Source organism: Caldalkalibacillus mannanilyticus JCM 10596, assembly GCF_000615945.1.
In the GTDB taxonomy this organism is placed as follows: Bacteria; Bacillota; Bacilli; order Caldalkalibacillales; family JCM-10596; genus Bacillus_AT; species Bacillus_AT mannanilyticus.
Window position 1 is genome coordinate 1 of the sequence record NZ_BAMO01000013.1, and the last position, 94,821, is coordinate 94,821.

Annotated in this window: 93 protein-coding genes, 7 pseudogenes and 1 riboswitch; of the genes and pseudogenes, 78 read left to right on the forward strand and 22 right to left on the reverse strand. The window is 39.5% G+C overall.

Annotation, left to right across the window (positions count from 1 at the left end; translation table 11 throughout):
- Window positions 1-90: 90 nt before the first annotated feature.
- Window positions 91-2,868: a phosphoenolpyruvate carboxylase gene (gene ppc, locus JCM10596_RS08995; RefSeq protein ID WP_034680991.1), complete on the reverse strand. Its 2,778-nt coding sequence runs from the start codon at window positions 2,866-2,868 to the stop codon at window positions 91-93.
- A 287-nt stretch (window positions 2,869-3,155) separates the two neighbouring features.
- On the opposite strand from ppc, the gene JCM10596_RS30150 reads away from it, so the two are divergent.
- The 10 genes and pseudogenes from JCM10596_RS30150 to JCM10596_RS09040 all read left to right on the forward strand — a co-directional run bounded on the left by JCM10596_RS30150 (window position 3,156) and on the right by JCM10596_RS09040 (window position 16,502).
- A complete protein-coding gene (locus JCM10596_RS30150) occupies window positions 3,156-3,545 on the forward strand; it encodes a hypothetical protein (RefSeq protein ID WP_234410455.1) in 390 nt (129 codons plus the stop codon).
- 29 nt (window positions 3,546-3,574) lie between these two features.
- A complete protein-coding gene (locus tag JCM10596_RS24690; RefSeq protein ID WP_234410456.1) occupies window positions 3,575-4,771 on the forward strand; it encodes a sensor histidine kinase in 1,197 nt (398 codons plus the stop codon).
- The gene (locus tag JCM10596_RS09005) at window positions 4,737-5,402 is read left to right on the forward strand and encodes a response regulator (protein ID WP_025026843.1); all 666 of its coding nucleotides are present in this window, start codon (window positions 4,737-4,739) and stop codon (window positions 5,400-5,402) included. Before JCM10596_RS24690 ends, JCM10596_RS09005 begins: the two co-directional genes overlap by 35 nt.
- A 112-nt stretch (window positions 5,403-5,514) precedes the next feature.
- A pseudogene (locus tag JCM10596_RS24695) lies at window positions 5,515-6,569 on the forward strand (DctP family TRAP transporter solute-binding subunit).
- Window positions 6,570-6,585: 16 nt separating this feature from the next.
- Window positions 6,586-7,635, forward strand: coding sequence for a TAXI family TRAP transporter solute-binding subunit (locus JCM10596_RS09015; protein WP_025026844.1), 1,050 nt, complete (start codon window positions 6,586-6,588; stop codon window positions 7,633-7,635).
- Between the two features lie 137 nt (window positions 7,636-7,772).
- A complete protein-coding gene (locus tag JCM10596_RS09020; protein WP_025026845.1) occupies window positions 7,773-9,767 on the forward strand; it encodes a TRAP transporter permease in 1,995 nt (664 codons plus the stop codon).
- A gap of 141 nt (window positions 9,768-9,908) precedes the next feature.
- On the forward strand, window positions 9,909-11,156 hold the full coding sequence (gene ilvA, locus JCM10596_RS09025) for a threonine ammonia-lyase IlvA (RefSeq protein ID WP_025026846.1): 1,248 nt from the start codon (window positions 9,909-9,911) through the stop codon (window positions 11,154-11,156).
- Window positions 11,157-11,178: 22 nt separating this feature from the next.
- Window positions 11,179-12,360, forward strand: a complete 1,182-nt coding sequence (locus tag JCM10596_RS09030; protein ID WP_025026847.1) for a class I SAM-dependent methyltransferase — start codon at window positions 11,179-11,181, stop codon at window positions 12,358-12,360.
- Between the two features lie 363 nt (window positions 12,361-12,723).
- Complete coding sequence (locus tag JCM10596_RS09035) at window positions 12,724-14,481, forward strand: ABC transporter ATP-binding protein (protein ID WP_025026848.1); 1,758 nt, start codon at window positions 12,724-12,726, stop codon at window positions 14,479-14,481.
- Window positions 14,481-16,502 carry an ABC transporter ATP-binding protein gene (locus tag JCM10596_RS09040; protein ID WP_025026849.1) on the forward strand — a complete coding sequence of 674 codons (2,022 nt, stop codon included), beginning with the start codon at window positions 14,481-14,483 and terminating at the stop codon, window positions 16,500-16,502. Before JCM10596_RS09035 ends, JCM10596_RS09040 begins: the two co-directional genes overlap by 1 nt.
- A gap of 311 nt (window positions 16,503-16,813) precedes the next feature.
- Here JCM10596_RS09040 and JCM10596_RS29500 read toward each other — a convergent pair whose 3' ends face one another.
- From JCM10596_RS29500 to JCM10596_RS09065, 4 genes are all read right to left on the reverse strand, one after another.
- Complete coding sequence (locus JCM10596_RS29500) at window positions 16,814-16,969, reverse strand: hypothetical protein (protein ID WP_159102336.1); 156 nt, start codon at window positions 16,967-16,969, stop codon at window positions 16,814-16,816.
- 52 nt (window positions 16,970-17,021) lie between these two features.
- Complete coding sequence (locus JCM10596_RS09055; protein WP_025026850.1) at window positions 17,022-17,816, reverse strand: type II toxin-antitoxin system SpoIISA family toxin; 795 nt, start codon at window positions 17,814-17,816, stop codon at window positions 17,022-17,024.
- Between the two features lie 123 nt (window positions 17,817-17,939).
- Window positions 17,940-19,841 (reverse strand): vWA domain-containing protein, encoded by a 1,902-nt coding sequence (locus tag JCM10596_RS09060; RefSeq protein WP_025026851.1) that lies wholly within the window; start codon window positions 19,839-19,841, stop codon window positions 17,940-17,942.
- Window positions 19,842-19,859: 18 nt separating this feature from the next.
- The gene (locus JCM10596_RS09065; RefSeq protein ID WP_025026852.1) at window positions 19,860-20,744 is read right to left on the reverse strand and encodes an ATP-binding protein; all 885 of its coding nucleotides are present in this window, start codon (window positions 20,742-20,744) and stop codon (window positions 19,860-19,862) included.
- Window positions 20,745-20,890: 146 nt separating this feature from the next.
- Between JCM10596_RS09065 and ytxJ the strand changes: the two genes are divergently transcribed.
- Together ytxJ and JCM10596_RS09075 are read left to right on the forward strand one after the other, a co-directional pair.
- On the forward strand, window positions 20,891-21,226 hold the full coding sequence (gene ytxJ, locus JCM10596_RS09070; protein WP_025026853.1) for a bacillithiol system redox-active protein YtxJ: 336 nt from the start codon (window positions 20,891-20,893) through the stop codon (window positions 21,224-21,226).
- A 102-nt stretch (window positions 21,227-21,328) separates the two neighbouring features.
- The gene (locus JCM10596_RS09075) at window positions 21,329-21,883 is read left to right on the forward strand and encodes a DUF420 domain-containing protein (RefSeq protein WP_025026854.1); all 555 of its coding nucleotides are present in this window, start codon (window positions 21,329-21,331) and stop codon (window positions 21,881-21,883) included.
- A 54-nt stretch (window positions 21,884-21,937) separates the two neighbouring features.
- Here JCM10596_RS09075 and JCM10596_RS09080 read toward each other — a convergent pair whose 3' ends face one another.
- The gene (locus tag JCM10596_RS09080; RefSeq protein ID WP_025026855.1) at window positions 21,938-22,594 is read right to left on the reverse strand and encodes a hypothetical protein; all 657 of its coding nucleotides are present in this window, start codon (window positions 22,592-22,594) and stop codon (window positions 21,938-21,940) included.
- 94 nt (window positions 22,595-22,688) lie between these two features.
- Between JCM10596_RS09080 and JCM10596_RS09085 the strand changes: the two genes are divergently transcribed.
- The 10 genes from JCM10596_RS09085 to JCM10596_RS09130 all read left to right on the forward strand — a co-directional run bounded on the left by JCM10596_RS09085 (window position 22,689) and on the right by JCM10596_RS09130 (window position 32,177).
- On the forward strand, window positions 22,689-23,279 hold the full coding sequence (locus JCM10596_RS09085; protein WP_025026856.1) for a beta-class carbonic anhydrase: 591 nt from the start codon (window positions 22,689-22,691) through the stop codon (window positions 23,277-23,279).
- Between the two features lie 104 nt (window positions 23,280-23,383).
- A complete protein-coding gene (locus JCM10596_RS09090) occupies window positions 23,384-23,878 on the forward strand; it encodes a YhcN/YlaJ family sporulation lipoprotein (protein ID WP_025026857.1) in 495 nt (164 codons plus the stop codon).
- A 107-nt stretch (window positions 23,879-23,985) separates the two neighbouring features.
- Window positions 23,986-24,933: an EamA family transporter gene (locus JCM10596_RS09095; RefSeq protein ID WP_051541246.1), complete on the forward strand. Its 948-nt coding sequence runs from the start codon at window positions 23,986-23,988 to the stop codon at window positions 24,931-24,933.
- Window positions 24,934-25,000: 67 nt separating this feature from the next.
- Complete coding sequence (locus JCM10596_RS09100; RefSeq protein ID WP_025026859.1) at window positions 25,001-25,423, forward strand: hypothetical protein; 423 nt, start codon at window positions 25,001-25,003, stop codon at window positions 25,421-25,423.
- A gap of 80 nt (window positions 25,424-25,503) precedes the next feature.
- Window positions 25,504-25,956 carry a histidine utilization transcription antiterminator HutP gene (gene hutP, locus JCM10596_RS09105; RefSeq protein WP_025026860.1) on the forward strand — a complete coding sequence of 151 codons (453 nt, stop codon included), beginning with the start codon at window positions 25,504-25,506 and terminating at the stop codon, window positions 25,954-25,956.
- 170 nt (window positions 25,957-26,126) lie between these two features.
- Entirely contained in the window at window positions 26,127-27,647 is a 1,521-nt protein-coding gene (gene hutH, locus JCM10596_RS09110) for a histidine ammonia-lyase (RefSeq protein ID WP_025026861.1), read from the forward strand.
- A 13-nt stretch (window positions 27,648-27,660) separates the two neighbouring features.
- Entirely contained in the window at window positions 27,661-29,325 is a 1,665-nt protein-coding gene (gene hutU / locus JCM10596_RS09115) for a urocanate hydratase (RefSeq protein WP_025026862.1), read from the forward strand.
- Window positions 29,326-29,413: 88 nt separating this feature from the next.
- Window positions 29,414-30,649: an imidazolonepropionase gene (hutI, locus tag JCM10596_RS09120; protein WP_051541250.1), complete on the forward strand. Its 1,236-nt coding sequence runs from the start codon at window positions 29,414-29,416 to the stop codon at window positions 30,647-30,649.
- The gene (gene hutG / locus JCM10596_RS09125; protein WP_051541247.1) at window positions 30,639-31,622 is read left to right on the forward strand and encodes a formimidoylglutamase; all 984 of its coding nucleotides are present in this window, start codon (window positions 30,639-30,641) and stop codon (window positions 31,620-31,622) included. The genes hutI and hutG overlap by 11 nt, the downstream gene beginning before the upstream one ends.
- Window positions 31,623-31,871: 249 nt before the next feature.
- Window positions 31,872-32,177, forward strand: coding sequence for a putative quinol monooxygenase (locus JCM10596_RS09130; protein ID WP_025026865.1), 306 nt, complete (start codon window positions 31,872-31,874; stop codon window positions 32,175-32,177).
- Window positions 32,178-32,395: 218 nt separating this feature from the next.
- Here the strand turns inward: JCM10596_RS09130 and JCM10596_RS09135 are convergent, their stop codons facing one another.
- Entirely contained in the window at window positions 32,396-33,205 is an 810-nt protein-coding gene (locus tag JCM10596_RS09135; RefSeq protein ID WP_025026866.1) for a hypothetical protein, read from the reverse strand.
- Window positions 33,206-33,647: 442 nt separating this feature from the next.
- On the opposite strand from JCM10596_RS09135, the gene JCM10596_RS09145 reads away from it, so the two are divergent.
- The 13 genes from JCM10596_RS09145 to clpP all read left to right on the forward strand — a co-directional run bounded on the left by JCM10596_RS09145 (window position 33,648) and on the right by clpP (window position 41,874).
- Complete coding sequence (locus JCM10596_RS09145) at window positions 33,648-33,953, forward strand: putative quinol monooxygenase (protein ID WP_025026868.1); 306 nt, start codon at window positions 33,648-33,650, stop codon at window positions 33,951-33,953.
- 258 nt (window positions 33,954-34,211) lie between these two features.
- Complete coding sequence (locus JCM10596_RS09150; protein WP_025026869.1) at window positions 34,212-34,613, forward strand: hypothetical protein; 402 nt, start codon at window positions 34,212-34,214, stop codon at window positions 34,611-34,613.
- Window positions 34,583-35,938: an ABC transporter permease subunit gene (locus tag JCM10596_RS09155; RefSeq protein ID WP_234410460.1), complete on the forward strand. Its 1,356-nt coding sequence runs from the start codon at window positions 34,583-34,585 to the stop codon at window positions 35,936-35,938. Before JCM10596_RS09150 ends, JCM10596_RS09155 begins: the two co-directional genes overlap by 31 nt.
- Window positions 35,928-36,560: an ABC transporter ATP-binding protein gene (locus tag JCM10596_RS09160; protein ID WP_025026871.1), complete on the forward strand. Its 633-nt coding sequence runs from the start codon at window positions 35,928-35,930 to the stop codon at window positions 36,558-36,560. Before JCM10596_RS09155 ends, JCM10596_RS09160 begins: the two co-directional genes overlap by 11 nt.
- A gap of 71 nt (window positions 36,561-36,631) precedes the next feature.
- The gene (locus JCM10596_RS09165; RefSeq protein ID WP_148302548.1) at window positions 36,632-36,892 is read left to right on the forward strand and encodes a hypothetical protein; all 261 of its coding nucleotides are present in this window, start codon (window positions 36,632-36,634) and stop codon (window positions 36,890-36,892) included.
- A 19-nt stretch (window positions 36,893-36,911) separates the two neighbouring features.
- A complete protein-coding gene (locus JCM10596_RS09170) occupies window positions 36,912-37,232 on the forward strand; it encodes a YbjQ family protein (RefSeq protein WP_025026873.1) in 321 nt (106 codons plus the stop codon).
- 5 nt (window positions 37,233-37,237) lie between these two features.
- Window positions 37,238-37,462 carry a hypothetical protein gene (locus JCM10596_RS09175; protein ID WP_025026874.1) on the forward strand — a complete coding sequence of 75 codons (225 nt, stop codon included), beginning with the start codon at window positions 37,238-37,240 and terminating at the stop codon, window positions 37,460-37,462.
- Window positions 37,463-37,531: 69 nt separating this feature from the next.
- Window positions 37,532-38,293, forward strand: coding sequence for a DUF4184 family protein (locus JCM10596_RS09180; protein ID WP_025026875.1), 762 nt, complete (start codon window positions 37,532-37,534; stop codon window positions 38,291-38,293).
- A gap of 4 nt (window positions 38,294-38,297) precedes the next feature.
- Window positions 38,298-38,873, forward strand: coding sequence for a DUF1572 family protein (locus JCM10596_RS09185; RefSeq protein ID WP_025026876.1), 576 nt, complete (start codon window positions 38,298-38,300; stop codon window positions 38,871-38,873).
- A gap of 86 nt (window positions 38,874-38,959) precedes the next feature.
- Window positions 38,960-39,439, forward strand: coding sequence for a GNAT family N-acetyltransferase (locus tag JCM10596_RS09190; protein WP_267879685.1), 480 nt, complete (start codon window positions 38,960-38,962; stop codon window positions 39,437-39,439).
- 2 nt (window positions 39,440-39,441) lie between these two features.
- Window positions 39,442-40,221: a type III pantothenate kinase gene (locus JCM10596_RS09195; RefSeq protein ID WP_025026878.1), complete on the forward strand. Its 780-nt coding sequence runs from the start codon at window positions 39,442-39,444 to the stop codon at window positions 40,219-40,221.
- Window positions 40,222-40,443: 222 nt separating this feature from the next.
- The gene (locus JCM10596_RS09200; protein WP_025026879.1) at window positions 40,444-41,202 is read left to right on the forward strand and encodes a sigma-70 family RNA polymerase sigma factor; all 759 of its coding nucleotides are present in this window, start codon (window positions 40,444-40,446) and stop codon (window positions 41,200-41,202) included.
- Window positions 41,203-41,283: 81 nt separating this feature from the next.
- Window positions 41,284-41,874, forward strand: a complete 591-nt coding sequence (gene clpP, locus JCM10596_RS09205; RefSeq protein WP_267879684.1) for an ATP-dependent Clp endopeptidase proteolytic subunit ClpP — start codon at window positions 41,284-41,286, stop codon at window positions 41,872-41,874.
- Window positions 41,875-41,943: 69 nt separating this feature from the next.
- Here clpP and JCM10596_RS30155 read toward each other — a convergent pair whose 3' ends face one another.
- The 3 genes from JCM10596_RS30155 to JCM10596_RS09215 are packed head-to-tail and all read right to left on the reverse strand — an operon-like array spanning window position 41,944 to window position 43,259.
- Window positions 41,944-42,417 carry a hypothetical protein gene (locus JCM10596_RS30155; protein WP_234410457.1) on the reverse strand — a complete coding sequence of 158 codons (474 nt, stop codon included), beginning with the start codon at window positions 42,415-42,417 and terminating at the stop codon, window positions 41,944-41,946.
- An 11-nt stretch (window positions 42,418-42,428) separates the two neighbouring features.
- A complete protein-coding gene (locus JCM10596_RS30160; RefSeq protein WP_234410458.1) occupies window positions 42,429-42,689 on the reverse strand; it encodes a hypothetical protein in 261 nt (86 codons plus the stop codon).
- Between the two features lie 21 nt (window positions 42,690-42,710).
- On the reverse strand, window positions 42,711-43,259 hold the full coding sequence (locus JCM10596_RS09215; RefSeq protein ID WP_025026881.1) for a PadR family transcriptional regulator: 549 nt from the start codon (window positions 43,257-43,259) through the stop codon (window positions 42,711-42,713).
- Window positions 43,260-43,413: 154 nt separating this feature from the next.
- Between JCM10596_RS09215 and JCM10596_RS09220 the strand changes: the two genes are divergently transcribed.
- From JCM10596_RS09220 to JCM10596_RS27685, 7 genes are all read left to right on the forward strand, one after another.
- Complete coding sequence (locus JCM10596_RS09220) at window positions 43,414-43,683, forward strand: alpha/beta-type small acid-soluble spore protein (RefSeq protein ID WP_025026882.1); 270 nt, start codon at window positions 43,414-43,416, stop codon at window positions 43,681-43,683.
- Window positions 43,684-43,892: 209 nt separating this feature from the next.
- On the forward strand, window positions 43,893-44,966 hold the full coding sequence (locus tag JCM10596_RS09225) for a toxic anion resistance protein (RefSeq protein WP_025026883.1): 1,074 nt from the start codon (window positions 43,893-43,895) through the stop codon (window positions 44,964-44,966).
- Window positions 44,967-45,015: 49 nt separating this feature from the next.
- Window positions 45,016-45,933 carry a hypothetical protein gene (locus tag JCM10596_RS09230; protein ID WP_025026884.1) on the forward strand — a complete coding sequence of 306 codons (918 nt, stop codon included), beginning with the start codon at window positions 45,016-45,018 and terminating at the stop codon, window positions 45,931-45,933.
- 45 nt (window positions 45,934-45,978) lie between these two features.
- On the forward strand, window positions 45,979-46,305 hold the full coding sequence (locus tag JCM10596_RS09235; protein ID WP_025026885.1) for a toprim domain-containing protein: 327 nt from the start codon (window positions 45,979-45,981) through the stop codon (window positions 46,303-46,305).
- Window positions 46,306-46,440: 135 nt separating this feature from the next.
- The gene (locus JCM10596_RS09240) at window positions 46,441-47,079 is read left to right on the forward strand and encodes a glycoside hydrolase domain-containing protein (RefSeq protein WP_034681020.1); all 639 of its coding nucleotides are present in this window, start codon (window positions 46,441-46,443) and stop codon (window positions 47,077-47,079) included.
- Window positions 47,080-47,278: 199 nt separating this feature from the next.
- The gene (locus JCM10596_RS27680) at window positions 47,279-47,722 is read left to right on the forward strand and encodes a hypothetical protein (RefSeq protein WP_025026887.1); all 444 of its coding nucleotides are present in this window, start codon (window positions 47,279-47,281) and stop codon (window positions 47,720-47,722) included.
- A 78-nt stretch (window positions 47,723-47,800) separates the two neighbouring features.
- A complete protein-coding gene (locus JCM10596_RS27685) occupies window positions 47,801-48,976 on the forward strand; it encodes a C40 family peptidase (RefSeq protein ID WP_025026888.1) in 1,176 nt (391 codons plus the stop codon).
- Between the two features lie 86 nt (window positions 48,977-49,062).
- Here the strand turns inward: JCM10596_RS27685 and pdaA are convergent, their stop codons facing one another.
- A complete protein-coding gene (gene pdaA / locus JCM10596_RS09255) occupies window positions 49,063-49,893 on the reverse strand; it encodes a delta-lactam-biosynthetic de-N-acetylase (protein ID WP_025026889.1) in 831 nt (276 codons plus the stop codon).
- 185 nt (window positions 49,894-50,078) lie between these two features.
- Here pdaA and JCM10596_RS09260 point away from each other — a divergent pair, with 185 nt between their 5' ends.
- From JCM10596_RS09260 to JCM10596_RS09280, 6 genes and pseudogenes are all read left to right on the forward strand, one after another.
- On the forward strand, window positions 50,079-52,376 hold the full coding sequence (locus tag JCM10596_RS09260; RefSeq protein ID WP_025026890.1) for a DEAD/DEAH box helicase: 2,298 nt from the start codon (window positions 50,079-50,081) through the stop codon (window positions 52,374-52,376).
- Window positions 52,377-52,392: 16 nt separating this feature from the next.
- A complete protein-coding gene (locus JCM10596_RS27690) occupies window positions 52,393-53,130 on the forward strand; it encodes a ribonuclease H-like domain-containing protein (protein WP_159102337.1) in 738 nt (245 codons plus the stop codon).
- Between the two features lie 86 nt (window positions 53,131-53,216).
- The gene (locus JCM10596_RS27695; RefSeq protein WP_051541249.1) at window positions 53,217-53,675 is read left to right on the forward strand and encodes a tetratricopeptide repeat protein; all 459 of its coding nucleotides are present in this window, start codon (window positions 53,217-53,219) and stop codon (window positions 53,673-53,675) included.
- A 111-nt stretch (window positions 53,676-53,786) separates the two neighbouring features.
- Window positions 53,787-54,116 carry a hypothetical protein gene (locus JCM10596_RS09270; protein WP_025026891.1) on the forward strand — a complete coding sequence of 110 codons (330 nt, stop codon included), beginning with the start codon at window positions 53,787-53,789 and terminating at the stop codon, window positions 54,114-54,116.
- A 66-nt stretch (window positions 54,117-54,182) separates the two neighbouring features.
- Window positions 54,183-55,146, forward strand: a pseudogene (msrA, locus tag JCM10596_RS24720) (peptide-methionine (S)-S-oxide reductase MsrA).
- A 132-nt stretch (window positions 55,147-55,278) separates the two neighbouring features.
- Window positions 55,279-56,931, forward strand: a complete 1,653-nt coding sequence (locus JCM10596_RS09280; RefSeq protein ID WP_025026892.1) for a glutamine--tRNA ligase/YqeY domain fusion protein — start codon at window positions 55,279-55,281, stop codon at window positions 56,929-56,931.
- Between the two features lie 84 nt (window positions 56,932-57,015).
- On the opposite strand, the pseudogene rarD reads toward JCM10596_RS09280, so the two are convergent.
- A pseudogene (rarD, locus tag JCM10596_RS24725) lies at window positions 57,016-57,953 on the reverse strand (EamA family transporter RarD).
- Window positions 57,954-58,252: 299 nt separating this feature from the next.
- Here rarD and JCM10596_RS09290 point away from each other — a divergent pair.
- Together JCM10596_RS09290 and JCM10596_RS09295 are read left to right on the forward strand one after the other, a co-directional pair.
- The gene (locus JCM10596_RS09290) at window positions 58,253-58,981 is read left to right on the forward strand and encodes an MBL fold metallo-hydrolase (protein ID WP_025026893.1); all 729 of its coding nucleotides are present in this window, start codon (window positions 58,253-58,255) and stop codon (window positions 58,979-58,981) included.
- Window positions 58,982-58,985: 4 nt separating this feature from the next.
- Entirely contained in the window at window positions 58,986-59,576 is a 591-nt protein-coding gene (locus tag JCM10596_RS09295) for a TetR/AcrR family transcriptional regulator (RefSeq protein WP_025026894.1), read from the forward strand.
- Window positions 59,577-59,600: 24 nt separating this feature from the next.
- Here the strand turns inward: JCM10596_RS09295 and JCM10596_RS09300 are convergent, their stop codons facing one another.
- The 3 genes and pseudogenes from JCM10596_RS09300 to JCM10596_RS24730 form a co-directional block, all read right to left on the reverse strand.
- The gene (locus JCM10596_RS09300; protein WP_025026895.1) at window positions 59,601-59,807 is read right to left on the reverse strand and encodes a hypothetical protein; all 207 of its coding nucleotides are present in this window, start codon (window positions 59,805-59,807) and stop codon (window positions 59,601-59,603) included.
- 99 nt (window positions 59,808-59,906) lie between these two features.
- Window positions 59,907-61,127 (reverse strand): MFS transporter, encoded by a 1,221-nt coding sequence (locus tag JCM10596_RS09305; protein WP_025026896.1) that lies wholly within the window; start codon window positions 61,125-61,127, stop codon window positions 59,907-59,909.
- 125 nt (window positions 61,128-61,252) lie between these two features.
- Window positions 61,253-62,610: pseudogene (locus JCM10596_RS24730) on the reverse strand (MATE family efflux transporter).
- A gap of 272 nt (window positions 62,611-62,882) precedes the next feature.
- On the opposite strand from JCM10596_RS24730, the gene JCM10596_RS09315 reads away from it, so the two are divergent.
- From JCM10596_RS09315 to JCM10596_RS29735, 14 genes and pseudogenes are all read left to right on the forward strand, one after another.
- A complete protein-coding gene (locus JCM10596_RS09315; protein WP_025026897.1) occupies window positions 62,883-64,436 on the forward strand; it encodes a sodium:solute symporter family protein in 1,554 nt (517 codons plus the stop codon).
- A gap of 7 nt (window positions 64,437-64,443) precedes the next feature.
- Window positions 64,444-64,668 carry a hypothetical protein gene (locus tag JCM10596_RS09320; protein WP_234410459.1) on the forward strand — a complete coding sequence of 75 codons (225 nt, stop codon included), beginning with the start codon at window positions 64,444-64,446 and terminating at the stop codon, window positions 64,666-64,668.
- Between the two features lie 63 nt (window positions 64,669-64,731).
- Entirely contained in the window at window positions 64,732-65,034 is a 303-nt protein-coding gene (locus JCM10596_RS09325; protein WP_025026899.1) for an urease subunit gamma, read from the forward strand.
- 15 nt (window positions 65,035-65,049) lie between these two features.
- A complete protein-coding gene (locus JCM10596_RS09330; protein WP_025026900.1) occupies window positions 65,050-65,373 on the forward strand; it encodes an urease subunit beta in 324 nt (107 codons plus the stop codon).
- The gene (ureC, locus tag JCM10596_RS09335) at window positions 65,370-67,079 is read left to right on the forward strand and encodes an urease subunit alpha (protein WP_025026901.1); all 1,710 of its coding nucleotides are present in this window, start codon (window positions 65,370-65,372) and stop codon (window positions 67,077-67,079) included. Before JCM10596_RS09330 ends, ureC begins: the two co-directional genes overlap by 4 nt.
- Window positions 67,080-67,092: 13 nt before the next feature.
- Window positions 67,093-67,539, forward strand: a complete 447-nt coding sequence (gene ureE / locus JCM10596_RS09340; protein ID WP_025026902.1) for an urease accessory protein UreE — start codon at window positions 67,093-67,095, stop codon at window positions 67,537-67,539.
- Window positions 67,532-68,215 (forward strand): urease accessory protein UreF, encoded by a 684-nt coding sequence (locus JCM10596_RS09345; protein WP_025026903.1) that lies wholly within the window; start codon window positions 67,532-67,534, stop codon window positions 68,213-68,215. The genes ureE and JCM10596_RS09345 overlap by 8 nt, the downstream gene beginning before the upstream one ends.
- 25 nt (window positions 68,216-68,240) lie before the next feature.
- Complete coding sequence (gene ureG, locus JCM10596_RS09350; protein WP_025026904.1) at window positions 68,241-68,855, forward strand: urease accessory protein UreG; 615 nt, start codon at window positions 68,241-68,243, stop codon at window positions 68,853-68,855.
- Complete coding sequence (locus tag JCM10596_RS09355; RefSeq protein ID WP_025026905.1) at window positions 68,852-69,673, forward strand: urease accessory protein UreD; 822 nt, start codon at window positions 68,852-68,854, stop codon at window positions 69,671-69,673. The genes ureG and JCM10596_RS09355 overlap by 4 nt, the downstream gene beginning before the upstream one ends.
- Window positions 69,674-69,871: 198 nt before the next feature.
- On the forward strand, window positions 69,872-70,702 hold the full coding sequence (locus tag JCM10596_RS09360) for an electron transfer flavoprotein subunit beta/FixA family protein (RefSeq protein WP_025026906.1): 831 nt from the start codon (window positions 69,872-69,874) through the stop codon (window positions 70,700-70,702).
- The gene (locus tag JCM10596_RS09365) at window positions 70,699-71,712 is read left to right on the forward strand and encodes an electron transfer flavoprotein subunit alpha/FixB family protein (protein WP_025026907.1); all 1,014 of its coding nucleotides are present in this window, start codon (window positions 70,699-70,701) and stop codon (window positions 71,710-71,712) included. The genes JCM10596_RS09360 and JCM10596_RS09365 overlap by 4 nt, the downstream gene beginning before the upstream one ends.
- A pseudogene (locus JCM10596_RS24735) lies at window positions 71,705-72,999 on the forward strand (FAD-dependent oxidoreductase). The gene JCM10596_RS09365 and the pseudogene JCM10596_RS24735 overlap by 8 nt, the downstream one beginning before the upstream one ends.
- Window positions 72,981-73,292 carry a ferredoxin family protein gene (locus tag JCM10596_RS09375; protein WP_199900126.1) on the forward strand — a complete coding sequence of 104 codons (312 nt, stop codon included), beginning with the start codon at window positions 72,981-72,983 and terminating at the stop codon, window positions 73,290-73,292. Before JCM10596_RS24735 ends, JCM10596_RS09375 begins: the two are co-directional and overlap by 19 nt.
- 5 nt (window positions 73,293-73,297) lie before the next feature.
- Complete coding sequence (locus tag JCM10596_RS29735) at window positions 73,298-73,456, forward strand: hypothetical protein (RefSeq protein ID WP_199900127.1); 159 nt, start codon at window positions 73,298-73,300, stop codon at window positions 73,454-73,456.
- Between the two features lie 67 nt (window positions 73,457-73,523).
- Here the strand turns inward: JCM10596_RS29735 and JCM10596_RS09385 are convergent, their stop codons facing one another.
- On the reverse strand, window positions 73,524-74,186 hold the full coding sequence (locus JCM10596_RS09385; RefSeq protein ID WP_051541251.1) for an MOSC domain-containing protein: 663 nt from the start codon (window positions 74,184-74,186) through the stop codon (window positions 73,524-73,526).
- A gap of 126 nt (window positions 74,187-74,312) precedes the next feature.
- On the opposite strand from JCM10596_RS09385, the gene JCM10596_RS09390 reads away from it, so the two are divergent.
- The 3 genes from JCM10596_RS09390 (at window position 74,313) to JCM10596_RS09400 (ending at window position 76,656) form a co-directional block, all read left to right on the forward strand.
- Entirely contained in the window at window positions 74,313-74,756 is a 444-nt protein-coding gene (locus tag JCM10596_RS09390) for a DUF2663 family protein (protein WP_025026910.1), read from the forward strand.
- A 101-nt stretch (window positions 74,757-74,857) separates the two neighbouring features.
- Window positions 74,858-75,442, forward strand: a complete 585-nt coding sequence (gene udk, locus JCM10596_RS24740; protein WP_148302550.1) for a uridine kinase — start codon at window positions 74,858-74,860, stop codon at window positions 75,440-75,442.
- 161 nt (window positions 75,443-75,603) lie between these two features.
- Window positions 75,604-76,656 carry a YheC/YheD family endospore coat-associated protein gene (locus tag JCM10596_RS09400; RefSeq protein WP_025026911.1) on the forward strand — a complete coding sequence of 351 codons (1,053 nt, stop codon included), beginning with the start codon at window positions 75,604-75,606 and terminating at the stop codon, window positions 76,654-76,656.
- A 78-nt stretch (window positions 76,657-76,734) separates the two neighbouring features.
- Here JCM10596_RS09400 and JCM10596_RS31275 read toward each other — a convergent pair whose 3' ends face one another.
- Entirely contained in the window at window positions 76,735-76,941 is a 207-nt protein-coding gene (locus JCM10596_RS31275) for a CotD family spore coat protein (RefSeq protein ID WP_081791985.1), read from the reverse strand.
- Between the two features lie 281 nt (window positions 76,942-77,222).
- Window positions 77,223-77,321, forward strand: a riboswitch (purine riboswitch).
- A gap of 56 nt (window positions 77,322-77,377) precedes the next feature.
- Here JCM10596_RS31275 and JCM10596_RS09405 point away from each other — a divergent pair.
- From JCM10596_RS09405 to JCM10596_RS27700, 4 genes and pseudogenes are all read left to right on the forward strand, one after another.
- On the forward strand, window positions 77,378-78,808 hold the full coding sequence (locus tag JCM10596_RS09405) for an NAD(P)/FAD-dependent oxidoreductase (RefSeq protein WP_025026912.1): 1,431 nt from the start codon (window positions 77,378-77,380) through the stop codon (window positions 78,806-78,808).
- Window positions 78,801-78,887 (forward strand): annotated as a pseudogene (locus tag JCM10596_RS30165) (DUF6501 family protein); the annotation flags it as partial. The gene JCM10596_RS09405 and the pseudogene JCM10596_RS30165, both read left to right, overlap by 8 nt.
- A 161-nt stretch (window positions 78,888-79,048) precedes the next feature.
- Window positions 79,049-80,563, forward strand: a complete 1,515-nt coding sequence (locus tag JCM10596_RS09410) for a spore germination protein (RefSeq protein WP_081791986.1) — start codon at window positions 79,049-79,051, stop codon at window positions 80,561-80,563.
- 5 nt (window positions 80,564-80,568) lie between these two features.
- Window positions 80,569-82,779, forward strand: a complete 2,211-nt coding sequence (locus JCM10596_RS27700; protein ID WP_025026914.1) for a Ger(x)C family spore germination protein — start codon at window positions 80,569-80,571, stop codon at window positions 82,777-82,779.
- Between the two features lie 99 nt (window positions 82,780-82,878).
- Here JCM10596_RS27700 and JCM10596_RS09420 read toward each other — a convergent pair whose 3' ends face one another.
- The gene (locus JCM10596_RS09420; protein WP_025026915.1) at window positions 82,879-83,286 is read right to left on the reverse strand and encodes a VWA-like domain-containing protein; all 408 of its coding nucleotides are present in this window, start codon (window positions 83,284-83,286) and stop codon (window positions 82,879-82,881) included.
- A gap of 149 nt (window positions 83,287-83,435) precedes the next feature.
- On the opposite strand from JCM10596_RS09420, the gene rluF reads away from it, so the two are divergent.
- Window positions 83,436-84,125: a 23S rRNA pseudouridine(2604) synthase RluF gene (gene rluF / locus JCM10596_RS09425; protein ID WP_025026916.1), complete on the forward strand. Its 690-nt coding sequence runs from the start codon at window positions 83,436-83,438 to the stop codon at window positions 84,123-84,125.
- 107 nt (window positions 84,126-84,232) lie between these two features.
- On the opposite strand, the gene JCM10596_RS09430 is transcribed toward rluF, so the two are convergent.
- Window positions 84,233-84,532, reverse strand: coding sequence for a hypothetical protein (locus tag JCM10596_RS09430; protein WP_025026917.1), 300 nt, complete (start codon window positions 84,530-84,532; stop codon window positions 84,233-84,235).
- A 169-nt stretch (window positions 84,533-84,701) separates the two neighbouring features.
- Between JCM10596_RS09430 and JCM10596_RS09435 the strand changes: the two genes are divergently transcribed.
- Complete coding sequence (locus tag JCM10596_RS09435; protein WP_025026918.1) at window positions 84,702-86,612, forward strand: ABC transporter ATP-binding protein; 1,911 nt, start codon at window positions 84,702-84,704, stop codon at window positions 86,610-86,612.
- A gap of 18 nt (window positions 86,613-86,630) precedes the next feature.
- Window positions 86,631-88,361 (forward strand): ABC-ATPase domain-containing protein, encoded by a 1,731-nt coding sequence (locus JCM10596_RS09440; RefSeq protein WP_025026919.1) that lies wholly within the window; start codon window positions 86,631-86,633, stop codon window positions 88,359-88,361.
- 134 nt (window positions 88,362-88,495) lie between these two features.
- Here JCM10596_RS09440 and JCM10596_RS09445 read toward each other — a convergent pair whose 3' ends face one another.
- Together JCM10596_RS09445 and JCM10596_RS24750 are read right to left on the reverse strand one after the other, a co-directional pair.
- Complete coding sequence (locus tag JCM10596_RS09445; protein WP_025026920.1) at window positions 88,496-88,921, reverse strand: hypothetical protein; 426 nt, start codon at window positions 88,919-88,921, stop codon at window positions 88,496-88,498.
- A 425-nt stretch (window positions 88,922-89,346) separates the two neighbouring features.
- Window positions 89,347-90,625, reverse strand: a pseudogene (locus tag JCM10596_RS24750) (homocysteine synthase).
- A gap of 255 nt (window positions 90,626-90,880) precedes the next feature.
- Between JCM10596_RS24750 and JCM10596_RS09455 the strand changes: the two are divergent.
- The gene (locus tag JCM10596_RS09455; RefSeq protein WP_025026921.1) at window positions 90,881-91,852 is read left to right on the forward strand and encodes an NAD(P)H-dependent flavin oxidoreductase; all 972 of its coding nucleotides are present in this window, start codon (window positions 90,881-90,883) and stop codon (window positions 91,850-91,852) included.
- Between the two features lie 214 nt (window positions 91,853-92,066).
- On the opposite strand, the gene JCM10596_RS09460 is transcribed toward JCM10596_RS09455, so the two are convergent.
- On the reverse strand, window positions 92,067-92,438 hold the full coding sequence (locus JCM10596_RS09460; RefSeq protein WP_025026922.1) for a YidH family protein: 372 nt from the start codon (window positions 92,436-92,438) through the stop codon (window positions 92,067-92,069).
- 162 nt (window positions 92,439-92,600) lie between these two features.
- Between JCM10596_RS09460 and JCM10596_RS09465 the strand changes: the two genes are divergently transcribed.
- The 3 genes from JCM10596_RS09465 to JCM10596_RS09475 form a co-directional block, all read left to right on the forward strand.
- On the forward strand, window positions 92,601-93,449 hold the full coding sequence (locus JCM10596_RS09465; protein ID WP_025026923.1) for a S1 family peptidase: 849 nt from the start codon (window positions 92,601-92,603) through the stop codon (window positions 93,447-93,449).
- A gap of 23 nt (window positions 93,450-93,472) precedes the next feature.
- The gene (locus tag JCM10596_RS09470) at window positions 93,473-94,258 is read left to right on the forward strand and encodes an enoyl-CoA hydratase/isomerase family protein (protein WP_025026924.1); all 786 of its coding nucleotides are present in this window, start codon (window positions 93,473-93,475) and stop codon (window positions 94,256-94,258) included.
- Between the two features lie 120 nt (window positions 94,259-94,378).
- Window positions 94,379-94,821 (forward strand): squalene/phytoene synthase family protein (locus tag JCM10596_RS09475; RefSeq protein ID WP_159102338.1); only part of this gene is annotated, 443 nt, incomplete at its 3' end.

Consider the following 94,821-nt stretch of genomic DNA (forward strand, 5'->3'; position numbering starts at 1 on the left):
CTCAAACCAGCCTAATAGCTGCATAATTAAAACTTTAACTTTTTGGGGTCACTACCATTTAATATCGCGCTAGGTCTTTTTCTGCTGTTATCAACCAGTATTTCTCAGTCCGGCAGCAATTCCATTGATCGTCAGGAGAACTTCTCGTAACAGGGCTTCGTCTTCATGCCCCTGTTCTTTTTGTTTGCGTAGTTCCATGACAAGAGCAACCTGTAAATAACTTAAAGGATCTACATAGGGATTCCTCAATCGGATTGACTCCTTGATGTTAGGAATATGATCTAATAGATCTTGCTGACCGGTGATTGCTAAAATGATTTTTTTCGTTAAGTCAAATTCTTCTTTTAGAATAGAATAGATTCTAGAGGCAACCTCTTCTTCTTCAACCATAGCAATGTACTCTTTTGCTGTAGTAAAATCAGCCTTCATTAAAGCCATCTGTAAATTATCTATAGTGGAGCGGAAGAATGGCCATTCTCTATACATATTTTGCAATTGGCTAAGCTCAGTTTCAGACGCTGCATAGCGTGATAAACCAGTTCCCGCGGCATACCATGCAGGTAGTAATTGTCTGCTTTGCGTCCAAGCAAAAACCCAAGGAATGGCACGTAGATCTTCAAATCGTGAGCTTCCTTTTCGGCTCATGGGTCTTGAACCGATATTTAGAGCGCCGAGCTCTGGTAATGGTGTAGCTTGTCTGAAATAAGTAAGAAAGTCAGGATCACCAAAGACTAAATCTTGATACTTCTTGAGTGAATGAGCAGAGATCATTTCCATTGTCTGTTCCCATTCAGGTCTTCGTTCGTTCTGATGTTCAGCATCCTTCGAAACATGAGCAGAAGCTGTTAACAGTGCATGAGTTGCCTGTTCAAGGCTGCGGTAGGCAATATCATGCAGGGAGTATCTAGAGGATAGCACCTCTCCTTGCTCTGTAATTTTCACTCCATCACCTAAGGTTTCCGCAGGTTGAGAAAGAATGCTTCGATTCAATGGACCGCCACCACGACCTAGAGAGCCACCGCGTCCATGAAAGAACTTTAGACGTACATCGTATTGTTTTGCTACATCATGAATCTCTTGCTGGGCTTTGTATAGCTTCCAATTCGCAGTTAAAGTACCGCCGTCTTTGCTTCCATCCGAATATCCCAGCATGATTTCTTGTAGATCATTACGGCTCTTGAGATGTTTACGAAATACATCTAGCTCAAAACACTTTTTCATAATATCGGGTCCAGCACTTAGATCATCGATGGTTTCTAATAGAGGGGCTACTGTGATTTTACTCTGTACCTGTCCATCAGCATGAATCTTATAGAGTCCAGCTTCTTTGGCGAGTACTAAAATTTCTAAGAGATCACTTGTCGATTGTGTCATGCTTACTAGGTATACTTCGATTGATCTTTCACCGAACTCCTGATGGGCACGTCTGATCATATGAAAGGCGTCGAGTATTTCTGTTGTCTGCTTAGAATATTCTCCGAAGGTAGAGGTGATGGGTCTGGGGTCACCTAGAATATCGACAAGCAATGTCACTTTATTCTCCTCGGAGAGTGAAGGGTAATCTGAAGCCAGATTTACTTTTTGCAGGATTTCAGAGATGGCTGCTTCATGCTCTCCACTATGGTTTCGAATATCTAAAGTAGCTAGATGAAAACCAAACAGCTCCACTTGACGAATTAATTTTTGTAAATCTTTTATTGGATGATTGGTTGGAATATGCAATGCTAGGCTTCGTTGGATTAATTTTAAGTCTTTCAAAAATTCTTCAGCCGAAAGATATCCTTCACTTTCATTTTCTACATTTGTTAGCTTTTTGTTCATGATGCTTAATTTACAACGATATACCTCATGACGAATTCTCCATTTTTCTCCTTCTGGCAGAAGGTGCTCTTCTCTCTCAATAGACTCCAAAAGCTCTGGATCCACTTTTACATGATGTATGGAATGAGAGAGTCTACGCATGAGCTCTTTTAGCGCTGCTTTATATTTGCGCAGCACTAGTTTTCTTTGCTTCATAAGGGTTTTCCATGTGATCTCTGGTGTCACGTTAGGGTTGCCATCTCGATCTCCACCAATCCACGAACCAAATCGAAGAAAATTAGGAACCTCCCAGCCGTTTTCGGGATAAATTTCTTGTAAGGAATCTTCAAGCTCCTGATGGATTTTTGGAAGCACATCAAATAAAGTTTCATCAAAATAATAGAGTCCATTCGAAACCTCATCCATGACAGTTGGTTTTTCGATACGCAGCTCTTCTGTTTGCCATAGGATCATCACTTCATTAAAGAGTCGCTCCTGAAGATATTTCTTCTCTGCTCTATGTAGAAGTGGGTGATCTAGCTGCTGCAAAAGATGAGCAATTCGCTGATGTATTTCAAGAACAGAGCGTCTCATGGCTTCTGTTGGGTGTGCTGTAATGATCAGCTCTAAAGAAAGCTTATTTAGGACTTCCTCTACTAAGCTTGGATCGATCTCGTTTTGTTTTAAGGATTGTACAGCATTCTCAATGGAATGAGGCTGTGATCCTTGATGCTCTTCAAGCTGATATTGCCGTCTTCTGCGGATACGATGATTTTGTTCGGCGATATTAACTAAGTGAAAGTAAATGGAAAAAGCTCGAATCACTTGCTTTCTTAATGGCTCTTGAAGCTCCTTGATTTCCTTCTTTAATAAGAGGTAGGTAGCTTCATCAAACTCTTCCCGTAACAGTTTTGTTTTCTCTCTTATTCTTTCAACCGTTTCTAATAGCTCATGCCCTCCATGGTGGATAAGAACATCCCCGAGAATATGTCCCAGGAATTTAACATCCCTACGGAGTGGAGCGCTATTATCATTGTCTTTGAGTTGTTGTTGTACCAGTATAGACATTTTCTCCATCCTTCCTATCAACTTACATGAATAAGATTCATACATTTTAACCATCAGGTGGAATGAAAATTCCATCTGATGGAATTCTACTTTATCTCTGTACTGTACGAATGTAAGAATTTTTTGTAATATTCCTATAATAGCATAAATATACAACCATTTCACGATGTTTTTTTATAGGCATAATCTGTATAATGTAATTTATCTCGGTCTAATCTTCAGGTGGAGTAAAAATTCCATCTGATGGAAGTCGGCTTTATTATACGATTCAAAAGAGGGATGGCTCTATGCAAATTGCTTTACGTACAAAAATTCTTATCTATTCTTTTTTCATTGTATTTACCTCTGTATTGACCAGTGGTTTAATCATGGTCTACAGTGTTTCTTCAGCATTTGAAAAAGAATTGGGTCAAAGAGCCTTGTCTATCTCAAGGACAGTAGCGCAATTAGCTGAAATTAAAGAAAATGTAGGAAAAATGAACGGTCATAAAACGATTCAACCGATAGCTGAACGAATCCGATTAGCGACCAATGTTGATTATGTTGTTGTTTTTGATATGAATCGCATTCGATATTCGCATCCCTCAGAGGATAAGATTGGCAGTGCGTTTGAGGGGGAGATGAGAATGCCTCACTTTCGGAACACGAGTATTTATCAAAGGCTTATGGAGTACTAGGTTCTGCTATTCGGGCCTTTGTTCCTGTCATGGATGAAGAAGGGGTTCGGCAGGTAGGAGTGGTTGTAGTCGGTGTCTTAACTCCTACCATTCAGAACGTACTATATCAATTTCAATATGATATTCTCCTTTCTTTGGTTTGGGGATTAGTCATTGGTTTGCTAGGTTCATGGCTATTAGCCAATAACATCAAGAAGCAAATGCTAGGAATGGAGCCTTATGAAATCTCAAAATTACTAGAGGAAAGATCAGCTGTGATGCAGGCGCTGGATACAGGAATTGTAGCAGTAGACGATCAAGGGAAGATAAGTTTCATGAATCGCTTGGCACAGGAATATGCGGGAATCGAGCAAATCAATATATCTTACGAATATTCCTTGCACAAGCTATTTCCAGAGCTTTGGCAATTTATGATTCAAAATCGGGGGATTGAAACCGTCAATAAAACAATGCTGTTGAAAGGTAAAATGTATTTAACAACCATCCATCCGATCTATGTCAAAGAAACTTTTGTTGGCACCGTGCTGATCCTTACCAATCGGACGGAGGCGAATCGTTTAGCAGAAGAGCTGACAGGGGTTAAAAACCTTGTGGATGCGTTAAGAGCACAAAATCATGAATACATGAATAAGTTGCACAGTATAGCAGGCTTAATTCAGCTAGATCGAACGGAAGAAGCTCTGGACAAAATTATTGATGAAACATCGGATGAACAGGATGTGATTCAATATTTTAAAGATCATATTTCTGTCTATTCTATTTCTGGATTGTTGCTAGGAAAGCGATCTAGAGCTCACGAGCTAGGAGTACAACTTACCATTGATCGTACAAGCTACTTGACAGATATTATTGAGGGGCTCCATTCAGGAGATCTTATTACCTTGATTGGGAATGTGATTGAGAATGCACTGGAAGCGTGTATCGATTCAGGAGAAAACAAGCAAGTAACGTGTATCATTCAAGGAAATGAACATTTCTTTTTAATTGAAGTCAAGGATACGGGGGTAGGAATTACAGAAAGTGAAAGGGTAAAAATGTTCGACTATGGCTTCAGCACGAAAGCCAAAGAAGGAAGAGGAATTGGTTTAGCCTTGGTCAAACAGATCGTAGATGCCCAAGAAGGTGAAATGGAAGTTTCCTCTAAAATAGGAGAAGGAACCAAAATAAAAATTCTGTTGGGAGGGGAAACAAATGAAGCAAATCAAGGTTTTTATTATCGAAGATGATCCTATGGTACTAGATGTGAATCAAGGTTTTTTGAAAAAACTTTCGCAGTATCGTTGTGTTGGAACGGCTACGAATGGTGAGGATGCCTATCAACAAATCAAGCGAATGGCACCAGATTTAATTCTTCTAGATATGTACTTACCAGATATGTCAGGTGTAGATTTACTCTTAAAAATACGTGATGAGAAAATCCCAAGTGATATCATTATGATCACCGCTGCTAGAGATGCCAAAACCATTCACGAGGTGCTTAGACTTGGGGCTGTAGATTATCTAGTAAAGCCTTTTCGATTCGAGCGGTTTAAGGCGGCGTTAGACACCTACTATAAAATGTGGTCAAAGCTTCAAAATATCGATTCTCTCAAACAAGAAGATATAGATGGCTGGAAAGTTGCACAAATAGAAAGCCCAGCTATACCCAAAGGTTTAAGTGAAACGACATTGAATCAAATTGTGAAGGGTCTGGAGCAGCAGAAGGAGCCTGTTACAGCAGAGCAGCTTGCTCGGGCGCTCGGAATGGCTAGAGTGACAGTCAGGAGATATTTAGACTATTTAGAGAAGGAAGGGAAGATACAAGTCCATATTCGCTATGGAACTGTAGGAAGACCGAGTCATTTCTATTCGCTTTAAAAAACAAGACCAAAAAGACCAAAAAGAACAGTATGGTCTTTTTATTGTTCAAGTAATGTAAGCGTTTTATACTAAGTGTAGTCAAAGCCAGCTAGGCAGTTTGACAGTATTAATGGAGGGTATCGTGTACAAAAAAAATGGTTTCGTATTGTGTATAGCTAAAGGGTTGATCGTTTCGTTCTTGATCTGTATTCTGGTTTCCTGTCGCGCTTCTTATCCCACTGATCATGAACAACTAAGTGAAGAAGAAAGAATTGTGATTCGCTTTTCTCACGTCGTTGGAGAAGAAACACCAAAAGGACTAGCCGCTCGTAAATTTGCTAAACTCGTGAAAGAACGAACCAATGGGAGAGTGGAGGTACAAGTATTTCCTAATGGAACTTTCTATCGAGATGGGGAAGAAATAGATGCTCTCTTACGAGGGGACATTCAGATGATTGCCCCTGCCACGTCAAAGCTTACTGATCTTGTCCCAGAATTTAGTGTGATAGACTTGCCATTTGCCTTTGAAAACGAGAAGGAAGTGCATAGCTATTTGACAGGTCCTATTGGAAATGAACTTTTACAAAAACTATTGGCAAAAGGGGTCTATCCATTAGATATTTGGGATAATGGCTTTAAACAAATGACGAATAATAGGGGTCCACTTGTTCATCTGGAAGATTTCATGGGGTTAAAGATAAGAATCATGCCTAGTTGGGTGCTAGAGGAGCAATTTCAAACATTACAGGCTACGAGTGTGCATTTAACATTTAATGAGGTCTTTCAACAACTGGAGATGAATGGGATTGATGGTCAAGAAAATACTCTATCAAATATTACGAGTCGAAATCTATTTACCTTCAGTCCTATATGACTTTGAGTAATCATGGTTATCTTGGATACCTTGTGTTGACGAATAATACCTTCTGGAATAGCCTTCCTACTGATGTACAGCAAGTGATAAAGAAAACCCTAGAGGAAGTAACAGAATGGGAAAGAGAAGTTGCTCAATCATTAAATCATGAGAAGCTTACCATGATACGTGAATGCAACTGCATTTCTGTTCATGAGTTATCAGATGAGGAAAGAAAAGCTTGGGAAGAGGCTTTTAAACCGATTTATCAAACTTTTTCTGAACGGTTTGGAGCAAGATATATAAGCCATCTACCAAAAAACAAAAAATGAATGGGGGAAAAGTACTATGAAAATCAGATGGAAAAAGAAAGCGCTCACATTGTTTGCGTGTCTTTCCTTGACTCTATTGGCTGCTTGTGGTCAAAGTGCGACTGGAGGTACAAAAAATGATGCCAATTCAGCTACGAGTGAAGTAACAGAAGATGCTAGACCAACAACCGTGAAGATAGGAACCGCTTCACAAGGAGGAACGTACTTTATTTATGGAGCAGGGCTAGCAGAGTTATTACAGCAAAAATTGGGAGTTTCTGCTAATGTGGAAGTAACCGGGGGACCGGTACATAACATGCAATTGACTCAAGTAAGAGATCAAGATATTGGATTAGTGACGTTAGGACCTGCTTATGAAGGGTTTACAGGAACGGGAGATTGGACAGACGGCGAAAAAATGGAGGATATTAGAATCATCTTTCCAATGTATACGACACCGTTCCACTGGTGGGCTTTAGAAAATGCTGGTGTAACTAAATTAGAAGATATTAAGGGTCAACGAGTTGGAGTAGGACCTGCTGGGGGAACGTCAGGAACCTATTTACCACTGATCCATGCGGCACTAGATCTAAATACCACGAATGTTCAGGCAGGGGCTTCTGATATGGCGTCACAGCAGATGGATGGTCAATTGGATATTATTGGATTTTCCGCAGGGATTCCTATTTCGGCGGTATCTGAAATTGAAGCGCAGAGAAAAATTAAGATATTTGGTATTGATGGTGATGCGCGTGAAAAAGTAATGGAAAAGTATCCATTCTTCTTTCCTTTCACAATTCCAGGTGGAACCTATCAATCTGCTAAGGATGACATTGAAACGATTGCCATGTTTAATTTTGGAGTCGTGCATAAGAACATGAACTCAGAATTTGTTTATGAGTTAGTGAAAGCATATCATGAGAACCAAGATCACATGATCAAAACACATGTTTCAGCAGAGGAAGCGGTTCCTGAAGCGATCTTGAAAAATACGGTACTTCCTTTACATCCAGGTGCTATTCGATACTATGAAGAGATTGGTATTCAGCTACCGAAAGAAGTATACCCACCAGAGCACCAAAAATAGATTGAATATTCTGTATTTAAAAGGTTATTCTTTTAAAGAATATAAAAATGTAAGAACTGATATATCGAATGAGCATCTCCTCTTTTAGAAAGAGGGGGTTGCTTCATTCCCATTAAGGGGTGATTAAGGTGAATAGGATGTTGAGAAACAAAGCTGAAGCAAATGAAGCTGAAAAGAAATCACCAGCTACAATCGTTCAGCATCAGATGGAAGAAGAGCAAGTGGGGAGTTCAACCGAAGCGAGAAAGTTAACCGGCTTCATCAAAATCACCTTTACTGCCATTGCTGTCCTTGGTGCTATTTTTCATCTCTATATCTTGAATTTTCATGCCATTGATCCTTGGATTTTTAGAAGTACACATCTTGTTTTTGGAGCAATATTAGGTTTTATGCTATTTCCTGGTTGGAAAAAAGCAGCTCAGAGGATCCATTGGTTTGATTGGACTCTTATTGTAGCGAGTATCGCTATAGGCTTATACATCTATATGAACTTGGCGCAGCTATTATTTAGATTCGGTGTTCGCCCAACGCTATTGGATTCGATAGTTGCCATTGTAGGTATTTTGCTGGTGTTAGAATTGACACGGAGAACCAGTGGCTGGACGTTGCCTATTTTGTCTGGATTCTTTATTCTTTATGCTTTTGTGGGACCGTATCTGCCTAGCATCTTACATCATAACGGATATACTCTCCAGAGATTTGCCACCTACATCTATGGTTTAGATGGAATATTTGGAGTAACGCTTGATGTATCCTCTAAGTACATTGTACTCTTTATTATTTTTGGTGCATTTTTGCAGATGTCAGGGGTCGGAAGGTATTTTATAGATTTTTCCTTTTCACTTGCAGGAGGGATGCGTGGAGGTCCAGCAAAAGTATCGGTTATTTCTAGTGGTCTAATGGGGATGATGAATGGAACCTCAGCAGGAAACGCCGTGGCAACGGGTTCATTAACCATTCCTTTAATGAAAAGGGTGGGCTATCATCCTCGCTTTGCGGCTGCGACTGAAGCAACTGCTTCGGCAGGTGGTCAAATCATGATTCCGATTATGGGAGCGGGAGCCTTCCTAATGGCGGAAATCACGGGCATTAAATATTCTGATATCGTTATTGCAGCGACGATTCCGGCACTTCTCTATTTTTTATCCGTTTATTTAATGGTTGATTTTGAAGCGCTCAAAAACGGAATGAAAGGATTGTCACGTGCAGAACTGCCTAAAATGAGTACGATTTTAAAACAATCCTATCTATTTCTTCCTATTATCCTGTTGATAGGATTACTATTAAGCGGGTTCTCCGTCATCTTATCGGGAACATACAGTATAGTCGCTTGCTTTCTGATTAGCTTGGTTAGAAAAGAAACCAGGATGGGGATCGTCAAAGTCTTTGAAGCTCTTGAATTGGGAATGAAAAATACAATTCAACTGCTTGCTGTTTGTGCCTGTGCGGGAATTATCGTGGGAGTCATTGCTCTTACGGGCGTGGGATTGAGATTTAGCTCAATGCTTTTAAGCATTGCAGATAATAATCAGTTATTAGCTTTATTATTTGCGATGTTCATTTCGATCCTTTTAGGAATGGGAATGCCTACTACGGCTGCTTATGCTGTAGCAGCATCGGTCGTGGCACCAGGTCTTATTAGCGTAGGGATTGATCCTCTTTTCGCCCATATGTTTGTCTTTTATTATGCGGTTATGTCTGCTATTACACCTCCTGTTGCCTTAGCTGCTTATGCTGCTGCTGGTGTAGCTGGAACCGATCCATTTAAAACAGGTGTTCAAGCATTTCGTTTAGGGATTGCAGCCTTTATTGTCCCATTTATGTTTATCTACAGTCCTCAGCTGTTGATGGTGGGTGAGGGTGTCAGCATTGCGATTGCGGTGGTAACGGCATCGGCAGGAATCTATCTCCTTTCCGCTGCTGTGCAAGGCTGGTTTGCCGGAAAACAAGCGAATGTGCTTGTGCGAGTGTTGCTAGTGGTTGCCTCAATCTGTCTAATCAATGCTAATCTGTTATGGGATGCCATTGCTTTGGCAATCGTCACCGCAGGAGTTCTGATCCAAACGTTGCTGAATCGTCAAACTCATGGTGCAAGTCCTATTGACATAGAACCTGAAAAAGCTAATAATTAATGTACTTTTAAAAAATCGATCCTTTGGAGTAAGGATCGATTTTTACATATCATTCAAATTTTTTAAAATGTTCTAGACGACATCTTGGAAAGAGCTTCACTAGAAGCTTTTCTTAATTACAGACTAAAGAGGGATAGGATTATGAGTAAAATACAAGTAGAGGACATCATTATTGCCTACCAGACATTAAAGGATGTCATTATTAAAACGCCGCTTCAACGAAATGAAATTCTTTCGAACCGATACGGATGTAATGTTTATCTGAAGCGTGAGGATCAGCAGGTTGTACGTTCCTTTAAGATTAGAGGAGCTTATAACATCATCAAGCATTATCCTGCAAATGATTTAGTTCGAGGGATTGTTTGTGCTAGTGCGGGCAATCATGCACAAGGAGTAGCGTATTCCTGCAAAAACCTAGGAATCATAGGCAAGATTTTCATGCCTTCTACAACGCCTCGACAAAAAATCTCTCAAGTAAAACGTTTTGGTGGAGACTATGTTGAAGTGATTTTGACGGGGGATACCTTCGACGATTCATATAAAGAAGCAATTAGCTATGCAGAAAAAGAAAGCATTCCTTTTATCCATCCCTTCGATGATTTATTAACCATTGCTGGACAAGGTACTGTCGGGATGGAAATTATGAATAAAATGGAGGAACAGCTAGATTACATATTCGTTGGAATAGGGGGAGGCGGACTAGCTTCTGGGGTCGGTTCTTATGTCAAAACAATAAGCCCCGCCACTCGAATAATTGGTGTAGAGCCTGTTGGAGCTCCTGGAATGAAAGAGTCCCTAGAGAAGGGGAAGGTTGTATCCTTGGAGAACATTGATACCTTTGTCGATGGGGCTGCTGTTAAAAGAGTAGGGGATATTACCTATGACATATGTAAAGACGTTGTCGATGATATTCTCCTTGTTCCTGAGGGGAAAGTTTGCACAACAATTCTTGAACTATATAACGAAAATGCCATCGTTGCTGAGCCTTCAGGTGCACTATCTATTGCGGCATTAGACTTTTACAAAGATGAAATTAAAGGAAAAAATGTGGTATGTATTATTAGCGGGGGGAATAATGATATAGACCGCATGCAGGAGATTAAAGAACGCTCCCTGATCTATGAAGGGTTAAAGCATTACTTTATTGTACATTTCCCTCAAAGAGCGGGAGCTTTAAGAGAGTTTATGGAAGAGGTTCTTAGTGAATCAGATGATATAACGCGTTTCGAATATACCAAAAAGAATAACAAAGACAATGGTCCAGCCTTAGTCGGCATTGAATTGAAATGCAAGAGCGATTATGAGCCGCTGATTGAAAGAATGAACCGCAAAGGCTTTACCTATAGTGAAATTAACAAAAACCCTGAGTTATTTAATTTACTGATTTAACTGTAATAAAGGAGGATCAGTGGTGGAAAAAATAGAAGAACTGCTCACTCAAGTATTCCAAGGGCAAGCATTGATTCAAGCTTCTCTTAGTCATACACGCTCTAATGAGCCTGAGGGATATAAGAAAGTAACGATAAAACCGATTGAGCTTAAAGGAGAGAGGATTTATCAATTTAGCTACTTCTATGAAAAAAAAGTAGCGCATGAAAATCTGCTTCCTGGACAAGCAACAGAGAAGACTTTTGAGCTTTTCCAACAAAAATTTAAACAAGGAATCATAAATACCTTAGAAGCTGATTATCAAATTTTGATCAGTAAAAAATTCAAAGTGTCTATACTGAAGAAAAAGCCTACTAAGCAAAAAATTGACCTGTCACATAATCGAAAAAAGCACTATATCCTTGAAGAGGGTAAACCTGTTCCCTTCTTAATTGAACTGGGAGTAATGAATGCTGAAGGGAAAGTTCTAGCGAAAAAATACGATAAATTTAGACAGATTAATCGTTTTCTAGAAATCATTCAGGACGTTGTTCCTTATCTCAGTAAAAATGGACCGATACGCATTGTTGATTTTGGCTGTGGGAAATCCTATTTGACCTTCGCCTTGCACTATTATTTGAAGGAGCTGCAAGGTTTAGAGGTGAAGATCATTGGTCTTGATTTGAAAAAGGATGTGATCCAGCATTGTCAGTCGCTTGTCCAAAAGTTTGGGTTTAACGATCTCCACTTTATGGTCGGAGATATCGCTGATTATAATGAATTAGATCAGGTCAATATGGTCGTTACCCTGCATGCCTGTGATACAGCAACAGATGCAGCCCTTGAAAAGGCAGTGCGTTGGGGAGCAGAAGTCATATTGTCAGTACCTTGCTGTCAGCATGAATTACATCGTCAAATCGAGCAGGTCCAGCTTGAACCTATGCTTAGACATGGAATCATCCGTGAGAGGTTCTCTGCTCTAGCAACAGATTCAATCCGAGCACAATTGTTAGACATTATGGGCTATAAAACTCAAATTCTTGAATTTATTGATATGGAGCATACCGCTAAAAATTTATTGCTGAGAGCAATCAAAACTTCTGCTAATGACCAAGAACATCTCGTCAAGGAATATCTGATGTTTAAACAGTTTTTGAAAGTTGAGCCTTATTTAGAAAAAGCGCTTCATGACAGACTGATTCCATTATTTGAAAAAAAAGATTGACAGTTTAGTGGCGATAGTGGTAGTATTTGTAATGTAAATGTTTAGAAAAAATAATGATGATTAAAAATGTAAAGGAAACGGAGGTTTGATTACTATGATTTTAGTAACTGGATTGATTCAACTTGTAGAAGAACATCTGAACAAATTCATATTAGATCGACCTGCGTTTTGTCAGATACGTTAGGGATTGTCATGTTTTTTAATGATCTCTTACTATTATTGTTATTGATAATAGACCGCAGGCGTTCGCTTGTGGTTTTTTATATTCTGAAATAGCATGTACTTTAGTACGCACATCTATTGGGATATTATACCACATTAAAATGTGGTATTTTTTTGCTTAAAAAGGAGAGGTGAAACAGCATGTTTGCAGCTTTACAGAAATTAGCGTGGTTTTTCAAAGAATATTGGAAGAGATATACCGTTGCCATTCTTCTTCTGATCTTTGTAGGAATTCTTGAAGTCATTCCACCTAAGCTAATAGGAATTGCGATTGATGAAATGAATATGGGAGTATGGACCATGGAAAGAATGGTTCAGATCGTTTTATTCTATGGACTATTAATTGTTGTGATCTATGTTGTCACATACACATGGCTTTATCTATTGTTTGGTGGTTCATTTTTAGTAGAACGAATCATGCGTACTCGTTTTATGCATCATTTATTACGAATGACCCCAACCTTTTACGAAAAGAATCGAACAGGAGATTTAATGGCAAGGGCAACGAATGATTTAAAAGCTATTTCGATGACAGCAGGTTTTGGAATACTGACGTTAATCGATTCCTCCTTCTTCATGATTACCATTATATTAACAATGGGGTTTTTCATTAGCTGGAAGTTAACTTTTATGGCTTTGCTTCCCTTGCCCTTCATGGCGTTAGCGATTAGTGTATTCGGCAAGAGAATCCATAAACGCTTTACAGCGGCTCAGGATGCCTTTGGAGGCATGAATGATCAAGTGTTAGAAACTATTGCGGGTGTTCGAGTCATTCGAGCTTATGTTCAAGAAAAAGAAAGTCAAAGAAAATTTAAGGACGTAACAAATGATGTGTTACAGAAAAACATTGCTGTAGCCAAGATTGATTCCTTGTTCGAACCGACGATTAAAGTACTTGTAGGGATTAGTTACCTTATAGGGCTAGGTTATGGAGCTTATTTGGTTTTTCATAGTACGATTACTCTTGGAGAGCTGGTTTCTTTTAATGTCTATTTAGGAATGCTGATCTGGCCGATGTTTGCCGTTGGTGAGCTCATTAATATTATGCAACGAGGAAATGCTTCTCTAGATCGAGTCAATGAAACCTTGGCTTACCAGCCTGATGTTGAGGATCATGAGAGAACAAATAGCATGAAGTTGCCGGAAACCATTGAATTTAAACAGGTTCGCTTTCGTTATCCCACTTCTCAAGTAGATAACCTGCAAGATATCTCATTCACGTTACAGAGGGGCCAGACACTGGGGATAGTAGGTAAGACAGGATCAGGAAAAACCACACTCTTAAAGCAATTATTAAGAGAGTATCCTTTGGGGCAAGGTGAGATTCGTATTTCAGGAGTTGCACTGGAGCATATTTCCTTAGATGAATTAAAAAGCTGGATAGGGTATGTACCTCAAGATCAATTCTTATTTTCTAAAACGGTAAAGGCGAACATATACTTTGGTGATCCTGAACGTTCGGAGAATGAACTGATGAAGAGCATTTACCTTGCTGCTTTTGATCGAGATATCGAGTCTTTGCCTGATGGGTTAGAAACACTGGTTGGTGAGAAGGGGGTTGCTTTATCAGGAGGACAAAAGCAACGGGTGGCGATTGCTCGAGCCTTACTTATTGATCCTGAGATCCTTATTCTTGATGATGCGATGTCTGCGGTTGATGCCAAGACAGAAGCGATGATTATTACGAACATTAGAGAAGAACGGAAAGGAAAAACGACCTTTATCACTACGCATCGCTTATCCGCAGTACAGCATGCGGATTGGATTCTCGTCTTAGAGGATGGACAGATTGTCGAGCAGGGAACACATCATCAGCTTGTTCATAAGAACGGTTGGTACAAGGAGCAATTCGATCGACAGCAGCTAGAATCAAAACTAAATGAGAGTAAGGTGATTTAATGAGAGTTGGAAAACGATTATTCAATTATGCCCTTCTCTATAAAAAATCAATTTTATTGGCATTACTCATGCTGACGATTGCTGTAATGGCAGAGTTAACAGGGCCTTTTATTGCCAAGAAAATGATTGATAATCATATTTTGGGCATTGAATTCAAATGGTATGAAACGGAGCTAACAGATAAAAAAGCCGTTTCTTTTCAAGGAACGTGGTATAAGCGAGATGATCATTTTCTAGAAAATGAGAGTCGTGGAGAAGAAGTGAGAATTTTACAAGTGGGTAGAAAGTATTATTTTATTGATCAAGCCATTGCTTTTGATGGAGAAAGAATAGCAGAGAAAGGAAAGCTGATCATTCAAAAGGGAGATGAGCGTAAAGAATATACAGCAAGAGAATTGACGGCGGAGGAATTATATCAATTCTATAAGCCGGAGATTCCTGGATTAGTCACTCTTCTCGGTATTTATTTCTTTCTCTTAGTCTTTGCTTCTTTCTTTCAATATGGAAAATCCTATTTACTACAAACGTCAGCAAATCAAATCATTCAGAAGATGCGTATGGATGTCTTTGGTCAAACACAACGCCTTCCCATTCAGTACTTTGATAACTTACCAGCAGGAAAGGTCGTTTCTAGAGTGACCAATGATACAGAGGCGGTTAGAGAATTATATGTGACCGTTTTGGCCACTTTTTTCACAAGTAGTATTTACATGATCGGGATTTTTACCGCGCTATTCTTACTGGATGCAAAATTAGCGGCTATTTGTTTGTTAGTCATCCCTATAATTGTGGTTTGGATTATTTTATACCGTAAATTTGCCTCTAAATACAATCATGTGATTCGCTCAAGATTAAGTGATATAAATGGAATGATTAACGAATCGATTCAAGGCATGCCGATTATTCATGCCTTTAGACGTTCGAATCAGACGATGGAAGAGTTTGAAAAGTTTAATAAGGAACATTTTGCGTATCAGAACAAATTGCTCAATCTGAACTCCCTGACAGGGCATAATTTAGTGCATGTCTTAAGAAATCTTGCCTTCGTTGCTCTGATTTGGTATTTCGGAGGAGCTTCCTTAGGAGTAGGGAGTGTCGTTTCGATGGGAGTTTTATATGCTTTTGTAGACTATCTAAATCGCCTATTTCATCCTGTAGTAGATGTGGTCAATAAATTAGCACAATTAGAACAAGCATTAGTTGCCTCAGAGAGAGTCTTTCAACTGATGAATGAAAAAGGAGTCGATGTGCAAGAAGGAGAGATTCCTCGCTTTAAGGGGGATGTTGTCTTTGATCAGGTCACTTTTGGTTATAAGAAGGACGAAAATGTTCTAAAGAATATTAGCTTTGAAGCCAATCAAGGGGAAACCGTGGCTCTAGTTGGACATACGGGATCAGGAAAGAGCTCCATTATGAACCTGTTGCTGCGCTTTTATGAAATCAATCAAGGAAATATCTATATTGATGGTATGAATATAAAAGAGATGCCTGTACAGCACTTAAGAAAGCATATGGGAATCGTTTTGCAGGACCCCTTTTTATTTACTGGAACGATCGCTTCGAATGTAAGCTTAGATGATCCAACCATCACTAGAGAAATGGTGGAGAAGGCATTAAAGGATGTGGGAGCAGAGGAGTTTGTATCTTTGTTACCTCAAGGGTATGATGAGCCTGTGATTGAGAAGGGAAGTACCTTATCTTCTGGTCAGAGACAGTTAATCTCATTTGCCCGGGCATTAGCCTTTAATCCTGCTATCCTCATTTTAGATGAGGCAACAGCAAATATAGATACAGAAACGGAAAGTGTTATTCAAAATGCTCTTGAAATTTTAAAGAAGGGGAGAACGACCTTTGTCATTGCCCATCGTTTATCGACAATAAAAAATGCAGACCAAATTTTGGTTCTGCATAAAGGTGAAATCGTTGAAAGTGGAAATCATGATACGTTAATGCGGTTGAATGGGAGATATCATCAGATGTATCAGCTTCAACAAGGACACAAAGAAAGTACTGCTGTATAGCCCCCGTATATTAGGGGCTATTTTTTCTGTCTAATTATTAACTATAAAAAGACTTAAGCAGTTTGATTAGTTTATTGTTATCTTTAGATAACTTATTGTCTTTATCAATATTTGATGTTGTAATTTTTTTTTGTTTCTTTTGTTGTTCTGTGCTCTTGTGTCTGCCTATCATACTCATCTCCTACGCAGTAATTGGTATTATCAGTTTACTCTATGCCAAAAAAAATAAACGTATACTAAAAAAGCAAAGAAGGGTGTTCCTTCTTTGCTTACTACAAATCTCATATAGCTTGTTCTTACTTATCAAACCGTTATTTATCAGAAATCAGCTTCATGATTTTTTTATTTTGTTCAAATAATTGTTTTGTCGAATTAAACTGTGGCACCTTCGTAATCTTTTTTCTATTCGTTTGTTCTTTAGAAGAATTTTCTCTCCAGAGTCTGTCATCTTTTTTTTGAGTAATCATTCGACGATCCTCCGCTTCTAAAATAGTTCTTCGTACTTTATTATATCATGTATTAGTGTGCTTGTACCAATTGGTTGTAGAAAAAGATCAAATTTATGATATTTGTTGTGTCGATTTCTATAACATTTTCTGCATTGGCGCTGAGGATAATCAATAAATGATGATCATAGCCGTATAGAGGAATAAATACATGCTTGCCATCTTTTACTGATTGTACATTGGCTTCAAGCAACTCGTCAATAATTTCATCTTTGTTTTCGATTGTAATATTGTATGTGTTTGAGGTCCTGTCTATCAGCGTAGCCAAGTCGGAAGATAGAATATGGAACTGATCGTCATCAACAAGTGGTAAAGAGTACAGCTTGAGAGAAAAATCAAATTCCTGAGTATATCTCGTTAAAAACAATTCTAGTTTTTCTAGATAGTCATGACCATTTTTTGCGGAAGGTAGTGTAATAGGATGACTATCTGTTTGCTGAATGATGGTTGTAAAGATGTTCGCTTTCCTATTCATATGCTGAATTCTCTCTTCGTTTCTTTGGATGTTATCAGCAATAGCGTTTGCGTGTTGGAATTCTGCGGACCATATCTTTAATATGTTGGGTGTTTGAAAAATACTGAGGTCAATAAAAATAATAAACGCCGTAAGCTGAAGCATGAGCTGCCAATCTTGATAGCTTATTTGATCTAGTAGAAAACCGCCAAGCAAGGCTGACACAAAGATGAAATAGAGCCCCTTTCTCAATAATCCCAAATGTATAGAGTAATAGAATTTATTGGAGATATAGCAAATGAGCGAAATACCAAGATAAACGACTAGTATGACAAAGAACACCTTCAAAAACAAAGAAACCCCTCCTTCCTTTGAAATATACATGGCAAATATAGTCTGACGATCTATTCTTTTACATTTTATAACGTTTGGAGTAAAAAAATCTAATCTTCTTTTCGTTTTTTAGTAAAAAAAGGATTATATGGATCGGAAAATCACTTTTTTGAGTAAAGAGGTGAGATGTTCAGGGAGTTGTCCTACATTTTCTACAAGTATATGCTGTTTCCCGTAAATGTTGCTCATTGTTTCACGATCCGTTTCATTTATTTCTCCATTAGCAAGAAAAAGACCTATCACTGTAACCCCTTTTTTACGAGCCTCTAAGACAGCTTGGTACGTATCGAGAATCCCATTATTGTCATATTGAGCGGCTGAAGGTGAACCATCAGAGAAGACGAAAAGAAAGCGATGCTTCTCACTTCGATGTAATAATTCTTTAACAGTGTGACGAATGGCAAAGCCATCGCGATTATCCTCCATCGCTTTCAATTGAACAATTCCAGCCCCAGCGTCTTTTGACAGAGCGTTTTCAAAAGAAATTACTTTTTGAAAATAAGTAGGGTAATATTCTTCTTTTACTTGATTGACATCCTCCCAAAAGCCTGTTATGGAATGGGGAATAGCAAGTCCTCGTAATACCTCATGAAACAAGGTCACTCCTTTTTTGGTTTCATCCATCTTATTGTACATAGAGGCTGAGCAATCAATAAGTAGAGAGAAGACAGCATCGATTTTAGAGCTTGGATGCTGTTTTTTATAAAATAACCTTGGATGTTCTTCGGTAAGGAGGCGTATTATTTTTTTATCAAGTCTTCCCCAATATAGATCCTGCCGTGGAGCATTTCTTTTGAATTCCAGCGTTTTCAGGATCGATTGCCGAATGTTCTCTTTGACCCCAAAGATGTTGGCAACCAAACCTCGGTACAGCTCTTGTTCCTCGACAGTAGGTTTTTCAGCTTGGACGGATACAAGAGCTGCGAAGGCATTTGCTTTGCCATAGGGATGCTCCTTGACTTCGGAAGCATGAGTAAGCATCTCATCTAGTACTTGTTTGGAAAAATCATTTTGTTCAGCTTTTCCTGTTTTCCCTTGTACAGAGCCCATTGCTTGATCGTCTGTTTCCGACTGACGAGCAGCATCACCGAGCATTTGCATTTGGGTTCCTTGCTCCAATTCAAACTGTAAGAAGCTTTGGGTAGGCTGAGAGGTTTCTCGATGCCATGTTGGAAGCTTATCTTCAGCGTTAAGCGAATCTTCTGGAGACTCGGGATTTTTATCTATGTTCTTTAATGGATCTACCCTGTTTCCCTCTGTATGTTTTTCTCCAGAAGAAACATAATTGTCATTACTGAACAATATGAATAGATCAGAATATGAATCTGTAGGGAGGAGAAATTCCAGGCGATTCATTAATGAAAGACAAAAATCGACCAGCTCCTGTGTTGAACTAGCTTCATAGACGGTCATCCATTCATGCATGAGTAAGGATAGAATATCTTCAATCTCTGGTGAAAAATGAAGAGATAGAGGATCTTCGTCTACTGAATAGCAATATAAAGCACAGAGCAATGCATCTGCTAGATGTTTTTGAACGAGAAAACTAGACATTTGCTCGGCATAATGCTTGCGATAGATCTCTTTACGTTTCAGAAATGCGGAATGCATCCCTTTTCGTAACGTTTGACAATGTTCCAAAAGACGTAATTCCTCACACAACGCTAAGAGCTGAATGGCGAAGCGAGGTTTTGTGCTTTTTTTACAAGCCTCTTTGTATGTAGCTATAGGCTCAAACTGGGTAAAAGAGTATTGTCCCAAGGAAGCTAGATAGACGTCACTGAGTAACCCCATCTTCTTATCATGCTGGGGAAGTTTGTCCCAGAAGCGACTTGCAAATACTTTGTTTTGCCATGGATCGTAGTAAGATAAAAGGGAATAATCTACTTTTATCTCCCTGTTGCGTGATAGGGTTTGTGCTAGGTCTTCTAGCTGCATATGGAGAAAAGCATCAAAATCATTTTCTACAAAAGAAAGGAACTTCATGTTTAATCACACTACCTTTTAGAACAAAGTATCCATAATATTTTGAACGAGAGCTTGTTCACGTTCATCTTCTAGCTTCTCAATAATAGCACGTTGGATCGCTCGTTTCGCTGGAAGGTAGACGGCTAGATCAGCAGCATCTAGCAGGGCACGAATCGAGGCAGCCTCTTCAGAGAGTTGTCCCTTTTCTGTTTGAAAAATCAAATCTGCTGAAAGCCGGACAAAGAGCTGGATCATATCTTCATTCGTCAGCTTGGAGTGAAGGCGAATCAGATCTTTAAGCAGCTCCCCTTGTAGATAGGGAACATGAATAATCACGAATCGATTCTTTAGGGCTTCATTAAGTGGAACGGTTCCGACATACCCCTGATTAATGGCTGCAATGACTTTAAACTCTTGCTCAGCTTGCACAACCTGACCTGTAAAAGGGTTCGTAATACTGCGTCTATAATCCAATATCCCGTTAAGAATGGGAAGTGTCTCTGGCTTCGCCATGTTAATTTCATCAATATACAGGAGATGTCCTTTCTGCATTGCTTGAATGACGGGACCAGGAGTAAATTCAATCGAAGGTTTCCCATCATGATGCTCTAGAGTTTTAAAGCCTAAAAGGGCTTCTGCATCTAAATCTACGGAGCAATTGACCATATGGAGTGGTTGGTGAAAAAAATAAGATAACCATTCTGCTAATCTTGTTTTTCCTGAACCCGTTGGTCCTTGTAGTAGAATATTTTTACCAAGGGCGAGAGCGATGACTGTATCGTATATAAGCTCATGACTCGGGGGTGTGTAGTAATTAGAGCCAATGTAGTCCGTGTTATCCACTAGATTCTGTTTGTTTCGTTCTCTTATAGCATCAATCGTACGTTGAATGTCAGTAGGTAATTCTAGTTTGTTTATCATAGGAATAAGGCACCTCAATCTTTTTTACATTAATAATGTAGCTATCATACCATAGGAAAGTCAGATGAACACGCTCAGGCATGTTCTTTGCCAAATGTTTCTAGATGTGATATTTATGTAGTATAACAAAGAAGGAGGATGATGCAATGTCTGCAATGAAGGAAATTACACAAGTAGAAGAATGGAATCAATTATGGGGAAGCGAAGATTCATATGCCATTATCAAGCATAGTACCATCTGTCCAGTAAGTGCTGATGGGTTAGAGCAGTTTGAAAAGACGCTTGAGGAATTGAAGCAAAAAGGCTTTACCCCCTATCTAGTTAAGGTAAGGGAATCAAGACCTGTTTCCAACCAAATTGAACAAGACACGCAAATTAAACATGAGTCTCCGCAAGTTCTCATTGTTCAAAATAAAAAAGTAACTTGGAATGAATCGCATTGGAGAATTACGCAAGATGCGATACTAGAAGCCGTAAAATAATGGAAAGGTATAGCGTTCATCCTATCCTTAACCTAGACAAATCTTGATGTTTTCTTTACAATGAGTGATGATAAAAAAAGGAGACAGAGGGAGTTAAGACAAATGAAGAAAAATAAGGACGAGTCAATCAATGCCGGAAAACAAAGGAACTATACACCCCTGATCATTGGCTTATCGATCGCCGTTAATGTTCTTGTGGTGATCCTCTTCTTTTTACCCGGGAAGACCGATTTCGAGCATTTTGATTTGACCATTTTGCCGATGATGAACGCTATATTTAACAGCTTTACTTTTATTTTTTTATTGTTTGCATTATTTGCTATTAAACAAAAGAATATCAAGCTGCATCAACGATTTATTTTTGCAGCCTTCACCACCACATTCTTGTTTTTGATTACATATGTGACCTATCACTATCTTACGGAGTCGACCCCATTTGGTGGAGAAGGATGGATTCGAGGGGTTTACTTTTTTATTCTCATTAGCCATATTTTATTAGCTATTATTATCGTTCCCTTGGCTCTTGTTTCTGTAGCAAGAGGATTAAACAGACAGGACGAGAAGCATCGAAAGATCGCCCGTTGGACCATGCCAATCTGGTTATATGTAAGTTTAACTGGGGTTCTTGTCTATCTGATGATTTCACCCTATTACTAAAGTAAAGGAAAGTGCCCCTTTGTAAAAGGGACACTTTCATCTGAACTTCACTAATTATTGTGAATACCCATAAGGGGATTGCACACCAGAAATTTGCTGTCTAACTTGCTGAGGGTTGGTTCCAGCAAATCCTGGTTGCATAATGGATTGAGTACCACCAACGTACTGTTGACCTACTTGTCCATAGCTATACTGCTGATTGGTTGTTTGGGCAATGTTTTGTCTAACTTGCTGAGAATTTGTTCCTGCGAAACCTGGTTGAAAAATAGCCTGAGTTGGTGATGAGGAATACCTAACTTGCTGTGTTTGAGGAACGTTTACTCCAGTATAGGGTTGATGTTGGGCAGATTGGGTATTATACTGCCTAACCTGCTGAGCATTTGTTCCAGCAAATCCTGGTTGCATAATTGCCTGAGAGCCTGCATACTGCGTTTGGCTTCTATAGGCAGGGTTTACATTGCTACCAATGTATTGATTTGGATTAGAAGCTTGAGTAATGCTTTGTCTGACTTGTTGAGGGTCAGTCCCAGCAAAACCAGGCTGATACACTGCTTGAGTTCCAGCGTATTGTGTTACAGGTCGATATTGTTGCTGTTGTACGTTGCTGGCATATTGAGGCTGCTGGCTATAGTAACCAGTCGTTGTTCCTGTGTATCCAGCTTGATTCATAGGTTGTTGTTGATACATGTTACTTTGATAGTAGTTATTCATAGTAGTAACACCTCCTGTATGTATTATCTACATATGTTTTTTCATTAACTCATGAAATAAATGGAATGAAGTAATAAAGTGGAGGTGGTGAAGTATGACCTTAATTAAGGATATTCTTAGCTATAATAAGCAGTTTGTTGAAGAGAAGAGATTTGAACCGTATCAAACCTCAAAATATCCAGATAAACGATTCTGTATTCTAGCCTGTATGGATACCAGACTAATCGAGCTTTTACCACAGGCATTAAACCTAAAAAACGGCGATGCGAAAATTATTAAGACAGCGGGGGCAGTTGTATCTCATCCTTTCGGGAGTATCATGAGAAGCATCTTGCTTGCCATTTATGAGTTGAATGCTGAGGAAGTGTTTGTGATCGGTCATTATGACTGTGGGATGGGCTGTGTAAACCCGAACAAGATGAAATATAAGTTTATTGAGAGAGGAATCCCTGAATCGACCCTGCAAACCATTGAATATTCTGGCATTAATCTGGAAGCATGGTTGAAGGGCTTTGATAGTGTGAAGGAAAGTGTGAAAAATAGTGTAAATATTATAAAAAATCATCCCTTGATACCAGAAAATATTCTGGTTCATGGACTTATCATTGATCCGGCGACTGGAAAATTAGATGTGGTTGCTGAAGATCAGCATACGAGTAAAGGTCAAGGAGTTAAAGCTATTTAGCTTAACTTCTTTTTTTTGCTATCTATTTCTTATGCTTGGGTAGGGAAGGCTACATATAAGACAAATTGTGTGTCTTATACTTGCACCATTGATGGAGGTATTCAATGAAGAAGTTACTGCTGATGGTCCTATCTTTGCTTATGATGATGCTGCTCACGACAGGGTGTATAGAATACGCAACTCAAGATGACGAAGGGATGAGGAAGCAATCTCTGGGAGTAGATCGACAGATTCAAGATTTTCCAGGTAGGGATCGCACTAGAGGACTAGGAAGAAACAGGCAAGCAACGGAAAATACAACTGATCTTGCTGGTAGTAGTGGCACAACAGGCTATGGTGGGACGGTTGGACAACATACAAGGGGATATAATGACGATGCTCCAGAATTGTATCACAGGCATAGACATGGGGAGATTGAAAACAGGATCTCCAACATACAGGGGATCCAGGACTATAGTGTCTATTATTATAGAGATGAAATTGTTGTTTATGTAAGAACGAAACAAGACGCTGAAACAATAAAAAGACAAATACGCCAAGAAGTTGAGAAGCTGCAAAATGGTCAGCAATTAACCATTAATCTGCTCCCCACTTATTGATAACAGACATTCACCATAAAAAAAAATCAACCATTTTTAGGGCTATCCAAGTGGGTAGCCTTTTTAATATAATGTTTTTATTGAAGACACAGAGAGGATTCGTTGTAATGAGTAATAGAGCAAAAGGATATCTGATGGTCATATTTGCCGCTATCTTCTGGGGATTATCTGGAACCGTAGCGCAATTTTTATTCCAACATAAGGGCTTTGATGCAGCGTGGCTGGTCACAATGAGGTTAATCATTGCTGGAATTATTCTCCTTGTTTTCGCTTCGCACGATTCCACACAGAGTATATTTACAATCTGGAGGAGCCCTCGAAATGGCTATTCTCTCCTTGTTTTTGGAATCATGGGAATGGTTGGAGTACAGTATACATACTTTGCCTCGATTCAAGAAGGAAATGCGGCGGTTGCTACTTTGCTACAATATTTGGCGCCAATGATTATTATGCTATATGTTATCAGTGTAGCGAGAAAGCTGCCTAGTATCATTGAAGCCATTGCCTTGCTCTTAGCGTTGACAGGGATATTTTTATTGGTCACTAATGGGACAATTCAGGGTTTGTCTGTATCAAAGGCAGCCTTGATTTGGGGGATACTATCGGCAGTAGCTCTTGCTTTTTATACCTTATATCCTGCACGATTGCTTGCCCAATTTGGTTCAGCAACGGTGATTGGCTGGGCAATGCTTATAGGAGGAATCGTTTTAAGTGTGTTTCGAGCTCCGTGGGAGATGGAAGGACAGGTATGGTCCTTTTCTGTCTTGCTTTGCGTTGCTTTTATTATATTTTTTGGAACGTTACTCGCTTTTTACTTATATTTGGATAGTCTACGTTATCTAAGAGCGACTGAAACGAGTATGTTAGCAACAGCAGAGCCTTTGGCAGCGGTAATAGCATCGGTGATCTGGCTACAGACTTCCTTTGGCTTCTATGAGATGCTTGGTGGTCTATGTATCATGACCACTGTCATTATTTTAGCCATACCACAAGAGAAGAAGAACATAGAACTGTCTCCAAGCTTGAAGCAAAAGAGTGATCCTCATTCACTATAGAAAATTTCGTTATTTTTCTGTTTTTTGGCACATATGATGGAAAAAACAGAAAGTAGGGAAAAGAGCAATGAAACAAAAACCGAAAGAAGAATATGATAGAATAACGAAAACCTTTCTATCTCCAGAAAAAGTAGAGCGCTATCATCAATTGCTGGCGCAGTTGAAAAAAACGGAAAAAGAATTGGAGGAGCTGAAGCAAGGGTTTCATCTCTATTTTGACCACCATGTGGGACAGGGTACTAGAGGGGAAGAGAATGTAGGGGACTTTACAGTGCAGAGACAAATAAGGGAGTCTACGAGGTATGATGATCAGAAAACAGTAAGAGTACTGGAAGAGTTGCAGCTTTCAGACTGTATCATCGTGACCAAGAAACCTGATTCAGAAAAGGTGGATGCAGCTTTAGCCCTAGGGCTCATTGCTGAACATCAGTTAGTTGATTGTCTAATTCAAAAAAGAATACCGGCTATTTTAGTGAAAAAAGTAAATTGACTTCCGTTGGTAGAACATCTACAATAATAGTAGTTATTAGATATCAGTGAAGAAAATGCTTGTTAGAATTGAGTGAAAGTATGATAGATAAAGTAGATCACCGTATTGGAAGAAACGCGATTCTCTTGGCTATTCAAGGACAAAGTGAAGGTGATTCACCATTTCTAGAGGCGTTAGTATCACAAGGGTGCCGATATTGTCAGGGGAAAGTAGGTTCAATGGATGCGCACAAAGTCGTTGCTGCCATCGAAACAGCAGCAAAGAAGCAAGGTGTCATCCGCACAGATGTATATCGTGAAACCCATGCGTTATACCACGCGATCATGGAAGGTCTTCATGGAATCACACGAGGTCAAATTCAGCTTGGTACTGTACTTCGCACCGTCGGATTAAATTTTTCCGTTGTCCGCGGTCGTCCTTATACGAACGAAGATGAAGGGGAATGGATTGCTGTTGCCGTCTATGGCACGATTGGTGCTCCTGTTAAGGGATTAGAGCATGAAGCCATAGGTTTGGGAATCAATCATATTTAATTGAATAGTGTATGCCCATAGTTAATAGTTAATAGGGGGCTATATCTAAGGAAGAAAATGGTTAACACCTACTCTTCTTGATGGTATAGTTCCCTTTTTGCATCTTCCTTTAGTTAGGTAAAGCGTGATAGGAGATCTATTAAGATCTATTAGAGAAAGGGGAATGAAAGATGGTGATTCTTACTGGGAATACACTGACATTAAATGAAGTGTATCAGGTCCTGCACCTTGGTGAAATGGTAACGGTTCCAGACGATGTCTGGAAAAAGGTAGAGGCAAGCCGAGCAATGGTTGAGGATATTGTTGATCAAGGAAAGGTTGTATACGGAATTACAACAGGCTTCGGAAAATTTAGTGATGTGCTGATTGAGAAAAAAGATGTAGAGGATCTGCAATTAAATTTAATTAGAAGCCATGCTTGTGGGGTAGGGGAACCTTTTCCTGAGATCGTGAGTCGTGCGATCCTGCTTCTACGTGCCAATGCCTTACTAAAAGGTGTATCAGGTATACGAAGAGAAACGATTGAACAGCTGCTGCTGCTCTTGAATCAGCATATACATCCCGTTGTCCCGCAGCAGGGATCACTCGGAGCTAGTGGAGATTTAGCGCCACTTTCGCATGTTGCCTTGGCATTGATTGGAGAAGGTGAAGTGTTTTATCAGGGGGAACGAACCTCAACCGGTCATGCCTTTCAGTTGGCAGGAATTCAACCGATTAGCTTAAAAGCGAAGGAAGGCTTAGCCTTAATTAATGGTACTCAAGCTATGACTGCTATGGGAGTGGTTAGTTTTATTGAAGCAGAGCAACTGGCCATTCAGTCTGATATCATTGCCTCCCTTACAATTGAAGGATTGCAAGGAATCATGGATGCTTTTGATGAGCTGATTCATACTTCTAGAGGATATCCTGAGCAAATTGAAGTTGCTGCACGGATTAGAGAACTATTGCAAGATAGTAAGCTGACAAGCCAACAAGGTGAGCTGAGAGTTCAGGATGCGTATTCCTTACGTTGTATCCCTCAGGTACATGGAGCAAGCTGGCAGGTCTTGGGGTATGTAAAAGAAAAGCTGGAAATCGAAATCAATGCAGCAACCGATAACCCCTTGGTCTTTGATACTGAGAAGAAAGTTATCTCAGGAGGGAACTTCCATGGTCAACCAATCGCTTTTGCCATGGATTTTCTTGGAATCGGAATGGCTGAGCTAGCGAATATTTCTGAGCGTCGCGTTGAAAGGCTAGTCAATCCTCAATTAAATGATCTGCCTCCATTCTTAAGTCCTGAGCCTGGTCTGCAATCAGGTGCTATGATCATGCAATATTGTGCTGCTGCACTTGTTTCAGAAAACAAGACCTTAGCTCATCCGGCGAGTGTGGATTCAATTCCCTCTTCCGCCAATCAAGAGGATCACGTGAGTATGGGAACCATTGGCTCAAGACATGCTTATCAAATTATCCAGAATTGCAGGAGGGTATTAGCGATTGAATTGATTTGTGCCTTGGAAGCTGTTCAATATCGTGGAATTGAGAAAATGTCGACAAAAACCAGAAGAGTCTTTGATAAAGCACGTGAAATTGTCCCTGCTATTACAAAGGATCGTGTGTTCTCAAAAGATATTGAAGCGCTTACATTATGGTTGAAATTTGAAGGTCAGAAGATCGTTGAAAAATATAATCAAAAACAAGGGGTATAAGGAGGAATTAATGATGGAACAAGTTCAAAGAAAAATTCAAGCGCCAAGAGGTACTCAGTTGGAATGTAAGGGTTGGGAGCAAGAAGCTGCTTTGCGCATGTTAATGAACAACTTAGATCCTGAGGTTGCCGAAAAACCAGAAGATTTAATTGTTTATGGTGGTATTGGAAAAGCAGCACGAAATTGGGAATGCTTTGATGCCATTGTCAATAGCTTAAAAAACCTAGAAGCGGATGAATCATTATTAGTTCAATCAGGAAAGCCAGTGGGAATCTTCAAAACTCATCCAGGAGCTCCGCGAGTCTTGATTTCAAATTCGGTTTTAGTGCCTAAATGGGCAGATTGGGAAAACTTTCAGCAGCTTGAAGCAGCAGGACTCACGATGTATGGTCAAATGACGGCTGGGAGCTGGATCTATATTGGAACACAAGGAATCCTTCAAGGAACCTATGAAACCTTCTTAGCTGTGGCTAATGAACACTTTAATGGATCATTAAAGGGAACCATTACTCTTACGGCAGGATTAGGAGGAATGGGAGGGGCACAACCATTAGCTGTGACGATGAATAAGGGTGTCGTTATTGCGATTGAAATGGACCCAGAGCGTATAGAGAAACGAATTCAAACCCGTTATTGCGATAAAATGACTTCTTCTGTAGATGAAGCCATTGCTTGGGCTCTGAAGGCAAAAGAAGAAGGAATTGGACTCTCGATTGGTTTAGTAGGAAATGCTGCTGAATTACTACCTGAATTTATCAAGCGTGAGGTTCAAATCGACATCGTGACGGATCAGACCTCAGCTCATGACCCACTAAATGGATATATTCCAAGCGGATACTCATTAGAGGAAGCAGCAAAGCTAAGGGCTTCCAATCCTCAGGAATACATGAAATTAGCAAAACAGAGCATGGCTGTACATGTTCAAGCGATGCTAGACCTACAACAAAAAGGCTCTATTGTTTTCGACTATGGAAACAATATCAGGCAAGTAGCAAAGGATGAAGGAGTTGAGAACGCTTTTGCTTTTCCGGGGTTTGTTCCTGCTTATATTCGTCCCTTGTTCTGCGAAGGAAAAGGACCGTTTCGTTGGGTAGCTCTATCAGGTGATCCAGAGGATATTTATCGTACAGATGCTTTGATTAAAGAACTATTCCCAGATAATGCAGGGCTACATCGTTGGATCGACATGGCACAAGAAAGAATTGCGTTCCAAGGCTTACCTTCACGTATTTGCTGGTTAGGCTACGGAGAGCGCGTCAAGATGGGGCTGGCGATCAATGAACTTGTTAAAAAAGGAGAATTGAAGGCGCCAATCGTCATTGGAAGAGACCATTTAGATTGTGGCTCTGTTGCTTCGCCTAACCGTGAAACAGAAGGAATGAAGGATGGCAGTGATGCAATCGGTGACTGGGCTGTCTTGAATGCGCTCATTAATACGGCTTCTGGAGCTAGCTGGGTTTCCTTCCATCATGGAGGAGGAGTAGGGATGGGGTATTCTCTACACTCAGGTATGGTCGTTGTAGCAGATGGCTCTGATCTAGCACATCAACGTCTAGAGAGAGTCTTAACGACTGATCCTGGAATGGGAATTATTCGTCATGTAGATGCAGGCTATGAGCTAGCAGAGAAGGTAGCTGAAGAAAAAGATGTCAAAATTCCAATGAAGCATCAAGAATAGTCAATCTCAGTACAAAAAAGAAAGGAGTGCAAGACACTTGAGTCAACAAATTGACACTCTACTAATTAATATCGGGCAATTATTGCCAATGGATCATGCACAGGGACCTGTAAAAGGGAAGAACATGAACCAGCTTAACGTGATCGAAAAAGGAGCACTTGGCATACATGAGGGCAAAATTGCTTATATAGGAACGGAAGAAGAGGCGCTTCAACTGGAGCAAGAAGGAAAACTGCTCATTTCAGAGCGACTGGACTGTCAGAACAAATTAGTAACACCAGGTTTAGTCGACCCCCATACTCATCTAGTCTTTGGAGGGTCGCGTGAACATGAAATGGCTCTAAAGCAACAAGGAGTTCCTTACTTAGAAATCCTAGCTAGGGGTGGCGGAATTCACTCGACTGTCAATATGACTAGGGAAGCCTCTACCGAAGAACTGATGACAAAGGCATTGTTTCATTTAGATCGAATGCTATCTTATGGTAGTACAACAATTGAAGCGAAGAGTGGATATGGGTTAGATCGTGAAACAGAACGTAAACAACTTCACGTGCTTCAGCAGGTACAGGCTAAGCATTCCGTGGACATTGTATCTACTTTTCTGGGGGCTCATGCTATTCCTCCTGCTTATAAAGAAAATCCAGATGCATTTCTCGATGAAATGATGGACCTATTAAAGGAAGTTAAGGAACAAAATCTAGCTACCTTTGTAGATATTTTTTGTGAAGAAGGGGTATTTAGTGTCGAGCAATCTAGAAACTATCTGCTTCAAGCAAAAGAAATGGGCTTTCAGCTTAAAATCCATGCAGATGAAATTCACTCTTTGGGTGGGGCAGAATTAGCTGCAGAGATAGGTTGTATTTCTGCTGATCACCTTGTAGGTGCGTCGGATCAGGGAATTGAAGACTTAGCGAAACAAGGCGTCATAGCTGTCTTGCTACCAGGGACATCCTTTTACCTAAGTAAAGGAGTTCATGCTCGTGCTCAGCTCATGCTGGAAAAAGGAGTGGCTATCGCTCTTTCAACGGACTTTAATCCCGGTAGTTCACCAACTGAAAATCTTCAATTTATTATGAATTTAGCGGCTCTTAATCTAAAACTAAGCCCAGAAGCCATTTGGAATGCGGTGACGATCAATGCAGCCCATGCGATTGGTAAGGGAGAGGAAGCAGGGCAATTGAAGGTAGGACGTGGAGCAGATATTGTCATCTGGGATGCACCTAATTATCATTACATTCCTTATCACTATGGTGTGAATCATGTGCATACTGTGATCAAAGCAGGAAAAATAGCGTATACGGGGAGAAATGGGTATGTCAGCTAACAATGTGAACTATTTGGTTCCTGCAGGCAAGGGAAAATTTAATGATCGTGGGATCTCTCGTTTTGCCGAAATCGTGCAATCATGGGATGGACAAAAGAAGGTGGAAGGGTTTGGAATTGTGGGTGTTCCTCTATCCAAGACCTCGATTAGTCACTCAGGAGCAGCCTTTGCACCTGAAGCGATCCGAAGAGCGCTTTCCTCTTTCACTACCTACTCTATTCAAGATGAAATTGATTTGAAGGATGAACGGATCTGGGATATGGGAGATGTCCTCATGCATGTTACGAATTTGCTTGATTCACAGCAGCGAATTGAGAGCGCGCTAAGTGAGTTGTTTCAAGCACACCCGCTCATGACTCCGCTGATCCTAGGAGGAGATCATTCCATTAGCTGCCCGAGCATTAAGGCGTTCTCTAAAGGCTATAAAAAAGTGGGAGTTATTCAATTTGATGCTCATCATGATCTTAGAGAAATCAAAAATGAGCATGGGGGTCCTTCTAATGGAACCCCATTCAGAGGTCTGCTTGAATCAGGAACCATTTCTGGAGAAAACTTAGTTCAAATAGGGATACGTGACTTTTCTAATGGAAAGCTATACCATGACTATGCGAAGGAACAAGGAATAAAAATCTATACGATGAAAGATGTTCGTGAAAGAGAGATTATTCATATTTTAGAGGAAAGTGTAAGCTACTTAGCTCAAAAAGTGGATGCCATTTACCTGTCCGTAGATATGGATGTCTTGGATCAAGCCTTTGCTCCAGGATGTCCTGCTATTGGTCCAGGAGGAATGGATAGTTCACAATTAATGAGAGGGATTGAATATTTAAGCACAGTGCCGCTTGTTAAGGCAATGGATATTGTTGAAATTGACCCAACCCTAGACATTCGAGATATGACAAGTCGAGTGGCAGCCATGCTGTTGATCCTTTTTGTCAAAGGCAAAAGAAAGTTAGAGCACCCGACCCTCTAAGCCATTCTTTCATCTGTTGTTGTGGCACAGTAGGAAGTAAACTCGGTACGGACTCATGTACAGACTTGGGATACGTTGGCATTCATCTATTTCTTTTGCGAGAGCATCTATCTGAGCCTCTAACTTGGATAGGTGCTCTTTGTATTGAAGAATAATACGGATATACATATTATTATTAATAGAAATAACAGGATAACGGAGATGGGTTGTAGAAACAATTAACAATTGAGAAAATTAAGGAGGACCATAATGAGTAAATTCAGTTTGTTTGGTAGGTTTACGGTACAAGAAGGCGAACGTGACACAATGGTAGATATTTTGCTGGAAGCAGCAGAATCAATGAAGAATCTTGAGGAATGCGAGATCTATCTTGTGAATATTTCTGAAAACGAACCAAATTCTGTATATGTTTATGAAGTGTGGAGTAATGAAAATGCCCATCAAGCCTCTCTAACTCTTGAGGCTACACAAAATTTAATAAGGCGTGCTAAACCCCTCATTACTGGAATGGAGAGAATCAGTACCCTAGAAACAAGGGGTGGCAAGGGGATTTAAACTTAATTCTTATTAAACTATCGACGTGTGTTAGTTGAAGAACAGATGCTAATAGAAAAGGGGCTGTCCAATTCGGACAGCCGTTTATCATTTTGAGAAAGTTATTGGGTAGAAAATATAAGGTGTTACTCACTGTATTTGATAATTTAATATTGAGCCACATGATTTCCATTTTTAATTGATCATCTTTTTTACTTTCTAACATTTTTAAGAATCTATTACCCTTTATTTACTACAACTCTTAAATTTAATAGGAAAGAACCTTCACCACTTTTAGTCCAAGTGGTATTATAATTACTAGAACCCGTTCTATAGCCTTCAAGATAAATATTATGACTAACATCGGTTCTTTTATTGTTAGAACCAAAATCCCAATTATAATAGGCTGCACTAAGATTGCTAATTACTGTTCTGCCCCCGTCAATAACGCTATATGATCCCCATTGACATGAACTAGTATACCAATTTGTTCCTAAAGCTGTTGGTGCGTATGCTGTGCATCCACCATTCCTGCTGTTTTGCCAAGCTCTGTTCCCATCATAATACCAATTTAACCTTTGTCTAGTTTGATTTAAAGGTACTAATACTGGATCTCTTGTAATTGCAGTTACCTCAATCCAGCCAACTTTTGTAGATGTATTAGATATAGAAAATAATTCATTTTCGTTAAATAATTCATTTTCTGGTTTTGTTTCGTGTATAGTTGGTTCAATATAGCTATCTAATTCCATTTTATTCATTTTTTCAGCTTTGTAGGTTTTATTTTCGATATCTACTTCAATATCATACCCTTCAATACCGTTAGATGCTTTTTCATCATTTAAATGTATTTCATATGTGTCCTCGTCTTTAATCACTAATGTGATTTTTTTGAATTTTTTTCCGGTTTCATTAGTAGCATTTAACTCAATAATATCCTCTTTCTTTTCATTGGATTGTTTTTTTTCATCACTTGAAGAAAATGCCACAGATGAGAAAATAGCGGAAAATATTAAACATAATACAAATAAAACTTTTAGATTTTTCATTAGATATACCTCCCGGAATTGTAATTAACATGTAATAACAATGTTGTATGATCAATATATTTGATAAAAATCCCATAAATCCTCCTTTTTTCTAAAAAAAAAATTGATTTTTTTGAATTTTATACATATAATTGAAAAAGAAAGGGTGATGTAATTTGGAATTTGTAATATTATTTTGGTTGTTGGTGATTTCTTCCATGACATTCTTTGTTTTGGCGATAACAAAAAAGAATTGGCCATTGATGTCAGTAAGTACTATTTTATTTATTCCAATTTCACTTTATTTTTTTGCTACACCTCGATTCTGGTTCCTAATTTTCATACCAATAATTCAAATCGTTATTGGAATATATTTTTACATGAATTCAAAAACGAAGCATAAAGCTGAATATAAGTAAAGGAATTGTTAGTGTTTTACATTATTAGAAACAAAAGGACCATAATGAGTAAATTCACTTTGTTTGGTAGGTTTACGGTACAAGAAGGCGAACGTGACACAATGGTAGATATTTTGCTGGAAGCAGCAGAATCAATGAAGAATCTTGAGGAATGCGAGATATATCTTGTGAATATTTCTGAAAATGAACCAAATTCTGTATATGTTTATGAAGTGTGGAGTAATGAAAATGCCCATCAAGCCTCTCTAACTCTTGAGGCTACACAAAATTTAATAAGGCGTGCTAAACCCCTCATTACTGGAATGGAGAGAATCAGTACCCTAGAAACAAGGGGTGGCAAGGGGATTTAAACGGAATTCTTATTAAACTATCGACGTGTGTTAATTGAAGAACTGATGCTAACAGAAAAGGGGCTGTCCAACTTGGAGAGCCTCTTATCATTTTTAGGAAGTTATTCAAATTGAAAACACGTGAATACATAGAAGAATGAAGGGGGCTCTCTACAATCTAAACATCCCAGATTTATGGGATGTTTTTTTAAATCTTCCACTTCTATAATTGAGAATGATTATTGTTATCTAATAAACAGACAAGAAAGGACGTCAAAAATGAAATTAGTATCTGCTATTACTTTCCGTACGATGATTATGTTTTTAAGCTTACTGCTATTATTAGTTGGTTGTATGAAATCCTCTCTTCAAAATGAAAGTCAAGAAAATGTGGGAACAGTGGAGAGGGAAAGGATGGAAGTGACTATTCTATCCCCTAAGGCTCCTTCCCTTCTCCCAGCTCTCGTTGCGGCAGAGCAGGAATCAAGCTCGTTACGGATTCATGTACAGACTTGGGATACATTGGAGCACCTTCTTGCTGCACTACAAGGTGGTGAAACAAATTTTATCGCCGCTCCATTAAATCTAGGAGCCAATGTAGCTGCTCAAGGATTCCCATTGCAGCTTGTTCATGTGAATACATGGGCTCAATGTTTTTGGTATCTTTATCGCCAGAGGTAACAGAAATGACTGATCTAGCAAATAAAAAGGTGTATATTCCCGGACAAGGGGGACCACCTGAAATCTTGACTAGATATGTACTAAAAGAGCATGGAGTTCTAGAAGAGGTGGAGTTTGTCTATTCTTCAGTACCTGAAATCATGCAGCTTCTTGCCAGTGAAAAAATAGAATTTGCCGTTCTTCCTGAGCCTGTTTTAAGTGGTCTGCGAGTTCAGAGGGGGGATCTAATAGAGATTATCGATTATGAAAAGGTATGGCAAGCTATGTTTAACGAGAGTCTGCCGCAAACGGGGATGTTTGTGAATCGTCAGTGGGCTGAGAAAAATCCAGAGGCAGTGGAACAGTTTCAAAAAGCATATGAAGAGGCAGTAAGCATCACGATCTCTGAACCTAGTAAAGCCATATCAGTATCTGTGGAAGTCTTTGGACTGCCAGAAGCTATTCTCGCTGAAGCGATGAATAATATTCATCTACAGTTTGTCAAGCTGTCGATGCCAAGCCACAGGTTGAGAGGTATTTCCAACTTCTTATACAGGAAGCCCCAGATTCCATTGGAGGAAAGCTGCCTGATGCGGATTTTTATTACGGTTTATAATCGTTTTCCTGCAAGTATAGCTATTCTAAGTCTCCTTTTTCTATGGGGGGCTTTGTCTAGCTTTTATCCGCCAGTTGTGCTGCCATCACCAGTAAATACGCTAGAAACACTAAGCCATATGCTGGGAACCAAAAGCTTTTGGGAGTCGCTAGGAATCACGCTTTATCGTTTGATTGTTGGTTTTTTCATCGCCCTAGTAAGCGGAACTGCTTTGGGGCTTCTTTTTGGTTCCAATGAGAAACTATATAAGCTTTCTCGACCGTTTGTTATGGTGTTACAGTCCATTCCGCCCATTTCATGGATTTTGCTTGCCGTGATTTGGTTTGGGATCAATGGAGGGGCGCAAATTACGGTTGTTATTTTGTCGCTTTTTCCTATCTTTTTCTTTCATTTAGCTCAGGGGATTCGCGAGGTTTCTAAGGAATTACTTGAAATGGCGCGAATCTATCGAGTGGGCTTATTAAAAACCATTCTTTCTATTTATTTGCCCTCTCTTAAACCCTTTTGGTTGTCGGCTATGATGATTACAATCGGTAATGGCTGGAAAACAGTGGTCATGTCAGAGGTGATTAGTGGACAGACAGGAATTGGAGCGGTTATGAATACTTCTCGTTTATATTTAAAAACGGATGAAATCATGGCTTGGACTCTTGTCATCGCTTGTTTAGGAATTAGTACAGAAATGATCATTCGAAAAATAAGTGGAGGGATTCGGCGAAATGAAGCTTGAACAGATCACATTGCATTATGGAGGTAGAAAGATTTTTTCAGATTTTTCCTTGGAAATCGAGCAAGGAAAAATCACTTGCTTAATGGGTGAATCAGGAATTGGAAAAACGTCTTTGTTACGTTTAACGGCAGGACTCATTAAACCCTTAAAAGGCAGGATCTTGACACCCAATAAGAAGGTCAGCTACGTTTTTCAAGAGCCTCGCCTGATTCCGTGGTACACTGTACTAGAAAACGTGCTTTGGGTGCTCAAGCCTGATGAAAAGGAAGCCAAGCAATGCTTTGCTTTAAAGCTCTTGAAAGAAGTAGGGCTAGGGGATTCTGCCTCACTTTATCCTGCTCAACTTAGTGGAGGGATGAAGCAAAGAGTGTCCGTAGCAAGAGCCTTTTTGCACAATCCTGAGCTTCTACTCATGGATGAACCATTTCAAGGATTAGATGCAGGCACTCGGACAGACATGCATCAGCTTTTGCTCCAGCTATGGAAACAAACCAAACCCACGATTTTACTTGTCACACATGACATGGATGAAGCTTTAGCTCTTAGTCATACAGTATGGAGATTAACGGGATCTCCTGTTTCCAAGTGTGAAAGAATACATTCTGAACGTCTAAAAGTATGAAACTTAAAATACTTCCTAACGTATAGTACACAATAAAGCGTTATAATGAATCATTCAATTCGATGGATTTCATGGCTGAATGGAGTATGGTTGTTAATGAACGAGGTGAAATAATGGAGAGTAAAAAGTTAGATATAAAACTAGATAAGGAAGAAAATACGTTTTTTGAAAACATACTACATAGTTTAATCATGTCAGACATAGATATTGAGGTTATGAACAAAATAAGAAATGATCTAATTTACATTTTTAAGGAAGCGCGGCAAGAAGAAATTGATTTTAAGGATTACACTGGAACAGAGAAAGAATTTCTTAGAAAATATGAATCATAACAACAGGGAGGAACTATACATGATCGTTGTAACAACTGAAAACATTCCAGGATATAAAGTTGTAGAAGTAAAAGGCCCAGCCTTTGGAATCAATGTGCGAGCAAGAGGAATCGGAAAAGATATTGTAGCATCTTTTAGGTCCTTAGCTGGGGGAGAAATTAAGGAGTATTCAGCTCTATTAGAAGATTCAAGACGACAGTCCCTCGATCGTTTAATTCAAAATGCTACTCAAATGGGAGCAAATGCGGTTATCATGCTAAGGTATGACTCTAGCACCATTGGTCAAGGAATGAGTGAAGTTATGGCTTATGGCACAGCAGTCATAGTGGAAAAAGAGTAAGAAGCATGTCCAAAATCATCATTTTCTATTTGCTATTTCAACTATTGTTGTTCATCGTACTTTTAGCGGTTTCAAGCAAATTAGATAAAAGAAATCTAAAGTCTACACATATTCCTGAGGGCTTTGTTCCAACGAAAGAGAAGATCATTGATCCAGAGAAAGATGAGCGATTTATTGTGTATTATCATCCTAAGACTGGGGAGAGAATCTATATAGAAGATAAGGAATGATCATATTATTGCTGTGTACAGAAAGAAGAATGGATGATTAAACAAGATTAGTAGCTAAGGAGTTCAGTGATGCCATTTACATTTTCACACCCTATTTTTGCTTTTCCATTGAAGTGGATAAGTCCCAAATATCTTAGTTTGACAGGGCTGGTACTTGGCAGTATGGCCCCTGATTTTGAATATTTTTTACACTTAGAACCCTATGGAGGGATCGGTCATACAGTGTCAGGTTTGTTTATACAGGCGATTCCCTTGTCTATTCTGCTTGCCTATATTTTTCATTACATTGTGAAGAAATCACTTGTAGTACATCTTCCTGCATTCTGTCATATAGATCAAAGAGCATATAATCTGCTAGGAGAATGGAAATTAAGTAGTTTGCGAGATTGGATCGTCTTTCTTATGTCTGTAGTGATTGGGTTTATCTCGCATGTGACGGCAGATGCTTTTACACATGCGCCTGGATATTTCGTCCTTCGCTACGCCATTTTACAAGAAGTTTTTCTGTTCAACTTACCACTATTTAAACTACTACAGTATGGTTTTTCCATTCTTGGTATAATAATTATTGCAGGAATGGTGTTATGGATTTTACTTCAGACGAGTCCTTCTGCTAGGAATATGACTAGCAGAAGCGTGAAACAAAAACAATTCTATTGGATGGTTGTCTTTGCAAGTTCTTTCCTTGTTACGATGACTAAATTATTAGTGACAGAGAGCAAAAACTTGCTTGGAATCATTGTAGTGGCTCCAATATCAGGATTCTTTTTAGGATTAATTCTTGCTTCTATTCTTTCGATATTTATTGAGATGAAGAGATGGAGGACATAAAGCTATGAGCTTGAATCAAGTCTATTTAGAAAGCGTAAAAAAACAGTTCCTGTATTACAAAACAATCGGAGAAAAAGCGATCCATCAGCTAGAACCTGAGCAATTATTTCACTCGTTCAATGAAAACTCTAACAGTATAGCTACCATTGTCAAGCACTTGTGGGGCAATATGATGTCACGTTGGACAGATTTTTTAACGACTGATGGGGAAAAGCCTGGGCGTCGGCGAGATGCAGAATTTGAAAACGATGTCACTAGTAAGGAAGAGCTCCTTCAAAAATGGGATGAGGGCTGGAACTGTTTAATGAATGCGATTGATTCACTATCAGATGACCAATTAACGGAGATAATTTATATTAGAAATGAAGGGCATACCGTTCTTGAAGCTTTAAATAGACAGTTAGCACACTATCCTTATCATGTTGGACAGATTATCTACGCCGCCAAAATGTTGAAGAAAACGGATTGGGATAGCTTATCGATTCCTAAGAATAATTCTAGTATCTATAATCAAGAGAAGTTTTCTCAAGAAAAATCAATCAAACATTTCATAGATGAAGAATTAAAGCGTATAGAATAACGTAGTCACTTTGAAGCTTATTAATATTTTGAAGCTATTAATATAATGAAAAAGTTTAGTGTAGAAAGGAGAGATGAGTTCTGCTGATTCGTTCAATTACTGTAGAAGATAAGGAGTATATTATTGAATCACATGCAACCATTTATCATCGAGAGTATCAATATGATCATACATTTCGGGAGTTTATTGAAGCAAAAGTATATGATTTTATGGAGAATTCCGATAAGAAAAAAGAAAATATTTGGATTCTAGAAGTAGAAGGAGAGCCAAAAGGCTCAATCAGCTTAACCAGAGTGGATAACGAGACGGCTCAATTAGGACTATTCCTTGTTGATCCTAGCTTAAGGGGTAGTGGCGCTGGCTTTAAGTTAATCCAGAAGTTAATTGATTTTTCGAAAGAGCAGGAATACAGGACGATTATTTTATGGACGAATCGTGAACTTGAGGCAGCTAGGCATCTATACCAAAAATGTGGCTTTAAGTTAACGGAAACAAAAAGAACACATAAATCGAACAAAGAGTTATTAGAAGAAAAATGGGAATTATTTTTATATGAGGAGAAGTAGGTATGGAGTACTTGCTTACAATTGATGTTGGAAATTCAAATACGAAATTTGGATTGTTCTTTGGGAGTAGCTTAAGTAAGGTTTGGAGTGTAGACTCAGGTAGAATTCATGAGAGAAGTCAGATGATGCAGAGAGTAACGGAATTGCTTGCAGATGAAATTCAGAAGATCCATCATGTCATCATATGTTCTGTTGTAGAAGAGATCACTGATGCTTTGCTTCAAGTTTTTCAAGACAAATATCAATTGCTCCCCCATGTCATCGGTAAAAATATAACTTGTCCATTAGAAATCCACCCATCATGTGATGAGCAAATCGGAGCAGATAGACTGATTTTGGGCTATGGAGCATCACAAATCTATGGCTATCCTTGCATTGTGGTTGGATGTGGAACAGCAACTACTTTTACAGTAATTGATGGGAATGGAGTATTCATAGGAGGGGCTATCTTACCAGGCTTTAAGACCTCTCTACAGCCTATGCAAACAAACATTTCTCAATTACATACGATAGAGCTGAGTAAGCCTCTCAATATCATCGGCACAAATACTGTTGATGCCCTAAATGCAGGTCTGTACTACGGTTTTATAGGTCAAGTTGAAGGGGTCTTAAACAGAATAAAAAAGGAAATAAGCTTGCCCTTTAAAGTGATATGGACAGGAGGGTTGTCTAGTATGATTTTCTCTGAATTCAGAGATGAATCCTACATTCATCATCCTAATCTTGTGTTAGATGGATTGAGATTACTCTGGGAAAAGAACAGTCAAGCTTTGGCAAAATAATTTCATCCAAATGGTATAAAGGATACGAATTTACAATAGGCCTCTATCTGCTTTAGTAGGTTGGGGGATGCTCTTAGAAGCTATAATGGTCATATCTAAAAAATCTTTATGTTAAAATAAAAAAAAGGAGTAAAGCGTATCCTTTTCGCTTGATCTCACGTTATATTACATACATAGACTAAAAAAAGAGAAAGGATACCATGTAGAAAGGGGCGTGTAGAGGTGAACCCGATCCTTCGGAAACAAAGTGTTTCCATTGATTTTGAGCAGTACATTCAGCCTCACTATACTACTCTGAAATTTTATTGCTTCTCCATCACACAGTCAAAATGGGATGCGGAAGATTTACTCCAAACAACTTTAATGAAGCTCTATTCCACCTTTCAAAAGAAGGGATCTTTGACAAGTGCTTCAGCCCTATCAAAGTCATATCTCTACCGTATTGCTAAGAATAGCTGGATCGACCAAATTCGAAAAGAGAAAAACATTTCTTACCTAGAATGGGATGAAGGCTTAGCAGATTTGAAAGAAAAAGAAGAATATGAATTGATGGCAGGTATTGATTTGCTAGCCCAGACATTAACGGAAAAACAAACAATCTGCTACTTATTGACCTATTATTTTCAGTATACGGCACCAGATATTTCCAATCTGGCAGGGTTAACAGAAGGAGCCATTAAAGCTCTGCTTCACCGAGCAAAGGAGAAACTCAAACAAACATGTGAAGTATTGGAAAAGGGGCAAGAAGTCACACGTAGGGAAGAAAACAATGAGAAAGATATAGAACGTGTATCCCTTTATCTCAGAGCCATTCAGGAACAGAACCCTGATCTCTTACTTGTTATGATTCAACGCTTGCAAAATACAAGAGACACAACAGCTGAATTTGTACCAACAACGTTGTTCACAAGAAGAAAGCTGGATTCATCCTATCCTAAGTCTGTAAGGCTTACTAAGGGAATGATGCAGGCGGTGGCTTAAGTACACTTATGGCATTAGTGGATAGTAGATTAAACCAGTAAAAGAAAAGCGGATTACGTAAATAGAGAAGGAGAGAAGAAAATGAACAATATGCACATGAATTATATTCCATATGTGATTGAACAATCTAAAGGCGGAGAACGCTCCTATGATATTTACTCAAGATTATTGAAGGATCGTATTATTTTCTTGGGTACACAGATTAATGATCAAGTTGCTAATAGTGTTGTTGCTCAGCTTCTGTTCTTAGCGGCAGATGATCCAGATAAGGATATCTCTCTGTATATCAATAGTCCTGGTGGATCAGTAACAGCTGGTCTAGCGATCTACGATACAATGCAACATATTAAACCTCAGGTAAGTACGATTTGCATAGGCTTGGCGGCATCAATGGGGGCTATCCTCCTTGTAGCTGGAGAAAAAGGAAAAAGATTTGCACTACCTAATAGTGAAATTATGATCCATCAGCCTCTTGGCGGGGCTCAAGGTCAAGCCTCCGATATCGAGATTAGTGCTCGTCGTATCCTCAAAACAAGAGAGGATCTCAATCGAATCATTTCAGATCGAACAGGTCAACCGTTTGAAAAAGTGGAGCGAGATACGGATCGCGACTACTTTATGACAGCAAAAGAAGCTCATGAATACGGGATCGTTGACAAGGTGATTCAATAAAGGAGCCTTCCATCAGATGGAGTTTTTACGGCAGAAGAGCGATATTCGTTCTTCTGCTTTTTTCTTAAATTAGTTATTTCTTATGAGAACATTGTTGAAGGAAAGTTGCTTTTTATGAAATTCTTCATTAGAGCAGTCTAAGATGACTTCGATTGAATGCTGCTCAGCTTGGATAAAAATAATCGACTGCTTCTCCAGAGGGATCATGATCTTGCCTTCCTGTTCTGTAGCGTGATCAAAAAGCTTCATTATGAGCTGTTTATCTTTTTCTGTTAAAGATCCATATATGATAACCTCCGAAATCCCATTTATGTTCTTCTCCTTACTATTAGGAACCATATATTTTTGCATATATTCCTTCGTTTTTTCATCGTTTAGCTGCTGCAAAAAAAATTGAAAAGGAATTCCTTCAAGCTCCTGAATATAGGCATTTTTCCATGGCATTGTTCTGCTAAGAAGATTGAAAAACCAACGAAACTTCAAGGGTTGCGGCTCTGTTATTTGAACTTCTTTTTGACGAAGAGCTTGATATACGGCTTGCATATCATTTACCTCTAAGCAAAAACCGATGAGCCTCTATGCCCTTCATTATATTTAGCTGTCCACTGCGGGATCCAGCCGCCACCATCCTTTGATTTGATTCTGACAAGCTCGAAGTATTCATCTCCAATCCATATATTTGACACCTTGAAGCCTTTCGTTCCTTTTCCCCATTTTGGTTCATAGGGAAGTCCAGTATGGTGGACTTGATTGATAAAATCTGTATCCTCTTGGAAATGGGGATCTATATTTACAACTAGATGGTCGATTTTCATGAGAATAAGAGCCTCCCTTTGTTATTTTTTTTCGTTTCTTTCCCTGATCACTTGTAAGATGTTATCTATGTACTTAAGCTGTAGCTCATATTGATCAAACATGTTTTGAAAGATCAGTTCTACTGTTGCTGGCAAAGAGCCCAATGCCTCTGTTTTTATTTCTAAACTGAGCTTCATGCGGTGATAGAGCTCTGTGACTTGTTTTTTTTGTTCTTCTAAAGCAGTGATGGCTTCATCATCATCTAGATTCTCTAGAAAGGTGAGTGCTGTATATAGCGTAGCAGGAAAAACAACGGATGAATCAGCTAATGACTGTACGAGCAATTGGTGTAGCTCTTGTTTGCCTTCCTCAGTAATGTTAAAGATCGAACTCGTTCTTAGACCTGTTTGCTCCACTTTTTCTAATACGACTTTTCCTTCAGCCTGCAACTTCTTTAGAGCATGGTAGATGGAAGCGGGTTTGACATAGGCCCATTGGTCGGTTTGGGCAGATTCCATCATTTGTTGTATTTCATATCCTGACATAGATCCATATTTTTTGAGCAGTCCTAGGACCATCGCACGTGTCACATTGAATCTCTCCTTTATACTAAAATTAAAATACTAAATGTTTAGTGTGGATGAGAATATCATAACTCGTACCTCTGAATTTTTCAAGAATACTTCTAGAGAGAGTAACAAAACCTAATCATAATGACTCTTGATATGGAAAGGAAGGATTGCTTTGACTAAAAGAAGAGGGAAATTATTAGTTCCAGAGTCAAGGAAGGCATTGGATCAATTAAAGCTTCAGGTCATGTACAATGAAGGGATTATTGCTAAGAAGCCAGAGGGAGTAAAGTACGAGGTAGCAAAAGGGCTTGGTGTCCCTTTGGAAAAGGGGTATAATGGAAATCTTACAGCGAAGCAAGTGGGAAAAGTGGGAGGAAATATTGGAGGAAAGATGGTTCGTGAAATGGTACGAATGGCACAAGAAAAATTGACGAAACAATAACCAGATCACCTTAAGATACTGGATAGTAATAAATGATAACATATAAGGGCTATGTGAGAAGTCATGTTGACATTCACCTAGCTCTTTTGTGTTAAGAACAAGCTTCTAATATTTAAATGAGCTTTGTGAATAATGAAACCTTTTACCAAATGGATCGTATAGCTTATAATATATAGTAGAAATTGTCGGATAATAGGGAGTGATGCAGGATGACGAAGGCAAATGAGAATCAAGAACAAATTGAAACGAATGGTGAATTCAGATCAAAAGCAGAAGAAATGTTTAAAGAATTTAATAAGAGTGAAAAAGTGGATCATGTATTAGATTCCTTGGGTTCCCTTGGTGAACAAGCTCAAAAAAGGGCAGGGGAATCTTTAGAAGCGCTAAAAAGACCTGTTAAAGAAATGATGAACCAAGATAATAATTCTCTTCCTGAGTCCTTAGGGAAGCTGCGTGAAATAGTAGCAGAGCTAGACCCTAGTTCTTTGCAGGAGGGTAAAATAGCCTCTATATTTAACAAGCTGTTCCGCCGTAACTCAATGGATAAATACTTTCAAAAATATCAAACGGTTGAATCTCAGGTTGAACTCATTATTGGGGGATTATTGACTGGAAAAGATAAAATACAGGAAGATAACTTGATGCTTCAAGAACTGAAACAGGTAGCTCATGAGCGTATTGCGGAATTAGAGGAACAAAAAAGCATTGGAAAAGAGCTTATGGGAATGCTTGAAGAGGAAATGACAGCAGAAAAGTGGAGAGATAATCCGCTACCTTTACAAAAAGGAATGCAAAAGGTTGTTGGCAGAGTACAAAACATGACTCAAGCAGTGATGGTACTACAACAATCTATTCAATCCGTGGATTTAATCATTGAAAATAATGAAAAACTAGAAGAGGCTATTTTTAATGCGATCACGATGACAAAGAACATTATTACGGTAACAGCTTCGATCCAGATTGCCTTAGGAAACCAAAAGAAAGTGATTGGTGCAGTGCAAAATGTGAACAAAGCAACGGAAGAAATGCTTCTAACCAATGCGCAGCTACTACGTTCTAATACAGAAGAAACAATAAAAACGTTGGAAGAACCAGCCATTGCACTGGAGTCCTTCAGAAAAGCATATGATGATGTATTCAGAGCAATACAATTAACAGAAGAATCAAATGAGCGTATCGTGATGAATGGGAAGAAAGTAATTGCAGAATTAGATGAGATGAACCAACAAATTCAGCAAAGATACTTGGGAATGACAGAAAAAAAAGCATTAAATGAAGGATAAAGAAGAAGTCAGCATGTGAAGCAATTGTGGTGGAAGGGGGGATAGTAGAATGTCATTTATAGATTTATTATTGGCAAATCCTGTTCTTGAAAAGATGGTTCCAGATCGTTATCGTCAGCTAGATGATCAAATCATCTATGATCAAGCAACGATCAGCTTGATTCAGCGTACAGAACAATTATTAGATGAGATGATTGAACAGCCTTCTTCTGTCTTGCGTTATCGTAAGACCTTTACCAAGCATAGTACAGAATTTCAAATCACTCTAAAAATCAATCGGAAGAAGATCTGGCTACATTTTGCCGATACTCATCGCTCTTCTGCATCGATAAAAAAGAGAATTATTATAGAGTGTTATCGGAAATATGTAAAGGAGAAAGAGGGACAAGGGAAATGTACGATGTATTTTATCTGGTACCGAATCAATGGACGTACACAGATGAGAAGCGTTCGTAAATCTCCTCTATTTCAATCCATCTTCTACAAAATTAATCTTTTAGATGATACATTGTTAAACAAATTAATTGATCCTAACAAAAAAGTAGAGCTGCCTACACAAGGGGTTCCCCTTCTTCCGCAGAAGAATGGAATGCAAAAGGATGATTTACTTGTGGAGGTACAACGTTTTGTCCAACATCAGAAGCATCATCTAAAAATAGAAAAAGTGATTGAGGATCGAATCGAGAGCTTGGTCATCCAATTAAAGCAAATTGCTCCTGATTTTCAACTGTTGGATATTGAAGAAAGGCATGTCCTCAAAAGAATGGTGAGACAGGATCTTCCTTCTTTAATACACACGTATGTCATTTTATCTCAAAAAGATCAAGAAAAGCATAAGGAAAACCTTTTTTTAACGTTATCTAAGATGGAGTTGAAAGTCCTACAGCTATTGAAAAATATAGAGAGCTCAAAAGAAAAGCGAATGGAATACCTACTCAAGCTAAATGATATGAGGTATCGCCGTTAAGAAAAAACGAAATCGACTTGAATGGAATGAGGACTTTATATTACGATGAAATATCTTATAGTTGAAGGTAAGACTGATAAGAAAAGGCTTGAAGAGCTTTTAGACGAACCTGTTACGATTATCTGTACGTATGGAACGTTAAGTGAGGAGAAGATCGAAGAGCTGATTCTTCCTTTAGAAGAGGAAGAAGTATACATTCTTGTAGATGCAGACGAAGCAGGCAACAAATTAAGAAAACAGCTAAAAAGAGAATTGCCAAACGCAAAACATCTCTACACAAGAAAGGTGTATCGTGAAGTAGCAAGAACACCTATAGAGCATTTAGTAAAAATACTTAGTGATGCTAATTTTGAAACTAAAATCTTCATGTAATCCCTTTTAATCCCCTCTCACCGGAATTTAAATTTATAAACCAATGAACCTATGGCGCGAAAGAACATAGACTATCGCTGACAGGGTTCATTTTTTTATTAATATTCGGAAGAGAGGGGATGTGTAGTGAGTCAAATTTGGGGAGTTGATTCAGCTGCCAGAGTGACTTCGGATTTTTATAATTGTCTTGTCGAACAATTTGGTTTTCCTTCGTTTTGGGGCAGGTATCTAACCACTGTTCCCAATGTATCGGATGGTTTAACAGTTGATGAGATTCAATTTCTTAAAGAAAAAGGAGTCAAGATTTGGCCTATTTATAATCAAGATCGGAATGCAGTAGGATATCGAAGCGGAGTGGTAGCTGCAAGAAATGCCATCTATCATGCCAAGCGTCTTAACCTTCCCACAGGAACCATGATTTTTGCCAATTTGGAACATAATATTGATGCTTCGTGGATCAATGCTTGGGTGAACACATTCTATCCTAGTGATTATAGACCTGGGATTTATGGAGATCCAACACAAGGTGATCTGTCTCCAAGTTATTGCCAAGCCGTAGCCACTGATCCTAAGGTGCGTGAGCAAACGATCATGTGGTCAAATCAACGTAGACCCGGCGTAACCAAAAAGGCGGAGGCACCGGCATTTAACCCTCAAAGACCGCCGTGTGAGGTAAGGGTATGGGGATGGCAATATGGATGGGATGACCCTGCGTGTGTTACTCCTATTGACACCAATCTTATTGAGCCTGCCTTGTTTGAGTTATTAGCATGAGTTTATTACAAATTTTATCACGTTCTAACCGTCGGTAAAATTCCCACTAACCGACGCTAAGAACCTGATAAGGGCGACTAACCATCAGGTGAAACATCTGATGGAAGTCTACTTTATGCTTGCCCCCTCCTGTATATGCCATTCACTTATTAATGGAAGGAAGAATAAGCTAAGAGTAGGCTGATTGGAGGGGAAAAACATGAGCAGAAGGAAGATGTTTCTTAGATTAAGAAGTAAGGCTTTTCATTTTAGAATGGATATCCCTCTTTGGTGGAAACGATATGCTTTTATCGAGTCGTCCTACGACTCCAAAAGAAAGATTATGAACTATAGTTTTAAATTAAGATATCGTAAACCCATTAGAGGAAAGAAGAGTACAACCATTTTTGACCTGTATATTTTTCATATGACAAAAGAAAAGTGGCTCAGGCAGTTTCAAGATTCACCTTACCAATTTATAGCTTATCGGGAAGGTAAAGTATATTCATACTTGACTCCACTTGAGCCGCCAGAAGAGTTTTTGCGAAAGGATCAGAGTGATTACCGAAGAGATTTGTTTGAATTTAAAATGCTTTCTCATATGATCAATAAAGATGTTCCCAAAATCATAAAAAGCTTTAAAATCACGCTTGCAACGAAATAGAGTTGCAAGCTTCTTTGTTCTCTGAACATAATATTCCTTCTCTAGGGAGAGAGTAAATATGAGGAGGTTGAAAGAACAATGAGTGTCATCAGGAACCATTCCATTGAACTGACTACAGATGGTTATATTGCTTATTTATTTATAGAAGAACCAATGTTAGAGATGGGTTCTGAGTTAGGAAAACAACTGGAGGATAAGCCTGAAGAGCTAGAGGAAATCGAGGGACAAGCAAGAAGATATGTTCTTGAAAGGTTACCTAATTTAAAAGTGAACATGGTTAAAGTTCTGTTAGGAACGATCTTAATAACAGCTTTTCCTTTGATGGCTGAAACAAGTGTGGCATCCGCCCAGCAGTCACAAACCTATGTTGTTGTACCAGGAGATTCTTTATTTTTGATAGCGAAACGCTTTGGAATGACTGTCGATGAATTAAAGCGAATCAATCAACTGACAGGAGATATGATTTTTGTGGGTCAAACCCTTCGTCTTACGGCTCCGGCTGAGCAACCCTCCATGACGCGCTATACAGTAGTGGCTGGAGATTCCTTGTTTCTCATAGGGAGAAGATTTGGAGTAACGGTTGATCAACTTAGACAGGCAAATAAACTAACGAGTGATACCCTTATGATTGGACAAGTACTTATGATTCCAATTGCCCAGACGGCTCCAACTCCTCCAGTAGCATTAACCATAGGGTCCACCGGTGGAGCGGTAGAGAATCTTCAGCGACAGTTACAGACCTTAGGTTACTTTAAACACCCGACTATTACGGGCTATTTTGGTGAAATTACGGCACAGTCTGTTCGTGATTTTCAGAGAGCCTATCAATTGTCCGTTACAGGGGTAGCAGATCAGAATACCGTTAATGAAATTCAAAAGGCTGTTGTCAAAAGGCAGCTTGTTAGAGATACTTTTTCATACACAGGAGTTCCTTATCTATGGGGAGGATCAACCCCAGCCGGCTTTGATTGTTCTGGGTTTGTTCATTATATGTTCAATAAACATGGTGTACAAATGACCAGAACCACATCAGAAATGCTGTATAGAATGGGACAACCTATTTCACATGGACAGCTTCAGCCAGGGGATTTAGTTTTTTATGCGGTGAATGAGCCAGGTGTGATCTCTCATGTTGGATTTTATGCTGGAAACAATCAATTTATCTCAGCTACATCTTCCAGAGGTATTTGGAGCTATGATTTAAATAATAGCTATTGGTCTAAGTATTATATGGGAGCCAAAAGAATTTATTGATGAAGTAAGAAAGAGAAGGTACAAACAATGAGGATGATCCATCGCCTCTATGTTTAACCCTTCTCTTTTCTTTTTTTGTCTGCTAGTTATAACGATTGAAATAGGTGGGGGTCATCAAATCTCTTCTCCATCATGAGATCATCCAAGCTTTTGAATTGGTACCCTTGCTTGCGAAGGTCATCAATTACTTGGCCTAGTGCATCTGCGTTGTCCTTTGAAACGGTATGGAGAAGGAGAATCGCTCCAGGATGGATCTGTGAAGTGATATGATCGTAAGCATATTTCCATCCTTTTTGCTGATCAACTAACCAGTCCTTAAAGGCTAAGGACCAGAAAACATTGTGATAACCCAGCTCTTCTGAAAGGGCTAAGGTTCGTTCACTGAAAATTCCTCTAGGTGCACGGAGATAGGTCATTGGGGGAGCGCCAGTAAGCTTTTGAAACTCATCATTGACTTTATTGAGCTCTTCTTTTAGACGCTGGTCATCCACTCTGGTTAGGTCTGGATGATGCCAGGAGTGATTTCCTACTAGATGTCCTTCATGGACCATACGTTTAACTAAGTCTGGCTGATCCTTCAGATAATGCCCCGTAATGAAAAAAATAGCGGGTACTTTTTTTTCTTTCAAAATATCTAATATTTTTGCTGTGTAGCCATTTTCATACCCGTTGTCAAAGGTGAGGTAGATGTTTTTCTTTTTGGTATCTCCAATATAAAAGCCACCGTATCTTTCCAGGAGCTGATCATATTCCTTTCCAGCGGATGGAGGCTGCTGATTCTTGCTTTTAGAAAAACCCCAATGGATGGGTTTATTGGAGTAGCCTTGAGCTACGTTTGGTTGAAGAATAAGACTGCTGACAATCAGCCCAAAAATAAGCAACAATTTGGAGAGAAGTACTCTGGATTTTTTATTCATTGCTGTTTGATCTCCCTTCTAATATCACCTAACCCTATTTTTAGTGGGAAAGAAGGAAGTTATTCATCCCTAATTAAAATCTCAGATTTACTTAGTGTGGAAAGATTCAGTCTAGAAAAGCTTTGCGAATCGAACGTTTATTCGGTAAAATAAGGGGAGGATTGAGGCGATTGGAGGGAAAAGCAATGAGAATAAAGAAAAAGATGAACGAGCTAATACAAGTATTTCAAAACCATGAGGAGTATAGGAACCAAATTGAATATTGGCATACTATTCCTGCCCAAGCAGCGAGGACAGAGGAGTTTCCCGAAACGATTGATTTTAGAATCAAGGGAGCGTTAGCTAAAAAAGGAGTAACGTCGTTGTATAGTCATCAGGCTTCTGCTTATCGTGCTGTGATGCAAAAGAAGGAACATATCGTGGCCATTACTCCAACAGCTTCTGGAAAAACCCTCTGCTACAACTTACCAGTCTTACAATCCATTGTGGAGAACCCTTCAAGCCGTTCTCTCTATATCTTTCCAACGAAAGCCTTGGCACAAGATCAAAAAAGCGAAATGAATGAGTTGATCAATGAGATTGGGCTAGAGATAAAAAGCTATACCTATGACGGAGATACTCCGGCAAATATCCGTCAGGTGGTACGACAGGCTGGACATATTGTGATCACAAATCCCGATATGCTGCATTCAGCGATCTTGCCACATCATACGAAATGGGTTTCTCTATTTGAGAATTTAGAATTTGTTATTATAGATGAACTACATATGTATCGAGGGGTTTTTGGCAGTCATGTAGCCAATGTACTTAGAAGATTACAGAGAATATGCCATTACTACGGAAGCCGTCCCCGATTTATTTGTACTTCTGCTACGATTGCCAACCCACAGGAACTGGCTGAAGAGTTGCTTGAACAAAAAGTGACGTTAATAGATAACAATGGTGCTCCTCGGGGAACCAAGCATTTGGTTTTTTATAATCCTCCGATCATAAATAAGCCGCTGAACATTCGCCGAAGCGCGACGTTAGAGGCTCGAAAAGTAGCGGCTGAGCTATTAAGCAATGGAATCCAAACCATCGTCTTTGCTCGCAGTCGAGTCCGAGTTGAAATCTTATTGAACTACTTGCAGCAATTAGTGCAGAAAGAGTTAGGACCTAAATCTATTCGTGGCTATCGAGGTGGCTATCTACCTAAGGAGAGAAGGGAGATTGAGCAGGGTTTACGAGAAGGAAGGATCATGGGAGTGATTAGTACAAATGCTTTAGAGCTGGGAGTGGACATCGGGCAACTTCAAGCTTGCGTGATAACAGGATATCCAGGCTCCATTGCCAGTACGTGGCAACAGGCAGGGAGAGCAGGACGAAGACAAGATGAATCGCTTATTTTTATGATCGCCAGTTCAAGTCCCTTAGACCAGTACATCATCCAACACCCTGATTATTTTCTGCATCGCAGTCCAGAACATGCCCGGATTTCACCTAACAATCTTATTATTTTAGTCGATCATATCAAATGTGCGGCTTATGAACTTCCTTTTTCGGAAAGTGAAACCTTTGGGAACGTGGAGATCGAAGAAATTTTATCTTTTTTAACAGAGGAACAAATAGTGCACTATCAAAGAGGGAAATGGTATTGGATGAATGATTCCTTTCCCGCCCATAATATTTCACTTCGCTCTGCTTCTCAAGAGAATGTAGTTATTATTGACTACACCGATCAAGCCAATGTCAAAGTTATCGGAGAAATGGATCGGTTCAGCTCGCTAACCTTACTTCATGATGAAGCCATATATCTGCATCAAGGAGTTCAATATCAGGTAGAGAAACTAGATTATGAAGAGAAAAAGGCATTTGTCAGACAAGTGGAGGTCGATTATTATACCGATGCCAATCTAGCGGTACAATTAAAGGTATTAGAGGTGGATTTGGAGCGGCAAGTAGATGAAACAACGCTTTCCTTCGGTGAGGTTACAGTTAATGCGATGGCTACGATTTTTAAGAAGATCAGATTCGAAACCCATGAGAATATTGGCTCGGGTCCCATTCACTTACCTGAAGAAGAGATGCACACTTCCTCTACTTGGATCAGTATGGCTGCAGGGTTTGAGGAGCGTATTGGAAGAGAAAATATGTTAGCAGGCTTAACGGGTATAGCTCATGTGTTAGCACATGTCGTCCCCTTATTTGTTATGTGCGACCCACGTGATGTGCATGTGGTTCCACAAATTAAAGCGATTCATTCTGCTCAGCCGACGATTTTTCTCTATGACCGATATCCTGGCGGGATCGGTTTAAGTGAACAGGTTTTTCACGACTTTACAACCATCATTCGAGAGGTTGAACAGGTAATTCGTCGATGTCCCTGTCAGGAGGGATGTCCCTCATGCATCGGTACATCTGGGGATGGTTCAATGAATAGTAAGGAGCTTTCTCTCCTTCTTTTATCTTCTATGCAAGGTGAAGGTGATGGTCTTGACTCTTAAAGGAAAATTAAATCGAATGAAGTCACATATCCTCCCAGAGAAGTCTTCATTGCCCAAAACGAAAGAAAAAGAGCCTCATTTTTTGTCCTTGAATCGTCAAGAAAACCAAGAGTTTGGTGATTTGGAGAAATGGAGAGAAATAGGGAGTGAACCTATTAAGGTAGGGGATGAGGTGATTTTTCGGCGAGATCGATTCTTTCCCCTTCACCAAAAACATGGCTATTATGCATTTGAGCGACTATACGAGGTTATGGAGCAATGGAACAAGCAAGCTCTAACTCATCCACTGTCAGCTCATACTCTTCAGCCAAGCGACCTCTTGTTTTTCGATACTGAAACAACTGGATTAGGCGGAGGAGCGGGAAATACCATCTTTATGTTAGGCTATGCCAAGGTGGTCAAGGAGCACCTACAGGTCACTCAACTTTTTTTGCCAGGTCCCGCTTCAGAGGTTCTGTTCTATAGGCAATTTCTTGAGGATAATAAAGAGAGTAAGAATATCGTGAGTTACAATGGCAAAGCCTTTGATTGGCCTCAAGTAAAAACACGGCATACTTTACAACGAAACGAACTTCCCCCGCTCCCTCAGTTTGGGCACTTTGATTTATTACATGCCTCTCGACGACTTTGGAAGGAAGAGCTTCCTTCCTGTCGTTTAGGAATCGTAGAGGAGCATAAATTAGGATTTATTCGTGAAGGAGATACTCCGGGACATCTGGCTCCGCTCCTTTATTTTGAATATTTGCAGAGCTAGATGTCACACCATTAGAGGGGATTTTCCAACATAACGAATGGGATGTATGCTCGTTAGTCACATTATACATTCATCTATCCCTACAATTGCTGTCGTTAGCAGAAGGCTCTCTATCTCAAAAAGAGTATCTGGAAATTGGACGCTGGTTTGAAGCGCTAGGGGAAGCAGAGCGAGCCCTCCCTTTTCTCCAGCAAGCCATGAAAAGCAAAGGTAGCTATGAGTGGATTGCCAAGCATGAATTGGCGAAGCTTCACAAAAAAAGAAAAGAATATGATCTCGCCCGTGGCTATTGGGAAGAAATTGCGGCTTCAACTTTAAAAAATATTGAAGTGAATATCGAACTGGCTAAGTTGTATGAGCATGTTTATAAAGATTATGAAAAGTCATTATACTATGCAGAAACAGCATTTCAGGAGTGGAGATCAAGAGGGAGGGTGCTAAGAAAAAGCTGTCATACAGACACGCGTGAAGAATTTATGAGAAGGATCGACAGGCTGAAGCAGAAGATAGGGAAGAGCTACACACAGGACCGTACTTTATTTTGATCTTTCATGAAACAGTTTTTTGTGATTTGGACAACCTATAGTCGAGCTGTATGCTATAATGAGGCTATATCCAATCATTATTTGACCTTATATTAATGGGGGAGCATCCAAATGAGCCAAAATCAGAACATTGAACACTTGAATACGTTCTTTAAAGAGAAGTTGGAGCAGGCGAAAGTACATTTTGAACGCACAATTGATTGTAAACACACTGAATTTGACGATTTATATCCCTACATGAGTGAGCAACCTCAATTTTTTTGGTATAAACGTTATGTAGCATGGCAGGAAGTGTTAACCGTTGTTCGATTAGCACAGGAATTAGAACTTGAGTGGAAACACGCTTTCACAGAAAAACAAGCAGAATATATTGAAAAGAAGGTTCTAGATGCGAAAGTATTAGATCAATGGTATGATAATTCAACCCTGTCTATTGAATAGTCAGGGTTTTTTCACATTCTGATGGGGAAGAATGATAAATTATAGATTCTGTAAGGAGTGAAGAGCATGTCACAAGAAATGAATCTAGAGCTTGCCACTTTTGCTGGCGGATGCTTTTGGTGTATGGTGCAGCCTTTTGATGAGTTGCCAGGTATAGTAAGTTGAATCTGGCTATACCGGTGGGTTTAAAGAGAATCCAACCTATGAAGAGGTATGCTCAGAAACTACTGGTCACTATGAAGCTGTTCAAATTACTTTTGATCCTTCCGTTTTTCCTTATGAAAAGTTACTGGACATGTTTTGGAAACAAATTGACCCAACAGATCCAAGCGGGCAATTTCATGATCGTGGTGACTCCTATCGTACTGCTATTTTCTACCATAATGAAGAGCAAAGAATCAAAGCAGAAGCCTCTAAGAAAGAGCTTGCTGAAAACGGTCCCTTTCAGAAGCCGATTGTTACTGAGATTATTCCGGCAAAGCCTTTTTATCCTGCTGAGGAATATCATCAACATTATTATAAGAAGAACCCCTTCCATTACAAGCGTTACAAAGTGGGCTCGGGAAGAGAAGTATTTACTGAGAACTCTTGGAAATTACATAAAAATACGAGTGAACTGCAAGAGTTATTAACTCCTATTCAATATGAAGTAACTCAAAATAATGGGACAGAGCCTCCCTTTCAGAACGATTTTTGGGATCATAAGGAAGAGGGGATCTATGTGGATGTTGTTTCTGGGGAACCCCTGTTTAGCTCTCTCGAGAAGTTTGATTCTGGATGTGGTTGGCCTAGTTTTACAAAACCGTTGCACGAGTCACAGATCAAAGAGAAACAGGACCTGAGTCATTTTATGATTCGAACCGAAGTACGCAGTAAATTTGGAGATTCCCATTTGGGGCATGTCTTTAATGATGGTCCTGGTCCTACTGGGCTGCGCTATTGTATTAATTCTGCTGCTCTACGATTTATCCCCAAGGATCAGTTGAAAGAAGAAGGGTATGGCGAATATCTTTCCTTGTTTGAGAGGTAGATAAGCTTCCTTCATGAATGATGGAAAGAAGGCTTCATAGATAGGCATAGAAAAACATTTGTTTTTATGGTATAACTACTATTAAATGTCTATCTATAGATGACTAAGAAGGGAAGAAAGGTTGAGTAGTACATGGAAAATAATAATGCAGCATCTAACTTTATTAGAAATAAGATCATAGATGATTTGAATAGTGGAAAACATAAGCAAATCATCACTCGCTTTCCTCCAGAGCCTAATGGATACTTACATATTGGACATGCCAAATCAATCGTTCTCAATTTTGATATTGCCGATGAATTTCAGGGGAAGACCAATTTAAGATTTGATGACACGAACCCATTAAAAGAAGATATAGAATATGTAGAGTCCATTAAAGAAGATGTGAAATGGTTAGGTTACGAATGGGACGGATTGTTTTTCGCTTCAGATTATTTTGAAGAAATGTATGAAAAAGCAGTTCTCTTGATTCAGAAGGGGCTTGCTTATGTTGATGATTTGTCAGCTGATGAAATTAGAGAATACAGAGGTACACTAACTGAACCAGGGAAGGATAGTCCCTACCGTACCCGCTCTGTGGAAGAGAATCTAGCTCTTTTTCAAGAAATGAGAGAAGGTCAATTTAAGGATGGAGAGAAGGTCTTAAGAGCTAAAATAGACATGGCGTCACCGAATCTGACGCTGAGAGATCCTGTGTTGTATCGAATTGCTCACGCGACTCATCATAACACTGGAGATCAATGGTGTATCTACCCTATGTATGACTTTGCTCATCCATTAGAGGATGCTATTGAAGGAATTACGCATTCTTTATGTACATTGGAATTTGAAGAGCACCGTCCGTTGTATAATTGGGTCATTGCAGAGTGTGAAATGGAATGTCAGCCTCAACAAATCGAGTTTGGCAGACTGAACTTAACCAACACGGTAATGAGTAAAAGATTCCTTAAACAGCTTGTGGATGAAAAAAGAGTGGATGGCTGGGATGATCCACGTCTCCCCACGATTTCTGGTTTAAGACGCAGAGGATATACCCCTGAATCGATCCGCCAATTTTGCCGAGAAATTGGAGTGACGAAGGGAAGAGGAGCTGTCGATGTACAAATGCTAGAGCACTTTATTCGTGAGGATTTGAAATTAAAAGCTCCACGGACGATGGGTGTTGTTCATCCGCTAAAAGTGGTGATCACCAATTATCCAGAAAATCAAGTAGAGATGCTTGAGGCAGAAATTAACCCTGAGAATGAAGAAATGGGACATAGACAAATCCCATTCTCTAGAGAGATCTATATCGAACAAGATGATTTTATGGAGAATCCTCCGCCGAAATATTTCCGGCTTTATCCAGGGAATGAAGTGCGTTTGAAGCATGCGTACTTTATTAAATGTCATGATGTGATCAAAGACGAATCTGGAAATATCCTAGAAATCCATTGCACTTACGATCCAGAAACGAAGAGCGGCTCCGGATTTACTGGAAGAAAAGTGAAGGGGACGATTCACTGGGTTGAAGCGAGTCAAGCAGTTTCAGCAGAGTTTCGCTTATATGAGCCTTTAATAGAAGATGAAGAGATAGAAGAAGGAAAGACGTTCCTAGACTATCTAAATCCTCATTCTCTAGAGGTTTTACAGGGCTATGTAGAACCCAATATGAAAGGGGTTCAAGGACAGGATAAGTATCAATTTTTTAGACATGGATACTTTAATGCAGACCCAGTCTTAACAACAGAAGAAAAGCCTGTATTTAACCGTATCGTATCCCTGAAGAGTTCATTTAAGCTATAAAATAGAGAGAGCAAATATGTTACTATAAGAAAGCATCGGAAGAATATTTCTTCATCCGATGGCTTTTCTTAATGATGTTATTTCTTAGACACTCACATTTTTTTTCCTGAAAAGCTTGGCATCCAGCTCTATCATTGGTTTAGTCTTGGCTACAGAGAAGATAAGCAAGGCAGTCCAGATCAGAGTGAACGTGATGAAATGAGTGGTGGTGAAGGGCTCTTTGTAGAGAAAGACACCAAGGACTAAGCCAATAGAAGGGGCAATATATTGTAAAAACCCAATCATCGACATAGGAATGGATTTAGCTCCCTTGGCAAAAAGCAATAAGGGCAATGCTGTCACAATGCCAGCCCCAATAAGAAGGAGCGTTGTCGTAATAGAAACAGTTCCAAACGAGCCCAGCCCCTGATAATGCAGGTATCCAACATAGAGGAGGGCGATGGGGGTCACAAATAGAGTTTCGAAGGCTAAACCCATTAAGGATTAAAGCTTGTTACCTTTTTGATTAAACCATAAATAGCAAAACTAAAAGCTAGAGCAAATGCTACCCACGGTATTTTCCCAAAGGAAACGGTCAGAATAGTAACCCCTATGGCAGCTATAACAAAAGAAACGGTCTGCCAGAACGAGAGCCTTTCACGAAGAACAAGGACGCCAAGTAAGACACTTATAAGTGGATTGATATAATATCCTAAGCTTGTTTCTACTATGTGATTAGAATTGACAGCCCAGATATAAACCACCCAGTTCAGGCTAATTAATAAGCTCGCACTTAGCATGGCTAGAAGCTGTTTAGGATGGGTAAATAGTTTCTTAATATCACTCCAAACATGCTCTATTTTAATCAGGAGAAACAAAAAGATGGTGACAAAGACAAGTGACCAAAGAATACGATGGGCAAGAATTTCGAAGGAAAGCACGTGATCTAGATGTTTCCAATAGAGGGGTAAAAAACCCCATATAATATAAGCGAGTGCAGTAACCCAAATTCCATATGTATATTGCTTGGAGGCTATTTTCACTTAGATCCCTCTTTTATTAGAAAAATGTGTAATAAAGACATTATAGATCCAGAGGAGATCTAATTTCAACAAAAATATTTAGATTTACGAAAAGTATAAAGTAGACTTCCATCAGATGGAGTTTTTACTCCACCTGATGGTTAGTCGCCCTTATCGGCTTCTTAGCTTCGGTTATCTCTCTCCTATAGAGGAGGGAGTCTTACCGACAGTTAGAACGTGATAAAAAACTTTTTGTTGCAAAAACTAATTAGATTAGTTAAATTATAAATATAATTAGTTTTTAGGGAGTGGTGATATAAATGAGAGTGAGTCAAAAAGGGAAGGTCATTCAACTGTCTTTCATGCCTCGATTCTTTCCGGTTAATTGTTACCTTGTAGAGGAAGAAAGGGAAATCACCCTAATTGATGCCGCATTGCCCTACTGTGCCAAATCGATTGTTGATGTAGCGGAGCGTATGGGGAAGCCTATTACTAGAATCATCCTCACCCATGCCCACGAGGATCATGTTGGAGCCCTTGATAGAATCAAAAGAATCCATCCACATATCCAGGTGTATATTTCGGAAAGAGATTCTGCGCTGTTAAAAGGAGAGAGAAGACTTTTACCAGAAGAACCAAATACTCCTATTCGCGGAGGAATACCGAAGAAGATCAGCACAATCCCTGATTGCTTCCTTCGAGAGGGGGAACGTATTGGTTCCCTAGAAGTTATTTTCTCGCCAGGTCATACACCGGGTTCCGTATCTCTCTTCGATACAAGAGATCGTCATTTGATAGCAGGTGACGCTTTTCAAACCAGAGGAGGAATGGCTGTAGCTGGAATGCTGAAGGCTTGGTTTCCTTTTCCTGCTTTAGCAACGTGGAGTAAAGAAATCGCGTTACAGAGTGCCAAAAAACTAGCGGATTTTGAACCACGGCTGCTAGCAGTAGGGCATGGGAGGATGCTAGAAGAGCCTAAGAATGCTATGCTCAAGGCAATAATGGAGGCGGAACGAAAGTATACTCGATCCGTCATGAAAGGAGAATGAAGATTTGTCACCACGTGCGGGATTAGATGCAGATCGTATCGTCAGTAAAGCAACAGAAATCATCGATATGAATGGAGTGGATAAGTTAACACTCGGAATACTTGCAAGTGAACTGAATGTTCGAACTCCCTCTCTATATAATCATGTAAAAAGCCTAGATGGACTAAAGCAGGCATTAGCCATCCAAGGCTTAAATAAGCTATATCAACAGATGCAAAAGGCAGCCATAGGTCGGTCGGGTGATACGGCGATTCGAGAGATTAGTGAAGCCTACCTCTGCTTTGTAAGAAGCCACCCTGGTCTTTATGAAGCAACCTTTCGCGCCCCAGAGCCTGAGGATTCGAATCTGCAACAGGCACAGGATCAAATTGTAGAACTCGTCGTGCTCGTGATGCGAGAATACGATTTGTCTCATGATACTGTTCTTCATTTGGTTCGTGGACTTAGAAGTATCTTACATGGATTTACGTCCATCGAGCAGATGGGAGGCTTTGGACTTCCCCTTGACCTCGATCAAAGCTTTACCATTCTCTTAGATACATATATTAAGGGCATTCATTTGCTCAAAAAGGAACAGGGCTCTAGAGTAGAATGAAACTCTATCAGCTGGAAAGTTTCTTTATTTTTTGTAGCTGATGATCTTCACGTGTTCGATTTCGTGAAAAGGTTCCAAAATGCACATGAGTTGTTGAATCTCTTTTAAAGTCAGGTTTTCATAAAGCTCTATTTGTCCGTTTTCAGGACTGCTTGTAAACGTTGTTTGGATATCTTTCATTTCTCCAACTATGATTTCTTTTGATTCCTTGTAGACAATGATTCCGTTCATGTTCTGCCCCCCCAGGTTCATTTTTGTAAAGTGTATGTCTAGAATCTGGGGAAAAGAACGATTGGATATAGAGATAGGATGTTTATCTAGGGTGTCGAGTTATGTTACCGAGGCGGAAACTGCGCTATTCATTTTTTTGATACTGATGACCATGGCAATGTAAGCTGTGAATATGAGAAAGCATAGCAGAACCAGCATATAGGCAGAACCGATAAGAGTAAGGGCATTAGTAAAGACCAAGAGCATTCCCACTCGAATCGCCAATCCTATTAATTGAAACAGACTATTTACTCTCCCCATTTTATCTGTTGGGATCATAGCCATCATGATGGAGTTGCGGACTACTCTTGTTCCTGCATTCCCGAGTCCAGTTAAGATTTGCATCAGCAAAAAGATGGGGACTAGAGGGATAAGAGAAAGAAAAAGTAGACCGATCAGGTAGCTAGTGAAAGTCAGAATAATGGCGGCATACTGATTCATGGTTCGTAGCAGAAGAGGTAAAATAATACCAGCAAGGGTCGCCCCTACAGAGTACATCATACTGGTGGCTCCATACACACTCGCATCTGCTTCCAAAACTTCATGAATATAGATGGGATAAAGATAGTTTGTCATCATAACTCCGATAAAAGGGAGAAAGGATGCCATAAAAAAGAGAAAGAGCATAGGTACTTGCTTCATATACAAGAATCCCTCAGCCAATTGATAGAAAAAGGAATGGCGTGTAGAAGAGGGAGCGAACGTTTGATAATAAGGAACAAGGAGTAAGATAAAAAAGGCAGCTCCAAAAGAGAAGGCATCCATGATGATAATCCAAATCAAATCAATTTTTCCTATCAATATACTCGCTAAGGCACCTGCCATGATCGTGGATGCTTGGCTTTGTATTTCCAGCAATCCATTGATTGATTTATAATGTTTTTTATCAAAAATCTCCTGACAAAAGGCAAACATCGTTGGGTAGAAGACTGTGTAGTAGAGAGAGCCGATGGAATAGATGCTGATAAGATACCAGATAGGGTAATCTCCCAATCGATAACCTAGATACACAAAGAAGACTAAACTAATGAAACCAAAAAAATTAACTACATGTAAGATGTTTTTGCGAGAAAAACGATCGATCAATAGACCGATGGAAGGCGTAATGAAGAACATAAGAATCGTGAGGGCTAAAGTGACATAGCCATAGATGACTGACCCATCCTCACGAGAGATAAGCATCCATGGTATGGCAATCATTGAGATTCCAGATCCGATAGAAGATAGCATGTTAGAAGCAAGAATAAAATAGAGACGTTGATCCTTAAAAAGTTGATTCATTCTGATCACCTCATTCATTAACGTTGGCAATAGTTTCTAGTGCTTATCTTTAGCATAACGAAATGATTAGGAGGAATCTTCGGCGATCAGAATGATTTTTGGTAGAACAGGCTCAGACCTTGGTCTTAAGACTGCTCTACTCTTTTGTGCTTACGTTGAATATGGACAAGTCGAATGGAGAGGGAGATAGCCCCCGCCGCCAGACCTGCTATGAGACCGACCCAATAGCCAAAAGCATGGAGACTTGTGTAATTGGCTAACACATAACCAAGTGGTAATCCAATCACCCAATAAGAAACCAATGCCATGACAAATGTAACATTCACATCCTTATATCCTCGAAGGACTCCTTGGATGGGGGAGGCAATAGCATCCGATAACTGGAAAAATAAAGCGTATATTAAGAATTGAGAGGTGAGGATGAGCACCTCTTTTTCTTTTGTATACAGACCGGCTACCTCCATTCTAAAAACAAAAAGGAAGATCGCACAGCCAACGGAAAAAAGAATGGCTGTCATGATTCCAATCTTACTATATTGTGCAGCATCGAGATAACGTTTAGCTCCTACTTCATACCCTACAATAATGGTCAAGGCCATAGAGATGCTCAAAGGAATCATGTACAAGAAAGAAGCAAAGTTAATGGCTGCTTGGTGGGAAGCAATTGTGATCGTATCATACTGACTCATCAGTAAGGTGACAGCCGAAAAAATACTGACCTCAAAAAAAATAGAGAGCCCAATAGGGAGTCCAATGAGAAAAATCTCTTTCCATCTTTTCAGAGCTATAGGATAAAAACGAGAAAAAATAGCACTTTGAGCAAGAGGCTCTTTTTTAACAACAATAAAAATAGTGACAACAGTAATAAACCAATATGTGATCGACGTAGCATAGCCAGCACCAATCCCCCCTAAAGCTGGAAAACCTCCCTTACCAAAAATCAGCATATAGTTAAAGAAAAAATTAATAGGGATGGTGGCTAGTGTAATAAACATTGTGATTCGAGTATGCCCTAGGGCATCAATATAGCAGCGTAAAACAGTATAAATGAATAAGGGGATGATCCCATACGTAAGGCAACTAAATAGCCCTTAGCGATATAGCGTACATCTTCTTCAATATTCATATGGTTTAAGACTGGGTCTAAAACAAGAGCCCCAAGAAGCATAATGGTGATGGCTAGCATAAGAGAAACATAGATTCCTTGCAGAACACGATCGGGTATACTTTCCTCTTTTTTTGCTCCGAAAAGCTGCGACACAATAGGGGTAATAGACATTAAAATGCCACTTAATCCCACGAAAATAGGAACCCATAGATTGGCTCCAATGGCGACGCCAGCTAAATCAGTAGGGCTTACATTTCCAGACATCACTACATCAAAAAAATTCATGGCAAATAAGCCTAGCTGAGTGACGAAGATCGGAAATAAAATTCTACTAAATTGACTTATTTTTTGGCGGTATGTATAGGTTTGTTCCATAGTCACCTCTAGTAAAAAAGTAATAATGAATGAATTATATCATTTTATATCAGCTATCTCTATATACTTTATTTTCTGACAAACGGGTCATCTTTGCTTTTTGTAATAATTTGTTAGAAAACCTGACAAAATGGCTGAAATGCCAAAGAATCACTCGTATACTAACCCCATTGAACATAAAAATTATTTATTAGTTCTGAATTGCTTTAAAAGTGCAAAAAGAAACACCTTTTAACTAGTAAAGGATTAAATAAAAGATGGGGGAGTGAAACATGTTAACAGCCAGTGCGGGATATCTTATTTTGCTCTTTTTTGGAGTGTTTTTTACGAGTCTTACTATGATTATGCAGCGTCGTAGAAAGACAGATATGACAGCAGAACAATTTAGTACGGCGGGCAGAAGCATTGGTGTCGGTTTAGCGAGTGCTTCGATTATAGCCGCTTGGACTTGGGCGGCTACACTGATGATGTCTTCATCAACAGGTTTTCAATATGGAATAAGTGGACCTTATTGGTATGCTGCAGGTGCTTGCATTCAAGTATTATTGTTTGCGATTGTAGCGATTCATTTAAAAAGAAAAGCACCAAAGGCTCATACATTCTTGGAGTTCATTGGAAAACGTTTTGACAAAAAAAATCATAAACTGATGATGGTCTTTGCCTTGATGACGAACACGATCGTTACAGCTATGGTCATTCTTGGTGGAGCGATTGCGTTAAATTCACTTACAGGGATGAATATTTATATAGCAGCATTTTTAATTCCATTAACCTTTACGATTTATACCATGATTGGTGGTTTAAAAGCGTCGTTCATCGCAGACTACTTAAATACTGTAATGATTTTTGTCATTCTCACCACTTTTGCCACAGTTGTATATATGAAATTTGGAGTGACAACCGTTTATGAAGGGTTACGTGCTTTACCTGAATCTCAACAAATGTTAACAATGGCTTCAATTCCAGGTTTGCTGTTTGGAATGATCAATATTATCGGTAACTTTGGCACGGTATTCGTTGACCAGTCATACTGGCAGCGTGCGATTGCCAGTAAAGACAGTGCTGCGTCAAAGGCTTATATTTATGGAGGGATTGCTTGGTTTTCAATTCCATTTGCCATTGCAACATTCTTAGGAGTTACAGCAGCAGGGTTAGGATTAAATATTGGGGACCCTGATGCCTCAGCACCACTCATGGCTGCTCATTTACTTGGTACAGTTGGATCTATTTTATTTTTAGTGATGTTATTTATGGCGGTTATGTCAACAGGAGCTGCTGAGCTTACAGCCATTACGAATATTATTGTTACAGATATTTACCGTAAATCGATTAACCCAACAGCGAGCAGTAAGCAAACCTTAAAAATATCGCGTATTGTTACATTAAGCTCTGGGTTAGCGATGGGGATTTTCTCTATCTTACTTTTCAACATAGGGATTGGCTTGGGATTTGTATATATGGCTATGGGGATCTTTGTCAGTGGCGCGGTTATTCCGCTGACGCTTGGTTTACTTTGGAAACGTACAACGAATCAAGGGTGTTTTTACGGTGCTTTATTAGGGATGATTTCTGGCGTAACGGTTTGGTTAACTTACGCTTATGTTATGTACGGTTCTATTAGTGTTGAGTCACTGGGTCAATTACATTCAATGCTCTTTGGAAACATTACGGTCTTTTTAGTGAGTGGTTTGATTTCAGTAGGTCATGCATTAATGTCGAGAGAAGAATTCGATTTTGAAGCAATGAGAGATCAATTCAAAAGCTTTGATGAAGAGAATGACGAGATGAAAACAGGTCAAGGAAGGTTGTATAACTATGCAGGATAAACAGTTGATGAAAGATGCAAAGATGTGTACACGCTGGGCATTGGGTTTAACCTTTGTATTTATCTTCGTATTCCCAGGAAGTATGTTTTTAACTGGGTATAACTATAGCTTGCCGTTTTTTAAAGGGTGGACATATCTCGCTTATAGCTGGTTAGTAACAGCAGGCTTGTTTATCTCGATCCGTCCATGGATTGAATACTTCAAAGAAAAGAAAGAATCCGAGCAAGGCTAATTTGTCAGCCATCGAAAGTATGACTAAAGAACTACTGCATTTGAGGAGAAAGGATGGTAAGGGATGAAACTAACGTCTCGTGAGATGGAGAAGCTGTTGATTGTTGTTGCTGCCGATTTAGCACGTCGTCGTCAAAAAAGGGGATTGAAGCTGAACTATCCAGAAGCTACGGCTATTATTACATATGAAATTTTAGAAGGAGCAAGAGATGGGCAGACCGTCGCTCAGTTAATGCAGTATGGGACTACTATTTTAACGAGAGAGGATGTCATGGAAGGTGTTCCAGAAATGATCGCTGATATTCAAGTAGAGGCAACATTTCCTGATGGAACGAAGCTAGTTACTGTACATAATCCAATAAGGTAATAGGAGAGAAGAAACATGATCCCAGGAGAGTATGTATTAAAGACAGACCCTATTATTTGTAATGAACATAAAAAGCCAATCAGAATTAAGGTGTTAAACCTAGGAGATCGTCCTGTTCAAATTGGCTCTCATTTTCACTTTTACGAGGTAAATAGTTTTCTAAAGTTTAATCGAGAAGAAACTTTAGGAATGCATTTAAATATTCCAGCGGGCACTGCTGTCCGTTTCGAACCAGGTGATGAAAAAGAAGTTGAACTTGTTTCTTTCTCAGGGGAACAAAGAATATATGGCTTAAATAATCGAGTGAATGGATCCGTTCAAAAGGAGAGAAATGAATGAGTTTTCACATGTCAAGAAAGCAGTATGCTGATATGTTTGGTCCGACAGTTGGAGATGCCATTCGTCTAGCTGATACGGAACTGTACATCGAAATCGAAAAGGATTATACCACATACGGGGATGAAGTGAAGTTCGGTGGAGGCAAGGTCATTCGTGATGGAATGGGACAGCATCCCCTTGCGACAAGGGACGAAAGTGTCGACCTAGTCTTAACGAATGCGACGATTGTTGACTACACGGGAATTTACAAAGCAGATATTGGAATAAAGGATGGTTTTATCGTGGGGATTGGAAAGGCAGGAAATCCATTGCTCATGGATCATATCGAAATTGTTGTAGGTGCTTCTACGGAGGTCATTGCCGCTGAAGGTCAGATTGTGACAGCTGGTGGAATAGATGCCCATGTCCATTTTATATGTCCCCAACAAATTGATACGGCTCTTCAGTCAGGTTTGACAACGATGATTGGTGGAGGTACAGGTCCAGCAACTGGTTCGAAAGCAACAACTTGTACACCTGGAAAATGGAATATTCATCGAATGCTTGAGGCGGCAGAAGAATTCCCAATGAATCTAGGTTTCTTAGGGAAGGGAAATGCCTCCGGAAAGAAGGCGATAAGTGAACAGGTTGAAGCAGGAGCTATCGGTCTGAAGCTTCATGAGGATTGGGGTACGACAGCAGCGGCAATAGATACATGCTTAACAGTAGCAGATGAGTACGATGTCCAGGTAGCAATTCATACGGATACACTTAATGAAGGTGGATTTGTCGAGGACACGTTAGCAGCGATTAATGGACGTGTTATCCATACGTACCATACGGAAGGTGCAGGGGGAGGACACGCGCCGGATATTATTAAAGCAGCCAGCTTTCCTAATATTTTACCTTCATCTACTAATCCAACCCGCCCGTTTACTATTAACACATTGGAAGAGCATCTAGATATGTTAATGGTTTGTCATCACTTGGATCCTAGTGTTCCAGAGGATATTGCTTTTGCGGATTCACGTATTCGTAAAGAAACGATTGCCGCAGAGGATATTCTCCATGACTTAGGCGTGTTTAGTATGATCTCGTCAGATTCACAAGCGATGGGGCGTGTGGGTGAAGTTATCAGTCGCACATGGCAGACAGCCGATAAAATGAAAAAGCAACGCGGAAAGCTCAGGGGAGACGAAGGGGTTGGGGACAACAATCGAGTGAAGCGCTATATTGCAAAATATACAATCAATCCTGCGATCGTTCATGGAATCTCTGACTATGTTGGTTCAGTTGAAGTTGGCAAGTTTGCCGATTTAATCCTTTGGGATCCAGCGTTTTTCGGTGTGAAGCCTGAGCTTATTTTAAAAGGTGGAATCATCGCTCACAGTATTATGGGGGATCCAAACGCAAGTATTCCAACACCACAACCCATATTGTATCGCCCGATGTTTGGTACTAACGGAAAAGCCAAATACAAAGCAGCAATGACCTTTGTTTCCAAAGCAGCGTATGAAGCGGGAATTAAAGAAGAGCTAAATTTGCAAAAAATCGTTAAGCCTATTTCTGGAGTTCGAAGCTTAACAAAAAAATCGATGGTGTTAAACGGAGAAACACCAGAGATCGAGGTTGACCCGCAAACATATGAAGTAAAAGTTGACGGCGAATTAATTACGTGTGAACGAGCTGACGTTGTTCCGATGGCACAGCGCTATTTCTTATTTTAACGGAGGGAGAAACATGATTATTGAAAGCATTGTGGGAAATGTTGCCACACTAAAGAAGAGATCTCCACATGTAGAGCGAGTCTATTTAGAGAGTGATGATCTAGTAAAAAGAATTCAAAGGGTTACGACGGATCACGGTAATGAGATTGGCATTCGATTAAAAGAGAACCGCGAATTAATAGACGGTGATGTGTTGTATATGGATGAAAAAAACATGATTGTTGTCTCCGTCAAAGAAGATGATCTGTTAACGATTATGCCAATCACGATTAAACAAATGGGGGAGATCGCCCATCAGCTTGGAAATCGACATATGCCTGCTCAATTCGAAGGCGATGAAATGCTTGTTCAATACGACTACTTAGTAGAAGAGTTACTTCAACAGTTATCGATCCCACATAAACGAGAGAAGCGAAAGGTCAAACAGGCATTTCGCCATATAGGACATAGGCATGACTAAGCTGTTGTCACTTTTACAATTAAGCGATTCCAATTTTCCATCAGGAGCATTTTCGCATTCCTTTGGCTTGGAAACCTATATTCAAGAACAGGTCATTTCAGATAAAAAAAGCTTTAGCAAAGCTCTATTTGTCTATATTCGCAAACAGCTTACCTTTGTTGATGGTCTTGCTTGCAGATTCGCCTTCGAGGCGCTTGAGCAACAAGAATTTGATCATTTTTTTAAGCTAGATCAACTAGTATATGCTTCAAGCCTTGCTGAAGAAACAAGACTTGGAAACCAAAGAATTGGGGAGCAGATGGCTAAGTTGTGTTACGAGCTATATCCATCATCTACTCTCCAAAAGTATTTGCAGCAGATTAAGGAAAAGAAAGCGTACGGACATTCTGCTTTCGTATTTGCAGCAGTTGCCCATCACTTGCAAGTAACAAAAGAAACAGCTGTTCAAACATACATGTATACTGCTGTGTCCTCTTTAGTTCAAAATGCAGTCCGTGGTATTCCACTGGGACAGACAGATGGACAGAAGATTTTAGTAGAAATCCAGCCTCTAATCGTCAAGGCTGGATTAAGAATTTTCACATTGGTCGAAGAGGATTTAGGAGCGATAAGTCCTGGGCTAGAAATAGCACAAATGCGGCATGAGCGTTTACCCGTACGCTTGTTTATGTCATAAAAACAAAACGAAGGAGAGGATATATTTGGAACCAGTAAGAATTGGAGTTGGAGGTCCTGTTGGAGCAGGAAAAACCATGCTGGTGGAAAAGCTAACCCGTGCTTTATACAATGAATTAAGCATGGCAGTCGTAACGAATGATATTTACACAAAGGAAGATGCTAAATTTCTAATGAAAAATGGTGTACTGCCAGAAGATCGAGTTGTTGGGGTCGAAACAGGTGGCTGTCCACATACAGCGATCCGCGAAGATGCATCGATGAATTTTGCTGCCATTGAGGAATTAATAGAAAAGCATCCAGATCTAGAATTGATCTTTGTTGAAAGTGGTGGTGACAATCTAGCAGCTACGTTCAGCCCGGAACTAGTTGATTTTTCTATTTATATTATTGATGTTGCACAGGGCGAAAAAATTCCTCGTAAAGGCGGACAGGGTATGATTAAATCTGATTTATTTGTTATTAATAAAACAGATTTAGCTCCGTATGTAGGGGCAAGCTTGGAAGTTATGGAACGAGATACGATTGCAGCACGAGGAAATAAGCCGTTTGTTTTTACAAATTTAAAGGATGGAACTGGTTTAGACATAGTTGTAGATTGGATTAAAAAACAAGCTCTTCTTATTGGACTGGAATCATGAGTTATACCGGATTACTAGAGCTGACAGCCCAAAAAAGGTTTCTACGAACAATCCTTTCTGACTGCTATTATGAAGGGGCATTAAAGATCACACGTCCGGTTTACCTTGATTTGAATTCTCCGGTTGTTTACCTCATTCATGTAGGAGGAGGATATGTAGACGGGGATCGCTATGAAATGAACATTTCTGTAGAAGAAGACGCAGAACTCGCAGTTACAACCCAATCACACACAAAAGTGTATAAGACACCGAATGAACCAGTTGTTCAAGTAACTAATATTACATTAGGGAAAAGAAGCGTTTTGGAATACATGCCTGATCCTTTAATTGCTTATGAACAGGCACGGTTTATTCAGGAAACAAGCGTCTATATTGATGAGGATGCTTGTTTCTTTTATAGTGACATTATCACTCCAGGCTGGGCGAAGGATGGAAGTGCCTTTCGCTATGACTGGATTCGTTCTAAGTTGAAGATCTATAACAAAAATAAGCTTATTTTGTTTGATCATTTAATGTTGGAGCCAGATGCCGAAATGAACGGGGTGCTGCAAATGGACGGCTATACCCATGTGGGAATGTTTCTAATCTTACATCATGCTGTAGATAAGGGTTTCATCGATCGCTTATATGAGCATTTGCAAGAAGATGACAAAAATTCTGAACGATGCTTTGGAATGTCTGCTATCCCAGAGAATGGAGTAATAGTACGAATTCTTGCCCGGAGCACAGGTGTCATTGAGCAATTAATTACTTCAGCACATGCTTTTGCTAGAAAACTATTATTAAATAAGGAATATGTTAACTGGCGGAAATATTAATTTTGATTCATCGTCAATTTCTAAATTGGCTTTTTTTTTTGGCGATATGTAGCGATAGGGATAGGTTTGTTCCATAGTTACCTCTAGTAAAAATATAATAATCAATGAATTATATCATTTTATATCAGCTTCCTTTATATACTTTACTAACGGTAACTAAACTTGTATGGGAAAACCTTACAAAAAGGAGTGAGTCATTTGCTACATATCGTTGCCTGTATCAAGCAGGTTCCTGACACCAAGGTGATTAAAATGAATCCCAAAACAAACACAATGGATCGAGCAAGTGCCCCAGCTATTCTAAATCCCTATGACGCTCATGCAGTGGAGGAGGCAGTGCGCTTAAAGCACAGATATGGAGGGAGCGTTTCCGTTTTAACAATGGGTCCACCCCCAGCCGTTAAAGCCATTCGGAAATGCATTGAGATTGGTGCTGATGAAGGGTATATGATTTCAGATCGAGCGTTTGCTGGAGCGGACACTTTAGCGACAAGTTATGCTCTGACCAAGGCATTAGAAAAAATACAAAAGATAAGACCCATTGATCTTATCATTTGTGGAAAGATGACCATTGACGGTGATACAGGACAAGTTGGACCTGGGATTGCTAGACGCTTAGATATTCCTCCCTTAACCAATGTCAATCAGGTTGTGGAAATCGATCAGGAAAAGAAAGTGGCCATTGTTCATAGAAAACTAGAGGACGGTTATGAGGTCATCCAATCTAGCCTCCCTTGCTTATTTTCAGTCGAAAAGGAAATTAATGAGGTTCCTTATTCTTCCCTATCTAATATGATCAAAGCCGCTCGTTATCAACCGCATATATGGGCGGTTAGTGATTTGGGAGAGGTCGATCGTACTCAGCTAGGACTAAAAGGTTCACCTACTATTGTCTCGAAGGTATGGGCTCCTCCAAAGCCAGAGGGAGGACAAATCGTACAAGGTACAACACAAGAACAGATACAAAAAATAGTAGAACTAGTACTAGAGAAAAAAGAATTATTTGAGTCAAGGGGGGCAAAAGGATGAGCTTTGAAGATTACAGGGGAATATGGGTTTTTATCGAGATTAAAAATGAAAAGATTGCTCCCGTATCGCTTGAGCTTTTAGGAGCTGGCAGGGCTTTAGCTGACAAAAGAAACAGTTCGTTAGCAGGAATTGTGATTGGTGAAAATATCACCTCCTATTGTCCAACTTTATTTGAGTATGGGGCAGATCGGGTTTATGTCTATGATCATACGATCTATAGTGACTATCGTACAGAATCTTATATGAAGGCTCTTCTTCATTGTAGTCAGAAATATAAACCAGAAGTCATTCTCTATGGGGCGACTTCAACAGGAAAGGACTTAGCCAGTGCCGTAGCGACCGATCTTCCAACGGGATTAACCGCAGATACGACTATTCTTGATATTGAGGAGGATACGGGCTTGCTCTTAGCCAGTCGTCCTGCATTCGGAGGGAACATTATGGCAACGATTCTTTGTAAGAAGTATCGTCCTCAAATGGCGACGGTTCGTCCGAAGGTCATGAAAGCTTTACCACCAGAGAAAGGAAGACAGGGAGAAATCATCGAAGAGTCGATTGAGCTTAAAGAAGAAGAAATTCGAACAAAAGTATTGAAGGTCGTTCAAGAAATGAAAAAAAATGCAGGAATCGATGAAGCAGATATTATTGTGGCAGGTGGAAAAGGGCTAGTGAATAAAGAAGGTTTCCAACTCATTCATTTATTGGCTCAAGCTCTTGGAGGCGCAGTGGGAGCCAGTCGGGATGTGGTGGAGGCAGGATGGATTGATCATCATCATCAGGTGGGACAGACTGGATTGACAGTAACTCCTAAAATATATTTTGCAATAGGAATTTCTGGAGCTATTCAACATATCGTTGGGATGCAAAACTCCTCTCTGATTATAGCGATCAATAAAGAGCCAGATGCTCCTATCTTTCAATCTAGTCATTATGGGATTGTGGGGGATGCCTTTGAAATTGTTCCCATGCTGATCGAAGCATTTAGTGAGGAGGTGGCACAGCATGTCTGAAAAATTTGATTGTATTGTTGTGGGAGCAGGTCCAGCGGGAATTGCCTGTGCGTATGAGGTAGCAAAGGGTGGAGGTAAGGTACTCTTGATTGAAAGAGGAGAATACCCAGGCTCCAAAAATGTGATGGGTGGTGTTTTGTACAGAAAAATGATGGAGGATATTATTCCTGGCTTTTATAAGGATGCCCCACTTGAACGTCCAATCGCTGAACAGCGATTTATGATGGTAGACAAAGAGTCAGCTCTGACCTTTGGTTATAAGGGGCTGGAGTGGATGCAGGAGCCCTATAACAACTTTACTGTATTAAGAGCCAAGTTTGATCAATGGTTTGCAGCCAAGGCAGTAGAACAAGGAGCTTTATTGATCAATGAAACGGTCGTCTTAGAATGTATTGTAGAGGATGGCAAGGTGATCGGTGTGAAAACAGATCGACCAGATGGAGAGGTCTATGCCGATGTCGTTGTATTAGCTGACGGAGTCAACTCATTATTAGCCAAATCCTTAGGCTTTCACAAGGAATTTAAGCCCGATGAAGTGGCTTTAGCTACAATGGAAATTCTTAAATTAGATCGAAAAATCATCGAAGACCGCTTTAATTTAGAAGGGGATCAAGGCTGTACAATCGAGATTTTTGGTGATGCAACCAAAGGAATCTTAGGAACTGGCTTTTTGTATACCAATAAAGACTCACTAAGTATTGGGGTAGGGACGTTACTTTCAGGACTTATCAAGCATAAGATAAAACCGTATGAATTATTAGAATATGTTAAAAACCATCCGATGATAAGACCTTATATTCAAGGCAGTGAGCCGCAAGAGTATCTTGCTCACCTGATTCCTGAAGGAGGGTATCATTCCATGCCGAAGGTTGTCGGGCATGGAGTCATCGTAGTTGGAGATGCGGCACAATTGGTGAATGCATTCATCGAGAAGGGTCTAACCTTGCCATGACTTCAGGTCGTTTTGCTGCTGAAACAGTGTTATTGGCAAAAGAAGCGGAGGATTTTTCAGAGAATATGCTAGATTCATACCGCTCAAAGCTGATGAATAGCTTTGTTGGTCAGGATATGAAAAAGTATAAGGATGCGACGCACCATTTCGATAAATTTCCTCAGTATTTTGATCAATATATTCCGATGGTTAATAAAGCGGCTAGTCAGATGTTCACAGTAGATGGATCATCCAAGTGGGAAAAACAGAAGAAGATCTGGAAGGGTATAGGAGGAGCGAGAGAGAAAATCAGATTCGCGAAGGATATGTATCGAGCATGGAGGGTGATGAAATAATGAGCCAGAGTAAATGTCAATCGATAGAAGAAAAGCAGTATCTTCTTCGATTTAATGCGGACACGAAATCCCATCTTCACGTACTTGACACAGAAGTTTGCATGAGTTCATGCCCTGACAAAATCTGTACGATCTTTTGTCCAGCAGAGGTCTATAAGTGGGAAGAGATACGCATGCACGTAGGATATGAAGGATGTCATGAATGTGGGAGCTGTAGAATTGGTTGTCCACATGAAAACATCAAATGGGAATATCCCAAGGGAGGGCATGGGATTGTCTTTAGGCTGGGGTGAGTAAGGTGTTTAAAATTGGAGATCGAGTCATTTACACTGGAGATGGTGCGCGAGGCATTATCTTAGAAATCCAAGAAAATCGTTACCATGTGATGTGGGAGGATTACTTTGTTAGCTGGGAGAATGTCGAAAGTTTAATCAGGGATGTTACCGAAAGGAAGTAATGTAGTTGGAAAAGAAAAAAAGGGCGAGGGCAAAGTAAAAAGATAGAGCAAGAAGGAAGTGGTCAGCTTAGCTTTTTTGACCACTTTCTCCTTCTCTTCTCAGAGTTTCATCCCCTGTCATACCAGCTAGACGCTTTTCAAATGCTTCCTTCCAATTGCTTGAGAGAGCTTCTACAGCAAGGATCTTCTTTATTCCTTCTGTGTTTTCTTTCTCAATATGTCTAATCTGATTGGCATAAGCCACAGATATTTGCTGTGAATCAGATTGCAATCGAGTGATGGTGCTTGAAGAGGATACATATCCTTCTTCTAGTACTCTAAAATAGTAGCCCGTGAAGCCTGTTTCTTCAAACGCTAAGGGTAAGCTTTTATTATTGTATCTTGCTGATAATTTATAACAGGGCTGTCTTGGCTGAGAAATTTGGACAACGGCTTCTCCTAATTGAAAGACGTCCCCAATACAAACATCCTTTTCTGCCACGCCCAATAAGGTTAGATTTTCGCCAAAAGCTCCGAGTTGTAGCTTCTCTTGTAGGTACTCACTCCAATACTCATAATGCTCATAAGGGTAGACACAGACGGCTTTGTCGGGTCCGCCATGATGGACGAGATCTGCCTGACCATCTCCTTCGAAGCCTACTCGAGTCAAGAAAACTTTCTCAGTGGGAATCGGTTTTTTCTGTATTCCTGATTGGATTTCCTTCTTACCAAAGCTCATCGTTTGTGGCATACCGGTGTTAATAGAAATAATCTTAATCTGCTTCAATCTTTCACTCTCCCAAATCCAGATTTTATATAAATTAGAGTATATAGGAGAGTTCTCTTTTGATCAATCCAAAAGTGAAGGAGGGAAGAAATGTCTTATCAATCTTTGCCTATATCAGAAGATACCAAAAGACTGCTAGACATGTTACGAGAAAAGAAAGCAGAACTAGATAAGTATAAGAAGGTAAAAGGATTTTGGTTGGGTGTTACTGTTGGAATGGGCTTTCTCTCACTTTATGTTTTTTATTATTATATTCTTCTTCCATTACCCTCTAATTCGATCTTGATTTTCAAGAAGATTACAGAGCATTCCTTAGGGATTTCTTTACTCATTGGGGTTTTATCCTCCCACTTCCTTTCTAAATACTATACAGATAAGCATCAAAAGGCAAAAAAGAAATATGACGACCTCAGATATGAAGCTATCGACCGTTTTTCGGGAAATTGGCTGAAATCCAAAGAAGCCAAGATTATTGATACCATCTCCGCAGAAATGAAAAAAAAATATGGGATTAATCTAACTAGTAAAACATAAAAGTTCATAAAAATGTTGGTGTTGAAGAAGTGTCCTAATTAAGATAAAATATTCGTGGTGCTTACGCAAACAAGATCAAAGCAGTGAAAGGACACTTATTAATGAAAAAACCACTTATCATTGGAGTTGCTGGTGGAAGCGGCTCAGGAAAGACAACAGTTGCTAGGAAATTATACGAGGAATTTGCCGATTCTGTAGTCATGATTGAGCAGGACGCCTACTATAAGGATCAGACTCATTTATCATTTGAACAAAGAACGAAGACCAACTATGATCATCCACTTGCCTTTGATCATGATTTATTAATTGAACACCTCCAACAGTTACTCACCTACAAGCCCATTGAGAAGCCTGTGTATGACTATGCTCTACATACACGTTCTGCTGAAACCATTCATTTAGAACCCAAGGAAGTTATTATTCTAGAAGGAATATTAATCCTTGAAGACCAGCGTCTGAGAGAGCTAATGGATATTAAAATATTTGTAGATACGGACGCAGATGTTCGAATCCTGCGAAGATTAGAAAGAGATATGAAAGAGCGGGGAAGAAGCTTGGAGTCTGTTATTGATCAATACTTAAGTGTGGTACGCCAGATGCATTTACAATTTGTAGAACCAAGTAAAAGGTATGCAGATCTCATCTTGCCCGAAGGTGGTCATAACCAAGTGCAATTAGCCTGCTGATGAATCATATCAGAACCAACCTAAGCACAGAAGAATAGGGACAGAAGAGTAAGATTAGTATATGGGTACAAGAAAAGAAGGGATGTCACTCGAATGACATTCCTTTTTATTTTTACATATAGTAAAAAGAGATAAATCCATTTTTGGGAGGAAAATCATCGATGAAAAAAAGAATTGGAATTTTATTAGATTATCCTACTTACCGCAAAATTCCAACAAAAAAAAGCTCGTATGAAAAGATTCAATATTATCATTCTGCTGCAAAAAAGCATGATCTCATTCCCCTCTTTATGACTCCTTCCTTAATAAATCCAAAGAAAATGACATGCACAGGGTATGAAAAGCAGCGAAAGAAATATTCGCAAGTGGTTCGTTCTATTCCTAAGGTTATACACAACCGTGCTATGCCTGGTAAAAAGGGTAAGAGAATCCTAAAAAAAATCGAAGCAAGTACTTCGATCTACAATCGATATACTCGATATACCAAGCTCTATATACATCGTATCCTCAACCAATATCGCTCCCTACAGAAGCACTTGCCCGCTACAGAAACCTTCAATAAAAGCCATTTGTCTCAGATGATGAAAAAGCATAAAACCTTATTTATTAAGCCCATAAGCAATAGTGTAGGAAATGGAATTATCAAAATCAGCCGAATAAAACCTGAGAAATGGAAAATGCAGACGAATAAAGGGGTGAGATATGTTGCTAAGGATCAAGTATATCAGCAAATAAAGCTTTCTCAAAAGAAGTCGTCTTATTTGGTTCAAGAAGGTATAGCCTTAGCTACGTATCGAGGAAATCCGTATGATCTTCGAGTATCTGTGCAAAAGAATGGGAAAGGAGAGTGGCAGATAACGGGAATCATTGGGAAAGTGGCAGGAAGAGGAAAGCATGTCACCAATGTAGCCAAGGGTGGGAAAGTAGTAAGGTGCGAACGTCTTTTTGCTCATTCTGGATTTGATGAGCAAAAAATAAGAAAAGAAGTGGAACATCTGGCTTTAGAGGTAGCGAAGACCCTAGATAAGAAGCTAACAAATCTTGCTGATCTGGGACTGGATATAGGGGTAACCCCAGATGGAGATATGTTTTTCATTGAGATGAATGGAAGAGACCAGAGATATAGCTTTAGGAATGGGAGAATGTTAGAAGCGTGGTCTAAAACATATGAAAACCCCATTGATTATGGGCATTATTTATTATGCCAACAGTAATCCAAAAGTAATGAAAAGAGCTTAGCCCGAATTGTGGCTAAGCTCTTTTCAAAAAAGATGGTAATGAGTGAAAGAAAGTTAGTAAACCCTTGAAGGTGGACAAAACGTATGAATGTTTCTCACAGTGGCTACATCTCTTCTCACGTGAGGAAAATAGTGTTTGTGGTTATAGACATAGTTGTGGCGTACGATTGTTTGAGAAGGGTGGATGTGCGGAACGACTCGTGGGCAGCACACATCTTTGACAATCGTTCTAGTTGGATGTACAACGGGGCGACAATACATGGTTCGATTCACTCCTTTCACAACATGGATAATATAAACTATGACAAAATAAGGAGGAATGAGTCATGCATATATCCTGATCAAAATGCCTTATTTCACTTAGGGTAGCTAACGGTTTAATATTCGCATTTATTTATGTTGTTTATAAAAAATAATAAAAATGATAAAATAAAAAGCTTTAAATACGAATATTAAACAAAATTATATTGACATCGTTAGTTATTTTGGCTAAAATCATGGAGGGTAGAGATACTCTAACAATTTGAAGAATAACATATCAATAATAAGGACTAATTAGAATTCGTATATCCTCAAGAATATGGCTGAGGGTTTCTACAAGGAGCCGTAAATTCCTAACTACGAATGGGTTTAACTCTACCCATTGATCGTTAGGGATTTTTTGTTTTGTCATTATTAGCTTGTAGGAGGTTATTTTATGAATAATGTATATGATGTGATTATTGTCGGAGCAGGTCCAGCAGGGATTTTTACAGCGTATGAGCTGAGTATTAAATCTCCGGGTGCCTCTGTATTACTAATAGATAAGGGACACGATATTTATCAACGAAGATGTCCCATTTTAGAAGAAAAAATCAAGCTCTGTCCACCGCCTGCTGGGAAAAAAGAATACGCAGGCTGCTTGCCCGCCTGTTCGATCACCAGCGGATTTGGCGGAGCTGGGGCGTATAGTGATGGGAAATTTAATATTACAACAGAATTTGGCGGTTGGATGACAGATTACTTAAGTCCTTCCGAGGTGATCGAGTTAATTAAGTATGTAGACCAGATTAACTTAAAGCATGGTGCGACAGAGAGTATCACAGATCCAACGACGGAAAAAATAAAAGAGATTGAGCATAGGGGGTATGCAGCAGGTCTTAAGCTTTTACGAGCTCAAGTGCGTCATTTAGGAACAGAGCAAAATCTGCAAATTCTCCAATCTATTTATGAGTATCTAAAATCTCGTATTGATATGCTCTACAAAACAGAGGTAGAGGATGTCATCACTGCAAAAGAAGAAGGGGAACATGTAGTCAAGGGAATCGTCTTAAAAAATGGGGAAAGCTACTATAGCGATCATGTTGTTATTGTTCCAGGAAGAGATGGCTCTGCTTGGTTTTCTGATCTATTGAAGAAAAGAAAGCTTAGCATGTATAATAATCAAGTAGATGTTGGAGTGAGAGTAGAAACCTCTGATGTGGTCATGAGAGAAATCAATGAGCACCTTTATGAAGGGAAATTTATCTTTAACACTTCTGTTGGGACACAAGTGCGCACCTTCTGTAGCAACCCTTCTGGACATGTGGTCGTAGAAAACCATAGCGGTGTTATGGCAGCCAATGGTCATTCCTACAAAGATCCGCAATTAGGCTCACCTAATACTAACTTTGCTCTTTTAGTTTCGCATAAATTTACAGATCCTTTTGACAAGCCCAATGAATATGCCAGAGAAATCTGTAAGCGGGCTAACGATCTTTCCAATGGTGGGGTGATTGTACAGAAATACGGGGATATTCTAAAAGGAAGACGTTCTACCGAAAACCGTATCAAGGAAGGCTTCTTAGAGCCTACGCTGAAAGAAGCAGTTCCTGGTGATTTAGGCTTGGTTCTTCCCTATAACACAATGAAAAGCTTAATTGAGATGGTCGAAGCCCTTGATAAAGTAACTCCTGGAATTGCTTCAGAGCATACATTGTTTTATGGAGTGGAAGCTAAATTCTATTCAGCAAGACCTAAGCTAACCAAAGAATTCGAAACGGAAATTAAGGGGTTGTACTGTGGGGGAGATGGTGCGGGTATTACAAGGGGGCTTGCACAGGCGGGAGCAGCCGGTGTCTGGATCGCGAGAAATATCATGAAAAAATGAAACAGAAGAGTTTTATTTTCTGATTGATAACTCTGGTAAAGTAGGCGGGTACTATAAAGCTTACTTTGAAGAAGTATAATTTGAAGAAGTACAATAGAAAATAAAATCTTCTTAACACGAAATCCTTATTCGTATCCACTGGGCGATACGAATAAGGATTTTTTTTGTATATTTTTTGCCAATCATTGCAAAATAAGAAGTAATCAATCTACTGTATTTAAAGAGAAGAGGTTTTCAATCATGCTATGGGAATCTTTTAAAAGAATCTTGAGAAAAACAGTGAAAACAGACGGACCTGATCAAGACATTATCTTTCCTGAAAGTAAAGGGAAAGTAACGAAGGAAGAGATTCAAAAGCAGTTGAAAGACGTGGATGATGCGATTATTAAGAACCTTGTCGTCAATGGTGAACCAGTGACCTTGATTTACCTCAATTCTCTTGTGGATACGAAATCATTACAGAGCTTTGTTCTGACTCCCCTTGAGGAACTAGAGAAACAAAAAGATAAAAAACCAGAGGAGTTCCTTAGAAATGCAAATCAGCTTCAAGAGGATGAGCTACCCAAACTCCTCCATGAAGTGATGAGCGGTTTCTCTGTTCTACTCTTTGAAAAAAGAAATCTTATTTTAATAATCAATACGTTTTCTGGCGAAACGCGTGCTGTTACCACTTCAGAATCGGAAACAACTGTTTTAGGTCCTCAAGATTCATTCACAGAATCCATTGAAACCAACGTGTCATTGATTAAGAGGAGAGTAAGAACCCCTAACTTAAAAACCAAGGTACTTTTGTTAGGAACAGAAACACAAAATACTGTAGCTGTGCTTTATATGGGGAACATCGCTAATCAAGAAAATATAGATCGAGTCATGTATCGCCTCAAAAATATAGAGGTTCAAGGTTTTATTGGTTTACCGGTATTACAGCAAATGCTTGAGGATAAGCCGTTTTCCCCATTTCCACAATTCGGCATGACAGTCAGACCTGATAATGCAATTGCCGCTTTATTAGATGGGAGGATCGGAATCTTTTTAAATGGAAGTCCTGAAATGGCCATTTTGCCTACTTCTTTTTTTGAGCTTTTTTCCAGTCCAGAGGATTTCTATAATCGTTGGACTACAGCTTCCTTATTAAGAAGTATTCGTTTAATTGGATTTTTTATTTCTATTCTCCTGACTTCAACCTATGTATCCGTTTTGACCTTTCACCCAGAGATGCTTCCTCCCCAGCTGTTGATCATTCTTGCTGAATCGCGTGCTCAGGTTCCCTTCCCGCCTGTTATTGAAGCTTTAATCATTGAGCTTGTTATAGAAGTCTTGCGAGAAGCCGGAGCCCGAATGCCGACCAAGATCGGTCAGACCATTGGTATTGTAGGAGGGATTGTGATTGGGACAGCGGCAGTAGAAGCAGGCTTAGCCAGCAATATTCTAATCGTGCTGGTGGCGATTAGTGCCCTGTTGTCTTTTATGCCACCTAACTATTTAATGAGTAATTCAATTCGTTTTGTGCGTTATGTTTTTATCATTGGGGCAGGGATGATGGGGATGTTTGGACAGATGCTTCTTCTGGCTTATTGGTTTAATCATTTGTTAAATTTAACTTCTCTGGGCAATCCCTATATGACCCCTGTATGGCCTAGAAGATGGACAGACCTATTAGATAGTGTCGTCCGGGCGCCCATTACCTTCTTTAGTGTAAGAAGAGGAATGTCCCGCGCTAAGAAACAACAAACAAGACCATTGGATGAGGAGTAATTGGAATGGATAAAGGGAGGTTAAAAAAGCTTAAAACATATCATGTCATCTTTTTAGTGCAGAATTCTATGATTGGTCTAGGTTTACTCTCACTCGTCAATGATTTAAGCCCCTTAGGAAATAACCAATGGATAGCCCCTTTGCTTCTTGGTGTCATTGCCAGTATATTATTGTATCCTATGGTACAGCTATGCAGGAAATTTCCTGACGATTCATTGTTTGTTATTCATGAAAGAGTTTTAGGGAAATGGCTGGGGAAAATCATGAATGCCTTATTTACAATTTATGCTATAACTTCAGTCGCATCTGTTTTTGAAGGATATCTTCGATTGATACAAGTGGTGACATTACCTGATCACACGATTCTCCCTGGGAGTATCTATTCATTTATTGTGCTTGTTCTTATTGTCTATGGAGGCATCAAATCAGTAGCGAGATTCAATATGCTTTCGTTCTTTTTTACTGGATGGATGGTTGTTTTTCTGGTTTGGCCCTTTTCCAAGGGGTACTTCATAGACGCTCTACCTCGATTTGACACAAGCTATACAGAGTGGGGGGAAGCTTTGTTTTTGGGAGGACATTCCATGCTTGGATTTGAATTAATCATGATTTATTTTCCATACATCTATAATCAACAGAAGGCATATCGCGATTCGGTGATAGGAGTTTGGATTACCGTTATGTTTTATGTCCTAGTCAGCTTTACGAGTGTCATGTATTTTTCCACATGGCAAATGGAGCATTTGTTATACCCCCTTTTGAATATTTATCAGTCGGTTCAGCTTGCGTTTATTGAAAGGATTGAAACCTTTGGACTGACACTGTGGATCTTTCTTATTATGTCAACCACCTCTGTGTATCTTTGGGCAGCCAAGCGTGGACTAGATAGCTTGCTTTCTAATCACAAAAATCGAACCTGGCATCTTTATTTTTTAGCTATTGTTGCTCTTCTTGTCTTTCTAGGACCGATTCCTCGTACGATTCAGACAAAGATTTTTGATGAATGGTCTGTTTATACTGGGTATGGCTTTCTTGTCTGGCCTATTATTCTCCTACTCATCTATAAAATAAGAAAGAAATGGGCAAAACCAAAAGGATTGGGCAGAAAAACAGCAGGCTTCCTCGTTCTCCTGCTCTTCTTGTCAGGTTGTGCGATTATTGATACAGAAAGACCTAGCCTAGAGGATTATGGTTTTGTTGAGGTGATGGGTTTTGATCTGGCTGATGAAGACCAAATCCGAATAACCTATACCTTACCACAACCCAATCCCAAAGCCGAATCCCATACTCAGATTTTCAGCATGAATGCAAAATTAGCCCATGAAGGAATCATGAAATTCTCAGCTCAATCAGAGAAGCTGATGACGACCTCTCAGTTGAGAGTCATCTTGTTTAGTGAGGAATTAGCTAGAAAAAGAGGGGTGAAAGAAATTATATTTACCCTCTATCGTGATGCGCAAATCGGTCCCAACATTAGAATAGCCGTAGTTAAGGGGAATGAGGTAGAGAAGATTCTAAGAAAGAAATTTAAGGATAAACCTGATGTGAGCTCCTATATCCCAGAATTATTGAAGCCGAGGGAGGGAATTGCCTTTAACCCATTTACCAGTGTCCACGACTTCGTCTATCGTTTAACGGACAATGTATCTGATCCTTCTGTCCCCTATATTGAAGAAAGAGGGGACTCTATAGAGATTACGAAGGTGGCTCTATTTAAGGAGGCGATGATGGTATCAACAGTGGTTCCAGAAGAAGCTAAAATTCTCGAGGCTCTCAAGAAAAAAAAGAAGCTACCTGATATGGAGATTGAGGTCAATGAAGCAATCGGTGGTAAAAAGGAAACGAAGATAGCGATTCTAAAATTTGTTGAGTCCAAATTTAATGTAGATGTTAATCAGGATTCGGAAAAACTGAACCTGCATGTTAGCTTATATGTTCGAGGTGTGGTGGTTGATTATAATGGGGAAGCAAACTTAGGTCTTGAAGAAGGGAGAAAGCAGCTAGAAAAAGAAATAGAAGAAGCTGTAGATAAAAAATTAATTCAGCTCCTACATGAATTTCAAGAGAAAGAGATTGATCCTATTGGTCTTGGGAGACATGCGAGAGCAAAAAGCAAAGGAGAATGGACAAAAGAGATGTGGATCAATAAGTTTAAAAAAGCAGAGGTTTCATCTCACGTTAAAGCAACCATCATTTCTACGGGAACATTAAAGTAAGGAAGGATTATACAGACAGAGTGCAGGAGAAGGAACTTATCCTTTCTGCACTCCGTCTGAGAAAGCATATGCTTAGGTTAATTGTAACAGATAAATGAATTAAGCGACGGTAATGGCTTTGCCAAAGGGGACTCGTGGAAGGAAATCATCAGGAACCAGCCAAAACACTTCAAAGTCGACATGAAGCTCCTCATAATAATATCCCGTTACGTCTGTAATATAAAACAAGGCATCGATCTTTTCTTTTTCTGCCCACTCTAATACTTCGGTATAGGATGATTTACCATGAGTGAAGTATTTGATCTCTGTTTCTTGAATAGGGTGAATGCTGCGAATCTTATAATCCGCTTGAACCAGCTGCGTATCTGGTTTGATTTCCCCGAAGAACTTGACAATATTGGATATTAGCATTGTTCTTGTCTGATTCGTTGATGTGTCGATGGCGAGTGCAATTGATTTGTCTTGCCTGCTTTTCAGCATTTTTAACAATGACCATTGCCATTTCATGTACCATCACTCCTTCTTGGATTAGAGGGACACCTTTATTTTGCACACTCCCTTTGAAATTATTTATCCCGTTCTAACCATCATAAGAAGCATTTACCGCTCTTTTTTGATACAATAGATAACAGTTTTAACGGAAGAAGGGAAGAAACATGAGACTTAATAAATATATCAGTGAAACAGGGGTTTGCTCACGGCGCGAAGCGGATAAATGGATTGAAGCAAAACGTGTGAAGATTAATGGTCAGCTTGCCGGTCTAGGGAGTACAGTAGAAGAGGGGGATCTTGTTTCGATCGATGGGAAGCCTCTAGGAAAGAAAAAAGAAGCGGTCTATATTGCCCTGAATAAACCTGTAGGGATTACTTCAACAACAGAAAAACACGTGAAGGGTAATATCGTTGATTTTGTCAATCATCCCGAGCGGATTTTTCCTATAGGCAGGCTAGATAAAGATTCCGAGGGACTCATACTCTTGACCAATAATGGGGATATTGTGAATAAGATTCTTAGAGCAGAGAATAATCATGAAAAAGAATATATTGTAACCGTTGATAAACCTTTTGACGAGCATTTTATAAAAGGAATGGCAAGTGGAGTTCGAATTCTCGGAACGATCACAAAGCGCTGTCAGGTGACCAGAATCAAAGATAGGGTGTTTCGGATTATCTTAACACAAGGGTTAAACAGACAAATCAGACGGATGTGTGAAGTGTTTGGTTATCGAGTGGTTCGACTCCAGCGAATTCGCATTATGAATATTAAACTAGATCATTTAAAGGTTGGACACTGGAGAAAGCTCACTTCTAAAGAGCTGAAGGAACTTACAACCTTGATTGAATAGAGCGTATCAAACAATGAAACCCCGCGTCACTATTTTTAAAAGTGAAGGCGGGGTTTTGGGGCTTCAATGATGTTAGATTTTTCCCTCTATGTAAGAAGCTGTTCTCATCATTCAGGGCAAGTATGGGGCTCTTCAATAATCATCATTTTGCATTCTGGACATACAAAACCTTGATCAATGGTTTTTTCAAGGTTTTTATGGTTTTCACTGAGTCTTTTCTCAATCGCTTCATCTTGGAATTGTTCTTCCGTTAGGCGGTCATAGCAAGGGTAGCACACATGGTAAAAATCTTTCTTTTCTTCACTTACTTTGATATCAAAGCTTTCTAACTCGAAAGCACTAAATTTACTAGGGTTCTTAGCTCCGCAAACTTCACATTGAGCTGTTTTTACTGTATGTTCACTCATTCTTTTAACTCCTTTAAGCTATTTTCTGTTCATTATAACAAAAAAGCAACCAAAAAACATGCTTGTCACTAAATCTTTCATTTTTTAGAGGTAGACGGTATACTAACAAAAAGAATAGAATCGTAGGGGTAAAGCCCAACAAAGCGAACGATGAAGGGAATATTTCTAGATGAATATATTGACATTAGAAGCCATATCCAAGTCTTATGGAATGAAACCGTTATTTAAGGAAATTAACTTTAGTGTTCACGAAGGAGATAAAATAGGGTTAATTGGAGTGAATGGAACAGGAAAATCAACCCTGCTTCAAGTGATTGCTGGACTGATTCCGCCAGATGCTGGTCAAATCATGAAATCCAATCAGCTTGTTCTTGAGTATCTTCCGCAAAATCCAGAATTTAATACCTCGATCAATGTATTAGACTATGTTTACTATGGTGATTCAGCCATAGCCAAAACCGTTCATGAGTATGAAAAAAACCTCCAACTACTAGAAGCGAACCAAGAAAATGAACAGCTTCAAAAGAAACTACAGGAATGCATTGCTAAGATGGACCAAATCGACGCTTGGGAATGGGAAACGCAAGCAAAATCCATTCTTACCAAATTAAATATTTCCCAGTTTTCTAAATCTGTCCAAGAGCTTTCTGGAGGACAGAAAAAAAGAGTGGCTCTTGCTCGAACATTAATCCATGCTGCTGACCTGCTTATTCTAGATGAACCAACCAACCATATTGATCACCACACGGTCGAATGGCTAGAGGAGTATTTGGCACGATTTAAGGGAGCACTAATCCTAATTACACATGATCGATACTTTTTGGATCGAGTTGTGAATCGGATTGTTGAATTGGATCAAGGGTATCTCTATAGCTATAAGGGGAATTATTCCTATTTTTTAGAGCAGAAAGCAAATAGGATTGAGCAACTGGCGGCAACAGAGGACAAAAGGCAAAATTTATTGCGACGAGAGCTGGCTTGGCTGCGCCGTGGTGCCAAAGCAAGGACAACCAAGCAGAAAGCTCGGATTGATCGTATTCGAGATATTCAAGCAAAAGAGATTGACCTAAAGGAGGAACAATTAGATTTTAGCGCTCTTGGGAGCAGTCGGCTAGGGAAAAAAGTATTAGAAATGGAAGGCTTGTCTAAAGAGCTGAATGGGAACGTGTTGTTTAAGGATTTTAGCTATATTGTTGTACCAGGAGATCGGATTGGAATTATAGGAAAGAATGGAAGTGGAAAGTCCACCCTATTAAACATTCTAGCAGGCAAGCTAGAGCCAGATAAAGGTCAAGTCCAACGCGGGGAAACGGTTCGCTTATCCTACTATGATCAAGAAAGTATGAATTTGGACCTGGGAATGAAGGTCATTGAGTACATTAAGGAAGGAGCAGAAGTCATCTATGGGGCAGATGGTTCGATCCTAACTGCTTCTCAGATGCTTGAACGCTTTCTATTCCCGCCCACCATTCAATGGAGTACCATTTCAACCCTTTCTGGTGGAGAAAAAAGAAGATTGTACTTGCTTCGCAAGCTAATGGAAGCACCTAATGTCCTTCTTCTAGATGAACCAACCAACGATTTAGATATACAAACCCTGACCATTCTAGAAGACTATTTGGATCATTTTGCAGGATCGGTGATTATTGTTTCACATGATCGTTATTTTCTGGATCAGACCGTTGACCACTTATTCTGCTTTGAAGAAGATGGCACCCTCTCACATTTTATGGGCAATTATAGTGAGTATTTAGCCCTGAAAAAAGAAGAAGATCAGAGAGTGAAAGCGGAAAAAGCTGAGGAAAAAAGCCAGTCGGTAAAACCGATCGAGAAAAACAGTCAGCAAGCGAAACCTAGGAAGCTTTCATTTAAAGAACAAAAGGAATTTGAACAGATAGAAGATAAAATTTTTGCTCTAGAACAGCGTAATGAAGAGCTTACTGAACAGATTGAGCAAGCAGGGAGCGACTACACTGCCTTACAGCAATTCACGGAGGAACAGAATAAAGTACAGGGTGAACTAGAGCAGTTAGTGGAGCGCTGGGCAGAATTATCCAGTATAGCTGAGGGAAATAGCTAGAAAGGGATGAACCTTCACATGTCTACACAAGAGTTAAGTTATCAATTACTCAAGCTTGAAGGCAAAGGCTATAAAGCATACAAAGATATTCAAGGATCTTATCAAGGGGAAGGGTATCAGCTCTTTGTAGATTATGTACAAGGAGATCCCTTCGCCAGTCCTTCACGTATCAGAATGAAAATTCCACAAGAAAAGGCAAAGTACCCTAAGGAATGGTTTGAAAGTTCATGGAGGAAAACAGCTCTTGAAGATTATGTTACTAGACAAATTGCCACGAACATTCGTCACCTAGATAAGCAGAAAAAAGGAAGTGGTACAGGAAAAAGCGGGTTAATTCATATGGATACACCTGGTCAAGAGGTGCTACCTAGAACTTCTGTTTTGATCAATGAAATCGAGCTTGATGTAAGGATGTCCATTGGTCTGCCAGCAGCTGGCAGGAGAATATTAGGGAAAATGGCAGAGGATTTATTATGTAGACAGGTTCCAGCCTTAATTGAAAGGGCGATTTTTAACCTAGATAGAGAAAAGCTATTTAGACATTTGCAGCTAGCGGATCAACAGGTGACTATACGGTCTTATTTAAAGGAAAAAGGGTTTGTTAGCTTTATAGCGAATGGCTCTATTTTACCAAGAGAAAGCGGAGTTAGTAATCGACCTTTACGCACATCTCAAGTAGTGCCTTTTCAAGCTCCTAAGTCACTGGAAATTGAAATCCCTGTTCCTCACACTGAACCTATCCGAGGAATGGGCATAGCGCAGGGGATTACTCTCATTGTCGGAGGAGGTTATCATGGAAAAAGTACGCTGTTAAAAGGGATAGAGAGAGGAGTATATAATCATATCCCAGGTGATGGGCGTGAGTACGTAATAACAGATGATTCTGCTTTCAAAATTAGAGCAGAGGATGGAAGACGTGTAGAAAAGGTAAACATTTCACCGTTCATTTCAAACTTACCTTTTAAGCAAGATACCTCCCGATTTTCGACAGAGGATGCAAGCGGTAGTACATCTCAAGCGGCAAATATTATGGAGGCATTGGAGATAGAGTCTAAGGTTTTACTCATAGATGAAGATACGAGTGCAACTAATTTTATGATTCGGGATGAAAGAATGAGGAAGCTTGTTGCAAAGGAAAAAGAACCCATTACTCCTTTTATAGATAGGGTAAGGGAATTATATGATAGGCATGGGGTTTCATCCGTTTTGGTTATTGGGGGAACAGGTGCTTATTTTGATGTGGCTGACCATGTGATCATGCTTGATGAATATGTCCCTTGTGATGTAACGGAAAAAGCGAAGGAAATAGCAGAAGAGAGTACTTCTGCCGAAAGTGAGATGAAAGAGGACAGTCACATATCGCCTGATGAATCCATGATCGTGACCAAACGAGTTCCTCTACATCATAGCTTTCAAGCATCAAGAGGTAATAAAGAAAAAGTGGATGTGAAGAGATTGACAACAATTTTGTATGGTGTACATGAGATAGACTTAACGTATATAGAGCAATTGGTCGATCCATCGCAAACTAGAGCGATTGCCGATATGATGAGATATATTTCAAAGAAGTGGGTAGATGGAGAAAGATCGCTAGTAGAAATCATAGAGGGATTATACTTGCATATAGAGAAGAAGGGCTTAGATTGTATATCGCCCTATTATGGTAAGCATCCTGGTGATTTAGCTTTACCTCGGAAATATGAACTAGCTGCTGCAATGAATCGTTTGAGGACGTTGAAAGTGAAATAACATAATTATAGAAATGATAAAAAGGTCTCCACATAAGTAAAGGGTAGTCTTGGTAAGGATCTTTTACTATGATAGGAGCCTTTTTTCAAAATATTTTTCTATTGACTTCTATAGTGTGTAGATGCAGAAACACATTATTCGGAGGCTTCGGAAGCTCTCTTGACTATCGTTACGTTAAATGCTTCAAGCTGGTATTTTCCAGCTATAATATATTTGAATTCTACTATGCTGTCTACTTCAATGTCTGTTGGGTCAATCTCTGTCCCGTTTTCATCGTAGATTTTTGTATTATCGGTAATTTCTAAGGGTTTTTCTCTTACAGCACTATGGGTTCTATTGTATGTATCGAATTCCTTCCCCTCTGGTTTAAATCCATGTAAAGAGAGTGTATATCTAGCTTTGCTTTTGTTGGGTAGAACATTTCCATCTTTAGGTGTTACAAAAACAACTTTACCTGAACCTTGATAGAGATCGTCTTCTTCATAGTTGATGTTATTGTTATTACATCCAGCAATAAAAAATAATAATAAAAGTAGGAGCATATAATGTTGTTTATACATTTCCTTTCCTCCATTTCTACTATGCCCAGAATTTTACAAAAAACTCACTAATGGTTCTTCATAAAGATAGGGTGAAAGAAAGATCTTTCACCCAGTTATGTTTAATAAGTTACATAGTAAGAATGTTTTGTGTCATTGTCGTAGTGATAAAAGATTCTAGAGCTATGATCTGTTGAGTAGACTATGGTGTTTAAGTCACTATACTCTGTCTTGACTGAACTTGAGAATGTAATCTTCCATGAACAATGGTAATTATTTGGAATAGATTTGTAAAGAGTTTTTTTTGACTTGTTTTGTCGAACATCTTTTTTTCACTTACACCTCATATATTTCTGAATAAATGAAAAAAGTGTAGAAAGAATTCTGTCTTGAAGGACAAAACAACTCCCTACACTACTATTCTACTTTATATCATCGTGTGATCTCTACGCTTTTAACGCTTGGTCTAAATCATAGAGGATGTCATCGATGGTTTCAATACCCACGGACAAGCGAATCATTTCAGGAGATACTCCTGCCTTGATTTGCTCTTCTTCTGTCAGCTGTTGGTGAGTCGTACTTGCAGGATGGATGATCAATGATTTGGCGTCGCTACATTAGCTAGATGTGAAAATAGCTTGACTTGATCAATCACTTTTTGACCGGCGGCACTTCCACCTTTGACTCCAAAGGTTAAAATGGCTCCAGATCCTTTTGCTAAATACTTTTGGGCAAGACCATGGTAAGGGCTTGATTCTAGACCAGGATAGCTGACCCACTCTACCTGAGGATGCTCAGCTAGAAACTGAGCTACTTTCAATGCATTAGAACTATGTCTTTCCATGCGTAATGCCAATGTTTCAACTCCTTGGATAAAAAGGAAGGAGTTAAATGGTGAAATAGCAGAACCTAAATCACGCAATAATTGAACTCTTGCTTTTATAATGTAAGCCATTGGACCAACCGCTTCGGTATATACAAGCCCGTGATAGCTTGGATCTGGCTCAGTTAATCCAGGGAATTTTCCATTTCTCCAGTCAAACTTACCAGAATCAACGATGACCCCACCAATCGATGTTCCGTGCCCACCAATAAATTTCGTGGCTGAATGGATTACGACATCAGCTCCAAAATCGAATGGACGGCAGAGATATGGAGTAGCAAATGTATTGTCCACAATGAGTGGTACGCCTGCTTCATGAGCAACGTCTGCAATAGCTGAAATATCGGCGACATTGATCTTCGGATTTCCGATAGTTTCGATAAATACGGCTTTGGTTTTTTCATTGATGGCTTGTCGTATAGATCCATATTTTCTACATCGACAAAGCGAACGTGAATCCCCAATTTAGGTAGAGTAATCGCAAATAGGTTATATGTACCCCCATACAGTGAGCTAGAGGCAACAATTTCATCTCCTGCAGAAGCAATGTTTAGAATGGAGTAGGTAATCGCAGCTTGACCAGAGGATACCGCTAAAGCCCCGATTCCACCTTCTAAGGAAGCAATGGTTTGTTCAAAGGCATCTTGAGTAGGATTCATGATGCGAGTGTAAATATTTCCAAATTCCTTTAATGCAAACAAATTGGCTGCGTGCTCTGTATCTTTGAATTGGAAAGAACTCGTTTGGTAGATAGGGACCGCTCGTGCGCCTGTAGTAGGATCAGCTTTTTGCCCCGCATGTAATGATAAGGTTTCAAATCCGTATTGACGTTCTTCGCTCATTGTTCAATCTCCTTTCGATATTCCATATTTATACATAAGGTTTTTCAGTAAAAATTTTAGAAAATTCTAATAAGAGTAAATTCATATCGATTATATGGGTTTATATTCTCTCTGTCAATAAACAAGGAATTTGTGATGTAGATCACATCATATTTTGTTCATTAGTGATAACATGCTGTTCAAGTGTACATAGGGTTGTACACAAGAATGATGAAACGACATATCGAAATGATGGATAAAACAGGAGGGAATAAAATGAAGGTTCCACAACTTCAAATTGCACATATGAAACCAAAAGTACCCATTATTCAAGGGGGCATGGGAGTTAAGATTTCGTTAAGTGGTCTAGCTTCGGCTGTTGCTAATGCAGGGGGAATTGGCATCATTTCAGGAACAGGGATTTCTATTGAGGAATTGAAGACACACATCCGACGAGCCAGAGAGTTAACGAAGGGTGTAGGATATATTGGAGTAAATGTACTTTATGCCATGACAGATTTTGCTGAAACAATAAAAACAGCAATGAAAGAGAAAGTGGATTTTATTATCTCAGGAGCAGGGATTTCAAGAGATATGTATAGTTGGGGGAAGGAATATGATGTCCCTGTCATTTCTATTGTTTCATCAGCTAAGCTGGCTAAGATGTCGCAAAGGCTAGGAGCGGCTGCCGTTGTGGTCGAAGGCTTTGAGGCAGGAGGGCATCTGGGGACAGATCGTCCTTTGTTTGATATTTTACCCGAGGTGGTTGAGAGTGTAGACATCCCAGTCATTGCTGCCGGAGGTATTTTACATGGTGATGATGTGGCGAAAGCTATTCAAATGGGTGCTTCCGGTGTGCAGATGGGGACTCGATTTGTAGCAAGCGTGGAATGCGACGCGCCACAAAACTTCAAGGAAAAATACGTATCATGTCAAGAAGGGGATACAGTATTGATCAAAACAACTGTAGGTCTTCAAGGTAGAGCGATACAAAATAGCTTTACTTCAAGACTGCTGGAAAGTAAAAAGTTGAAAATTGAAAAATGTATTTCCTGCCTCAAGCATTGTTCCTACCAGTTCTGTACCTTGGATTCATTAATTAAACCAGTCACTGGAGATGTCGATAATGGGATTGTTTTCGCTGGATCAAGAGTCCACGAGATCAAAGACATTCTAAGCGTACAAGAAATCATAGACAGAATCATGAAGGAATATTCTCAATCCGTGCAAGCTGAACCCTCCGTATAACGTAGACTTCCATCAGTTGGAGTTTTTACTCCAGCTGATGATTAGAACGTGATAAATTAAGTTGATTAAAAAGAACCTTAGCTACTAGTTCTGATACGCTTCCCTTGTGGTAGACAGTGTAAATAATATGACTGTATGCCGCATGGAGAAGATATCATTCCTCGCTAAGGTTCTTTATATTCTAATACCAATCTTCTATTGGTCGTTTCATTATTTAAAAGAAAACAAGAAAATAAACACCAAATAATAGTGTGATTAAAATAGAAAGAAGAGAAAAGAAAAAAATGAAGTTTTTTGGAGATCTAAAGGTTTGTGAGTTGATGTTTTTTCTTTTTTGTACATAGCTTACGGTGGCAAAAATGATTGTAAAAATACCTAATAATACGGATGAGCCACCAATCAGCTTAAAAAATAGAGCAGTAGTTTCAAAGCGGAGTGAAGGTGTAGCGAAGTGAAGATTAGATACTAAAAATCCTATTCCAATAAATGCAAGGGCTGTTCTGATCCAGGCTAGGTATGTTCTTTCATTAGCGAGATGCTGTTGAATATATTTTGAATCGAGTGTTTTTGTTGCAGGGTTTTCCATTATCTAAAAATCCTTTCTAAAAATTGTCGATAATGTCATTATACCTTATAACATGATGAGGTTCTAATAAGTCCATTTCAAACCCTAATAGAATGACTCTGTCCCTGGGTAGAAAAAAATGGTATTATAAGAATTATACTGTGGAAAGTAAGGGAATGGAGAATGAAAGAAAAAGAGAAAGAAATAGAGATAGGGAAAAACCAAACGGAATGGGAGCAAGAAGATGCCATAGAGGAACGTAATACGGGGGATGAATATGAGTTTCTTGAGGACTTCGAAGATGAAGAAGAACTAGATCTTACTCCTTCCCCCTACAAAAAGTGGATGATTCGAATCCTGGCATTTATTGTTTCTGTTGCTTTGATTGTCAATGTTCTAGCCTTTTTGCCAACAGTGATCAATATTCCGGCTTTACAATTTCTCAAGACCTCCAATATGCTTTCTAAACAAGAAGCGATCCAAGAGTATAAGCAGGCGGTTGTGATTGTGGAAACGAATGACAGCAAAGGAACAGGGTTTAATATTTCTCCTGAAGGATTGATTGTGACGAATCATCACGTCATTCAGAATCACTCGAGTGTCATTGTTCGCTTCCCTGATGGTAGCGCTTACAGATCTGAACCAATAGCCAGTCATGAGGAATATGATGTAGCGATATTACAGGTGCAGACTGAAACCGACGAACTGCCTGTACTAAAGCTAAAAGAACAATACCTATTTACTGATTCTGAGCCAATTTATTTTATAGGCAATCCGTTATCGTTTTCACAGATTGCGAATGAGGGAACCATTGTCGAGCAAGTACATATCTCTGAGCAAGAGAAAAGCGTATTGATCATTGATGCCAATGTGTATAGAGGGAATAGCGGGAGTCCCGTGATCGATCATGAAGGAGAGGTTATAGGTGTCGTCTATGCTATGAGTGAATACACGGTTGATCATGAAAAAAAGAAAGTGGGCTTAGCGGTTCCTGTAGCTTATGTGCATGAGGTACTGGGAAAAAAGAATTGAAAATGTTAAGGGGGAAGGAAAAGATGTTTAGTACTATTCAGTATGAGGTAAGAGATCAGGTGGCATGGATCGTGTTGAATCGTCCAGAGGTGCTAAATGCTTTCAATCAACAAATGCATGAAGACTTTTATCAGTGTTTAGAAAAAGCAAACAATGCCAAAGAAGTTCGAAGTATAGTCATCACTGGAAATGGCAAAGGTTTTAGTGTAGGGGCTGATTTAGGTGCGGTATCCTCCAATTCTGGAGAGGCGATTGATTATGGAGATATCCTAAGAAAAACGTATAATCGTACAATTCAATATATGTCCGAACTGAAGAAGCCGACGATTTCAAGCATTAATGGAGCTGCTTTTGGGGCAGGGTTAGGCATTGCCCTAGCTACAGATTTTCGTCTTGCTTCTGTTCATTCCACCTATTGTTTAGCCTTTATTAAAATCGGGTTGATGCCTGATGCGGGGACATCCTATTTTCTGCCTAGAATCATCGGTTTATCTCGGGCTATGGAGCTAGCAGCTTCGGGGCGTACTGTAGAAGCGCAAGAGGCTTATCAGATAGGAATGATCAACAGAATAATAGAACATGACGATTTGCAAAAGCAAACTGAAAAAATGGCCATCGAATTGGCAAATATGCCTACAAAAGCATTTGGCGTTTTAAAGCAGTCAATGCTAGCAAGCTTTGAAAATACGCTTCCGACTCAGTTAGAGCAAGAGGCAAATGGGCAATCCATTCTAGGTAAAAGCAGGGATCATCTAGAAGGAGTGCAAGCCTTTTTCCAAAAAAGAAAAGCAACCTTCAAAGGTGAATAAAGGACATTTCTTTACTAAAACAAAATAAGTTTGTTATAATATAAATTCGATATCATAAAGATAATCATATAGAAGAATGAATACTGGGAAGTGCGGAATTTTACAGGGGGGACTAACATAATGATGACTAACAATCTTGCTGATCTACAAAAGGAAGCGATGGAAATGCTCTTAGCTACGAGCAGAACGTTCTTTATTCCTATTAGTCATTTATCACAGGGAGTACAAGAAGCGGTCGCATCAGCTTATCTTTGTATGAGAGCCATTGATGAGATAGAAGATCACCCTCATCTTCCGTCTGATAAAAAAGCTTTTTTATTGCGTGAAATTGCCAAGATTCTACCTAACGGTTTTGAGGAGGCAGACTTCAATACACTTTTTCAAGAATATACAGATATTCTTCCTGAAGTAACCTTAAGGCTTAGTGATTGGGCGAAATTATGCCCTGAAACTATTGCACCTACAGTGTATCAATCAACATCTGTCATGGCGAATGGGATGGCTGATTGGGTTGAAAAGAATTGGCAGATAGAAAACGAAGCGGATTTAGATAGCTATACATA

Bases quoted from the DNA above. Each gene is read 5' to 3' on its own strand.
- JCM10596_RS09035 (WP_025026848.1), top strand. From the start codon at position 12,724: ATGTTTGCAGCTTTACAGAAATTAGCGTGGTTTTTCAAAGAATATTGG.
- hutU (WP_025026862.1), top strand. From the start codon at position 27,661: ATGGAACAAGTTCAAAGAAAAATTCAAGCGCCAAGAGGTACTCAGTTG.
- JCM10596_RS09075 (WP_025026854.1), top strand. From the start codon at position 21,329: ATGAAGAAAAATAAGGACGAGTCAATCAATGCCGGAAAACAAAGGAAC.
- JCM10596_RS09270 (WP_025026891.1), top strand. From the start codon at position 53,787: ATGAGCCAAAATCAGAACATTGAACACTTGAATACGTTCTTTAAAGAG.
- JCM10596_RS30155 (WP_234410457.1), bottom strand. From the start codon at position 42,417: ATGCAAGCCGTATATCAAGCTCTTCGTCAAAAAGAAGTTCAAATAACA.
- JCM10596_RS09080 (WP_025026855.1), bottom strand. From the start codon at position 22,594: ATGAATAACTACTATCAAAGTAACATGTATCAACAACAACCTATGAAT.
- JCM10596_RS30160 (WP_234410458.1), bottom strand. From the start codon at position 42,689: ATGAAAATCGACCATCTAGTTGTAAATATAGATCCCCATTTCCAAGAG.
- JCM10596_RS09410 (WP_081791986.1), top strand. From the start codon at position 79,049: ATGCTATGGGAATCTTTTAAAAGAATCTTGAGAAAAACAGTGAAAACA.
- JCM10596_RS09420 (WP_025026915.1), bottom strand. From the start codon at position 83,286: ATGAAATGGCAATGGTCATTGTTAAAAATGCTGAAAAGCAGGCAAGAC.
- JCM10596_RS09225 (WP_025026883.1), top strand. From the start codon at position 43,893: ATGACGAAGGCAAATGAGAATCAAGAACAAATTGAAACGAATGGTGAA.
- JCM10596_RS27685 (WP_025026888.1), top strand. From the start codon at position 47,801: ATGAGTGTCATCAGGAACCATTCCATTGAACTGACTACAGATGGTTAT.
- JCM10596_RS09390 (WP_025026910.1), top strand. From the start codon at position 74,313: ATGTCTTATCAATCTTTGCCTATATCAGAAGATACCAAAAGACTGCTA.
- clpP (WP_267879684.1), top strand. From the start codon at position 41,284: ATGAACAATATGCACATGAATTATATTCCATATGTGATTGAACAATCT.
- JCM10596_RS09020 (WP_025026845.1), top strand. From the start codon at position 7,773: ATGTTGAGAAACAAAGCTGAAGCAAATGAAGCTGAAAAGAAATCACCA.
- JCM10596_RS09015 (WP_025026844.1), top strand. From the start codon at position 6,586: ATGAAAATCAGATGGAAAAAGAAAGCGCTCACATTGTTTGCGTGTCTT.
- JCM10596_RS09465 (WP_025026923.1), top strand. From the start codon at position 92,601: ATGAAAGAAAAAGAGAAAGAAATAGAGATAGGGAAAAACCAAACGGAA.
- JCM10596_RS09315 (WP_025026897.1), top strand. From the start codon at position 62,883: ATGTTAACAGCCAGTGCGGGATATCTTATTTTGCTCTTTTTTGGAGTG.
- JCM10596_RS09085 (WP_025026856.1), top strand. From the start codon at position 22,689: ATGACCTTAATTAAGGATATTCTTAGCTATAATAAGCAGTTTGTTGAA.
- JCM10596_RS09345 (WP_025026903.1), top strand. From the start codon at position 67,532: ATGACTAAGCTGTTGTCACTTTTACAATTAAGCGATTCCAATTTTCCA.
- JCM10596_RS09385 (WP_051541251.1), bottom strand. From the start codon at position 74,186: ATGCCACAAACGATGAGCTTTGGTAAGAAGGAAATCCAATCAGGAATA.
- JCM10596_RS09330 (WP_025026900.1), top strand. From the start codon at position 65,050: ATGATCCCAGGAGAGTATGTATTAAAGACAGACCCTATTATTTGTAAT.
- ureC (WP_025026901.1), top strand. From the start codon at position 65,370: ATGAGTTTTCACATGTCAAGAAAGCAGTATGCTGATATGTTTGGTCCG.
- JCM10596_RS09280 (WP_025026892.1), top strand. From the start codon at position 55,279: ATGGAAAATAATAATGCAGCATCTAACTTTATTAGAAATAAGATCATA.
- JCM10596_RS09320 (WP_234410459.1), top strand. From the start codon at position 64,444: ATGAAAGATGCAAAGATGTGTACACGCTGGGCATTGGGTTTAACCTTT.
- JCM10596_RS24690 (WP_234410456.1), top strand. From the start codon at position 3,575: ATGGATGAAGAAGGGGTTCGGCAGGTAGGAGTGGTTGTAGTCGGTGTC.
- JCM10596_RS31275 (WP_081791985.1), bottom strand. From the start codon at position 76,941: ATGTATTGTCGCCCCGTTGTACATCCAACTAGAACGATTGTCAAAGAT.
- ilvA (WP_025026846.1), top strand. From the start codon at position 9,909: ATGAGTAAAATACAAGTAGAGGACATCATTATTGCCTACCAGACATTA.
- JCM10596_RS27680 (WP_025026887.1), top strand. From the start codon at position 47,279: ATGAGCAGAAGGAAGATGTTTCTTAGATTAAGAAGTAAGGCTTTTCAT.
- JCM10596_RS09435 (WP_025026918.1), top strand. From the start codon at position 84,702: ATGAATATATTGACATTAGAAGCCATATCCAAGTCTTATGGAATGAAA.
- JCM10596_RS09430 (WP_025026917.1), bottom strand. From the start codon at position 84,532: ATGAGTGAACATACAGTAAAAACAGCTCAATGTGAAGTTTGCGGAGCT.
- hutG (WP_051541247.1), top strand. From the start codon at position 30,639: ATGTCAGCTAACAATGTGAACTATTTGGTTCCTGCAGGCAAGGGAAAA.
- JCM10596_RS09005 (WP_025026843.1), top strand. From the start codon at position 4,737: ATGAAGCAAATCAAGGTTTTTATTATCGAAGATGATCCTATGGTACTA.
- JCM10596_RS29500 (WP_159102336.1), bottom strand. From the start codon at position 16,969: ATGATTACTCAAAAAAAAGATGACAGACTCTGGAGAGAAAATTCTTCT.
- JCM10596_RS09090 (WP_025026857.1), top strand. From the start codon at position 23,384: ATGAAGAAGTTACTGCTGATGGTCCTATCTTTGCTTATGATGATGCTG.
- JCM10596_RS09160 (WP_025026871.1), top strand. From the start codon at position 35,928: ATGAAGCTTGAACAGATCACATTGCATTATGGAGGTAGAAAGATTTTT.
- JCM10596_RS09175 (WP_025026874.1), top strand. From the start codon at position 37,238: ATGTCCAAAATCATCATTTTCTATTTGCTATTTCAACTATTGTTGTTC.
- JCM10596_RS09040 (WP_025026849.1), top strand. From the start codon at position 14,481: ATGAGAGTTGGAAAACGATTATTCAATTATGCCCTTCTCTATAAAAAA.
- JCM10596_RS09300 (WP_025026895.1), bottom strand. From the start codon at position 59,807: ATGAACGGAATCATTGTCTACAAGGAATCAAAAGAAATCATAGTTGGA.
- JCM10596_RS30150 (WP_234410455.1), top strand. From the start codon at position 3,156: ATGCAAATTGCTTTACGTACAAAAATTCTTATCTATTCTTTTTTCATT.
- JCM10596_RS09365 (WP_025026907.1), top strand. From the start codon at position 70,699: ATGAGCTTTGAAGATTACAGGGGAATATGGGTTTTTATCGAGATTAAA.
- JCM10596_RS09290 (WP_025026893.1), top strand. From the start codon at position 58,253: ATGAGAGTGAGTCAAAAAGGGAAGGTCATTCAACTGTCTTTCATGCCT.
- JCM10596_RS09470 (WP_025026924.1), top strand. From the start codon at position 93,473: ATGTTTAGTACTATTCAGTATGAGGTAAGAGATCAGGTGGCATGGATC.
- JCM10596_RS09325 (WP_025026899.1), top strand. From the start codon at position 64,732: ATGAAACTAACGTCTCGTGAGATGGAGAAGCTGTTGATTGTTGTTGCT.
- udk (WP_148302550.1), top strand. From the start codon at position 74,858: ATGAAAAAACCACTTATCATTGGAGTTGCTGGTGGAAGCGGCTCAGGA.
- JCM10596_RS09130 (WP_025026865.1), top strand. From the start codon at position 31,872: ATGAGTAAATTCAGTTTGTTTGGTAGGTTTACGGTACAAGAAGGCGAA.
- hutH (WP_025026861.1), top strand. From the start codon at position 26,127: ATGGTGATTCTTACTGGGAATACACTGACATTAAATGAAGTGTATCAG.
- hutP (WP_025026860.1), top strand. From the start codon at position 25,504: ATGATAGATAAAGTAGATCACCGTATTGGAAGAAACGCGATTCTCTTG.
- JCM10596_RS09065 (WP_025026852.1), bottom strand. From the start codon at position 20,744: ATGATAAACAAACTAGAATTACCTACTGACATTCAACGTACGATTGAT.
- JCM10596_RS09170 (WP_025026873.1), top strand. From the start codon at position 36,912: ATGATCGTTGTAACAACTGAAAACATTCCAGGATATAAAGTTGTAGAA.
- JCM10596_RS09375 (WP_199900126.1), top strand. From the start codon at position 72,981: ATGGAGGGTGATGAAATAATGAGCCAGAGTAAATGTCAATCGATAGAA.
- JCM10596_RS09100 (WP_025026859.1), top strand. From the start codon at position 25,001: ATGAAACAAAAACCGAAAGAAGAATATGATAGAATAACGAAAACCTTT.
- JCM10596_RS09155 (WP_234410460.1), top strand. From the start codon at position 34,583: ATGTTTTTGGTATCTTTATCGCCAGAGGTAACAGAAATGACTGATCTA.
- JCM10596_RS09180 (WP_025026875.1), top strand. From the start codon at position 37,532: ATGCCATTTACATTTTCACACCCTATTTTTGCTTTTCCATTGAAGTGG.
- JCM10596_RS27690 (WP_159102337.1), top strand. From the start codon at position 52,393: ATGAAGTCACATATCCTCCCAGAGAAGTCTTCATTGCCCAAAACGAAA.
- rluF (WP_025026916.1), top strand. From the start codon at position 83,436: ATGAGACTTAATAAATATATCAGTGAAACAGGGGTTTGCTCACGGCGC.
- JCM10596_RS09145 (WP_025026868.1), top strand. From the start codon at position 33,648: ATGAGTAAATTCACTTTGTTTGGTAGGTTTACGGTACAAGAAGGCGAA.
- ytxJ (WP_025026853.1), top strand. From the start codon at position 20,891: ATGTCTGCAATGAAGGAAATTACACAAGTAGAAGAATGGAATCAATTA.
- JCM10596_RS09230 (WP_025026884.1), top strand. From the start codon at position 45,016: ATGTCATTTATAGATTTATTATTGGCAAATCCTGTTCTTGAAAAGATG.
- hutI (WP_051541250.1), top strand. From the start codon at position 29,414: ATGGATCATGCACAGGGACCTGTAAAAGGGAAGAACATGAACCAGCTT.
- JCM10596_RS09165 (WP_148302548.1), top strand. From the start codon at position 36,632: ATGGCTGAATGGAGTATGGTTGTTAATGAACGAGGTGAAATAATGGAG.
- JCM10596_RS09235 (WP_025026885.1), top strand. From the start codon at position 45,979: ATGAAATATCTTATAGTTGAAGGTAAGACTGATAAGAAAAGGCTTGAA.
- JCM10596_RS09400 (WP_025026911.1), top strand. From the start codon at position 75,604: ATGAAAAAAAGAATTGGAATTTTATTAGATTATCCTACTTACCGCAAA.
- JCM10596_RS27700 (WP_025026914.1), top strand. From the start codon at position 80,569: ATGGATAAAGGGAGGTTAAAAAAGCTTAAAACATATCATGTCATCTTT.
- JCM10596_RS09460 (WP_025026922.1), bottom strand. From the start codon at position 92,438: ATGGAAAACCCTGCAACAAAAACACTCGATTCAAAATATATTCAACAG.
- ppc (WP_034680991.1), bottom strand. From the start codon at position 2,868: ATGTCTATACTGGTACAACAACAACTCAAAGACAATGATAATAGCGCT.
- JCM10596_RS09150 (WP_025026869.1), top strand. From the start codon at position 34,212: ATGAAATTAGTATCTGCTATTACTTTCCGTACGATGATTATGTTTTTA.
- JCM10596_RS09060 (WP_025026851.1), bottom strand. From the start codon at position 19,841: ATGAAGTTCCTTTCTTTTGTAGAAAATGATTTTGATGCTTTTCTCCAT.
- ureE (WP_025026902.1), top strand. From the start codon at position 67,093: ATGATTATTGAAAGCATTGTGGGAAATGTTGCCACACTAAAGAAGAGA.
- JCM10596_RS09195 (WP_025026878.1), top strand. From the start codon at position 39,442: ATGGAGTACTTGCTTACAATTGATGTTGGAAATTCAAATACGAAATTT.
- pdaA (WP_025026889.1), bottom strand. From the start codon at position 49,893: ATGAATAAAAAATCCAGAGTACTTCTCTCCAAATTGTTGCTTATTTTT.
- JCM10596_RS09135 (WP_025026866.1), bottom strand. From the start codon at position 33,205: ATGAAAAATCTAAAAGTTTTATTTGTATTATGTTTAATATTTTCCGCT.
- JCM10596_RS09305 (WP_025026896.1), bottom strand. From the start codon at position 61,127: ATGAATCAACTTTTTAAGGATCAACGTCTCTATTTTATTCTTGCTTCT.
- JCM10596_RS09095 (WP_051541246.1), top strand. From the start codon at position 23,986: ATGAGTAATAGAGCAAAAGGATATCTGATGGTCATATTTGCCGCTATC.
- JCM10596_RS09355 (WP_025026905.1), top strand. From the start codon at position 68,852: ATGAGTTATACCGGATTACTAGAGCTGACAGCCCAAAAAAGGTTTCTA.
- JCM10596_RS09440 (WP_025026919.1), top strand. From the start codon at position 86,631: ATGTCTACACAAGAGTTAAGTTATCAATTACTCAAGCTTGAAGGCAAA.
- JCM10596_RS09445 (WP_025026920.1), bottom strand. From the start codon at position 88,921: ATGTATAAACAACATTATATGCTCCTACTTTTATTATTATTTTTTATT.
- JCM10596_RS09185 (WP_025026876.1), top strand. From the start codon at position 38,298: ATGAGCTTGAATCAAGTCTATTTAGAAAGCGTAAAAAAACAGTTCCTG.
- JCM10596_RS09405 (WP_025026912.1), top strand. From the start codon at position 77,378: ATGAATAATGTATATGATGTGATTATTGTCGGAGCAGGTCCAGCAGGG.
- JCM10596_RS09455 (WP_025026921.1), top strand. From the start codon at position 90,881: ATGAAGGTTCCACAACTTCAAATTGCACATATGAAACCAAAAGTACCC.
- JCM10596_RS09260 (WP_025026890.1), top strand. From the start codon at position 50,079: ATGAGAATAAAGAAAAAGATGAACGAGCTAATACAAGTATTTCAAAAC.